Origin of the sequence: Bacillus sp. PAMC28571 (assembly GCF_014250435.1) — a bacterium.
GTDB classification, from domain to species: Bacteria; Bacillota; Bacilli; order Bacillales; family Bacillaceae; genus Bacillus; species Bacillus safensis.
The window spans coordinates 1,205,629-1,320,971 of the sequence record NZ_CP060191.1; the positions used below are offsets into that span (position 1 = coordinate 1,205,629).

Genomic DNA, 115,343 nt, shown 5'->3' on the forward strand with positions numbered 1-115,343 from the left:
CATGAATAATGTCAAAAATAGTCGCATTTATATTCCCTCCTTCACAAACTGCATGATTTATTTTATTGTTGAATTAACCTTCTAACTTTATTCATGAAAACATATATTTTAACAATCGTTTTGGGAAAGACAAGGATGAATGAAACCCCGATCAGGAGGCGAAGGACCTGAGTAAAATTTATGTATTAGACACAAATGTGTTATTACAGGATCCGAATTCAATCTTTTCATTTGAAGACAACGAGGTCGTCATTCCGGCCGTTGTGTTAGAAGAAGTAGACTCGAAAAAGAGATACATGGACGAGGTTGGGCAAAACGCCCGGCGCGTCTCACGTTTAATCGACGGTTTGAGATCGAAAGGGAAACTGCATGAAAAAATTACACTAGAATCAAAAGGGACGCTGCGCATCGAGCTGAATCACCGCTCTTTCCATGAACTTCAAGAAATTTTTATTGAAAAAACGAACGATAATCGGATTTTAGCGGTCGCGAAAAATTTGAGCTTAGAGGAAGAAACAAAGCCTCACGGCCGGCCTGTCATTTTGGTCAGTAAGGATGTCTTAGTCAGGGTAAAGGCAGATGCTATAGGTCTCCAAGCAGAGGACTTCTTAAGTGACCGTGTGCTGCAAAACGAAGACATTGATAACGGCTATCATGAGCTCTATATTCCGACCGAGCAATTGAATACATTTTATAAGCAAAGTCAATTGCCGATAAAAGAAGTCACAAGTGCACCATTAAACCCTCATCAATTTGTCATTATGAAGGGGAATGAAGGCGGTTCTGCTTTAGGAATGCTTGATCAAAAAGCAGAGCATGTGAAACGGCTTATTTATGATCAAGAGCATGTTTGGGGAATCCGTCCGAAAAATGTTCAGCAGACGATGGCCCTAGAGCTGCTATTGCGACGTGATATTCCGCTTGTGACATTGATCGGAAAAGCGGGTACTGGTAAAACACTCCTTGCACTTGCTGCCGGATTAATGCAGACAGAGGATCTCGGCATGTTTAAAAAACTGATCGTAGCCCGTTCCATTGTCCCTGTTGGCAAGGATTTAGGCTACTTGCCAGGTGAAAAGGAAGAGAAACTCAGACCATGGATGCAGCCGATTTATGACAACCTGGAATTTTTATTTAATACAAAAAAACCTGGTGAACTTGATGCGATTTTGGCGGGAATTGGTTCTATTCAAGTGGAAGCTTTAACGTATATCCGTGGAAGAAGTATTCCTGATCAATTTATCATCATTGATGAGGCGCAGAATTTAACGAAACACGAGGTAAAAACATTATTAACGCGCGTCGGAGAGGGAAGTAAAATCGTGCTGATGGGGGACCCGGAGCAGATTGATCATCCTTATTTAGACAGCTTAAATAATGGGCTTACGTATGTCATTGAGCGGTTCAAAGGTCAGCAAATATCTGGACATGTCAAGCTTGTCAAAGGAGAAAGATCTGGACTTGCACAGCTTGCAGCTGATTTGCTGTAGTCCAGACCCTCTGTCTTATGTAATGATGAGCTCTTTGACACCTTTTATCGGCTGAGTGAGGTTGGACTGATCTGCGAAATAAACGTGGATTGGTCCTTCTTCAGTCATCGGCTTCCCATTTTGGCTGAAGTGTGCAATGCTTTCCATTGCCTGAGAAAGCGGAACAGCAACTGTCTCTGTTTCTGTGACAAATTCGCATGTGTCTGCATGTTCAAGCGGTTCTGCATTTTTCAGCATATCACCCAGCTTCATCCCGAAGCTGCCTGTGATGAGTCTTTCCTTTTCGTACTTCTTCTCTGTTTTTAAAGTGGGTGGAAGTGTTTGTCCTTCTCTGATCACCCGCTCTTGGTCAAGCTCCTGATCCAGCTGACTTTCTTCATTTGCCGTGCTTTTTTCAAAAAATGAATCCATTAAAAATTTGCGGTCATCAAAAATCCATACACTTGGATCAATGGTGATCTTGTACTTTACGTTCCCCTTAATTTGAATGATGCTCATGTTCAAGACAACCCCTTTCCAACATAAATTATAGAAGTTTTCGCCTGCTTTGTCACTTTCATAAACATGCTTTTCCTTGTACACACTAATCGTACATGAAAGATAGGGAGGATGTTGGGCATGGCATGTCGTGACAATGAAGAGCTTCAGCGATTTGTAGAAGAAGCAAAAAAAGTGGCCAAAGATGGCAAAGTAGCATCCTATATTCCCGCTCTCGCCAAAGCGGATCAGACGGATTTATCTGTGGCTGTGTACCATGTGAGTAATACTTGCCACTCGGCAGGAGATGTAGATAAACGCTTTACCCTGCAAAGTATTTCTAAAGTATTAGCCCTTGCGCTCGTGCTTTCAGAAGAAGGGCCAAAAAAAGTCTTTCAATTTGTTGGACAAGAGCCAACAGGTGACCCGTTTAATTCAATGATTAAGCTGGAAACAGCAAGTCCGAATAAGCCGCTGAATCCAATGATTAATGCAGGAGCGCTTGCAGTCACAAGCTTAATAAGAGGAGCGACTCCGCAAGATCAGCTGAACCGCCTGCTTGGCTTTATTAGAGAGCTCGCAAATGACAAAAGCATTACATACTGCAAAGAAACAGCCGCATCCGAATTTGAGACATCGATGATTAACCGGGCTATGTGCTATTATATGAAGCAATATCATATTATTAGAGGGAACGTAGAAGAGGTCATGGATGTGTATACGAAACAATGCGCCATCATGATGAACAGCTTAGATTTGGCGAAAATTGCTTGTGTTTTTTCATTAGATGGCAGACATCCAGAGACGGGCAAGCAAATTCTTTCAAAAGATGTCGCTAGAATTTGTAAAACCTTTATGGTGACGTGCGGCATGTATAATGCAAGCGGGGAATTTGCCATTAATATCGGCATACCTGCTAAAAGCGGTGTTTCAGGCGGGATTATGGGAGCGGCACCATATGATTTTGGGATCGGAATTTTCGGTCCTGCCCTGGATGAAAAAGGGAATAGTATTGCTGGGATTAAGCTGCTTGAGCTCATGAGTGAAAAATATGAGATGAGTATCTTTTAATGAGAAATGTCTTCTTTTTATTTTCACAAAGCGAACTGTACAAATCTGCTTGCAATTTTGGGCGTTTCGCTTTATGATAAATAGAAGAATTAGGTACTCGCCTGGGGAACGGAGGGATACTTTTGGCGTCAGAAATTTTAGTCGATCATCGGCAAAAAGCACTGGCTTTATTAAAATTGGATGCAGATAAAATTTTAAAATTGATCCAAGTGCAAATGGACAACTTAACGATGCCGCAATGTCCTCTTTATGAAGAGGTTTTAGATACTCAAATGTTCGGATTATCGAGAGAGATTGATTTTGCTGTCCGGCTTGGATTAGTTGATCAACATGAAGGCAAGAAACTACTCGATAAACTTGAGAGAGAGCTTTCCGCACTTCATGATGCGTTCACAAAAAAATAACGATTGAAAACTCAAACTTCCACAACATAAGTTTGAGTTTTTTTGTCCCCTATTTTCTTTTGATGGATTGACGGCAAACGGACTTGATTCTTTCATGAATGACGAACAATATAAAAGAGGTAAAACGGGATCAAACGGAGAAAATGTAGTAGAATAAGAACAGCTAAGAAGATATCAAGCAGTAGAAACAGACGTTAGGAAGAGGATTATATGTTAAAGAGAATGCTAAAATCGTATGACTACTCATTATTGTTCGCCATTATCTTAATCAGCGCATTTGGTTTGGTTATGGTGTATAGCTCAAGTATGATTACATCTGTTATCAGATACGATGCCGCGCCAGATAACTTTTTTAAGAAACAGCTCTTATTTATGATTGTTGGAGCAGTCATCTTGATCTTTACAGCATTAGTTCCATATCAGCTGTTTTCAAGTAAGAAATTCCAGATTGGTATGCTGCTGATTTCAGTTTTTTCCCTCATCTATGTGTACTTTGGCGGTCATATTGCAGGGAACGCAAGAAGCTGGATCAAATTAGGCCCTTTTAGTCTTCAGCCAGCTGAATTTGTAAAGATTGTCGTCATCATCTATCTTGCTGCGGTGTATGCCAAAAAGCAGCATTATATTGATCATATTTTAAGAGGTGTCACGCCTCCAATCGTGATTGTCTCTATCCTGTGCGGATTTATCATTTTGCAGCCAGACTATGGGACAGCCTTTATCATTGGCATGATTGCCCTTGCGATGATTTTATGCTCAGGATTTAGCGGCAAAACGCTTGCGAAGCTGCTGGCGCTATTTAGTGCAGTAATGGTCGTCGTGACCCCGTTTATTATTCTTTTTTGGGATAAAATTTTCACGCAAAATCGTCTCGGACGTTTTGAGAGTTTCCAAGATCCATTTAAAGATGCAGGGGCTACTGGGCATCAATTGATTAATTCATATTATGCGATTGGATCAGGCGGCTTTTTTGGACTCGGTCTAGGAGAAAGCGTTCAAAAGTACGGGTATCTTCCAGAACCGCACACAGACTTTATCATGGCAATTATCTCAGAAGAGCTTGGTTTTTTCGGCGTGTTTTTTGTTCTCGCTCTTCTTGGTTTCATCGTCGTGAAAGGTTTTTATATTGCGAGAAAGTGTGAAGATCCATTTGGAAGTTTGCTTGCAATAGGAATTTCCTCCATGATTGCGATCCAAACTTGTATCAATTTAGGCGGTGTTTCAGGTCTTATTCCAATTACTGGGGTGACACTTCCGTTTATCAGCTACGGGGGATCGTCTATCATTTTACTTAGCATCTGTATGGGAATGCTGCTGAATATCAGCATGTTTACTGAATATAAAGAGCGTTACAAAAAGAAAAAATCAATGAGCAAACCATCGGTTGAAAAAAATGGATTGCAGAAAACTTTGAATCTTTAGAAAACAAAAGTGTACAGTTTTCATTTCTTCCTTTATTATAGAGTACATATAAAATTTTAAGGGATATGGAGGAGTGAGAATGTCACAGAGAACAATTCAAAAGGTTCTAGTTGCAAACAGAGGGGAAATCGCTATCAGAGTCTTCAGGGCCTGTACGGAGCTCAATTTACGTACAGTGGCCATTTATTCCAAAGAAGACTCGGGCTCTTATCATCGCTATAAAGCTGATGAAGCATATCTAGTTGGAGAAGGGAAGAAACCGATTGATGCCTACCTCGATATCGAGGGGATCATCGAAATTGCAAAACGAAATGACGTGGATGCGATTCATCCAGGCTACGGATTTTTATCCGAAAACATTCATTTTGCAAGACGATGCGAAGAGGAAGGCATTCAATTTATCGGTCCAACTTCTCAGCATTTAGATATGTTTGGAGATAAAGTAAAGGCGAGAGATGAAGCGAAAAAAGCTGGTATTCCAGTCATTCCAGGAAGTGACGGACCAGTTGATTCGGTCGAAGAAGTCGAAAAATTCGGTGAAGAATACGGTTACCCGTTTATTATTAAAGCTTCACTAGGCGGCGGCGGCCGGGGTATGCGGATTGTCAGATCAAAAGAAGAGCTGAAGGAAGCCTATGACCGTGCGAAGTCAGAGGCAAAAGCTGCTTTTGGAAATGACGAAGTATACGTTGAAAAGCTGATTGAAAATCCAAAACATATTGAAGTGCAGGTGATTGGAGACAATCACGGCAATATCATTCATTTATATGAGCGTGACTGCTCTGTTCAAAGGCGGCATCAAAAGGTCATTGAAGTGGCGCCAAGTGTGTCTCTAACAGATCAATTGCGTGAAGATATTTGCGAAGCGGCTGTCCAGCTGGCCCAGAATGTATCGTATATTAATGCAGGGACTGTAGAATTCCTAGTTGCAAATGGAGAGTTTTACTTTATTGAAGTCAATCCAAGGGTGCAGGTAGAACACACGATCACAGAAATGATTACAGGTGTCGATATCGTTCAAACCCAAATTCTTGTTGCAAAGGGGCATAACCTTCACAGCAAAGAAGTTGGTATTCCAAAGCAAGAAGATATCTTTACACACGGCTTTGCCATTCAATCAAGGGTCACAACAGAAGATCCTTTAAATGACTTTATGCCAGACACAGGAAAAATTATGGCCTACCGCTCAGGTGGGGGATTTGGTGTACGTCTTGATACAGGGAACAGCTTCCAAGGTGCGGTCATTACACCTTATTACGACTCACTATTGGTCAAGCTGTCTACATGGGCGCTCACGTTTGATCAAGCGGCTGCTAAAATGGTTCGAAATTTACAAGAATTCAGGATTCGCGGAATTAAAACTAACATCCCATTTCTTGAAAATGTGGCTAAGCATGAGAAGTTCCTAAAAGGGGAGTACGATACATCGTTTATCGACTCAACGCCAGAGCTATTTAATTTCCCTAAGCAAAAAGACCGCGGAACGAAGATGTTGACTTATATTGGTAACGTTACCATTAATGGGTTCCCAGGTATTGCGGAGAAAAAGAAGCCTCATTTTGACAAGCCAGACGTTCCGAAGCTTCCTCTCAATCAAGAGATTCCGTCTGGGACAAAACAATTGTTAGATACGCATGGACCTGAGGGGCTTGCCAACTGGGTGAAAGAACAAAATAACGTTCTTTTAACTGACACAACCTTTAGAGATGCGCATCAGTCTCTGCTTGCGACACGCTTTAGAACACATGATTTAAAGAAAGTTGCCCAGCCGACAGCAGGTTTATGGCCAGAGCTGTTTAGTATGGAAATGTGGGGCGGGGCTACATTTGATGTTGCGTACCGTTTCTTAAAAGAAGATCCTTGGGAACGATTGAAAGAGCTTCGTCAAGAAGTGCCAAACACGCTGTTCCAAATGCTTTTAAGATCATCAAACGCTGTCGGATATACAAACTATCCGGATAATGTGATCAAAGCATTTGTAAAAGAATCAGCCGAGGCAGGCATTGATGTGTTCCGTATTTTCGACAGCTTAAACTGGGTCAAAGGCATGACGCTTGCCATTGATTCTGTTCGGGAATCAGGCAAAGTGGCAGAGGCGGCGATTTGTTATACGGGGGATATTCTTGATCCATCTCGTCCAAAATATGATCTTGGGTACTATGTATCTCTTGCAAAAGAGCTTGAATCTGCCGGCGCACATATTTTAGGTATTAAAGATATGGCGGGGCTATTAAAACCTCAGGCAGCCTACGAGCTAGTCTCTGCTTTAAAATCTGAGCTTACGATCCCTATCCATCTTCATACGCATGATACGAGTGGAAATGGACTGTTCACCTATGCAAGAGCGATTGATGCAGGTGTTGATATTGTGGATGTTGCCGTCAGCTCTATGGCAGGACTCACATCGCAGCCAAGTGCAAGCTCACTTTATTATGCTTTAGATGGACATGAAAGAAAGCCAGACATGAACGTCCAATCTGTCGAACGCCTTTCTCAATACTGGGATTCCGTCAGAAAATACTATCATGAATTTGAAAGCGGCATGAATTCGCCTCATACAGAAATTTATGAGCATGAAATGCCTGGCGGTCAATATAGTAACTTGCAGCAGCAGGCGAAAGGTGTCGGTCTTGGCGAACGCTGGAATGAAGTAAAGGAAATGTACAGACGTGTGAATGACATGTTTGGTGATATTGTAAAGGTAACACCATCCTCTAAAGTAGTTGGAGATATGGCACTTTATATGGTGCAAAATGATCTAACAGAAGAAGATGTTTATGAAAAAGGCGCAACACTAGACTTCCCGGATTCTGTTGTGGAATTATTTAAAGGCTATTTAGGCCAGCCGCATGGCGGATTCCCAGAAAAGCTGCAAAAGCTGATTTTAAAAGGGGAAGAGCCTCTTACTGTCAGACCTGGTGAGAAGCTGAAGCCAGTGGACTTTGAAGACATTAAGAAGCAGTTCAAAGAATCTCATGACCTGACGTTAACAGAGCAAGACGCAATTGCGTATGCCTTATATCCGAAAGTCTTTTCTGAATTTGTCCAAACAGCAGAAAGCTATGGTGACATCTCTGTTCTTGATACACCAACGTTCTTCTACGGGATGAGGCTTGGAGAAGAGATTGAGGTAGAAATCGAAAAAGGAAAAACCCTGATTGTCAAACTCGTATCAATTGGTGAACCGAATCCAGATGCCACAAGAGTTCTTTACTTTGAGTTAAATGGCCAGCCGCGTGAAGTGGTGATTAAGGATGAAAGCATCAAATCCTCCGTTCAAGAAAAAATGAAGGCGGACCGTTCAAATCCAAATCACATCGCCGCATCGATGCCAGGCACTGTCATCAAAGTACTCGTGGAAAAAGGGCAGAAAATTTCACAAGGAGAGCATTTGATGATCAATGAAGCCATGAAAATGGAAACGACTGTACAAGCCCCATTTTCTGCGGTCGTAGATGAAATACATGTGACAAATGGAGAACCGATTCAAACCGGTGATCTATTAATTGTATTAAAGCCAGAATAAGAAGTGAGACACATCCACCGTGATGTGTCTTTTTTTTGAGCGCATTAAAATGTGCAGCAGCAAGTGAGAGTGATTACACTATAGAGTGAGGTGAAGAAGGTTGGACAACATTGTTGTGATTTGGTTTCGCCGGGATATGCGATTAGATGATCATATCGCCTTATCAAAAGCGATCACATATGCAAAAAAACACGAGTGCAAATTATTTGCTCTTTATCATCTAGATCCATTTTTTACTGAAATGGACCTCGATTTAAACAACGAACATTTTTTTCAAAACTTGGCGCATTTCGTCAAGGAAGCAAGAGAATCTCAAATGTATATTCACCTTCTCTATGGAGATGTCTTGCGTGCCTTTCAGCAAGTTATCGATGTGTATGACATCAAAGCTGTCTTTTTTAATGAAGATCAAGTGGGAATCGGTCAAAAGCGTGACCATCAAGTAACCGCTTTTTTAGAAAAGAAGGGCATTCATGTATCAAAATGGCAGGATACACACCTTCACGGGGCGCAAGATATTTTAAAAAGGGATGGCACTCATTATCAAGTGTTTACTCCATACTATCAATCATGGCGAAAGCAAGAGAAGCAGCCTGTGATAAAAGTTGACAAATCATTTCTCAATAGCGCTCATACGATTTGTGATGAGTCACTTTCATATAAAGGGAATGACAAACTGCGCAGTATAATCATGAGATGCTCAAGAAAATTTGATCAAATCGGCTCACGCAAAGCGATGAACACGCTGCATGACTTTATCCAAAAAAGACTAACACGTTACCATGAAAAACGAGATATGCCATCTGTTTTTGGAACGAGCAAGCTGTCACGTTTCTTAAAAACAGGGACCATCTCAATTCGAACGATCTTTCATGCGGTAGATGAGGAAGCACTGTTTGAAGACGAGGGCAGAGAAACCTTTATTAAAGAGCTGGCGTGGCGAGATTTTTACCATATGATTTATGCTCATTATCCAGAGATGAAAGAAAAAGAAATCAATTCAGTGTTTCAAGGGATGAAATGGAATGAAGATGAGACGCTGTTTGAAGCATGGTGTAAAGGTGAAACAGGCTTTCCTCTCGTTGATGCAGGGATGAGACAATTAAATGAGGAAGGCTGGATGCATAATCGTTTAAGAATGGTCACCGCCTCATTTTTAACAAAGGATTATTTGATTGATTGGAGAAAGGGAGAAGCGTATTTTGCAAAAAAGCTTGTGGATTATGATGAGGCTTCGAATATCGGAGGATTTCAGTGGGCAGCTTCTGTTGGGACAGATGCCGTGCCGTACTTCCGTATTTTTAACCCAACGACCCAGTCGAAGCGGTTTGATCCAAGCGGGGAATATATTAGAAAATATGTACCAGAGCTAGAGCATGTCGATGAAAAATGGATTCATGAACCAAGTAAAATGCCGACCGATGAACAACTGGAATCGAGCTGTGTGCTAGGTGATACATACCCGCTGCCAACAGTTGATCACCAGGAAAGACGCAAAAAGGCTATCTCGCTATTCGAAGAAGCAAAACAACAATAAAAAATCCCCCTCTCCACATGAAAGGGGGATACAATTCTTATCTAAATGGCTCTTTGTTTTCATATTTAAACCGGGCAATGAGTAAGCAGAAGTAGCATAGTACCCCAAACAAACAAGAAATAAAGAATGAATGAGCCAGCGCGTAACCAAGTGCAAGATGAGAATAAACAGACATCACACCTGAAATGGCTTGAAGTGTAATCAGAATGGCTGAAATGATCCATCCATAATACAGCTGCTTCTGTTCTTTATAATGTTTCATGGCATGGAACATAGCGACAAATATCCAGACGAATAAAAGAAGTGCTGCTGCTCGGTGAGACATTTGAACCCATTGATTAAAATACGTTGGAAGCGCACCGTCTTTTGAACAAAACGGGAAGACAGAACAAGCAAGGCTTGACTTTGTATGTCTCACATAAGCGCCCGTATATACCACGATATACGTATACGTGATCAACCCATAAATATGGAACTGCATTTTTTTGCCGATATGAAGCGGCTTCACAAGCTTTGTTTCAGATCTGGTTGCTTCAAAGACAAGAAGTGCAAGCAGTAATACTGAAGCAAATGAAATGAGTGAAATACCGAAGTGCAGTGCCATTACAAGTGCGTTAGAACCAAATACGACGGCAAGAGCTCCTAACAGCGCTTGAAGCATTAAGAATATAATGGACATGATGACCAAAAATTTGGTTTCACGGAATACTGGACTAATTTTTTTCCAGCATAAGACCGCCAGTGCCAGAACAAGAATGGTGGAAACCCCTGTTGACATGCGGTGACTCCATTCGATGATGGAAGCGGGGTTCATTTCAGGAAAGAAACGACCGTGGCAAAGGGGCCACTGTCTACCGCAGCCAAGACCCGAACCGGTTTTCGTCACAAGCGCACCGCCAATCAGTACGATCAGCATCACAAACGTTGTGATCACGCTCAATAGCCTTAAAGCAAATTTCATCAAATTATTTCACCTTCTCTAAAAAACTTCTGATGTAAATGAAAACCTCACATGCTCTCAAGTTTAAGCCAAATGCGTGTTCTGTTGCAATTCATAATGACCAAAGTTCACAAAAAAATGATATGTTAGTTCACAAAGTTTACAGATTTAGAGTGCTTGATCTTTCTTTGACAGTCTGATAGAAATAGAGGAGAGAATATTTCATTTTGCACCGCCTTCTGAAACACACATATATCCTAATAAATTCACGAAAAGTTCACAAATAACTTCAAGTTTGTCGTTTATTATTTAATAGGATGTTTTTTTACAGCTGTTTATCTTGTATGATAGAGTTGTAATGATTTTACGTGTCATTCGTTCGTTTGAAGGTTTGGGCAAGGGAGGTTATACACATTGGCAAATTCCAAAACAGCCGCGGAAGCAGCTATTCATGGACAAATAGAAGAAACAACAGCGTGGAAAGATTTTCTTGCTCTGATTAAAATGGGCATCGTCAATTCCAATTTCATTACGACATTTACTGGAATGTGGCTTGCTTTTTATTTTACAGATATGAGTTTTCTTGGAAATCTTGATATTGTGCTGTTAACAATGATTGGTTCTTCTCTTATTATTGCCGGTTCATGCGCAATTAATAATGCGTTTGACCGTGATATTGATATATTAATGGAAAGAACAAAAACAAGACCGACGGTTACAGGTAAAATTCAGCCGGGGCAAGCGTATGCATTTGGCATTCTGCTTGTTGTATTAGGACTCATTATGCTTCTGATGACAACCATTACATCAGCAGTGATTGGATTTATTGGAGTCTTTACTTATGCGGTTCTTTACACCATGTGGTCTAAACGCCACTACACCATCAATACAGTTATCGGAAGTGTATCTGGCGCGGTTCCGCCATTAATCGGCTGGACAGCTGTCACAGGTACAATCGACACAACAGCTTGGGTTTTGTTTATGATTATGTTCATTTGGCAAATCCCGCACTTCCTGTCACTTGCGATTAAGAAAACGGAAGATTACCGTAAGGCGGGCATTCCAATGCTGCCAGTTGTTTACGGCTTTGAAGTCACAAAACGCCAGATCATCATTTGGACAGCATGTCTTCTTCCGCTTCCATTTTTCTTAGGTGGATTAGGATGGCCGATTGTCGCACTTGGTACATTGCTTAATATTGGATGGCTTGTTATTGGCCTTATGGGCTTTAAAATGAAAGACATCATGAAGTGGTCAACGCTCATGTTCGTTTATTCATTAAACTACTTAACCATCTTTTTCGTAGCGATGATTATTATTACACTATTCTAGAGTGAAATACACTTTGATCACATCAAAACAATGGCTATATCTTATAACACAACATTTTCTAACAACTATGAAAGCCGCCTGATATTCAGTTCTATTTAGGCGGCTTTCTGTTTATACATAGATGGTATTTTGAGTAAAAACATCATTTTTTTATGAAAAGAGGAAATGTAAGTGCTTTTATAAGAGGCGGGGGTTATGCATGGGTGAGAAGTGATTTTATAAATAAGAGGTAAAAAGCGAAAGGCAAAGGAGATCAAGCAAAAGGGGTTGGGACAAATTATGATAAGAAAATGGCGTGTTTATTCACTGTTTCTCTTACTGACGCTCGTTTTGGCGGGCTGTGGTGAACCATACTTATCAACACTCAAGCCTGTTGGGGAAGTAGCAGATAAACAGTTTTTCCTAACGGTACTGAGTACACTCATTATGGTTCTTGTCGTCATTGTTGTATCGATCATTTTCTTTTACGTCATCATTAAATTCAAACGTTCTAAAGTGGGAGAAGATACGATTCCAAAGCAGGTGGAAGGGAACCGCAACCTGGAAATCACATGGACAGCGATTCCGATTCTTCTACTCATTATTCTCGTTGTACCTGTTGTGGCATACACGCTTGAACTAGGGGATACAAGCGCTATGGATAAGAAAAAACGAGATCCTGAAAAGACACTTGTTGTTAATGTAAGAGCCAGCTTATATTGGTGGGAATTTGAATACCCTGATTATGGGATTGTCACAAGTCAGGAATTGATCGTACCAACAGATCAAAAGGTATATTTTAAGCTGAAAGCGTCCGATGTCAAACACTCATTCTGGGTTCCATCGGCTGGCGGTAAAATTGATACAAACACAGATAATGAAAACAAATTTTATTTAACCTTTGACTCGAAACGAACGAAAGATGCAGGGGAATATTTCTACGGGAAATGTGCGGAGCTGTGCGGGCCGTCACATGCTTTAATGGACTTTAAAGTTAAAACGCTTTCTCAAGATGAGTTTTTAGGATGGACGAAAAAGATGGCTGATTACAAGAAGCCTGAATCCACAAAGGATCTCGCTTTAGAGGGTGAAAAGCTATTTAAAGAGAAAAATTGCTTAAGCTGTCACGCAGTAGAGCCTGGTGACGAACGGCCGGAAGCAGCAAGAACTGCACCAAACCTTGCGACCTTCGGAGAGCGGACGAAAGTAGCTGGAATTAAAGACATGAACAAAGAAAATGTGAAAGCATGGCTGAAAGATCCAGAAAGCTTTAAACCAGGTAATAAGATGACAGGAACGTACCCTAAATTAAATGACTCAGAAGCAGATGCACTTTACGAGTATTTAAAAGGTCTTAAAATCGAGTAACAACTAGAGCAGATATTCAAGAGGGTATGTGATCGATGTGAAGTTTTTGTTAAGAGCTCCCGAATATGTCTCTACAACCGAGAAGTCGTCATCTGTCAGACATAGTCTGCTTAAAGGATCGTGAAGAAAGACATCTATATGAAAAGGGGCAAATGGGAGATAAGAGGGGGATTTCATGGTGAGTACAATAGCTAAAAAGCGGGGGTTTGGCGCTGTCTTATGGGATTACTTGACAACGGTTGACCACAAAAAAATTGCCATATTATATTTAGTGGCAGGGGGATTTTTCTTTTTGGTTGGCGGCCTAGAAGCGATGTTTATCCGTATTCAGCTAGCCATCCCTGAAAATGATTTTGTCAGTGCAGGGGTTTACAATGAAATCATGACGATGCATGGAACGACAATGATTTTCCTTGCAGCTATGCCGCTGTTATTTGCATTAATGAATGCGGTAGTACCAATTCAAATTGGTGCACGTGACGTAGCATTTCCGTTTGTGAATTCACTTGGTTTTTGGTTATTCTTTTTCGGAGGAATTTTCTTAAACCTTGGATGGTTTATGGGCGGAGCACCTGATGCAGGCTGGACTGCATACGCTTCGCTCACGCTGAATTCAGAAGGTCATGGAATGGATTTCTACATTTTAGGTTTACAGATCGCGGGTATTGGTACGCTGATTGCAGGAATTAACTTTCTTGCAACGATTATTAATATGAGAGCGCCTGGTATGACGTATATGAGAATGCCGCTCTTTACTTGGACGACATTTGTCGCCTCCGCACTTATTTTATTCGCATTCCCTCCGCTGACAGCAGGGCTTGCGATGCTGATGCTTGATAGAATGTTTGACACGAGCTTTTTCAATCCAGAGCTTGGAGGAAATACAATCATCTGGGAGCATTTGTTCTGGATTTTCGGACACCCGGAAGTATATATCTTGATCCTGCCGGCATTCGGAATCTTCTCTGAGATCATTCCGGTGTTTGCAAGAAAAAGATTGTTTGGTTACTCGTCCATGGTGTTCGCTACTGTATTGATTGGTTTCCTTGGATTCATGGTGTGGGCGCATCACATGTTCACTACGGGGCTTGGACCTATCGCCAATGCGATCTTTGCTGTAGCGACCATGGCAATTGCGGTGCCAACAGGAATTAAAGTATTCAACTGGCTGCTCACGATATGGGGCGGTAATGTGAAGTTTACAACGCCGATGCTTTATTCTGTTGCCTTTATTCCGTCGTTCTTACTTGGCGGGGTAACTGGGGTCATGCTTGCAGCAGCTGCAGCGGATTATCAGTTCCATGATACGTATTTTGTTGTCGCGCATTTCCATTACGTCATTATCGGCGGGGTTGTATTCGGTATTCTAGCAGGTGTGCATTACTGGTGGCCGAAGATGTTTGGAAAAATACTGAATGAGAAGCTTGGGAAAATTGGCTTTGTGCTGTTTTTCGTCGGTTTCCATTTAACTTTCTTTATCCAGCATTTTCTCGGTTTATGGGGCATGCCGCGCCGGGTCTTTACATTCCTGCCAGGTCAGGGTCTCGAGCTTGGGAACTTAGTCAGTACGATTGGAGCACTGTTTATGTTTGTAGCTGTTGTGATCATGCTGATTAACATCATCTGGACAACAGCAAAAGGAGAGCGGGTATCGAGCGATCCTTGGGGAGATGGAAGAACACTTGAATGGGCAGTTTCTTCGCCTCCGCCAGAATACAACTTTAAACAGCTGCCGCTTGTGAGAGGACTAGATCCATTATGGATTGAAAAAATGGATGGTAAAAAAGGAATGACAGCATCTGAACCGCTCGATGATATTCACATGCCGAATAACTCCATTTTGCCTGTCATTATCTCATTCGGTCTATTTGTGTCAGCGTTTGGTTTCATGTATCGTCAAGAGCACAGCTGGGGGCTTCCGGTGATCTTCATTGGTCTTGGTATTACGTTTGCGACTATGCTCGTTAGGTCTTTGAAAGATGATCATGGATACCATATTCACAAAGAAGATTTGACTGACGACGATGATAAAGGGGTGAAAGCATAATGGAACCACAAAAAATGACGGCGGAAACCTTTCCGGCTTCTCCTGAGAAAGCCACGTTAGAAGGGAAGAATAAGTTTGTCGGGTTCTGGCTGTTTCTTGGAGGAGAAACCGTTCTGTTTGCATCGCTTTTCGCCACGTATTTGGCGCTGAAAAACTCAAATGCAGGCGGAGCAAAAACAACTGATATGTTTGACCTCACACTTGTCTTTATTGCCACAATGCTTCTATTAACGAGCAGTTTAACGAGTGTGTATGCCATGTATCATATGAAAAACTTTGCCTTTAAAAAGATGCAGCTTTGGCTTGGTATCACGGTCCTTTTAGGTGCTGGATTTTTAGGGGTTGAGATTTATGAGTTTTATCACTACGTGCATGCGTATGAATTTACGATTACCAGCTCAGCTCTTGGTTCTTCCTTCTATACACTTGTAGGAACTCACGGAGCTCACGTCGCCTTCGGACTTTGCTGGATTACCGCTCTCATGATTCGAAATATGAGACGCGGACTCGATTTATACAATGCACCGAAATATTATGTGGCAAGTCTCTATTGGCACTTCATTGATGTTGTGTGGGTCTTCATCTTTACCGTTGTATATTTAATGGGAATGGTGGGATAAGAATGGGAAATAAAAACACAAATCAGTCCAAAGTCGACCTTGTATATCGTAAAAAGAAAAATGCCGAAGAAATGAAGCATCAGCTCATTTCTTTCGGCTTGATGATTGGATTAACATTTGTTGCGTTTTTAACGATCGCCTCAGAAGACGTTGGAAATTGGTTCGCTGTACCGTTTATTTTACTGCTTGCAGGCATTCAGGTGGCTTTTCAGCTTTATTATTTTATGCACATGAACCAAAAAGGGCATGAAACACCCGCCTTGTTTCTATACTCAGGTGTGTTTGTTGCGTTTATTACCGTATTAGCCTTTTTGACCATTATATGGTGGTAAACCCGCTTTGCCCTTGAAGGAGGCGCAGCAATGGAGAACTTAGAAATATTCGGATTTCGGGCATTATGGAGCCCTTATTATTTGACTTGTATTGTGATAGCAGCTGCTCTTTATCTGCTTCTTGTGACAAAGGGGAAGCACCGTGCGACGGTGAAAGAGAAAACGTTATTTCTGACGGGGCTTGTTCTGTTATATGCTGTGAAAGGGAGCCCAATTGATTTAATGGGGCATATTATGTTTAGTGCACATATGGCGCAAATGGCAGTGCTCTATTTAGTCATCCCGCCTCTCCTTATTACAGGATTGCCTGCAGCCATCTGGGAGCGGATCATTCAAACACCAGGTATTCAAGCCGTTTTCCGTTTGTTTTCCAAGCCTTTAATTGCACTGCTTGGGTTTAACGGCTTGTTTTCGCTGTATCACATTCCGCTTGTGTTTGATTTTGTGAAAACAGATCCGTTTTACCACGCATTGATGACGGTTGTTATTTTTATCGCTGCCTTTTTCATGTGGTGGCCGCTTGTCCATAAAGTTCAAAGTCTGCCGCAGATCACAGGCATTTTGAAGCTTGGATATATCATGGCAGACGGGATATTGATGACTCCGGCCTGTGCACTCATCATGTTTAGTGAGGCGCCGATCTATGCAACCTATTCTGATGCAGGTGCATGGATACAAGCACTGCATTTATGTGTGCCAAGTGATATGCTGGCAGGTCTTGCTCTCACTGGCCCTGATATGTTCCACACTTTGCCGCTGCTAGAGGATCAGCAGCTAGGTGCCATTTTGATGAAAATTATTCAGGAGATTGTGTACGGCTCTATTCTTGCTGTTGTCTTCTTTGACTGGGCAAGAAAAGAAAGAGCAAAAGATGCCGTACCAGATGCGCTTATTCCGAAATATGAATAAAAAAGCACAGCCGACTGGCTGTGCTTTCATCTTAGAAAAAGGGCTAAAAGATCATTTTAGCCTTGTTTTATGCTTCAGCCGTCATGGCTTCTAGTTTTTCCTTCAGCTGTGCAAGTGTTTTTTTGCTTGATTGGATGAGAGACTTAGGGAATTCTTCGCCTTCGCCATATTCAACGCCATGTGGATAATAGTGTTTTCCAAGTAATGGTGTTAGAAGCTGGATGTGTGCCTTTTTGGAACCGACATCTCCTTCAGTGGCGTAGCCGGAAATTCGTAAATAAAAGGTTCCCTCTACCATGCTGTACTTTCTGTCGTACGTCACACGCTCATAATCCCATTGATCGGCTCGTACAAATCCTTCACTTTCCATAATGAAATCTAATTTATTTAAGTCAGCTGATACCTCTTCAATCCCCGTACCTTCAAACTTCACCCAAAACCCCTCCTTATAAAATTTCCCTTTACTGACAATCATAGTATGAAAGCGTTAAACTTTCAACTGTGAAAGGTATGTTCTTTTATAAGCTGGTTACAGTAATAAAGAAAATAACGTATGGAGGAATCAACGTGAAAACAAAAAAAATCAAAGATATTATGACAAAAAAAGTAGTGACATGTCAGCAGGATGACAATACGTATGAAGCAGCAGTCAAAATGAGAGATGCTGACATCGGTGCCATTCCAGTAGTTGACGGAGATCAGCTCGTTGGAATAGTGACAGACCGTGACCTTGTGCTTAGAGGCATTGCAGAAAAAAAGCCAAATTCACAGGAAGTGGGCTCGCTGATGACAAAGGAAGTACTAACAGCTGAAGAAGATGCAACGCTTGAAGAAATTGTCCGGCTCATGTCAGAGCATCAGCTCCGCCGCATTCCCGTTGTGAAAAACGGCGCATTAACAGGGATTGTCGCTCTTGGAGATTTATCAGTCGAAGATTTATCAAATGATCGCGCGGGAGATGCACTGACAGAAATCTCTCAACAGGATCAAGATCATGGACAAGGATTTCTTCATTAAGAGGGGCATATTTTAAATTCGTGTTAAATAGGCTGTATTGTCGTTGATAAATGGAGCAAGTTTTGTTTAAATGACAGTAGAAGGTACTTTTTGTACCTTGCCAATTTAACGGAGGTGTTTATTTGAAAACTGTGCTCAAAACACTCCTCATCCTCCTGATTATATCTGGAACGTACGTTCTGTTTATTCAATATGGATCTTCACCAGAAAAAGAAAACAGCAATGAACCGAAGGTGTCTAATGAAGAAACATCTAGCGATAAGCCGATCAATATCCCGAAAAAGGGGCTCATGTCCTTTATGGGGAAATCTTCAAACGAGGTGCTTAAACAGCTGGGAGAACCAGATCGCATTGATCCTTCCGCATATGATTATGACTGGTGGATTTACAACCAATCGAAGAAGCACTATATTCAAGTAGGGGTAAAGGATAGTAAAGTGGTGACCTTGTTTGCAACAGGAGACGGACTGAATGTAGAACCATTTAAAATCGGTCAAGCCACGAGTGAAGTATTTAAGAAAACACAAATTGCACCTTACATTCATGTAGAGGATGAACAAAATTCATACCGCTTTGAATTCTCAGAAGATGATATGAATACAAGACCCACTGTGAAAGTGGGAGATGATGTGTATGTTCAGCTTTACATGGATAAGTTTGAAAGCACCCTTTCAAGTATCAGGGCCTTCAACGCAGATACATTTGTGAAACAAAAGCCGTATGAGGTCGTCTACCGAGGTCAATTGGTAGAACCTGAGCCGATATCGGGCGAAAAGTGGAAAGATATCGAAACATCCAGTCAAAAACAAATTTTTGATATGACCAATATTATCCGCCATAAGTACAACCTGCCGATCTTAAAGTGGGATGATGAAACCTCTGAAGTGGCCTTCATGCATAGTGAGGACATGAAAGAGAATCATTATTTCTCCCATGAATCTAAAAAATACGGTACGCTGAAAGACCGGTTAGAAAGAGGCGAGGTGGGCTTTCAGCTCGCAGGTGAAAACATTGCCTATAACTATGTCGATGGACCTGCAGCGGTAGAGGGCTGGCTCAATAGTGAAGGTCACAGGAAGGCGTTATTAAATAAAGATTACACGCATCTTGGCGTAGGGGTGAAAGAAAAATATTACACCCAGAATTTCATCAAGAAATCATCTTAAACGAAAGCAGCTGCATAAGTCGCAGCTGTTTTTTTGATGTTTAAAAAGAGGCTCACCAAAATAGATGGTGGTGTATATAGTATAGTAGGCATTTGTATGGGGGGGTGAGGATATGACAAACAAGCAAAAACAAACATCCATTGATGAATTTAAACAATTCGTCAGACGCCATCCGAAGTTAATTCAAGAAGTGCAAACGCAAGAAAAAAGCTGGCAAAGTGTCTATGAGAATTGGGTCATGTTTGGTGAGGAAGATGAGATGTGGTCACCTTACCGGCAATCGAAATCTGAAGACGCTAAAGAAGAAAAAGCCTCTAAGCCAAGTGAAGCAGGAAAAGCTGATTTTATGTCTAAAATGGTTTCTGCTGTGAAAAAAATGGACGCTGATCAAATGAATGAACAGATTAACAAAATGAGCCAGTCTATTTCCTCTTTACAAAGCTTACTCGGCCAATTTTCATCCAATGGTTCAAAGAAAGGTTCATCTGGAGGCAGTCAGCACCCATTCTCCTTCAGGAAAGATTAAGTGAAAGGGGATGCTTCTGGTGCGAAAAGAAGTACAGGAATTTGTCATGGCCGAAGAGGAGCGAATCAAATTCATAAGGCAGCGTCCTATCTGGTACAGACAGCTGACGCGACATCCTGAAAATCTAACGTCCTTTGAATTAGATAAAATGAACTTTTACGAAAAAACCATTCCTCATCGTGTGAGTCAGTTGAGCAATAGCGTCCAAATGGCTGAAATGATGATTCAAATGTTCCAAGCAATGCGCAATCAAAATGGAGCCGGTTGAGGCTTTTTTTGAGTTGATTAAGATGTCTATTTCCTGAGCATCCTATAAAAGTAGATGAAAGGAGAATCAGATGATGAAATGGATGCTGTCAATAGGCGCATTGCTTTTTCTTGTCACCGGGTGTCAAAGTCAACATGGAGAAGAGCAAGTGATTAAGCATGACCGAGCAGTACCAGTCATGCAGCAAGCCCAAAGCGAAATGAAGCAGCAAGGCTTTTTGAAATACAAAGTGCAAGGGTCGTCTGTCTATATAGAAAGTACACTTCAAGATTTTCATCTTCAGCCAGAGCGTCTGAAAAAGAACGAGAAGGCGGGATATTTTACAGTGTATGTAGACGGGAAACGTGCAGGGAATGAGTATACCGCGGCATTTGTGGTCAAGCATCTTTCAAAAGGAAAGCATAAAATGACTGTTGTGCTGAATTCCCGTCATCCAGAATATAAACAGAAAAGAGAAACATGGGATGTATTTGTCACGTAAAAGCATTTTCTGATCCATAGGTTTCGTGGTAAACTATGAATTGGAGGTGCAACATTTATGTATGCGACAATCGAATCTGTGGAGCTCCAAGAGGAAGCAAATCAATTGGCTGCCATGATTCTTCAGTCGGAGGAGGCTGAACATTACCGCAACTGCTTTAAGCGTCTCCAGCAAGACGAAGAAGCCCAACAAATTATTGCCCATTTTACAAAAGTAAAAGAGCAGTATGAGGATGTGCAGCGGTTCGGCAAATATCATCCGGACTATAGAACGATCTCAAAGGAAATGCGTGAGGTCAAAAGAAAGCTAGATCTTCACGATACAGTGGTTGATTTCAAAAAAGCAGAAACAGCGATTCAATCCATCTTAGATGAGATTAGTATTGAAATCGGTCAAGCTGTATCAGCATATATTAAAGTTCCAACAGGGAACCCATATTTTGATGGTCTATCATCATGCGGCGGTGGCTGTGGATCAGGTGGCAGCTGCGGCTGTAAAGTATCTTGACGAGACTTGAATGTCTCGTCTTTTACATAATGAATGAAAAGAATTGAAAAGCGGCAGGTGAAAAGATGGAAACCAAACGTCAAGGGATGGTCGTCTGGCTGCATTCGTTAAAGCAGTCAAAAGCGCTAAGAAAATTCGGGAATGTTCACTATATTTCAAGGAAAATGAAATATGCGGTGATCTATTGTGATATGGATGATCTTGAGCGCCATATGGCTAAACTCAGCTCGTTACCATTTGTGAAACGTGTTGAGCCTTCATATAAACCTTTTATTAAATTAGAGTACGAATCCAAATTGGACAAAGCAAAAGAGTATGATTATAAGGTGGGCTTTTAAAGACACAAAAAAATCCCCGCGGCATCACCCGCGGGGTCCTTCTATTCTTAATGATTCATTAAGGAGAAGGCAAAGGGAGAGGAGAAACCGGAGGAAGAACTTATGGGGAAACGTAAGTCTTCTCCGCGGTTGGCAACAGCACCACATCAGATGCTGTTATAAGTAGTATGACCCCGTATTTCTTGATCTATACATAGAAAATGAATGAATATCATTGCATTGTTCCTTGAGGAGTGATGTGGTAAGATAATGTTGAATTTTTTGTCATAAACAATGACGAATAGAAGCAAGTAGAAAAAGTGGTGGAAAAATGAGAGTCATCTCTGGAACGAGAAAAGGCCGCACACTTAAAGCGGTACCAGGTCAATCAACAAGACCGACGACAGATAAAGTTAAAGAATCAATATTTAATATGATTGGCCCGTATTTTGATGGCGGATGGGCTCTTGATTTATTTGCAGGAAGCGGTGGTTTAGGGATTGAAGCGCTTTCTAGAGGATTCGATCATTGCATATTTGTTGATCGAGATATAAAGGCGATTCAGACGATTAAAGGAAACCTGAATCAATTGTCGCTAATGGATCAAAGTGAAGTGTTTCGAAATGAAGCAAAGCGTGCACTTGCAGCTGTTGTGAAACGAGAGGAATCCTTTCAAGCCATTTTCCTTGATCCGCCCTATAAAGATCAACAGCTAAAAGCACTTCTTGAAATGATTGACGAGCACGCCTTGTTAACAGATGACGGCGTGATCGTGTGTGAGCATGATAGAGATGTGAAGCTGCCAGAAGAAGCAGGGCAGCTCCACATCACAAGACAGGAACTGTACGGATTGACTGGTATTACGATCTATAGAAAGCGGGGAAATTAGCATGGGGAACATAGCCGTTTGTCCGGGCAGCTTCGATCCAGTTACATTGGGGCATTTGGATATCATCAAAAGAGGTGCAAAGATTTTTGATGAAGTGTATGTATGTGTACTAAATAATTCATCTAAAAAACCGTTATTTACTGTTGAAGAACGGTGTGAGCTTATTCGCCAAGCAACAAAGGAGCTGCCAAATATCAAAGTTGAATCGTTTCACGGCCTGCTTGTTGATTATGCGAAGCAAAAAGAAGCCAAAGTTATTTTACGCGGACTAAGAGCTGTGACGGACTTTGAGTATGAGATGCAAGGCACCTCAATGAACAAAGTGTTAGACGATGAAATTGAAACGTTTTTTATGATGACCAACAATCAATATTCCTTCTTAAGCTCCAGCATTGTCAAAGAAGTAGCGAAATATCATGGGGCAGTCAACGATCTTGTACCAAAAGAGGTAGAAGCAGCGCTGAAGGAAAAATTTAATGGATGAGTGCACCCGGCACTCATCCATTTTTTAATTTCCGATAGTATAGCGCGATATACACTATCATACTGCAAAGTGTGATGAATGGACCGGCTTTCACAAGCTGATTCCAAAGCACGCTGCTGAACATGACGACCTGCTGGCTTGCATCAAAGGCACCCGCTGGGAGAGCCATGTCTGATCGAGAGACATAAAGAGGCTTGAATAATAAAAAGGCAAAAACAGCTGCATAAATTCCGTGAAGCAAACGGGCGAAGAAGAACGGTTTAAAGCGGATATCGGTTGCCGCTAAAATGCCGGCGACTTGGGCTTGAACAGAAAACCCGCTGAATCCTAAAATAAAGCTGACGACAATGGTTTTAGCGAGAAGGGTGACTTCCTGTGACCCCGTCATCTGGCTTCCTAATGTGATTTCAAATAAACCGGCAATCATGGCAAGGTCTAATTCTGGCGGAAGATGCATCGTTTGCAGCATATATCCGAGCCCGATGGATAAAAGGTCTGTCACATGGACAACTGACAGCATTTTGCTAAACACAGAAAATAAGATAATAAAACCGCCAATCATAAAGAGTGTTTGGACTGATGACATGACTGCATCACTTAAAATTTGGCCGAGCGGTCTTTTCTCTGCGAGTCTTGCTGTATGAAGAGCATTGAATGCCTCTTTAAACGGCGGGAATAAAAACTTCTTTCGGCTTCTTAGGTGTGCATCATGCCGCGCTTTATATCCCCTCATCGTCACACCAACAGCGAGATTCCCTAAATAATGTGCGCTGGCCAATACAATGCCTAAAGCTGGGTGATGAAAAAAACCAACAGCCACCGCACCGAAAATAAACAATGGATTCGATGAATTTGTAAAGGAAACGAGACGCTCTGCTTCGATTCTCGTCAGCTGTCTTTCCTGTCTGAGTCTTGTTGTTAATTTTGCACCAGAAGGAAAACCTGAAGCCATTCCCATAGCCAGTACAAATCCGCCTACACCCGGCACCCGGAAGATGGGGCGCATAAATGGCTCTAATAATACCCCGACAAATCTGACAATCCCAAAACTAATTAATAGCTCGGACAAAATAAAAAAAGGAAGCAATGATGGAAATACAACCTCCCACCACATTGCAAGTCCATTTTTCGATGCTTGCAAAGAGGCTTGTGGGTGTGTAATCACAGTGGCTGTTAAGAAAATAAAAAAAGCAGCGATGAACAGAGTGTTCCATTTTTTCATGGAGATTTCGCCCCTTGCCGTTATGATCTATTGGCGAGCTCGTGATTATAGAAAAAGAAACTAGCCGAGCCTGTCTTCTATTACTATACGAGCAGTAGGGGCATGTTTAGACCTATAGATTCGTATATATGCATAGAAAGAGGAGGGTGGATTTTCATGAAGCGACCGATCATCGGGCTTGCACTAGGCTCCGGGGGTGCGAGGGGAATGGCGCATATCGGGGTTTTGTCTAGTCTTGAGAAGCAAGGGATACAGGTAGGTATGATCGCTGGAAGCAGTATTGGCGCACTTGTTGGGAGCTTTTATGCGGCAGGACAAGACGTAGAAAAAATGAAAAAACTTGCACTTGTCTTCAGAAGAAAGTATTATGCTGACTATACACTGCCGAAAATCGGTCTTTTAAAAGGAAATCGAATTTTGCAGCTGATTCACACGTTTACATATGGGAAAAAATTCGAAGAGTTAAGAATGCCCCTTGCGGTGGTTGCCTGTGACCTCGAGACAGGGGAAAAGGTTGTGTTTAAAGAAGGGTCTGTCTCACAAGCAGTCAGAGCAAGCATCAGCATTCCAGGCGTGTTTGTTCCTCACGAAATGGGCGGCAGACAGCTAGTGGATGGAGCGGTTGTTGACCGCATTCCTGTGTCTGTTTTAAAAGAAATGGGCGCAGACCTTATTATCGCCTCTGATGTATCTAGGGTGAAAAAAACCGAAAAGGCGACGAGATTATCGGATGTGATTATGCAAAGTTTGGACATCCTTCAAAATGAATTGGTCCGTCATCAAACCATTCATGCAGATCTCATGATTCGGCCGAGGCTTGAAACATTTAGCTCCAGTTCATTCACTCAGGTTCAGGAGATGATTGAGGCTGGTGAGCTCGCCGCTGACCAATTAACAGGTAAACTGAAAGATGTCATTGATAAATGGGAGTGTTAATCGAATGAAAAAATTGAATATTCGCTGGCTCAGCTTTTTTATCGTTGTTCTTGTCTTATTTGGCTTAACTTTTGTCAAACTGCCGTATTACGTGACAAAGCCGGGTGATGCAACAGAGATTGCCCCTCACATTCAAGTGGATGGTGGATACGGCGAGAAGGGCAGCTTCTCTCTTATGACGATAAAAGTAGGCCCAGCCAATCCGTATACGTATTTGCTTGCGAAAATGAATAAATATGACGAGATCGTCCCAGAAGAAAATATTAAAGCGGACGGAGAGTCGGATGAAGATTATATGAAAAGACAGCTTCAGCTGATGAAAAGCTCTCAAGAAAATGCCATGATTGCAGCGTATACAAAAGCAGGCAAAAAAGTAGATTATACGTTTAATGGGGTATATGCGAGCTACGTCATGAAAGGCATGCCTGCTTACGGCAAAATTGAAGTAGGCGACCGGATTAAAAGCGTTGATGGCAAGACGTATGATTCTGCTGATAAAATGGTGTCGTATATCAGCCGGCAAAAAGCTGGTACATCTGTCCGTTTTGTCCTTGAACGCAACGGCAAGGATATCACGCAGAAAGTGAAGTTGAAGCCTTTTAAAGAAGAGCCGAATCGAGTCGGAATTGGCGTATCTTTATTTACAGACCGAAATGTGAAAGTGTCGCCTTCTATTAAAGTGGATATTGAAAATATCGGCGGCCCGTCGGCAGGTTTAATGATGTCACTTGAAATTTATAATCAGCTGACAAAAGAAGACGAAACACATGGCTATGCGATTGCAGGGACTGGAACGATAGACGCTGATGGTACGGTCGGGCCAATTGGCGGAATAGATCAAAAGGTTGTTGCAGCAGATAAAGCAGGAAAAGATATCTTCTTTGCACCAAATGATAAAGGTGATCCAAATTCAGACTACAAAAATGCAGTGAAAACAGCGAAAGATATTAAAAGTAATATGAAAATCGTTCCTGTGGACACTATGCAGGACGCACTGAACTATTTAAACAAGTTAAAAGAGAAAGCATCTTAAGTGAAAAAAGAGCAGCCTTAGGCTGCTCTCAGCGTGTAGACAAACCCTCGCATTCGGTGTCAGGTCTCTGCGCCGGTACTCACGAATGTCAAATTCGCTCCGTTCCGGTGCTCGCCCTTCCTAGACTTCAAAGGTTTTCTATCACGCTGAAAAGAAGACAAAGGGATAAAATAAAGATCATTTTAGCCCTTTGTCAACAATCAGAGAGCAGCCTTCATCAAAGGCTGCTCTTTTTATCGAGATTGGAAGAGACCAGTCTCTTCATCATAGCGGATCGGTGAGGTTTTAAATTCTGCTTCTGTTAACTTTGTTTGCATTGGTTCGCTGATGGGAAGGCTGAAGACGCGGGAAGCGCGAATGTCAAGATCAAGGGCAGGATGTGAAAAGGAAGACAGCTTGCTGACAAGCGGTACGTCCAATTCCTTTTTGACAAGAGATAAGTATTGCTGACCTTTCTTTGACATACCAAGTAAACGAATGTATGGCGCGTGTTTCTCCTTTAGCAGCTCATGCATAACAGTTTTCTTCACCCTCATTAAAAGGTGCGTATTCATCCGCTGCAGCCTTGTCCACGTATATCGTTTTGTTTTCACAAGTGATAGATATTCCTCGTAGGTGGACGCATGTGTGATCGCCTTTTGCATGCGGTGTTCGATGCCTTCTTCAATTTCATAGATGCCTTCTAATTCTGCTGTATCCATTGTGTGAAACACATGTTTTAAGAAGCTGAAATAGTCTTCTTGCGTATGTAAAAGACCATAAGAAGACTTATAGTCATGTAATTGCTTAAGCGAAGCTTCCGGGAGATAAGAGGCGACAGTTTCAAATGACCCGTTCTCTTTTAAGGCTTTTCGGATGCTTGTCGCGCTTGCGATTTTCTGATGTTTAGGAAGCTCTTGATCATGGTAACCGGATGCAATTCTTTGAGAGGTAAAGGGCTCTATGTGAGGAGATCTCTCTAAGATGGCTTTGACATAGTGGAAGCCTAAAATGTTATTGGGCTTAGACAGGTCCAGTAAGTGTTTAGGATCAATGATCTTTTGAAACGCAGCGGCAGAGGCTGCCGGATAACTAAGCCCTTCTTTGACCTTTGCTTTTGTGAAAAGATCAATTTCTTCTTTTTTTTCATGCCAAGCGTGAGCTGTTCGCTCAAATGTTTTAATGTCCCCATCCTCGCTTCCGAAAAAAAGGGAGCGGCATTTTAAAGCGTCTAAAATGGACACAGCGCCATTTGCAAAAGTTTCTGCCTTTTGCACTGCATAGATGTATGGAAGCTCACATACGATGTCTACACCGTTTTGCAATGCCATTTTTGTACGTGCCCATTTGGAGACGATAGCAGGTTCTCCGCGCTGGAGGAAAGATCCGCTCATGACGGCAATGGCTACATCTGAGGAGGTATGTGTTTTCGCCTGGCGAACATGATAGGCATGTCCATAATGAAATGGATTGTACTCGACAACGACTCCTGTTGCTTTCAATAGATGTTCCGCCTTTCTTGCTATGGTTAAATGGTCTATGCTACAGTAGCATAAGGGAAAAATGAAGCCCATTTTTTTCAGTGTAGGCATTCCGTGAACTGATGTCAAACAACGCTCTAACATCACAAAGGACTGTAAAGAAAAAATATTGACAAATAGCATGATGAAAGCTATAATCATGTTTGTTGCTCTTAGAGGTGATACAATTGAAATGGACAGTTTATCAGTTACATCAAAAAGCTAAAAACAGCTTCGATTTTCATGAGACGGTTGACTTAAATGAACTTACTAGCCTTCATTCAGATATACGTCGCATTTCACCAGTAGAGGTGAAAGGGACTGGAGTGATCGAATCAAAGCAAGTCGCATTTGATTTAACCATCACAGGTGAAATGACATTGCCTTGTTCAAGAACGCTTGTTGATGTAAATTATCCATTTGCGATTTCAACGAAAGAACTATTTGTACTTCATAAGACAGACGATATAGAAGATGAAGACGTATCTGTTGTAGAAGACGATATCATCGACTTAACGCCTATAGTCAAGGAAGAAATTCTTCTTGAAGTGCCGATGCAAATCTTTTGCGACCAAACAGACGTAAAAGGTGCTGCACCACAGGAAGGGAATGACTGGGCGGTCATTTCGGAAGATGCACATCAAAACCGAATTGATCCGCGTCTGGAAGGCTTGAAGAAGCTCTTAGAAGAAAATAATGAATCTTAACTCTTTAAGGAGGTGGGAATAATGGCTGTACCTTTTAGAAGAACTTCTAAAATGAAAAAAAGATTGCGTCGTACGCATTTCAAACTACAAGTACCTGGTATGGTAGCTTGCCCAGAATGCGGTGAAATGAAAATTTCTCATCGTGTCTGCAAATCTTGCGGAACATACAAAGGCAAAGACGTAAAAAGCAACTAATGCTTGATAAAAAAGCGTAAGGGAATTTTCCCTTGCGTTTTTTTATTTGTCTATTTTTTAGGTTTCTCTCCTGCAAATAGTCTATCTACTCTAGTAAGCGCATATGATGTGGTATTCAGATTCAGGGGGGATGATCAATTGACGATTACAAGGCAGGACGCATGGACGCAAGATGAAGATTTACTTTTAGCAGAAGTCGTCTTAAGACACATTCGAGATGGAGGAACGCAGCTTTCCGCATTTGAAGAAGTCGGAAAAGCGTTGTCAAGAACGGCTGCAGCATGTGGATTCAGGTGGAATTCATACGTCAGAAAACAATATCAGGCAGGCATTGAGCTGGCGAAAAAACAGCGGAAAGAACTGCGTAAGAAGATTGGAATTCATTCCTCGGGTTTACCACAAAATACGTTAACGATAGAAGAAAAGGCAACTTCAGTTCAGGCTGAATTGACCTTGCGAGAAGTGATTCAGTTCTTAGAGCAGCTTGAAAAAGAACCTGCTGGCTCTGCTGATTTACGCGAAGAATTAGCGGACACGCAGCATCAACTGAAGTCGCTCACGGAGGAAAATGAACACTTGAAGCGGCAATTAAAAATGACAGAAGAAGATTACCGGGCACTCATTGGGATTGTTGAAAGAGTCAAACAGAATATCAACTTAAAAGAATATGCTAAATAAGAAAGCGCCCCTCACAGAGAAAGGAGGGGCGTTTTGCCATCAGTATTAAGCAGATTCACCTGTATTTTTTTGAATATGGGCAGGTTCCCAGATGAGTGGATTTTCACCTTTATCGCGTTCCATATCATATTTGACCGCTTCAAAGCCCATTTTATCCCAAAAACCGGCGGATTTGACGCGTGGATTGGTCCGGATTGGCAATCCGAAAGATTTGGCAAAATCAACAAGTGCCTCGCCATACCCTTTACGCTGATACCCAGGAAGCACTTCCAGCTTCCACAGCTCTAAATAATCATGATTGTGGTCAAAGTACGTTGTCGTCGAGCCGTCCACTTGATAAAGGCTCATACGTGCGACCAGCTTATCTCCAAAATAAATCCCGTAAAATGGAGAGTTGCTGTCATTTTCAATCATATTACTTTCAAGGTCTTCAAGCATGGATAGTTCTTGTATACCATATTCCTTAAATTGTTTAAATTCCTCTAAAGTTTTGTAATTGATTAGAAGTCGTTTTACTTGTGTCATATGATCTTCCCCCTTACACACATAATGTCGACAGTGATGTCATTGAAGGCGTTTTCATCCCATCCGCCTTAAAAAGTTTTTACACTTATTATTATAGTTTTTAAATTAAAAAAATTCAATCGCGGCGCGCTATCTGCTTTTTGCATCGCGGCTTGAAACTGTTAAAATGGTTGATATGATGAAGTAAACAGAAAAAGGGAAGTGCGGCAGTTGAACATTGGAATCATTGGCGGCGGTGCGATTGGTCTGCTTTGTGCCAGTTATTTATCACAGCATCATGACATCACTGTTTTGACAAGAAGAAAAGAACAAGCAGAGGAGATTCGAACATCAGGAATTAAGCGAACGGTAAAAGGAGAGACATTCCGGGCGTCTGCGGAGGCAAGGGCAGGGATTACAGGAGTATTTGATCTGCTGATTGTGACAGTGAAATATCACCATCTGCAAGAGGTGCTTGATGAACTATCGACATTACCTCGTCAGCGAATCTTATTTTTACAGAATGGAATGGCCCACTTATTAGATTTAGAAAAATGGGACACGTCGCATTCGATATATATAGGTGTCGTAGAGCACGGCGCCATGAAGGTATCAGACCATGCAGTGAACCATACAGGGATCGGTGTCATAAAGTGGGGAGCTTTTCATCCTGAGGATACAGATGATGTGAGAAATGCTTTGAATGAAACGCCAGCCCATTTTCAGATGATTTATACGGATGAATGGAAAAGAGTGCTGGAAGAAAAACTGCTAGTTAATGTTTGCATTAACCCGCTCACGGCTTTATTGCATGTGAAAAATGGAGAATTGATCGCAAATCCTGCATATGAATACATGATGAAATGTGCATTTGAAGAAGCATTGTCCATTCTAGGTCTGGCTGAAGAAGAGCGTCTCTGGTCACACGTCGTTTCAATTTGTAAAAAAACGGCCGCCAATCAATCGTCAATGCTTCAAGATATCGTCAAAGGCCGTGAAACCGAAAGAAAAGCCATCGTTGGCTATCTTTTAAAAAAGGCTCAAGCTCAAGAGATTCTGGCGCCACATCTTACTTTCTTTAATCGAAGCTTGGAAGTATTGGAAAAAAAGCAAACAAAATCTTTTGAGTGAGCTCATTTACATGCTATACTTTTTTCGGGAAACTAACTATTTATTGAAGAAAGGAAGTTCTAAACATGCAATTGACTGAACTTTCCATCCGAAGTCAGAATTTATTCATACGTGATTATATAGAAGAAAAAAAAGAGATGACTGCTTTTTTTGATTATGATATACATTCTGAAGACACATGGAAAAAAAGATACGACGATCTCATGGAAATGAGCTTCCCGCGCGAGGCTTTAGCGGATTATATGAGCGCATACCACGCAAAGTTTGAATCGGCAGCGATGCGTCAGAACATTGAAAAGATCCGTGATGAACGGAGTGTCATGGTGGTTGGAGGACAGCAGGCAGGCTTACTGGCAGGACCGCTTTATACCATACATAAAATCATATCCATTATTCAGTTCGCAAAAGAAAAAGAATCAGCGCTTGGCGTTCCTGTGATTCCAGTCTTTTGGGTAGCAGGTGAGGATCATGACGTAGATGAAATTAATTTTGTCTACACATCCGGCGAAAAAGGTCCAGTCAAGCAAAAGCTGCCATTACATAACGTCAAAAAAACTGCGGCCAAAAGAACACCTCTGCATCAAGAAAAAACAGAAAAATGGCTCCGCGATGTGTTTTCAACGTATGAAGAATCTGCGTATACTAATGACTTGCTTGATCAGCTTCTTCGATGTTTACGCAAATCACAAACGTTTACTGATTTCTTTGAATGGATTGTATGCGACCTTTTTGAAGAAGATGGACTGCTTCTATTTAATTCAGGAGACTTAGGCGTCAAACCACTTGAGCGTACGTTATTCAAGCACATTGTCGAGACAAATGATGCAGTCACAGCTCGTTTGAATGAAACGCAGGCTGCCATGAAACGAGCGGGATATCAGCCGATCATTGAAGCTGGTGACAATCAGGCGAACCTGTTTTACGAATATGATGAAGAGCGCTTCCTTATTGAAAAAGAAAACGGCCAGTTTTCTATATCAGAAGTGGGGCTTACGTGGACAAAAGAAGAGCTTTTGCAGGAAATTGAGGAGCACCCAGAACGGTTCAGCAACAATGTGGTGACGCGTCCCTTAATGCAGGAAACCCTTCTCCCAACACTTGCTTTTATGGCAGGACACGGTGAAGTCAACTATTGGGGAGAACTGAAAGGAATCTTTGAGCATTTTGAATTAAAGATGGCACCCGTTCTTCCAAGACTGCACGTGACCATTCTTGAAAGGCACATCGATAAGAAGCTGCCGGTCAGAGAACTTTCTCTAGAAGAAGTGCTCACAAACGGAGTAAAAGAAAAGAAAGAGGCTCACTTTGAGCAAAGCCTTCCAGACAGCTTTGTTCAAGCCGTTGATCAAGCGAAACGTGAATTAGCGAATGCTCATGGTGTATTGAGGCAAGAAGCACTGAAGGTTGAACCAAACTTCGAGCAGCTGCTAGATAAAAATGCCAAATTTATCGAAGATCAGCTTCAATTTGTTTATCAAAAGGTGGCGCAGCGTGTGGAAGAGAAGGAAGGATATATCCTTCGAGATTTTGAACGGATTGAAAACAGCTTAAAACCATTAGATGCCCCGCAAGAAAGAATTTGGAATATCATGTACTTTTTAAACAAATATGGTCCAGAATTCTTCAAAACGTTCAAAAATCTGCCATTTTCATTTCAAAACAAGCAGCAAATTGTCAAACTTTGAAATAAAGTTTTAATGAACCCTGACTAGTTCAGGGTTTTTTTTTATGTAGAAACAGTGTAAAATAAGTTTTGTGGAGAGAAGTGGTGGATAGTGGAGAGTAAGGGTGAGAAAGTGGGGCTCTGATTATCATGTTCATGGGTGAATACCAACATACGATTGATACAAAAGGGCGCATGATCATCCCTGCTAAATTTAGAGACGGTCTCGGAGAACAGTTTGTGCTGACGAGAGGGCTTGATCAATGTTTATTTGGCTACCCTATGAGTGAGTGGAAACTAATTGAAGAGAAACTCAAAGCACTGCCGCTAACGAAAAAAGATGCACGTGCGTTTACCCGGTTCTTCTTCTCCGGCGCAGTTGAATGCGATCTGGACAAGCAGGGGCGCATTAACATCGCATCAAACCTACTCCAATATGCAAAACTCGAAAAAGAATGTGTGGTCATCGGCGTTTCAAATCGAATTGAGTTGTGGAGTAAGTCGATCTGGGAACAATATACAGAAGAGCAAGAAGATTCTTTTGCTGAAATTGCTGAAAACATGATTGGGTTTGATATATAATAATCCCTTGTGCAGCAAGCTTTCTACACATTCATTTCTATTTGAAAAAGGTGGGACCATAACATCATGTTTCAACATGAGACAGTATTATTAAAAGAAACAGTTGACGGTTTAAACGTCAAAGAAGACGGTACATATGTAGACTGCACGCTGGGCGGAGCAGGTCATAGCTCATATTTACTATCTCAACTATCAGAAAAAGGTACATTGATTGGATTTGACCAAGACGATGCTGCACTGGATCATGCACGAGAGAAGCTCGCGGATTCAAAAGCGAACATTCTTTTCATAAAGAGCAACTTCCGATATTTAAAAGAACGTCTGAATGAACAAGGCATTACAAGCGTAGACGGTGTGATTTTTGACCTTGGGGTTTCATCTCCTCAGCTCGACACACCAGAGAGAGGCTTTAGTTATCACCATGATGCACCTCTTGACATGCGAATGGATCAAACAGCCGCATTGTCGGCAAAACAAGTGGTGAATGAATGGCCATTTGAAGATCTAGTTCGGATTTTCTACAAATATGGGGAAGAAAAATTCAGCAAGCAAATCGCACGCAAAATTGAAGAAGCTAGAAAAAAAGCGCCAATTGAAACAACAGGTGAGCTTGTCGACATTATCAAAGAAGGAATTCCCGCACCTGCAAGACGAACAGGCGGACATCCAGCAAAAAGAGTGTTTCAAGCGATCCGAATTGCTGTCAATGATGAATTAAAAGTTTTTGAAGAAGCACTAGAACAAGCAATAGAGTTACTCAATCCGAAGGGGAGAATTTCTGTCATTACATTCCATTCACTTGAAGACCGGATTTGTAAAAGTACATTTAAAGAAATGTCTTCTCTTCCAGAACTTCCGCACGGACTACCAGTGATTCCAGAAGGACTTGAACCAAAGCTGAAGCTGATCACGAGAAAACCAATCGTTGCATCAGAACAAGAGCTGGAACATAACAACCGTGCCCGTTCAGCGAAGCTCCGAATTGCAGAAAAAAAGTAAAACGACACCATAGATGATGATAAAAAGGAGGTTTCTTATGAGTAATTTGGCTTACCAAAGAGAAGTAAAACAATATCAAACAGAGCAGCAAGGCCAATCGGTTGTTATTAAAAGAAGAGGTTCTATCACACTTGGTGAAAAAATCTTACTTGTCATGTTTGTCATGGCTCTTATGTGCAGCTCCATTCTCATCATTTCTAAAGCCTTTGCTGTCTATCACGCCAATATCGAGGTGCAGAAATTAGAGCAGCAAGTATCTTTAGAATCGAAGAAGATCACTGAGCTTCAAAAGGAAAAAGACTTGCTGAGTGAACCGGAGAGAGTCATTGATACTGCGAAAAAAGCTGGCTTAAGCATTTCGAAAGATGTTAAGAAGGTCGATTAAGATGGCGATGCCTAAAAAGAATAAAATGATGAACAGAGGCGCGGCAATTGCGAGTATTTGCTTCGCCCTGTTTTTCTTTATCATCCTTGCACGTTTTATTTATATTCAGATTACAGGAACGGTCGATGGCCAAGTGTTAGCTGCAAAGGCAAATGAACAATATCAATCGAAGAAAACACTTGAAGCGAAAAGAGGGTCTATTTTAGACCGAAATGGGAATGTAATTGCCGAGGATACGTCTGTCTATAAGCTCATTGCGATCATGAGCAAGAAAATGACGGTCGATCCAAAGCACCCAATGCATGTCGTTGACAAAGAAAAGACAGCAAAAGAGCTGTCAAAAGTCATTGATATGAGTGAAAGCGAAATTTTAAAGCGTCTGAATACAAAAGATGCGTTCCAAGTGGAGTTTGGTAAAGCTGGGAAAGACATCAGTTTTTCAACAAAGGAAAAAATTGAAAAGCTAAAGCTTCCAGGGATCGCATTTGAAAAAGACACGAAGCGATATTATCCAAACGGCATGTTTGCGTCGAATCTGATCGGTTATGCAAGATTAGATGAGGCAACGAAGGACATGTCAGGCGCGATGGGACTTGAGAAGGCACTGAACAAATTTTTAAAAGAAAAAGACGGCTATGTGACATATAACAGTGACAGAAGCGGATGGGCTCTTCCAAATAGTAAAGAAGACATTGTCGCTCCGAAGGATGGAAAAAATGTCACGCTGACCATCGATCAAAAAATCCAAGCGTTCCTTGAAGAAAGTATGACGCAGGTTGCCAAAAAATATAAACCGAAGAAAATCATTGCCACAGTCGTTGACCCAAAAACGGGAAAGGTGCTCGCGATGGGACAGCGGCCAAGCTTTAATTTAAATGAATTAGACATTACGAATTATAACAATGATGTCATTTCATATGCGTTTGAACCAGGTTCAACGATGAAAATCTTTACACTTGCTGCGGCAATCCAAGAAGGGGTCTATCAAGGCAATGATAAATATCAATCTGGTACTTATAAAGTAGGAGGCGGCCTTGTAAGAGATCACAACAATGGAAATGGCTGGGGAAAAATTGACTTTCATGAAGGGGTTCTCCGTTCGTCTAACGTAGCTTTTGCAAAGCTGGCAAAAGAAAAATTAGGCTTCACGCGCTACGAACAATATTTGCAGAAGTTCCATTTCTATGACAAAACAGGTATTGACTTACCGAACGAAGCGTCTAGTAAAATCAATTACAGATACGAATATGACAAAGCATCGACGGCTTACGGTCAAGCGTCTGCCATTACACCGATTCAACAAATCGAAGCAGCGACAGCGATAGCAAACGGCGGAACGATGATGAAGCCATATGTCATTGATCATATTACAGACCCGAACACAAACAAAACGATTTTACAGCACGAACCAACAGTAGCTGGAAAACCAATTTCCTCTGATACAGCAAAGCAAGTCCGTGACATTTTAGGTGAGGTGGTTTCCTCGAAGATTGGAACAGGCCAGCCTTACCAAATCAAAGGATTTGATGTTGCTGGGAAAACAGGAACAGGACAAATTGGCGGTGCCGGCGGTTATCTCAAAGGAAGAAACGATTACGTCTTTTCATTTATGGGAATGGCGCCAAAAGATGATCCGAAGCTGCTCGTTTATGTAGCTGTACAGCAGCCGCAGCTGTCTGATACAGAAACTGGCTCTGCCCCAGTTGCACAAATCTTTAACCCAGTGATGAAAAATAGTCTGCTATATTTAAATATTGCACCAACAAAAACAGACGATAAAAAATCAGGCGAACAAAAAGTGAAACAAGAAACAATGCCTTCATTCTTAGATTTAGAAGTGAAGCAGGCGGAAACAGAAGCCCAAAACAAAAACTTAACGCCTGTTGTCATCGGTGACGGTCTCTCCATTAAACGACAGTGGCCAAGTGCAGGCTCTGAATTCTCTGAAAGCCAGAAAGTTTTCTTGAAAACTGCAGGAAAAACGATAAAAATGCCTGATATGACAGGCTGGTCGAGACGGGAAGTCCTTCAATATGCATCCATTTCCGGTGTGCATATCGAAACAAAAGGACAAGGATATGCTGTCAAACAAAGTGTGAAAAATGGAGCGGAGATTTCAGATAAAGTCGTCACTGTGACATTTAAAAGCCCGAATTAACTGCAAAACCTAGCAAACCACTTGCTAGGTTTTTTCTTTTGCCGGCGGGATAGACGAGACGTTCTACATAAGGACGGGCCTGCATATGATGGAAACAAGCCATATGTATGTAAGGAGTGAACCGGGCGTGCGAGTATCAAGTGTAACAGTGAGAAAACGATTGCTTTTCGTGCTGCTGTTTGGGGTGATCATTTTTTTCATCATAGATACTAGATTAGGATATGTACAGTTTATTATGGGCGAGAAGCTCACAAGCTTAGCAAAAGATTCATGGAGCCGGAATCTCCCGTTCGAACCAGAAAGGGGAGATATTTTGGACCGAAATGGGGTAGAGCTTGCGACGAACAAAAGTGCCCCATCTATATTGGTCGTCCCGCGGCAAATTAAAGATCCCGCAGAAACAAGCAAAAAACTGGCGGCAGTACTGAATATGTCTGAAGAGAAAGCGTACAAGCACGTCACAAAGAAAACATCCATCGAACGAATTTCTCCAGAAGGCAGAAAAGTATCTCATGAAAAAGCAAAAGAAGTCAGAGAGCTTGATTTAGATGGCGTTTATGTTGCGGAAGACAGCATCAGACACTATCCGTTTGGCAGTTTTCTTTCTCATGTGCTGGGCTTCGCTGGAATTGATAATCAAGGGTTACTTGGACTGGAAGCCTATTATGATGATGACCTAAAAGGTGAAAAAGGCTCTGTCAAGTTCTATTCCGATGCAAAAGGGCAGAAAATGCCAGATGAAGCAGATGATTATACACCACCTAAAGATGGTCTTGATATGAAGTTAACTGTCGATGCGAAGGTGCAAACCATTATAGAACGGGAATTAGACAATGCGCAGGCAAAATATAACCCAGATGGGATGATTGCAATTGCGATGAACCCGAAGAACGGTGAAGTGCTTGGGATGTCGAGCAGACCGGATTTTGATCCAGCGGATTATCAATCAGTTGACTCGAAAGTGTTTAACCGAAATCTACCGGTGTGGAGCACATATGAGCCAGGTTCGACGTTTAAAATTATTACGCTTGCAGCAGCACTAGAAGAGAAAAAAGTCAATTTAAAACGAGATCATTTTTTTGACAGCGGTTCTGTGACAGTTGATGGTGCAAGACTTAGGTGCTGGAAAAAAGGCGGCCACGGATCACAGTCATTTTTAGAAGTGGTTCAAAACTCCTGTAACCCCGGTTTTGTTGAACTAGGCGACCGTCTAGGAAAGGATAAATTATTTTCCTATATTAAAAATTTCGGATTTGGTCAAAAAACAGGAATCGATCTTCAAGGGGAAGGGCGAGGCATTTTGTTCCCGCTGGACCGGGTTGGCCCTGTAGAGCAGGCGACAACTGCCTTTGGTCAAGGTGTATCTGTTACGCCGATACAGCAAGTAGCTGCCGTAGCAGCTGCGGTAAATGGCGGAACACTTTACACGCCGTACATCGCAAAAGAATGGATAGATCCAATCACAAAAGAGGTAGTGAAAAAGCAATCACCGATTGCCAAAAAGAAAGTGATTTCAGCAGAAACATCCAAAGAAATCAGATATGCGCTTGAAAGTGTAGTCGCTCAAGGAACTGGCCGAAATGCATTTGTTGAAGGATATCGAGTTGGCGGAAAAACAGGGACAGCACAGAAGGTAAAAGACGGCAAGTACATGGAAAATAACCACATTGTGTCATTTATCGGGTTTGCGCCTGCTGATGATCCGAGTATCGTTGTATATGTGGCTGTAGATAACCCGAAAGGCACTATTCAATTTGGCGGGACAGTTGCTGCACCAATTGTGGGTCATATTATGCGGGACAGCCTGCCTGAGATGGGTGTGAAAAAAAGAAAAGGACAAATTGAAAAGAAGTACCAGTGGCTGGACACAAAAACCATTGAAGTACCGAATCTTGTAGGGGGATCTGTTTCAGACCTTGAATCCTTACTGATTAACCTTAAGATCGATGCTTCTGGAACTGGCAGTAAAGTGGTGAAGCAATCGCCTGCTGCCGGGACAAAAGTCAAAGAAGGCTCCACCATCAGATTATACTTAAACGATGAATAATAAAGAATGAACAGAGGGTAGCCGCACTCATTCGGCTGCCTCTTTTTGTTGAAAGAGAAGTTCTGTTTGAAAAAAAGAGCCTAAAGTGTGTTTTTTCCAAGAGAAACTTAAGGAATACGCTGGATGTATCCTTTTTTTTACGATAAAATATAGACTGTGTGTTTTTTTCGCAAGACATGCACGTGAACGAATTTGAGAGGTTTGATATGAAATGAAATTACAAGAACTCCTTACATACTTTAAAAGTGAAAACAACGAATTAATAAACGAAAATCCTGATATCACTTCCATCGAAATGGATTCTAGAGAGGTGAAAAAAGGAAGCCTTTTTGTCTGTATAAAAGGCTATACAGTAGATGGACACGATTATGCTGAAAAAGCGGTGAAAAGCGGGGCTGCAGCGATTGTAGCAGAACACCCTCTTAACATAACAGATGTACCAGTCATTATTGTGAAACACTCTCAAAGAGCTCTTGCAAGAATAGCTGATGCGTTTTACGAACAGCCAACTCATAAGCTGAATCTCATCGGGATCACAGGCACAAACGGAAAAACTTCCACAACACACATGATTGAACAAATGATGAGAAAAGCCGAAAAGAAAACAGGCTTAATCGGTACGATGTATATGAAGGTGAATGACGACATTCTCGATGTGAAAAACACCACACCTGAAAGTGTCACACTTCAGAAAACTTTTAAACAGATGCTTGACCAAGATGTAGACACAGCCATTATGGAAGTATCATCACATGCACTGCATCTTGGCAGGGTACATGGATGTGATTATGATATTGCCGTTTTCACAAACCTTTCTCAGGATCATCTTGATTACCACAATACAATGGAAGAATATAAACATGCGAAAAGCTTGCTATTCTCACAGCTTGGCAGTGCCTTTCATCACGATAAGCCGAAGCATGCGATTTTAAATGCAGATGATGACGCTTCGAGTTATTATGAAAAAGTGACAGCTGCTGAAGTCATGACATATGGCTTAGAGCAAAAAGCAGATGTAATGGCAAAGAATATTCAAATCAAACCGAAGGGAACTCAATTTGATTTGATCACTCCAATTGGCACAAAAAATGTGACAGTTGCCCTCATCGGTAAGTTTAATGTGTACAACATCCTAGCAGCTGTATCAGTAGGGATCGTATCTGGCTTAACATTTGAAACGATTGTAAGTGCTATTGAAGAGCTGGAGGGAGTCAAAGGCCGATTTGAACTTGTGAACTGTGATCAAGATTTCCCTGTTATCGTCGATTACGCCCATACACCTGACAGCTTAGAAAATGTCCTGACAACGTGTAGAGAATTAACAGAGGGCAAAATTTTCTGTGTGATAGGCTGCGGCGGCGATCGTGATAAAACAAAGCGTCCTCAAATGGCCCAAATCGCTGTGAAGTATGCAGATGAACCTGTATTTACATCAGACAACCCAAGAAGCGAAGATCCTTCAGTTATTTTGAAGGATATGGAAAATGGGGTGCCAGACGCATATTATCATAGTTTTGTGAATCGCAAACAAGCCATCTTTTTTGCAATTGCCAATGCGAAAAAAGGCGATACAGTCTTAATAGCGGGTAAAGGTCATGAGACATATCAAATCGTCGGCGATCAAGTTTACGATTTTGATGATGCAAAGGTTGCTATGGACGCTATTTTAGATCTAAACAAATCTTAAAATGATGAAAAGAGTGTAATGAAATGAAGCATTTTGTACAAAAACAACATACGAAGAACGCGAATGAATACCTTAATAATGAATGTGATTTTCTGATGGAAAACGGCTTTGGAAATTCGGAAGGAGTAAAGAACGATGCTTGAACAGGTGATATTGTTTACAATCATAATGGGATTTTTAATCAGTGTTCTTTTATCCCCGATTTTTATTCCGTTTTTAAGAAGGCTTAAATTTGGTCAAAGTATTAGAGAAGAAGGACCACAGTCTCACCAAAAGAAATCAGGTACTCCGACAATGGGCGGAATTATGATTATCTTTTCTATTACCATTACAACGATTGTGATGATCAACAAATTTTCTGAGATTAGTCCAGAAATGTTTTTATTGTTATTTGTCACGCTTGGCTACGGTCTATTAGGGTTTTTAGATGATTATATTAAAGTAGCGATGAAACGAAACCTAGGTTTAACATCGAAACAGAAATTAATTGGTCAAATTGTGATCGCAGTGATTTTTTATGCAGTCTTCCATTATTATCAGTTTGCAACGACGATTCGCATTCCAGGAACAGATGTGAGCTTCGATTTAGGATGGGCTTACTTTATCCTTGTCGTTTTCATGCTTGTCGGAGGTTCTAATGCCGTGAACTTAACGGATGGACTGGATGGTCTATTATCTGGAACCGCGGCTATTGCCTTTGGAGCCTTTGCTATATTGGCTTGGAATCAATCACAGTACGATGTAGCGATCTTTTCAGTAGCTGTTGCTGGAGCCGTTCTTGGGTTTCTTGTGTTTAACGCGCATCCTGCAAAAGTATTTATGGGTGATACAGGGTCGCTTGCTTTAGGCGGAGCGATTGTAGCAATTGCGATTTTAACAAAGCTTGAAATTTTACTTGTCATTATTGGAGGAGTATTTGTTGTCGAAACGTTATCCGTTATTCTTCAAGTGATCTCCTTTAAAACAACTGGAAAAAGAATCTTTAAGATGAGTCCGCTTCACCACCACTATGAGTTAGTTGGCTGGTCTGAGTGGAGAGTAGTTGTCACCTTCTGGACAGCTGGTTTATTACTTGCTGTTTTAGGAATTTACATCGAGGTGTGGTTATAATTGAATAAGATGCAAATGTTAAAAAACGAACATGTATTAGTATTAGGTCTTGCAAAAAGCGGATATGCGGCAGCTTCAATTCTTCATGAGCATGGAGTAAATGTCATAGTAAATGACCAAAAGCCGTTTGAAGAAAATGAACCTGCTCAGCTTCTTTCTGAAAAGGGGATTGATGTCGTTTGCGGCAGCCATCCTCTTCGTATGTTCGATGATAAAGAAATTACGATTTTAATTAAAAATCCAGGAATTCCATATGAAAATGTGATGGTTCAAGAAGCGCTTCGCCGACGAATTCCAGTTTGGACGGAAATAGAATTAGCTTATCATTTAACCTCAGCTCCTTTTATTGGGATTACTGGTTCAAATGGAAAAACCACTACCACGACTTTGATTTATGAAATGTTGAAACAAGACAGTCAAAAAACTTTAGTAGCAGGTAATATTGGCACAGTTGCCAGCGAAGTCGCTGCAAAGGCAGCTGGCGATGAGTGGATCGTAACTGAACTCTCTTCTTTTCAGTTAATGGGAACAGTTGATTTCAGACCTAAAATCAGCTTAATATTAAATATTTTTGATGCACATTTAGACTATCACCACACTCGTGATGAATATGAAAAAGCAAAGCAGAAAATATACGCACATCAACTTGAAGATGACATAGCTGTTATTAACCTCGATGATCCATCAGTCGTAAAACTGGCTGAAGCTTCAAAAGCAAAAAAAGTGTTTTTCTCAGTGAAAGAGCAAGTAGAACATGGTGCGTATATTAAAAATGGTGCGATCTACTACATGAATGAACATATCATCGATTTAAAGGATGTTGTTCTTCCTGGTGAGCATAACCAAGAAAATATTTTGGCGGCTATTTGTGTTGTGAAAAATGCAGGCTGTTCAAATGAAGCAATCACACACGTTCTCACGACATTTAGTGGAGTGAAGCATCGTCTGCAGTTTGTAGATACAATTCAAAGCAGAAAATTCTATAACGATAGTAAAGCTACCAATATACTGGCAACAAGTAAAGCATTGTCAGCTTTTAATCAGCCGACCATTTTACTAGCTGGCGGGCTTGATCGCGGCAATGAATTTGATGAATTGAAACCTTTTATGAAAAATGTAAAAGGAATTATCACATTTGGTGAGACGGCACCTAAGTTTGTGAAGCTTGGTGAAGAACTGGGAATACATCACGTAAAACATGTCGATAATGTTGAACAAGCAGTACCTGCGGCGTTTAACATTTCTGAAGAAGAAGACGTGATTTTATTATCCCCGGCTTGTGCAAGCTGGGATCAACATAAAACATTTGAAGAACGTGGAGACATGTTTGTAAACGCCGTGCATATGCTTAAATAAGGGCTTGTCTCTCGTATGACTGACAGCCCAAATGAAATTATGCTTGGGGTGTCGGTCTCTTGACGAATAAGAAAACTTCTCCGGACTTTTTGCTTGTTGTCATTACGTTACTTTTATTGACGATTGGTTTAATTATGGTGTACAGCGCTAGTGCTGTGTGGGCATCGTATAAATTTGATGATTCGTTTTATTTTGCAAAAAGACAGCTTTTGTTTGCCGGAATCGGAGTTATCGCGATGTTTTTCATTATGCGAGTCGATTATTGGACGTGGCGGACTTGGTCAAAGATATTGATTGCTGTTTGTTTTCTCCTTTTGCTGCTTGTACTTATTCCTGGTATCGGTATGGAGAGAAATGGATCAAGAAGCTGGATCGGTGTCGGTGCGTTTAGTATTCAGCCCTCTGAATTTATGAAGCTTGCGATGATTGCGTTTCTTGCAAAATTCTTATCTGAAAAACAAAAAAATATCACATCCTTTCGTAAAGGTTTCGCACCAGCATTAGGCATTGTGTTTTCTGCATTTGCCATCATCATGCTGCAGCCAGATTTGGGAACAGGGACGGTAATGGTTGGAACCTGTATTATTATGATATTTGTTTCAGGTGCGAGAATTGCTCACTTTATATTTCTCGGTCTTTTAGGGCTCAGCGGATTTGCTGCACTAGTCTTATCAGCGCCCTACCGCATAAAACGAATTACATCGTACTTAAATCCTTGGGAAGATCCACTAGGCAGTGGGTTTCAAATTATTCAATCCTTATACGCTGTTGGTCCAGGCGGTCTGTTCGGAATGGGTCTCGGTCAAAGTAGACAAAAATTCTTTTATTTACCTGAACCTCAAACAGACTTCATCTTTGCAATATTGTCTGAAGAGCTTGGCTTTATAGGAGGATCACTCATTTTGCTGCTCTTTAGTGTTCTATTATGGAGAGGCATACGAATAGCACTTGGAGCACCAGACTTATATGGAAGTTTCCTAGCAGTTGGTATTATTTCAATGGTTGCCATTCAAGTGATGATTAATATCGCAGTTGTTACTGGACTTATCCCTGTGACAGGTATCACGCTCCCATTCCTAAGTTATGGCGGCTCATCACTGACATTAATGCTGATGGCAATTGGCGTACTTTTGAATGTAAGCAGGTACGCTAGATATTAATGCTGCTAGTTCATGAAACCATGATGACATTTATTTTGCAAAAGTACAAAAAAATGATTTGAAGAGTAGAAATGACAGATTTTGTATTGGAAACATGTTTTTCGACTCTTCTTTACAGGTTTTAACGGAGCCCTGTTGTTTAAAACAGGGTTTATACTTTGTTCAGAGCAGAAAAAAATTGAGGGGAAATGGTATAATGCGTATAGTAATCAGTGGAGGCGGAACAGGCGGACATATTTATCCAGCCTTAGCTTTTATTAAAGAAGTGAAAAGACTGCATCCTGATGTAGAATTTTTATATATTGGTACTGAAAATGGACTTGAAAAGAAAATTGTAGAAAGAGAAAATATCCCTTTCAAATCCATAGAAATTTCAGGTTTTAAAAGAAAGCTTTCCTTTGATAACGTAAAAACGGTGATGAGATTTCTAAAAGGCGTTCAAAAAAGCAAATCTTACTTAAAAGAATTTAAGCCAGATGCGGTCATTGGAACAGGTGGTTATGTGTGCGGCCCTGTCGTTTATGCAGCTTCTAAGCTGAAAATCCCGACCATTATTCACGAACAGAACAGCCTGCCTGGTATCACAAATAAGTTTCTAGCAAGATATGTTGATAAGGTAGCCATCTGCTTTGAAGAAGCAAAGGCACATTTTCCTTCTGAAAAGGTTGTATTTACGGGAAACCCTAGAGCCTCTGAAGTCGTCTCTATAAAAGAGGGGAAATCTCTGAAGGAGTTTGGACTGGATGAAACGAAAAAAACGGTTCTTATTTTTGGCGGGAGCCGGGGGGCTGCGCCGATTAATAGAGCAGTTATTGACATGCAAAATGCATTAAAGGCTAAGAACTATCAGCTTTTATATATCACGGGTGAGGTTCATTATGAAAAAGTGCTGAACGAACTAAAGGAAAAAGGTGCAGCACCTAATATGATCACAAAGCCTTTCTTGCATCAAATGCCGGAGTACTTGAAATCGATTGATGTGATTGTTGCAAGAGCCGGTGCCACAACGATTGCTGAAGTAACAGCCCTTGGAATTCCAACTATTTTTATTCCAAGCCCATACGTGACGGCAAATCACCAGGAAATCAATGCAAGATCACTAGAAAAGCATGACGCTGCAATCGTTTTAAGAGAATCAGAGCTTTCTGGAGACAGCCTCCTTCATGCCATTGATGAAATTGCTGGTAATGAAGAAAAATTAAACGAAATGAGCCGTTTAACAAAAGAACTTGGAGTACCAGATGCGGCTGGACGTTTATATAATGTATTAAAGGAAATTACGATTATATGATGGAATGATATTAGGTAAGGCGGAGGGTAATATGGAGAACTTGAAGAATGAATTATTAGAAGCGCAAGTCGGTAAAGTGCTTGAAAATGAGCCGCTTGCAAATCATACGACAATGAAAATAGGCGGGCCGGCAGATCTATTGATCGTTCCTAAAGATATCGATTCAGTTAAAACGATCATGGATCAGATAAAAAAACACCACGTGGACTGGACGGTTATTGGAAGAGGGTCAAATTTACTCGTACTTGATAAAGGAATACGTGGCGTCGTCCTGAAGTTAGGCGCTGGACTTGATCACTTAACTGTAAATGATGAAGAAATTACAGTTGGCGGCGGCTATTCTGTTGTAAGGCTTGCAACGTCTCTTAGTAAGCAGGGTCTTTCAGGGCTGGAATTTGCAGCTGGTATTCCAGGGTCTATTGGCGGCGCTGTTTATATGAACGCAGGTGCGCACGGATCTGATATCAGTAAGATTCTTGTGAAAGCGAGAATCTTATTTGAAGATGGAAGCATCGAGTGGCTAACAAATGAGCAGATGAACTTTAGCTATAGAACGTCTGTCCTTCAAAAGGAACGACCAGGCATTGTTCTCGAGGCCGTGTTTAAGCTCAAACAGGATGATCGCGAGAAAATCACAAAGAAAATGCAGCAAAATAAAGACTATCGCAAGGAAACACAGCCTTATAATCGACCATGTGCCGGAAGTATTTTTCGAAATCCGCTGCCTGAATATGCAGGACAGCTTGTAGAAAAAGCGAATTTAAAAGGGTACCAAATTGGCGGAGCAAGAATCTCTGATATGCATGGCAACTTTATTGTGAACGCTGGCGGGGCTACTGCTCAAGACGTGCTGGACTTAATCCAGTACATCCAAAAGAAAATTAAAGATGACTACAATGTAGATATGCATACAGAAGTAGAAATTATCGGTGAAGCAAATTAAAAGCAAGTTTTATGAATGATGGCATCACAGGAAAACAAACGGCATGAAAGAATGCCGTTTGTTTTCTCATCAAAAGATGACCCAAAGGTGTGGACAAGCAGCTTTGAATGGGGTGAAGAATATATATGCGGCCTGATCATGAAAATGAAAAGATCGTCAATATAGAAGAACGAATTCCTAAAATTAAAGAACAAAGGAAGCAGAAAGCGAATCGGAGACTAATCTCTTTTATTCTACTGTTTTTTATCATGGTTTTAATCATTATTTATTTGCAGACACCAATCAGTAAAATTTCTTCTTTAACTATTACGGGTAATGAGCATGTCCCTACAAAACAGCTTGTGAAACTTTCCCAGATTAAAGAAGGCGAAACAGAGTTTTGGAATTTAAATAAAGATTTAACAGCAGATCATATTAAGCAAAACAAACTGATTAAAAGTGTCAGTATCAAAAAACATTTTCCAAATAAGGTTAGTATTGCTGTCAAGGAATATGCCAATATTGCCTATCTTCAAAAGGGAAATTTATACTATGAGCTTCTTGAAAATGGGACAGCATTACCAGAAGAAGTCACACCAAGTCATGCAGGACCTATTTTTGTTGATTGGGACAATAAAGAGAAGCTGAAGCAAACGGTTAGATCTTTAAATCAGCTGCCAGCCTCTATTCAGGAACTCATCTCAGAAATATATTATGTGCCAACAAGCTCAAACCAGTGGCTCGTTAAATTTTATATGAATGACGGGAACACCGTGATTGCATCAATTAAAACATTCGCTGATAAAATGAAAACCTATCCTGCCATTGTAAAAGAACTTTCGCCATCTGAAAAAGGCACAATCCATATGGAAGTCGCGACGTATTTTGAAGCGTTTAAATCTAAGAAAAAGGAAGATGAACGTTGAGAGGCAAAACAGTTATATTCTCAATTGTCATGCTTGTTCTTGGTTTTCTGATTTCTTTTTCATACCAATATACTAAGCAGCATCAGGCAGATGTCATTCGAACAGAGCAATGGAAAAAAGAATATTCCTTGAAAAGTCAGCTGACAAAGCAAGAAAAGGCGAATCAGAAACTTGAAAAAGAATTATACAGTCTTCAATCACAGGTTCAAGCCACTGAGTCCAATTTGAAAAATGAAAAAGAGCAGTATTTTAATGTATTGGAAGATGTTGAGAAATACAGAATGTTTACAGGAGAGATCGGTGTAAAAGGAAAAGGGGTAAAAGTATCCCTTGAAGATGCATCTTATATCCCGAGTGGACAAAATGTCAATAATTACATTGTTCATGAGAGCCACATTTTTCATGTGATAAACGAACTGTTTATATCAGGGGCCTCTGCCGTATCTATTAATGGACAAAGAATTACACACCAATCATACATACATTGTAACGGCCCAGTTGTCACAGTTGACGGTGTTCAGCATCCAGCGCCATTTGTTATTTCTGCTATTGGTGATCCGGCTGTGTTAATACCTGCATTAAATATTGCAGGAGGAGTGGTCGATCAGCTGACAAGTGATCACATTTCGATGACGATTGAAAAAAAGGATATTCGTATGAATCCTCTTTTAAAACACAAAGATTAAAAGTGAAAAGGTGAGTGGTGTTGAGGAAAAAGAAGCCTTTACTTAGTTTGACAGCCTTAATGGTGATATTCGGCATCATGGTCTCCATCCAATTTAATTCATTGCAAAAGCCCAAAGTTCGTGATACTCGCGATGTGTGGGAGCTAAGAGAGGATTTATCTGCATCTAAAAGTAAAGAATTGGATTTGCTGAAAGAAATTGATAAATACGATGAAATGCTGAAAAAGTATGGTCATCAAGGAGATCAATCAAAAGAAGCTCAACTAACTAAAACATTAAAAGATTTAAAAGAAAAGGCTGGTTTTACAGAAGTGACAGGGGAGGGAATTGAAGTTGACATCTCTCAGCTCTTCTCCAAGGATCTGACCGGGGAAGAAGTGAAAAATATCCCGCCTGATCTTCTGAAAAAGCTAATCAACGAAGCCAATATGTATGGGGCAAAACATATTTCCATTAATGACCACCGTGTGATTAATACAAGTGTGATTCGAGATATTAATGGTACGACGAAAATGGATGGCTACAGCTTAGATGGTGATGAAGTGACCATCAAGATGATCAGCGATCAGGCCGACAAATTATACAGCCGTTTAAATGTATCAGATATTGGTGATTTGTTTGTTCAGGAAAATTTTGGCTTAAGTATTAGCCAGCCGAAGCAGCAAATTCAATTAAAAGCATATGACGGTGCAATTCAGTTAAACGAGTTGAAGCCTCTTGACGATGTAAAGGAGGGAAAATCTTAATGTGGCTTCCTGTACTTGGCTTAATCATAGGAGTTGCGATCGGTTTCTTAACAAATTTTACGATACCGAATGAGTATTCTAATTATCTTTCCCTCGCTGTACTTGCTGCGCTTGATACATTGATTGGTGGAATCAGGGCACATCTGCAAGGGGCATACGATGAACTAGTGTTTGTATCAGGCTTTTTCTTTAATATTATACTTGCAATAAGTTTAGCTTTTCTGGGCGTCCATCTTGGTGTAGACTTGTATTTAGTCGGAATGTTTGCTTTCGGCGTTAGATTGTTTCAAAATATAGCAGTTATTCGAAGAATTCTACTAACAAAATGGACAATTTCTAGAGAAAAAAAGAAAAAAAGTGAGTCATAAAAAAGGATATACATATGATGTAACGAATATTTTCAGTAATCCTAATAAAAAATGTTGATTTTTTAAGTTTTGTTACACACTTGTAAAAACACATTCATTGTATTGTTGTTCAGCAAATAATAGAATAGAAAGTATTGATATGTGAGGAGGTGCCATAGAATGAACAACAATGAAATTTACGTCAGCCTTGACATCGGTACATCCAATATAAAAGTCATCGTCGGAGAAATGGCGGATGATTCGCTTAACATTATAGGTGTTGGAAATGTCCCTTCAGAAGGGTTAAAAAAAGGATCGATTGTTGATATAGATGAGACAGTTCATTCTATTAGACAAGCATTTGAACAGGCTGAGAGAATGGTAGGTTTTCCTTTACAAAAGGCGATTGTCGGAATTAACGGAAACCACATTCATATTCAGAATACGAGCGGCGTGGTCGCAGTATCTAGTGAAAACAAAGAAATACATGCTGAAGATGTGAGACGTGTCTTAGATGCTGCACAGGTAGTATCTATTCCTCAAGAACATCTCGTCGTAGACGTCATCCCGAGACAATTTATCGTCGACGGAAGAGATGAGATCACTGATCCGAAAAAAATGCTTGGTGTTCGGCTAGAGGTGGATGGATCGTTAATTACAGGTTCTAAAACGATTCTACATAACTGGCTCCGATGTGTAGAAAGAGCTGGAATTGAAATTATGGATATTTGCTTGCAGCCGCTCGCATCGGGCTCAGCAGCATTATCGAAAGATGAAAAAAATCTAGGGGTAGCTCTCGTCGATATTGGCGGCGGATCTACAACGATTTCCGTATTTGAAAACGGGCATCTCTATTCTACTCACAGTATCCCTTTGGGCGGAGAGAACATTACAAAAGATTTGTCTATAGGACTTAGAACTTCTACTGAAGAAGCTGAACGAATCAAAAAACAATTTGGACATGCGTTTTATGATGAGGCATCGTCTGAGGAAACATTTGAAGTTTCTGTCATCGGTACCGATCAGAAACAGACGTATACACAGCTTGAAGCGGCTAATATCATCGAGGCTCGGCTGGAAGAAATCTTGCTCTTTGTGGCAGAGGAATTAAGAAATATGGGTGTCCATGATTTGCCTGGCGGATTCGTTCTAACAGGTGGACAGGCAGCTATACCAGGTATCCTTTCTCTTGCACAAACGGTCTTGCAAAACAATGTTAGAATTGCAAGTCCAAATTATATTGGGGTGAGAGAACCTCAGTATATGACAGGAGTGGGTCTGATCCACTTTGCTTATCGCAATGCAAAGATTCAGGGCAGACAAGTTGGATTCCAAATGCCGGATGAGGCGTTTCATGAAGTAGGCGCATCCATGGAGCCGGTTTCTTCTGCACCACAAGTGAAAGAAGCGCAGCCAAGACCGAAAGTAAAACAAAAAGCACAAGAAGAGACAAATAAAAAACCGGGCAAAATGAAAAAACTATTTAATATGTTCTGGGAATAGAATTAGATTTTCGACGGATTAGGAGGATTCAGCATGTTGGAGTTTGAAACAAATATAGACGGCCTAGCATCAATTAAAGTAATCGGAGTAGGTGGAGGCGGAAATAACGCTGTCAACCGAATGATCGAAAATGACGTACAAGGTGTCGATTTCATTGCAGTCAACACAGATGCACAGGCGTTAAATCTATCAAAAGCAGAAACGAAAATGCAAATCGGTGCTAAGCTGACAAGAGGGCTTGGAGCAGGTGCGAATCCTGAAGTCGGTAAAAAAGCTGCTGAGGAAAGCAAAGAACAGATTGAAGAAGTATTAAAAGGCGCAGACATGGTCTTTGTTACTGCTGGTATGGGCGGTGGAACTGGTACGGGTGCTGCACCTGTCATTGCAAAAATCGCAAAAGATTCTGGTGCATTGACAGTTGGAGTCGTGACTCGTCCTTTCACATTTGAAGGAAGAAAGCGTCAGCTTCAAGCAGTCGAAGGAATTGCTTCTATGAAAGAAGCAGTTGACACTTTAATTGTGATTCCAAACGATCGCTTGCTTGAAATTGTTGATAAAAACACGCCAATGCTTGAAGCATTCCGTGCAGCAGATAACGTGCTACGACAAGGTGTTCAAGGGATCTCAGATCTTATTGCTACACCAGGTTTAATCAACCTTGACTTTGCTGACGTGAAAACGATCATGTCCAATAAAGGTTCTGCTCTTATGGGTATCGGTGTTGCGACTGGTGAAAATCGTGCCGCTGAAGCTGCGAAGAAAGCTATTTCTTCACCACTTCTAGAAACGGCAATCGACGGTGCACAAGGTGTTATCATGAATATTACTGGTGGTACGAACCTAAGTCTTTATGAGGTACAAGAAGCAGCGGACATTGTGGCTTCTGCATCTGATGAAGATGTAAACATGATTTTCGGTTCTGTCATTAATGATAACTTGAAGGATGAAATTGTGGTAACCGTGATCGCAACTGGATTTATTGAGCAAGAGCCAGAGGTGTCAAAACCACAAAGAAATCCATTAGGGCAAGGATTAAAGCAAAATCAATCCATTCCTCAAAAACGTGAAGTAAAACGTGAGGAACATCAGCAGTCATCATCTCAGCCGAGACAAAATACACAATCAAGCGATGATACGCTGGATATCCCAACGTTCTTGCGCAACCGTAATAAACGCTAATCGAGTATCACTCATCCCCTTCCACCGGAAGGGGATTTTTTCATGTTCAATATATAAAGAAACCCGCATCACTACTAATCAAAAAGTCTTAAATGTGTCTGGATTACTTTATCCAACATATGTATTTCGACTTAGAGTGATTAAGTAAAAAGAATCATTTTTAAATCCTATTACAAAAAGCGACAAAATGATGAACTTTATTTGACTACATTAAATAGAACACCATGAATCTTGTCATGAACAAAGGAAAGGGAGGAGTTAAACCCATACACTGTTTGACCATTTGAGGAGGAGGGATTTGATTGAAAGTGAAGTTTCGCAAAACCGCCGGCTATCGTTTGATGAGTCTTTTGGTGATTGGTACTTTAATGATGACAAGCTTTGGGATGGTTCAAGCAAAATCGACTTCTACCTCATATCAAGAGGAAGCTGTTTCCTCCAAGAAAACAAAAGCAAAGATCTCATCTAGATTAATGAAACAGTTTCAACAAGAAGACAAGGTGACCTTTTTAGTCAAAATGAAGGAACAAACCAATGTCAAAAAAGTGGCGAAGGATGCTGTGTCAAAAGCCAAAAAACAAAAGTTAACAGCTGCTAAAACGCAGTACACAAAAAGATCAGCTGTCGTATCAGAACTAAGAGCGACGTCTGAAGAGACGCAGGAAGCGCTGCTTGCTTATTTACAAAAAGCCCAGAAGAAAAAGCAAGTGAAGGATATTCATTCGTACTATATTGTGAATGGTCTCGCTGTGACGGGAACGAAAGAAGTCATGGAAAAGGTAGCTTCCTTCCCAGAAGTAGATCAAGTGCTGCCAAATGAAATCCGTCAAATCCATCGTCCTGTTGATTTGAAGACTTCAAAGAAAAACAAACAAATCAAAGCAGCAGATGGAATCGAGTGGAATATTTCTCAAGTTCATGCCCCAGAAGCGTGGGCTTTAGGCTATGACGGAACTGGTACCGTTGTGGCAAGTATTGATACAGGTGTGGAATGGGATCATCCTGCATTAAAAGAAAAATACCGCGGATTTGACCCTGCACGTCCGAATGAACCTTCTCATGAATTCAATTGGTACGATGCAACGACAGGTTCTAAAGCGCCATACGATGATTTAGAGCATGGTACACATGTAACGGGAACGATGGTTGGCTCTGAGCCAAATGGAGAGAATCAAATTGGAGTTGCACCAGGTGCAAAATGGATCGCGGTGAAAGCTTTCTCAGAAGATGGTGGATCAGATGCTGATCTGCTTGACGCAGGTGAATGGATTTTAGCTCCAAAAGATGAAAACGGAACCCCTCATCCAGAAAAGGCGCCAGATGTGGTCAATAATTCTTGGGGCGGTGGGCCTGGTCTTGATGATTGGTATAAAGATGTGGTCAATGCTTGGAGAGCAGCGGACATCTTCCCAGAGTTTTCAGCTGGTAATACGGATTTATTTAACCCTGGCGGTGAGGGATCTATTGCAAATCCTGCGAACTATCCCGAAGCCTTTGCGACGGGTGCAACAGATCAAAACAACAAACTGGGTTCTTTCTCTTTGCAAGGCCCCTCTCCATATGGGGTCATGAAACCAGATATTGCGGCTCCAGGGGTAAATATTCGTTCTTCTATTCCTGGGAAAGGGTATGAGGATGGCTGGAATGGAACCTCGATGGCAGGTCCGCATGTTTCAGCTGTTGTGGCTCTTCTGCGCCAAGTACAGTCAGATCTGTCTGTTGAAGAGATCGAAGAAATTCTCATTGATACTGCAAAACCGCTGACAGATCAGCAATTCCCGGAATCCCCTAACAATGGCTATGGGGCAGGATTAGTTGATGCAAAAGAAGCCATCACAGCATTAACAGATGGAATTGGCAAGATTGAAGGACAGGTAACAAAAGAAGGAGAAGATACAGACCCACCTGTTTTTTCTCATAAAGGACCGAATGAAATTTTTGCCTCTACACCAACACCTCTAAGTATTACAGCAGAAGATGAAGTAGCTGTGACAAATGTCTCCTTGAGCTATCAAGTGGATCAAGGGAAAAGGGAGACGCTGCAAGCAAAACGAACGGATGGAAATCATTTAAAAGGGACATATGTTGTTCAGCTCCCAGAAGTTGAGGGTGAAAATGTCACGTATCGATGGATTGTGAAAGATTTTGGAGAAAATGAAGCTGCATCAGAACCGTATACGCTTCCGATTAAAACATCCATCACGACTGGCTACTCGCAAGATTTTGAAGCTTGGCCAAGTGGATGGTTCAGTGGTGGAACAAAAGATCCTTGGCAGTGGGGGAAGCCGACCACCGGTCCGAAACAGGCCTTTACTGGAGATCATGTCTATGCTACAAACCTAGACAGTCCTTATGAAAATCAAACAGATGCTCATTTATCTATGCCGATGATTGCTGTACCTGAGTCAGGCTCCTCCTTTTTACAATATCAATACTGGCATGACCTTGAAGCAAATTATGACTATGTGCATATTCATGTGCAGCCTGAGGGGGAAGATGCTGTCCAAGTGGCAGCCTACACAGGCAAAACAAGTGGATGGACAAAAGGAGAAGTAGATTTATCTGCTTACAAAGGTCAGAACGTGAGAGTTATTTTTCAGCTAAGAACGGATGGCAGTGTAACAAAAGACGGTTTTTATTTAGATGATGTGAAAATAACAGATCAAGCCTTGCCTCAAAAGGCAAAGAAACAGCTTGGCGTCATCAAAAAAGAAAAGCCAGCACAGGAGCAGAAGAAACCTGTCGATCCGAAAAGCGCAAAGCCTGCTAAAATAAAAGAAAAACATGTCCAGATGAAAAAGGAAAAAAGTGTAGATGCCCCATCTATCAAAGCTCTTCCGATGAAGGCAGAAATCAGTGTTCTTGAAAGCGGCAAGTCCACGTACACAGATGAAGCGACAGGGAGATATCAGCTTTCTCATGGTGCAGGGGAATTTACAGTGAAAGCTGAAGCATATGGCTTTGAATCACGCACACAAAAAGTCAATATTTCTGCAAATGATCAAGCAGAGGCAAATTTCTCATTACAGCCACTAGAAAAACGAACGATATCTGGCACAATTGTCAATGAAACAACGGGTGAAAAAGTAAAGGATGCTACGGTTTATCTTGTAGAGGATGCGAAAATTGAGCCGGTGAAAACAGATGAATCTGGCGAGTTTTCTCTAGAGGCATTGAGCGGTGTGTATACAGTCAAAGTATTTGCGAAAGGGTTTAAAGGATATTCGTTTACAGCCGATGTGACAGAAAAGCCGCTTGAAAAAGCAATCAAGCTGGAACCTTTCATCGGTTTTGCTGGCGAAATTGGCTACGATGACGGAACAGCTGAAAATGCACGGGCGTTCTATGATCCTGGTAATGGCTGGGCGGTGAAATTTTCATTAGAAAAAGGGAAGAAACAAGCACAGGTCACAGGGGGGCTTTTCCGTTTCTGGACAACAGAGTGGCCAGCCCCTGGCGGGAATGAATTTGCGGTTGAAGTGTATGATGCTTCTGGGAAGGACGGCGCTCCAGGTGAGAAAATTGCTGGACCTTTTAAAGCGAATGCGCTGCGTAATGGTGAATGGACAAAAGTAGATTTAGAAGATCAAGCCATTACGGTGGATGGAGATTTCTATCTTGTCTATATTCAAACGAAAAAGAATACGGAATCTCCAGGCCTTGCAACAGATGAAGATGGACCAAATGCTGAAAGAAGCTGGCAGCTGACAAGCGGTGCCTTTTCTCCTTCTCCAAAAGAAGAGGGAAATTATATGATTCGTGCGCTTGTCCAATATGAAGCAGATGTGCCAGAAATAACATCTCCAAAGGCTGGAACGATCACGAACAAAGATGAACTGGAGATTGAAGGGAAAGCCTCTCCAGGGCTTGATGTAGCGATCTATCAAAACGATAAAGAGATTGCCAAAGTGAAAGCAGATCAGTCGGGTGCTTTCAAAGAGAAGGTTACAGTGTCAAGCGGAGAGCATGTATTCACGGCTGCTACTGTTACGGATAAAGGCGCAACGAAAAAATCCAAATCAGTCAAGGTGATCATTGATCAAACAGCCCCAGTGTTAACGATAGATACACCAAAAAAAGGGGAAAAGTCTAACAAAGAATCACTCACTGTAGAAGGAAAGGTAACGGATGATCATCTTGATCAAGTCACTGTGAATGGAAAAAAAGCAGCAATAAAAGATGGGAAATATTCTGCAAGAATCTTGCTTGAAAACGGGAAAAATACGATCAAAGTAACAGCAAAAGATGCAGCAGGAAACAAAACGACTAAAAAAGTCGATATCGATGTTCAATACGAAGCGCCTGAGATTTCTAAGCTGACACCAGCAGAGAATGTCAATCTATCATCAGGTGAGTCTGTTAAAATTTCATTTAACAGCAGAGAAAAGCTAGACGCAACGTTTGTCATTCACATGCCGCTGACAAACGCGAGATCAAAGCTGCAAAATACAACAGAGCTGCCGCTTCGCGAGGTAGCCAAGGGAACATATGAAGGTTACTGGACAGCTACTTCTACCGCCAAAGCAAAAGGTGCAGTCATTGAAGTGATTGTGCGGGATGATTATGGAAATGTCACACGGCAAAAAGCCCCAGGCACATTAAATATCAATGAAAAATAATCCTTAAGAAAGGCACGCTTCCTTGGAGCGTGTCTTTTTCGTTTCGAATACTTGTTTGTAAGCTTGTCCGGAAGCACACTCTCTTTCTTTGTGCTCTCATTCCTCGACAAAAACAATAACAATCCACCAAAAGTTCTCTATCATCCCCAACAAGAATTGACAGACTTCCATCTCTTGGCTGTTTTATACTGGTACAAACAAGTGCAAGTACTGCTTTTGATTCTTTGTTTCAGATGAAAGGAGCAGAAGGTGGTCATTTATTTAGATGTGATTTGGCTGTTAAACTTTTGTTTTGATCTATTGCTTCTCTTACTCACTGCATTTATTCTCAAACGACAAGTAAAAAAACGGCGATATATGTTAGGAGCTCTGATTGGATCGAGCATTGTTCTCTTGCTCTTTACACCATTTGCAATGTTTGTGTCACACCCTCTAGGCAAACTGCTTTTTTCTGTCTTGATCGTGCTTGCAACTTTTGGATTTCAAAGATTTCGATTCTTTTTTCAAAACCTGTTTGCTTTTTACTTTGTCACATTTTTGATGGGAGGAGGCATGATCGGGGTTCATTCGTTTTTACAAACCAATACTGTTATTCAAGACGGGCTGCTGATTTCACAAAATGATGGCTTTGGTGATCCCATTAGCTGGCTTTTCGTTTTAACCGGCTTTCCTGCGATTTGGCTCTTTTCAAAGAAACGATTAGGAGAGGTCGGTGCGAAAAAAAGACAGTTTGATGAACAAGTCCTTGCGGAGATACACATTCAAGGAGAGACCATCCGCTTAAAGGGACTCGTCGATTCTGGCAATCAGCTGTATGATCCTATGACGAAAACACCTGTGATGATCGTTCAAGCAGATCAACTCATGTCCATTTGCGGAGAGCCATTTATAGAGCTTATGAAGCAGTCTCATCCTGTTGAAGTGATGCAAAAGCTCGATGATCAATTTCCGCTTTTTGACCGTTTAAGACTTGTTCCATATCGAGCGGTCGGTCATGATCACGGGTTTCTTCTATGCTTAAAACCAGATACGGTCATCATTTATTCAAAAACGCATATGATCCAGCCAGCCAAGTGTTTTGTAGGCATGAGTCTGAGCGGTTTATCAGCAGATCAGGAATTTCAATCCATCATTCATCCAGATATGTTAGACGGAAAAATCATCCAAGGGGTGTCTTAAGTTTTGGTGATGTCTTTTATCTTACGAGGTCAACTTGACATTTAGAAGGGAGAAGAAGATGAAAAAATTAAAATTTAAACTCAGTTACTACTGGTATAAACTCCTCATGAAGCTAGGTCTTAAGAGTGATGAGATTTATTATATTGGTGGTAGTGAGGCGCTGCCGCCGCCATTATCAAAGGATGAAGAGCAGGAACTGCTTGTCAAATTACCAAAAGGTGATCAAACAGCAAGGGCTATCCTGATTGAAAGAAATTTGCGGTTGGTGGTCTACATCGCAAGAAAATTTGAAAACACAGGGATTAATATTGAGGATTTAATTAGTATTGGAACTATTGGTCTAATTAAGGCAGTCAATACATTTAACCCAGAAAAAAAGATCAAGCTTGCGACATATGCTTCGAGATGTATTGAAAATGAGATTTTGATGTATTTGCGCCGAAATAATAAAATTCGTTCAGAAGTGTCGTTTGATGAGCCGCTCAACATTGATTGGGACGGAAATGAACTGCTTTTATCAGACGTACTTGGAACAGATGATGATATTATCACACGAGATATTGAAGCAAATGTAGATAAAAAACTTTTGAAAAAAGCGCTGGAACAATTAAATGACCGCGAAAAGCAGATCATGGAGCTTAGATTCGGCTTGGTTGGCGGTGAGGAAAAAACCCAAAAAGATGTCGCTGATATGCTAGGCATTTCCCAGTCGTATATTTCAAGGCTTGAAAAAAGAATTATTAAACGATTACAAAAAGAATTTAACAAAATGGTCTAAAAAAATTTTTAAAAAAGCCCTGTCCCTTTGCTGTCAAAGGAATCAACTTCTTTTCTCATGATTCTCGTCATCACTCGTGCATATTTTTCCATCCCAAGGAGATACTGAACTTTGTACAACAGCTCCTGTAGGGAGGGAAAAAAGTGTCCAGAAATAAAGTGGAAATCTGCGGAGTCGACACCTCCAAACTGCCTGTTCTGAAAAACGAAGAGATGAGAAAATTGTTCAGACAGCTGCAAGATGAGGGTGACGATACAGCAAGAGAAAAGCTAGTCAATGGCAATTTGCGGTTGGTTTTAAGTGTGATTCAGCGTTTTAACAACAGAGGCGAGTATGTGGATGATCTCTTCCAAGTAGGCTGTATCGGATTAATGAAATCAATTGATAATTTTGATTTAAGCCACAATGTCAGATTTTCAACTTATGCGGTCCCTATGATCATAGGAGAAATCCGTCGATACTTGCGTGATAACAACCCAATTCGGGTGTCTCGTTCACTAAGAGATATTGCCTACAAAGCGCTTCAGGTTCGTGAGAGGCTGATTAGTGAGACAAGCAAGGAGCCAACGGCAGAAGACATTGCCAAAGTGCTGGAAGTGCCTCATGAGGAAATTGTCTTTGCCCTAGATGCGATTCAAGATCCTGTTTCTTTGTTTGAACCGATCTATAATGACGGAGGAGATCCGATTTATGTGATGGATCAAATTAGTGATGATCGGAACAAAGACACACAATGGGTAGAGGAATTGGCCTTAAAAGAGGGAATGCGCAGATTGAATGATCGAGAAAAAATGATTCTCCGCAAACGCTTCTTCCAAGGAAAAACGCAAATGGAAGTCGCTGAAGAGATCGGGATTTCTCAAGCACAAGTCTCAAGACTTGAAAAAGCAGCCATCAAACAAATGAATAAAAACATCTTTTAAAGCCGCCGCTTCATGTGCGGCTTTTTTCATTCTTGGAAAGAGCACGTCTCTAGTATTGACTCTGTTATTTTTTTCATTTAATCTGTTTTTAACAAATGTTATTTTAGATATCATTTGTTAGGGAACACTTAAGCGGAAAGAAGGGTTATTATGACATTCCATGATGAAAGAAGGCTGCTCATTAAGGTTGCGCATATGTATTATGAAGAAGGCGCCACTCAATCTAAAATAGCAGATGCTGTTGGGGTTAGCCGTTCGCTCATATCGAAATATTTGGCAAAAGCACGTGAAGCAGGAATCGTGGAAATCATTATTCATGATGAAATGAATCAACAATATGGATCTTTAGAAAGAAAAATAGAGCGGAAATACGGGCTGCGAGAAGTCGTCTGTGTGGAAACGCTCAGCCAAGAAACAACAAAAAGCCGAATCGGCGCTGCGGCGGCAGGCTTTTTATTAAAAGTCATGAAGGATGGACAAGTCATCGGTTTTTCCTCAGGAACGACTTTGCATGAAATGGCGAAAGCGCTTACGTCAGTTCAGCACTACCCATCCGTGACATTTGTTCCGCTTGTCGGGGGTGTGGGAAACGAAGATGTTGATATCCATGCCAATTATATTATTGCGAGATGCACAGAGGCACTCAAATCTAAATGTGAGTTTTTACATGTGCCTGTCATGCTTGATACGAAAGAAGCGAAGGATGTACTGATACGGCAGCCGTCAATCAAAAAAGTGATTGAATTAGGAGAATCATCAAATATTGCGGTTGTCGGGATTGGCGGGGTTCCGCAGCATTCAACGATGGTGAAATCTTATATGACAAGCGGTGAGGAGGATATTCTTCAAGCGAAGGATGTAGCGGGTGACATTTGCTATAACTTTATTGATCACCAAGGGGAAGTGTATCCTCACCCATGGAACGACAGGGTAATGGGCATAAGCCCGCAAAAGTTGAAAGAAATCCCGCTAGTCATTGGTGTCGCTGGAGGAGAAGAAAAAGTTGAAGCGATCCGGGCAGCATTAGAAGGTGGATTAATTCATGTATTAATTACGGATGAACGAACAGGAGATGCCTTATTAAAGTAACTACCTAATATGATTAGGTAGTTTTTTTGAGTCTTTAGACTCAAAAAGATTGAAAATTTTATCGATTTTATCTTGACACAAAGTTGACACATCATATAAACTAAGTTCATAACAAATGATAAATAAAATAACAAATGTTACAAGAAACAGATTTTTGTTAATTTTTATAACATTTGTTAAAAGTTTCAGATTATTTTTCTAGCAATCTACCCGAGAAGCAAGAAAACCTGAAAGGATGATTTAGATGTCAATCTATCAACAGTTGTTAGCTCGAGAACGCAGTGGAGATCCAATCAAAGTAGGAATTATTGGGGCAGGCCAAATGGGCTTTGGACTTATTTCACAAATTTCTAAAATTCCAGGCATGATTGTAGCAGGTGTTTGTGATATTCACCTTAGTGCAGCAGAGAAGGCAGCGAATTTTTACAAGCAGCATGCGAAGCCGCATCAAATGGTCGTCACAAATGATTATAGAGAAGTGATTCAATCAGATTTTGTGGAAGTTGTCGTAGATGCAACAGGAGTGCCAGAGGTCGGAGCAAACATTTCTTTGGAAGCGCTTAATTCAAAGAAACATCTCGTTCTTTTAAATGTAGAAGTTGATATTACCATCGGTTTGGTGATGCATAAATTATTCACAAATGCAGGACTTGTTTATTCTGGATCAGCTGGAGACGAACCGGCAGCAACACTAGAATTATATGAATTTGCAAAAACAATGGGACTTGAAGTGCTCGTTGCTGGGAAAGGCAAGAACAACCCATTCTTCCCAGAAGCAAATCCAGATACGTGTAAAGCAGAAGCAGATAGTAAACATATGAGTGCACATATGCTCGCTGCCTTCCAAGACGGAACAAAAACAATGGCAGAAATGAACTTATTAAGTAACGCGACAGGGCTTTTGCCAGATAAAGTCGGTATGCACGGAGTCGAAGCAAATTTAGAGAATGTAGCAGATAAATTGAATCAAAAACAACAAGGCGGCGTGCTCGATAACTTCGGAGTCGTTGAATATGTAAATGGACTTGCTCCTGGCGTATTCGTTATCGTCAAGAGTGATCTAGAGCCAGTAGATGAAGAGCTTCGTTACTTAAAAGTTGGAAAAGGTCCTCACTACACGCTTTACCGTCCTTTCCACTTAGCGAGTCTTGAAACACCTGTTACCATCGCAAAAGCGGTCTTACAGCATGATTCATCGATCCACCCGATTGGTGTACCAGTGTCAGAAACAGTCGCTGTTGCGAAAAGAGCTATTAAAGCAGGGGAATCACTTGACGGGATTGGCGGATACTCCGTAAGAGGTGTACTTGAAACGCATCAAGACATGAAAACGAACGGTCACATTCCAATTGGTTTAATCAGCGGAAAAGTCGTAGCGAAAAAAGACATCAAATTAGGACAGTTCCTGACTCATGATGATGTAGAGCTTGATTCAAACACAACCGTCTGGAAGCTGCGTTCATTACAAGATCACTTATTTCAATCATAAGGACGTGAAGCTATGGAAAAATTAGCAATCGTACTTTGTATCATTCTCATCGTGCAGTATGGGTTATCTTTTATTCAAATCAAGTATTACCGCAAAAGCATGGACTCACTAATTGATGACTACAGAGGGAAACAAGGCTATCACTTATTTTCAGGAATGGAACGGCGCAAAGTTGGCCCTGGGGCCATTGCGCTCATCATTGTGGATGAATCGTATATCATTCAAAAATGCCATGTGCTTGGCGGCGTGTCGATCTTATCTAAATTTAAAGAAGTCCCTGCATATGAAGGCAAGCATGTAGGGGCTGTGCTGGATGAGCACCACATGATGAAGAAAACGTTGAAAAAGCGTAAAAAGGCGCCAGCTGTCATGCAAGCACTTTCCATGGCGGCTGAGCAGGCACTTGTCTCGATTTCGAAAAAAAATATAACAAATGTGAACTAAAGAAAGGGGAGATGAAACATGGAATGGATTCAATGGTTTGGAGAGCACTTTATCGGAATGTTTGAAGCCGGCGGAAAGCAGTTCATGGGTCTGATTACAGGTATCGTTCCAACGCTTGTTGTGTTACTTACTTTCACTTATGCTGTCATGAAATTTATTGGAGAAGAGCGAGTGAATAGAGCCATTCAGTTTGCAGCGAAATATACCATTTTGCGCTACACGTTAATGCCGATCTTATCTGTTCTTATTTTGACAAACCCAATGGCTTATACGTTTGGCCGCTTCTTACCTGAAAAACAAAAACCAGCATTCTATGATTCAGCTGTTTCATTTGTTCATCCGGTGACATCACTGTTCCCGTATGCCAACGCAGGAGAACTATTTGTCTACTTAGGAATTGCGAACGGGATTAAAGAAGCTGGATATTCAATGTCAGAGCTTGCTGTTCGTTACTTCTTAGTCGGGATCGTCGTCATTTTGCTACGCGGAATCATTACTGAATGGATTACAAAATATTTAGCAGGAAAAATGAAAGCGAATTCACAATAGGGGAGGGTTAGACATGACAAACCACAAAGTATTTGTTGCAAAAGGTGCTGGCGGATGGGGAGAAGGCTTAGAGCTTGAACCAACTGGTAAAAGAAGAAAGGTTGTTTCCATTACAGGGGGAGGCATTCACCCGGTTGCACGTAAAATTGCAGAAATGACAGGGACAGAAGCATGTGATGGCTTTAAAAACTCTATACCAGAAGATGAAATGATGTGTGTTGTCATTGACTGCGGGGGAACAGCGCGAATCGGACTTTATCCAATGAAACGCATTCCAACTGTAGACGTTTTGGCATCCTCTCCTTCTGGGCCGCTTGCTAAACATATTACAGAAGATATCTTCGTATCAGGCGTAACAGAAAAAGATATTTCCTATGCAGAAGCATCTGATGGTGAGGCGAAAGCAGAAGGTCAGGAAAACAGTGAGTCGATTGATAAAGAGAATTTCAAAGAAACGTATGCAAAGCTGAAAGAGGAAAATATTGAGCGGCAGGAAAAAGGCAATTTCCTGATGAGATTCTCACGCGGAATCGGGAAAGTCACCGGTACGTTCTACCAGGCTGGCCGTGATTCTGTTGATATGCTTTTGAAAAACATTATTCCATTCATGGCATTTGTCAGTATGTTAATTGGAATTATCAATTATACAAAAATCGGTGATCTGATTGCCCATTTTCTATCACCTTTGGCAGGATCTCTTTGGGGGCTCTTACTGCTTGTTGTGGTCTGTACACTGCCGTTCCTATCACCTGTCTTAGGACCTGGAGCAGTCATTGCCCAAGTCATCGGTGTTCTGATTGGTAGTCAAATTGCACTAGGTAACATTCCGCCTCAATTTGCACTTCCTGCACTATTTGCCATCAACGGTCAAGTAGGGTGTGATTTTATTCCAGTGGGGCTGTCACTTGGTGAAGCGAAGCCGGAAACGGTACAATATGGGGTACCAGCTGTTTTGTATAGCCGTCTTATTACAGGGGTTCTATCTGTTGTGATCGCATACGTTGCCAGCTTCGGTATGTATTAAACGTATTAAAGGAGGAATCGAGATACATGGTAACACAATCTGTCGTAAAAGAAATTGGGATCTTAGTCCCGCAATTTAAAGAAGATAAGCTGATTGTTTTATTTGGACCCGCAGCGCCGCAGGAATTAAGAGATATGTCTGTCATTCATGAGTTCGAACATCTAGAAGAAGAGCCGCTGAAGCTAGGCGGAACCATTCAAGTGGGCGATCAAACGTACACGATCACAGCCCTAGGCAATAAAGCAAATGACAACTTTAAAGAGCTCGGCCATATTTCGATCTACTTCCAAGAGCCGTTTGATGATGTATTACCAGGAGCTGTATTTGCATCCCCGCACACGTTTCCTGATATAAAAGAAGGCGTACGAATTGAAATTTCGTAACCTTGTAAAAAAGCTGTTCCTAAATTGGAGCAGCTTTTTTATATGAGGTTTACCAGAAAGAGCATTTACGATATGCTGTAAACATTCATTATTTGTATATTCAGAATTTTTACTCAGGAGGAAGTTATGGTGTCACTTGAATTGAAGAATGTTTCATTAAAAAGAAATGGGAAATGGCTGCTGCAGTCTGTTGACTGGCAGGTAAATAAGCAGGAACACTGGGTGCTTTACGGTTTAAATGGTGCGGGGAAAACCGCTTTATTAAATATGCTCTGCTCCTATTATTTCCCCACGTCAGGCGAGATGACAGTGCTGGGGCATGTCTTTGGCAAGGAAGCTCTTGGTGAAAAGCTCAGGAGGAAAATTGGTCTCATCTCAGCGGGACTTGAAAAGAAATTGCACAGAGACGACAATGCTTTTGAAATTGTTTTAAGCGGCGCATTTGCTTCTATCGGGCTTTATGAAACCCCGACAGATGAAATGAGAGAGAAAGCCATTGATCTATTAAAAGCGTTTGGTTCATTCAAATATGCCAACAGAACATATGAAACCCTCTCACAGGGAGAGAAGCAAAAAGTCTTGATTGCGAGGGCTTTAATGAATGATCCGCAGCTCTTGATTTTAGATGAACCTGTGACGGGTCTTGATTTTTTAGCAAGAGAGCAAGTGCTGGAGACCATCTCATTTATTGCAGCTAAACCTGATGCGCCTACTTTGCTCTATACGACCCATCATGCAGAGGAGATTCTGCCTGTTTTTCAGCATACCTTATTATTAAAAAATGGATCGGTTTTTGATCAAGGAGAAACAAAAGAGATGATGACAAGCGGCCTGCTTTCTTCTTTTTTTGAATGTCCGGTAGATGTCATGTGGAGAAATGGCCGTCCGCATTTAAGCAAATTGTAGATAAAAGAAACTATTGGTCTGCTTCCCTGCTTTTCCATCATACATATTATAGTAGAAAACGAAAGGCGGGGAAGGACAGATGATCAGTATTTCTGAATTCCAAATCAAGGATGTCGTCGATGTATCCAGCGGGAAAAAATTAGGTACCATTGGGGACATTGATATTAATGTCACAAGCGGCAAAATCCAAGCGATTATTATTGGCGGCACAGGTAAAATGATGGGATTTTTCGGAAAAGAAGAGGAAATGATTGTCCCATGGCGAAATATAGTAAAAATTGGCGAAGATGTGATACTTGTCCGCTTGTCTTCTTAATTCGTATAACTCCTCAATGAATCATTCAATTTTTCCTTAAAATAAACTCTTCATTCTTAGCAAACAATGTCTTTTTCGGGTAAAAAGATTACGTTTTCATATCAATTTGTAAAAAAACCTGCAGAAAGGGCACATTTGAGTGTAATATTTAATGAATCCCACTAACTGTCTATGCATGTCTTGTGGTAAAATAGGAGCGAAATAAAGAGAGATGAATGAAAGGTGGGAGGCAGCTTTGACATACAAATATGACCCCTTTCAGCAGAAATCACCATATGCAATGACCATTCATGATTGGACGAACATGACATGTTCTGGTAAAGAGGTATTGGCCGGGTTTACCACAAAAAACGGCGGCTTCAGCCTACCTCCATACCAATCATTGAACACTGGACTCCATGTAGGAGATGATGCTTCTAGTGTTCAAATGAATCGTCAAGTCATAGCAGATGCTGCTGCTGTGCCGCTCTCTGATTGGGTGTTTGCAGACCAAACACACGAGGATCGCATCCTGAAAGTCACCAAGGAGCAAAGAGGAAGAGGAAGTCTTCATTATCATGAGGCACTGCCTGGTACAGACGGTTTATATACGTCTGAGACGAACATGATGCTCGCTCTTTGTTTCGCTGATTGTGTTCCGCTTTATTTTCTAGCTCCGCAAAACGGATTAATTGGAACGGCTCATGCCGGCTGGAAAGGAACCGTCAAGCAAATTGGTGCAAAGATGGTTGATGTATGGGTCAGCCAAGAAGATGCCAAGGCCGATCATATTCAAGTCGTCATTGGACCATCCATTGGCAGCTGCTGCTACATAGTCGATGACGCAGTCATGGATCAAGTGAAACAGCTTCCTTTTTCAACAGAGGATGTGTATTCCGAGATTTCACCAGGACAATATAAAATTGATTTGAAAACATTAAACAAAAACGTATTGCTTCATGCAGGAATAAAGGAAGAAAACATACATGTCAGTTCGATGTGCACAAGCTGCAATGATCAGCTTTTCTTCTCACACCGGCGTGATCAAGGGAAAACAGGACGTATGATGTCTTTTGTCGGGTTTAAGGAGGCATAAGTGCAATTGAATGTACGAGAGAATCTCAGACAAATAAATGAACAAATAAACGAAGCATGTAAAAGAGCCGGTAGACATCCAGCAGATGTATCGGTCGTCGCTGTGACAAAGTATGTCTCCATTGAACGAGCACAAGAAGCTAAAGAAGCAGGAATTATGCACTTTGGTGAAAATCGTGACCAAGGTTTACTTGAAAAGCAGGCGGCCATAACCGATGAAAACATTAGCTGGCACTTCATCGGCAGTTTACAGACGCGAAAAGTGAAATCTGTCATTCAGTCAATTGACTACTTACATTCGCTTGACAGGATGTCTCTTGCGAATGAAATTGAAAAAAGAGCGGATCACACAGTTCGCTGTTTTGTACAAGTGAACACATCTCTTGAGGAGTCAAAACACGGCTTGAAAAGTGAAGACGTCATTCCATTTGTAAAGCAGCTAGCTGATTTCAAACAGATTGAAATTGCTGGACTGATGACGATGGCTCCATTTACAGATGATCACACTGTGATTCGCAACTGTTTTAAAACATTAAAAAATCTTCGAGAAGAAGTAAAACATCTTAACCAAGTAAATGCACCTTGTCAGCATTTATCGATGGGCATGTCAAATGATTTTGAAATCGCAATTGAAGAAGGTGCGACATTCGTTCGGATTGGCTCTTCACTTGTTGGAAATGAAACAGGAGGTGCGTGACATGAGCATAAAAAATAAGTTTAAAAGCTTTTTCACTCTCGACGATGAAGAGTATGAGTACGAATATATTGATGAAGAAAGAGAACCCGTTCAAGAAGAAAAAGGAACGAAGGATAAAGCAGCATTTCAAGATCGCCCGCAGACAGGAAAACAAAATGTCGTCAGCTTGCAAAGCGTGCAAAAATCCTCTAAAGTGGTGTTAAGTGAGCCGCGTGTTTATGCAGAAGCGCAGGAGATTGCAGACCATATTAAAAACAGACGTGCAGTCGTCGTGAATTTGCAGCGCATTCAGCATGATCAAGCAAAGCGAATCATTGACTTCTTAAGCGGAACCGTTTATGCAATCGGTGGAGACATCCAGCGTATTGGCTCGAATATATTCCTCTGCACACCTGATAATGTAGATGTATCTGGTACAATATCAGAGCTATTGACAGAGGAAGAACCTCAGAGGTGGTAAATCATAGTGATTCTAAATTTCATTTTTAATATTTTAGGAACGGTATTAACGATTTACTCATTCGCGATTATTATTTACATCTTTATGTCATGGGTGCCATCTGCAAGAGAAACTGTGTTTGGCCGTTTTCTGACAAATATTTGCGAACCGTATTTAGAACCATTTCGTAAAATTATTCCGCCAATCGGCATGATTGACATCTCGCCGATTGTGGCATTGCTTGTGATCCGTTTTGCATCATCATATGGACTAACTGGTCTTTACAATATGATTGTGCGCTTCATGTAAACAGGCTGCCGGGCTTGGCACTGCCAGGCTCTTTTACATAAGAGGGGAACAAAATGAGCGATATCTATCAGCATTTTAGAAAAGACGAACAGCCATTTGTCGACCAAGTGTTAGGCTGGAAAAAAATCGCACTCGACCAATATCGAATGAAATTAACAGATTTCCTTGATCCGCGTGAGCAATTTATTACTGAGTCCGTCATCCAGCATGGCGAAGAACTTGGGATCATGTTTTTTGGCGGGTATGAGGGAGCGGAGCGCAAAAGAGCCCTCATTTATCCTGATTATTTAGAACCTTCTATTCAAGATGTTGAGCTGTCATATTTTCAGGTGAACTATGCGAAAAAGTTTATTTCTTTAGAACACCCGAAGCTTCTCGGCTCATTGATTGGGACAGGCTTGAAGCGTCAAAAATTCGGAGATCTATTATTTTCAGAGGAAGATGTGCAGTTTATTTGTACAAGTGATGTCGCCGATTTTGTGCGGGCGCAGCTGACACATGTCGGCAGAGCAGCCGTTTCATTAGAGGAAATCACACAGGCAGAAATAAAGCCAGTGATCACGAAGACTGATATCAAAGAAGATACCATTTCTTCACTTCGGCTTGATGCTGTATGTGCTGCTGTCAGCCGTCAGTCTCGGCAAAAAGCACAGCTTTTAGTCAAAAATGGGCTTGTCAAAGTCAATTGGAAAGTCACAGAGGACCCTTCCTTTACAATCGGTGAAGGCGATCAGCTCTCTGTTCGGGGATTTGGCCGCTTTAGCCTCAAAACGATTGATGGGAAGACCAAAAAAGATAAATTCAAAGTAACATTTGAGCTTCTGACATAACGAACTTGAATCTGGAGGTGGCGAGGTTGCCATTAACACCTAATGATATTCATAATAAAACGTTCACAAAAAGCTTTCGCGGCTATGATGAAGATGAAGTAAACGAGTTTTTAAGCCAAGTACGTAAAGACTATGAGATTGTACTTCGTAAAAAGAATGAGCTTGAAGACAAAGTAAACGAGCTTGACGAAAGACTAGGTCATTTTGCAACAATTGAAGAGACATTAAACAAATCGATTCTTGTGGCGCAGGAAGCAGCAGAAGACGTAAAACGTCATTCTGATAAAGAAGCAAAATTGATTATTCGTGAAGCAGAGAAAAATGCAGACCGTATTATCAACGAAGCGCTGTCAAAATCAAGAAAAATTGCAATGGAAATCGAAGAGCTGAAGAAACAGTCGAAGGTCTTTAGAACTCGTTTCCAAATGCTCATCGAAGCGCAGCTTGATCTTCTGAAAAATGACGATTGGGATCATTTACTGGAATATGAAGTAGACGCTGTCTTTGATGAAAAAGAATAAGCGCATCATCTTGACATGACGTGCTCATGTTGCATATAATACCATCATAAATTAACAAGAGATAAACGTTTGAAAGGGACACTCGCAGCTGTCACATGCGTAATAAAGCGAATCAGGGATGGTGGAAGCCTGACATTACGAGACGCTGCAATGAGATCACCCCTTTAGTTCCTTTTCTGAAAAAAACAGTAAGAAAAGGCGTCTGATCACGTTACGATTTTAGAGTGGATAAGCGGCTCTTTCATATCGCTTGTCTAAAAGGGTGGTACCGCGAGACAAGCCTTCTCGTCCCTTATGGGATGAGAGGGCTTTTTTTATTGTTTTTTAATCAGAATTTGCATGTGGAGGAATGGGTATGAACTACAAAGACACCTTATTAATGCCGAAAACAGAATTCCCGATGAGAGGGAACTTGCCGAACAAAGAGCCTGAAATCCAAGAGGAGTGGGCAGAGAAAGACATCTATCAAATGGTTTTAGAGCGGACTAAAGGACGCCCGACGTTTATTTTGCATGATGGACCTCCATATGCGAATGGTGACATTCATATGGGGCATGCACTTAATAAAATCCTAAAAGATTTTATCGTCCGATTTAAATCAATGAACGGGTATCATGCACCGTATGTTCCGGGCTGGGATACACACGGGCTGCCAATTGAAACAGCTCTTACTAAAAATAAAAAAGTCAAACGCAAAGAAATGTCTACAGCAGAATTCCGCAAACTATGCGAGGAGTATGCTTGGAAGCAAATTGAAGGTCAGCGCAGCCAGTTTAAGCGATTAGGCGTTAGAGCAGACTGGGACAATCCATATGTCACATTAAAGCCTGAATACGAAGCTCAGCAAATCCTTGTCTTTGGTGAAATGGCGAAGAGAGGCTATATCTATAAAGGATTAAAGCCTGTTAACTGGTCTCCTTCAAGTGAATCAGCCCTCGCTGAAGCGGAAATTGAATATAAAGACAAACGTTCACCATCGATTTACGTTTCGTTTAAAGTAAAAGATGGCAAAGGCGTTCTTGAAAACGGCGAACAATTCATTATCTGGACAACAACACCTTGGACGCTTCCTGCAAACCTTGGCATTTGTGTTCATCCAAACTTAGAGTACAGTGTTCTTCAAGTCGGTGCTGAGCGTTATGTCGTTGCATCTGAACTGGTTGAACAAGTAGTAAAAACACTCGGCTTTGAAGAATACGAAGTTGTGAAAACATTAAAAGGTAAAGAATTAGATAAAATCGTTGCAGCACATCCAATTTACGATAGAGATTCTCTTGTGATGCTTGGCGATCACGTGACAACTGATGCGGGAACTGGCTGTGTTCACACAGCACCAGGCCACGGGGAAGATGACTTTATTGTCGGTATGAAATACGGTCTTGATGTGCTCTGTCCAGTAGATGAAAAAGGTGTGATGACAGATGAGGCGCCTGGTTTTGAAGGACTATTCTACGAGGATGCCAATAAAGCCATCACAGAACAGCTTGAAGCAAAAGGTGCGCTGAAAAAGCTCGACTTTATCACGCACTCCTACCCGCATGACTGGAGAACGAAAAAACCAACGATTTATCGTGCGACAGCTCAGTGGTTTGCATCCATTAAAGATTTTAGAGAAGCGTTATTAGACAATATTAAAGAAACAAAATGGGTTCCAGCATGGGGAGAAACACGCCTGTTCAATATGGTGCGTGACAGAGGTGACTGGTGTATTTCAAGACAGCGTGTATGGGGCGTTCCAATTCCGGTCTTTTATGCGGAAAATGGTGAGCCGATCATCACGGACGAAACCATTCAGCATGTATCTCAATTATTTAGAGAGCATGGCTCGAATATTTGGTTTGAAAAAGAAGCAAAAGAGCTATTGCCAGAAGGCTTTACACATCCAGGCAGCCCGAATGGTGAATTCACAAAAGAGCAGGATATCATGGATGTATGGTTTGATTCCGGTTCTTCTCACCAAGCCGTTTTAGAAGAAAGAGACGACCTAGTCCGTCCGGCAGATCTTTACCTTGAAGGCTCTGACCAATATCGCGGCTGGTTTAACTCCTCATTATCAACAGCAGTTGCTGTCACTGGAAAAGCACCTTATAAAGGTGTCCTAAGCCATGGCTTTACGCTTGATAAAGAAGGACGTAAGATGAGTAAATCATTAGGCAATACGATTGATCCAACGAAGGTTGCGAAGCAGCTTGGTGCAGAGATTCTAAGACTTTGGGTATCTTCAGTCAACTATCAAGCCGATCATCCAGTATCTGATGATATTTTGAAACAAGTAGCAGAAGTCTATCGTAAAATCCGTAACACCTTCCGCTTCCTGCATGGAAACCTATTTGACTTTGACCCAGCAGTTAATGCCGTGCCAGTAGAAGAGCTTCGCGAAGTGGATCAATATATCATGATCAAATTAAACAAATTGATTGATAAAGTGAAAAAAGCTTATGATGATTACGAATTTGCGGTCGTGTATCATGCGATTCACAATTTCTGTACGATTGAGCTCAGCTCTTTCTATCTTGATTTTGCAAAGGATGTCGTCTACATTGAGCATGCCGATCATCCAGACCGCCGCAGCATGCAGACGGTCTTCTACGAAACATTAATGGCTTTAGTAAAGCTGACTGCACCAATTCTTCCGCATACCGCAGATGAATTATGGAGCCACTTAAGCTTTGTTGAAGAGCCAAGTGTTCAGTTAACAGATATGCCAGAAGGTGTGGCAGTTCCTCAAGCTGAAGCAACAGAAGCGAAGTTTGACCGCTTTATGGAAGTACGTGATGATGTGCTAAAAGCGCTGGAGATTGCGCGTAACGAGAAAGTCATCGGACGTTCACTTGAAGCAAGTGTGACGCTTTATGCGACAGACGAAGTGAAAAACCTTCTTGCATCCATTAAAGAAGATGTGAAGCAGCTCTTTATCATCTCTGAATTAACGGTAGAAGATGAGCAGCATGCAGATACATCAGCGCCTGAATATGTATCAGGACGAATTGTGGTTCAAAAAGCAGAAGGAGAACTGTGCGAACGTTCCCGCATTATTTCAAAAGACGTTGGTGCAAATCCGAAATACCCAACATTGTCGCTGAAAAATGCTGAAATCGTGGAGAAATATTACCAAAATTAACAATGCGATATCACAAGCTGGCGCCCCGTCATATGCGGGGCGTTTTCTTTTATGAGAAAATGACAGCGTTTAGAACGAAAGGAAAAATCTTATGGCTTTAAAGTGACCAGGCGGGGCAACAATATGATTATCACGACAGGGCAGGAGTTGAAATAGCGACATGAATGGCGATCTAGAGACGATTTACACGGAACTCCTTCAAATGAAAGAAGAGCTGCAATCTAAACTGTTTGAATACGCATCATTTCGTTCACCCGCTGAGCATGTCACGTTGAATGAGGTCAAAACGACCACGCTTCTTTATCACATCAAAGAAGAGCTGCAAGATGTGTCTCTCGCTATTGCAAAAATCGAACAAGGAACCTATGGCATATGTGAGGCAACAGGAGATGTGATTCCGCTTGAACAAATGAGTATTCTTCCTACCGCCCGCACGGCTGACGACTTTTTATATCATAAGCAATACGAGAAAAAAGCATTCACTCCTTATCCTTACGAATCAAATGATTCTCATTTTGAAGCCTTCCACATGTAGGGAGGTTTTTGTCTGTCAACTAAAGTTTCTTTACTCCTTCCTGTTTTCTTGATAAAATGCTTAAAGATCAAAGTATGAAGATGGAGGAACGTGTGTGTTCTATTACATAATCGCATTCGTTATCATTTGTTTAGACCAATTAACAAAATGGCTCATTGTCAAAAATATGATGCTCGGTGATTCTGTTCCAGTCATTGATGGATTCTTTTATATCACGTCTCACCGTAATTCAGGAGCCGCATGGGGAATTCTCCAAGGGCAAATGTGGTTTTTCTATGTGATCACACTCGTTGTTATTGCGGGAATTGTTTATTACTTACAAAAACATGGACAAAAGGACAAGCTGCTGGGAGTAGCGCTGGCCTTAATGCTTGGCGGAGCGATCGGAAACTTTATCGACCGTATTTTCCGTCAGGAAGTGGTTGATTTTGCTCATTTCGTATTTGGCGATTATCACTACCCAATCTTTAATATTGCAGATTCTTCTCTCTGTGTAGGGGTTATTCTGCTCTTCATTCAAATGCTGTTAGATGGAAAGAAAAATAAGGAGTCAACTACATGAATCAAGTAAATATTGCCGTTTCAGAAGAACAAACGAGTGAACGGCTAGATAAATTTCTAAGCACGACAGAACCAGAATGGTCAAGAACCCAAGTCCAGCAATGGGTAAAAGATGGGCTGATCGAAGTAAACGGGAAACAAGTAAAGGCCAATTACAAAGTACAAGCTGGAGATCAAATCAAAGTGGAGATTCCAGATCCGGAAGCCCTAGATGTAGAAGCAGAACCAATGGATCTTGATATTTATTATGAGGATGCAGATGTGTTAGTCGTAAATAAACCACGAGGAATGGTCGTTCATCCAGCGCCAGGTCATGTGTCAGGAACACTTGTAAATGGACTGATGGCACATTGCAAAGACTTATCAGGGATTAACGGTGTGATGCGTCCTGGAATTGTCCACCGAATTGATAAAGATACGTCTGGGCTGTTAATGGTCGCTAAAAACGATATGGCACATGAGTCACTCGTCAATCAGCTGGTGGCTAAAACTGTCACAAGAAAGTATACGGCTGTTGTCCACGGTATTATCCAGCATGATACAGGCACAATTGATGCACCAATTGGCAGAGATAAAAAAGACCGCCAAAGCATGACGGTTACAAAAGAAAATGCAAAACAAGCCGTTACTCACTTTGATGTGATTGAACGCTTTAAAGACTTCACAGTTGTCGAATGCCGCCTTGAAACAGGAAGAACACACCAAATTCGTGTTCATATGAAATATATCGGCTACCCTCTTGCAGGAGATCCGAAATATGGGCCGAGAAAAACAGTCGATTTTAATGGACAGCTGCTGCATGCAGGTGTTTTAGGATTTGATCATCCTAGAACAGGAGAATATATCGAGTTCACAGCACCAATTCCAGCTGATATGCAGGCTTTTATCGATTCATTAAGAAATAACGATTGACAGGCCGTTCTTTTTCTGAAATAATAAACGAAGAAATTGAGATTCTTTAAAACAGTCCAGAGAGGCTGAGAAGGATAACGGATCAATTTGTGCACGCGTATGCACAAATGAACGCCCCTCTCTGCCCTTTGCAGAAGGGGCTTTTTATTTGTCAAAAAGAGGTGTAAAAGATGGAACAAAAAGCAGTCATTCTTGATGAACAAGCGATCAGAAGAGCGCTTACCCGAATTGCACATGAAATGATTGAGCGCAACAAAGGGATGAAGGATGTCATCCTTGCCGGGATCAAGACAAGAGGCATACATCTTGCAAAGCGCCTTGCAGAGCGCATCGAGCAAATTGAAGGGAATCCAGTCACTGTAGGTGAACTTGATATTACGCTATACCGTGATGACCTGACAAAAAAGACAGACAACCAAGACCCGCTTGTAAAGGGTGCAGACATACCAGCTGACATTAATGACAAAACACTTATTGTTGTTGACGATGTCCTGTTTACAGGCAGAACCGTCAGAGCAGCTATGGATGCCCTTGTAGATGTAGGAAGACCATCTTCCATTCAGCTGGCTGTGCTCGTTGACCGGGGACACCGGGAGCTGCCGATCCGAGCGGATTATATCGGGAAAAACATCCCGACTTCAAAAGCAGAGACAGTCATGGTTCAGCTCAATGAAGTAGATCAAAACGACCTTGTCGCTATATATGAAAAATAACCTTTTTAAATGCATTCCAGAGAGTTTGCAAAGAGGGCAATAACAGAGAAACCGAGCACACGGCCAACATGACGTGTCCGGTTTATCTAGGCCTCTTTGCGCATACTCGCAAAGAGGCTTTTTTAATGAAAAAGGACACATCTAGGAGGAAAATCATGAGTCAGCAAAAAGCCAATTTAGGCATTCGAGATATTCCAAAACCATTCACATGGCTGTCACTTAGCCTGCAGCATTTGTTTGCGATGTTTGGTGCGACCATTCTTGTACCAAAAATCATTGATATGAGTCCAGCCGTCGCGCTCATCTCAAGCGGTGTGGGAACGATTGTTTACTTAATCATCACAAGAGGACAAATTCCGGCGTATCTTGGATCGTCCTTTGCCTTCATCGCCCCCATACTGAATGTGAAAGCAACAGGCGGCCCTGGAGCCGCAATGGTTGGCGCCTTCATGGCGGGTGTCGCTTATGCACTCATCGCCCTATTCATTAAATGGCTAGGCACAGGCTGGCTGATGAAGCTTCTGCCGCCGGTGGTCGTAGGACCAGTCATTATGGTCATCGGACTCGGACTCGCTGGAACAGCAGTCAACATGGCGATGTATGTTGATCCGAATGCAACCGAGCTTGTTTACAGCCTCAAGCACTTAATGGTCGCTGGCTTCACACTGGCTGTCACCATTATCAGTATGATTTTCCTAAGAGGATTCCTTAGCTTAATCCCAGTATTAATCGGCATCATCAGCGGCTATCTCTTTGCCTTAACACAAGGCATCGTGAACTTCCAGCCGGTCATTGACGCAAAATGGTTTGCTGTACCAGACTTCGTCGTGCCATTTGTCGACTATACACCTGCTGTGACCTTAAGCATTCTCACAGTGATGGTGCCGGTAGCCTTTGTCACAATGTCTGAGCATATCGGCCACCAAGTGGTGTTAAGTAAGGTTGTAGGACAAGATTTTATTAAAAAACCAGGTCTTCACCGTTCCATTTTAGGAGACAGTGCGGCGACGATCTTCGCTTCACTTATTGGCGGACCACCAACAACAACTTATGGAGAGAACATTGGCGTACTAGCCATCACAAGAGTGTTTAGTATCTTCGTCATCGGCGGAGCAGCCGTGTTTGCGATCTGCTTCGGTTTTGTAGGAAAAATTTCAGCATTAATCAGTACAGTGCCGTCCGCGGTGATGGGAGGCGTTTCGTTCCTGCTCTTTGGAATCATTGCTTCAAGCGGCTTGAGAATTCTGATTGATCATAAAGTGAATTTTGAAGAAAAGCGTAATCTCATTATCGCATCAGTCATCCTAGTCATTGGGATTGGCGGGGCATTCATTGAGGTGAAACAAATCAATCTCACCCTATCTGGAATGGCACTTGCTGCGATTACGGGTGTCCTGTTAAATCTGATCCTGCCGCATCAAAAAGCAGAAGATGACAACTCAAATGAATCAAATACAGAAAACCTTTTAAAAGAAGTCCAGTGAGGCTGACAAGGGTTCTAAATGGAGCAGAATGCACGAAGGTGCCGCTGCTTCTTTTGGAGAACCCTAAGCTGCCGAGGCTTAGGGTTTTTTTGAACCTGAAAGTGATGAAAAACTAGAGGGGGAAGAAAAAATGAATGATTTATCGACAATGAGCAGCTTATCAAAAGAAGAGATTTTACAGCTGATTGAAGAAGCAGCTGCACTCAAAAAGGGGAAACAAGAACATGGATTAGCCGGAGAATTTGTGGCAAACCTTTTCTTTGAACCAAGCACAAGAACACGTTTTAGCTTCGAAGTAGCAGAGAAGAAATTAGGGATGAATGTCCTGAGCTTAGATGCGGCAAGCACCTCCGTTCAAAAGGGCGAAACACTTTACGATACGGTAAAAACACTGGAATCGATCGGAGTAAAGGCATGTGTGATCAGAGACAGTACAGATGAATATTATAACGAGCTGATTGGGAAGGTTGGAATTCCCATCATCAATGCAGGAGATGGCTGCGGGCAGCATCCAACCCAATCACTGCTTGACCTCATGACCATCTTTGAAGAGTTTGGCGGCTTTGAAGGCTTAACGATTTCGATTCATGGAGACATCAAACATAGCAGGGTGGCAAGATCAAATGCTGAGGTTTTATCGAGGCTGGGAGCGACAGTCCTCTTTTCAGGACCTGCTTCCTTCCAGGATAAACAAAACCCTCACGGAACGTATGCCCAAGTAGATGAAGCCATCGCACAATCTGATGTGGTGATGCTGCTTAGAATCCAGCATGAACGGCACGCTGAAAAAATGGGCAGTGAAGATTACTTATCAACTTATGGATTAACAGTAGACAGAGCAAACAAAATGAAAGAACGCGCGATTATTATGCATCCAGCACCAGTAAACAGAGGTGTTGAAATAGATGATTCATTAGTAGAGTCCAAGCAGTCAAGGATTTTCAAACAAATGGAAAATGGTGTTTATATCCGAATGGCCGTATTAAAAAGAGCTTTTCAAAATAGCACACTACATCAAAAAGGGAGAGATTCTGTCTATGTCATATCTCATTAAAAACGGTTTTATCTTAACAAGCACAGGTGAAAGAGTGCAGCAGGATATTAGGGTAAAAGGAAAAGTGATTCAAGCGATCGGTCACCTAGAAAGAGAAGACGGAGAAGAGGTTATTGATGCAGCAGGGCTATTTGTGTCACCAGGCTTGATTGATCTGCATGTGCATTTAAGAGAGCCAGGCGGAGAGAAAAAGGAAACGATTGAAACAGGTTCTAAAGCAGCCGCAAGAGGCGGATATACGACGATTGCAGCGATGCCGAATACAAGGCCGGTTCCAGATACAAAAGAGCAAATGGAATGGCTGATGAATCGAATCGAAGAGACCTCATCTGTGAGAGTGCTGCCATACGCATCCATCACAACGAGACAAATTGGGGAAGAGATGACGGATTTTGCAGCACTAAAAGAAGCAGGCGCCTTTGCTTTTACAGATGACGGTGTCGGCATCCAAACAGCAGGCATGATGTACGAAGCGATGAAACAGGCAGCAAGTCTTGATCAAGCGATTGTGGCGCACTGTGAAGATAACTCGCTCATTTACGGCGGGTGCGTTCATGAAGGAGAATTTTCAAAAGCAAATGGGTTAAACGGAATACCGTCAATCTGTGAATCGGTGCATATTGCAAGAGATGTTCTTTTAGCAGAAGCAGCGAACTGTCATTATCATGTATGTCATATCAGTACGAAAGAATCTGTGCGGGTCGTACGCGATGCAAAAAAAGCAGGCATCCGTGTGACGGCTGAGGTGTCACCGCATCACCTGCTGTTGTGTGATACGGACATTCCGGGTCTTGATACAAATTATAAAATGAACCCGCCGCTCAGAGGAACAGAGGATCGCGAGGCATTGATCGAGGGACTGTTAGATGGAACGATTGATTTCATCGCAACAGACCATGCGCCGCATACAGAAGAAGAAAAGAACGAAACCATGCAGCGTGCCCCGTTTGGAATTGTGGGACTTGAAACAGCGTTTCCGCTTCTGTATACACGATTTGTCAAAACAGGCGAATGGACATTAAAAGAACTTGTTGATTATATGACAATTAAACCAGCAGAAGCATTTTCTCTTCCATACGGAAAGCTTGAAGAAGGGCACATAGCTGATATCACACTTATTGATTTAAACAAAGAAATGGCAATCGATAAAACAAGCTTCTTATCTAAAGGGCAAAATACACCGTTTGACAAATTGACTGTATCAGGATGGCCGGTCATGACACTTGCATCTGGGAAAGTCGTTTATGAAGAGGGGAGACTAGTAAAATGAAGAGACGCTTAGTGCTAGAAAACGGAACAGTATTCGAAGGAACAGGCTTTGGCAGCTTAGAACCATCAGTCGGAGAAGTCGTCTTTAATACAGGGATGACGGGCTATCAAGAAATTTTATCTGATCCATCATACTGCGGACAAATTGTCACACTGACTTACCCGCTTATCGGCAACTATGGCATTAACCGTGACGATTTTGAATCGATCACACCGTTTGTGAAAGGGCTGATTGTGAAAGAGCTTTGTGAAAAGCCCTCAAACTGGCGCTCTTCATATTCACTCGATGAATATTTAAAAATGAAAAACATTCCGGGGCTGAGCGGAATCGATACACGGAAGCTGACTAGAATGATTCGAAGTGCAGGGACTTTAAGAGGGGCATTTGCAGGACCTGATGAACAATTAGAAGACGTTGTCCGCCGCCTTCAAACATTGCAGCTGCCAACAGATCAAGTGAGTCAAGTATCTGTGAAAAATGCGTACCCAAGCCCAGGCAGAGGAAAAAGAATTGTCCTTGTCGATTTCGGCATGAAGCACGGCATTTTGCGCGAGCTCAATAAACGTGACTGCGACGTCATTGTGGTGCCATACAACGTCACTGCAGATGAAGTGCTGCAGCTAAAGCCTGATGGCATCATGCTTTCAAACGGACCTGGAGATCCTGTGGATGTACCGGAAGCCGTTGAGATGATTCAGCAATTGATTGGAAAGGTGCCGCTCTTTGGTATATGCCTCGGACATCAATTATTTGCTCTAGCGTGCGGTGCAAGCACAGAAAAAATGAAATTTGGCCACAGAGGATCAAACCATCCGGTGAAAGAACTAGCAACTGGCAAGGTGACACTGACGTCTCAAAACCATGGCTACACGGTTAGCAGTATTAACGAAGACGTGCTCGAAGTCACACATATTGCCCTAAACGACAATACGATTGAAGGATTAAAACATAAAGAAGCACCAGCATTCACTGTTCAGTACCACCCAGAAGCATCACCGGGTCCAGAAGATGCAAACTACTTATTTGACCAGTTCATGGAAATGATTCATACGACTGAGAAAGAAGGGGAAGAAGTATGCCAAAACGCGTAGACATCAAAAAGATTTTAGTAATCGGATCAGGTCCTATCATCATCGGTCAGGCAGCGGAGTTTGACTATGCAGGTACACAGGCTTGCTTAGCGCTAAAAGAAGAGGGCTATGAAGTCGTTCTTGTGAACTCTAACCCTGCGACCATCATGACAGATACAGAAATGGCTGATAAGGTATACATCGAACCACTGACACCAGAATTTTTAACACGAATCATTCGAAAAGAACGCCCTGATGCGATCTTGCCAACACTTGGCGGGCAAACTGGATTAAACCTTGCTGTTGAATTGTCAGAGCTTGGCGTATTAGCTGAATGCGGCGTTGAAGTACTCGGTACAAAGCTGTCAGCCATCCAAAAAGCAGAGGATAGAGATTTATTCCGTAATTTAATGAATGAACTAAATGAGCCAGTACCAGAAAGTGAAATCATTCATAACCTGGAAGAAGCGATGGCGTTTACAGATCAAATCGGTTTCCCTGTCATCGTCAGACCAGCCTATACATTAGGCGGAACAGGCGGCGGAATTTGTACAAACGAGCAAGAACTGAAGGAAATCGTTGAAAACGGTCTGAAGCTAAGCCCAGTCACACAATGCTTACTTGAAAAAAGCATTGCAGGCTTTAAAGAAATTGAATATGAAGTCATGCGAGACAGCGGTGACCATGCAATCGTTGTTTGTAACATGGAAAACTTTGACCCTGTCGGCATCCATACTGGTGACAGTATTGTTGTAGCCCCAAGCCAAACGTTAAGTGACCGTGAATATCAGCTGCTTCGAAATGTGTCGCTTAAGCTGATCCGTGCACTTGGCATTGAAGGCGGCTGTAACGTTCAACTGGCACTTGATCCAAACAGCTTTCAATACTATATCATCGAGGTAAACCCGCGTGTGAGCCGTTCATCTGCGCTTGCGTCAAAAGCGACAGGCTATCCAATTGCCAAATTGGCAGCGAAAATTGCTGTCGGCTTAACGCTTGATGAAATGATGAACCCAGTCACAGGTAAAACCTATGCAGCTTTCGAGCCGGCACTTGACTATATCGTTTCAAAAATACCGCGCTGGCCGTTCGATAAATTTGAATCTGCGAACAGACGTCTTGGTACGCAAATGAAGGCAACTGGTGAAGTCATGGCAATCGGCCGCACATTAGAAGAGTCTCTTCTAAAGGCTGTACGTTCACTTGAAGCCGATGTGCATCACATTGAATTAAAAGATGAAGCAGATATCACAAATGAAGTGCTTGAAAAACGGATTATCAAAGCGGGAGACGAACGATTATTTTATATCGCTGAGGCGCTTAGAAGAGGCTATACAGTCGAACAAATACATGAATTCTCAAAAATTGATTACTTCTTCCTTCATAAGCTGGAAGGCATCATTGCCTTTGAGAAGACATTAAAAGAAAACAAAGGCAATACAGATGTATTAAAAGAAGCAAAAGAGAAAGGCTTCTCAGATATCTACATTAGCCGCGAGTGGAAGATGAACGAAGCGGATGTCTACAAGCTAAGACAAGAAGCAGGCATTGTACCTGTATACAAAATGGTGGATACATGTGCGGCAGAATTTGAATCAGAGACACCTTATTTCTACAGCACATATGAAGATGAAAATGAATCAGAACGTACAGACAAGAAAAGCGTTATCGTATTAGGTTCAGGTCCTATCCGAATTGGACAAGGGGTTGAATTTGATTATGCGACTGTTCACTCAGTGTGGGCAATTAAACAAGCAGGCTATGAAGCGATCATTATAAACAACAACCCTGAAACGGTTTCAACAGACTTTAGTATTTCAGATAAGCTCTACTTTGAACCACTCACTGTAGAAGATGTCATGCATATCATCGACCTTGAACAGCCTGAAGGAGTCGTCGTTCAGTTCGGTGGACAAACGGCGATCAACCTAGCAGATGAATTATCAAATAGAGGGGTTAAAATTCTTGGAACTTCTCTAGAAGACCTAGACCGCGCAGAAAACCGGGACAAGTTTGAACAAACGTTAGAAACACTCGGCGTGCCCCAGCCGAAAGGGAAAACAGCAACGTCTGTGCCTGAAGCAGTAGCGATTGCCAATCAAATCGGCTACCCAGTCCTTGTCCGTCCTTCCTATGTATTAGGCGGCCGCGCGATGGAAATTGTGTATCAAGAAGCTGAGCTTCTTCACTACATGGAGAATGCGGTGAAGGTCAACCCGCAGCATCCAGTGTTAATTGACAAGTATTTGACAGGAAAAGAAATTGAAGTAGATGCCGTGTCTGATGGAGAAACTGTCGTAATCCCAGGCATTATGGAACACATTGAAAGAGCCGGAGTTCACTCTGGTGACTCGATTGCGGTCTATCCGCCGCAAACATTGTCTGAGGACATCAAAGCAAAGATCGCAGAATACACGATCAAGCTTGCAAAAGGACTCAACATTATTGGGCTTTTGAACATTCAATTTGTCCTATCAAAAGGTGAAGTGTATGTCCTTGAAGTGAACCCGCGATCAAGCCGGACAGTTCCTTTCTTAAGTAAAATTACGGGCATTCCGATGGCCAACCTTGCGACAAAAGTCATCTTAGGAGACAAGCTCAAAAATTATGGCTACGAAGAAGGCCTTCACACAGAGCAAGAAGGGGTGTACGTCAAAGTTCCAGTCTTCTCTTTTGCAAAATTAAGAAGAGTGGATATTACACTCGGGCCTGAAATGAAATCAACAGGCGAAGTCATGGGGAAAGATGTCACGATCGAAAAAGCCCTTTATAAAGGATTGATTGCATCAGGCATTCAAATCCCTAATGACGGAACAGTTCTTCTGACAGTGGCTGATAAGGATAAAGAAGAAGGACTTGAGATCGCAAGAAGATTCCATTCGATCGGCTATCATATTTTAGCAACAGAAGGAACGGCGAATTATTTAAAACAAGCCTCCATTCCATCAAGTGTGGTCGGCAAAATTGGAGAAGAAGGCAAAAATCTTCTTGATGTCATTCGAAACGGGGAAGCCCAATTCGTGATCAACACATTAACAAAAGGAAAACAGCCGGCAAGAGACGGCTTTAGAATTAGACGTGAATCTGTTGAAAACGGAGTGGCTTGCTTAACGTCACTAGATACAGCAGAAGCCATTTTAAGAGTGCTTGAGAGCATGACATTTAGAGCGGATGAAATGCCAGAAGTGAAAACGAATGCTGAGGTGACAGTAACGATATGAAAAAAGCATACTTGACGGTCGTCTCGAACCGAGAGATCGCTGATCATATTTACGAAATGACATTACAAGGTGACCTTGTGGACTCCTTTCAAACGGCTGGACAATTTCTTCATCTAAAGGTCAGTGAATCGATGACACCGCTGCTGAGAAGACCGATCAGTATTGCCAACATTCATGCCGAGCAAAAAGAAGCAACCATCATTTACCGCGCAGAGGGAGAGGGCACAAAGCTCCTCTCCCAAAAGCGGGAGGGAGAATCAGTCGATGTATTAGGGCCGCTTGGAAACGGGTATGATCCTTCAGTCGTCAAGCCCGGAGAGACGGCATTACTAGTCGGCGGCGGAATTGGCGTACCGCCTCTATATGAGCTGTCTAAGCGTTTAACGAAAAAAGGTGTCATCGTAAAGCATGTCCTCGGCTTTCAGTCGAAAAAGGATGTATTTTACGAGGAAAAATTTCAAGCACTCGGCGATACGTTTATTGCAACGGTTGATGGCACATACGGTGCTAAAGGCTTTGTAACAGATGTGATAAAAGAGCAAAACCTGAGCTTTGATGTGCTGCTTTCCTGCGGTCCAACACCTATGCTAAAAGCGCTGAAAGACACGTATCCTGATAAGCCTGTCTACATTTCGATGGAAGAACGAATGGGCTGCGGGATTGGTGCTTGCTTTGCATGTGTCTGTCATACCGATCAGCTCGACAAACCTTATGTCAAAGTGTGTCTTGATGGACCTGTATTTAAAGCAGAGGAGGTGGCATTGTCATGCTAAACGTTGAGTTACCGGGATTATCATTAAAGAATCCAATTATCCCTGCATCAGGCTGCTTTGGATTCGGGAGAGAATTTGCATCCTTATATGACCTATCATTGCTGGGCGGTATCATGATCAAAGCCACAACCCTTGAACCGAGATTTGGCAATCCGACTCCAAGGGTTGCTGAGACAGGAGCTGGTATGCTCAATGCAATCGGCCTTCAAAATCCAGGTCTAAAAGGCGTGCTTGAAAATGAATTGCCTTGGCTCGAGCAGTTTGATACGCCTATTATTGCGAATGTTGCTGGCTCACAGGTGGATGATTATGTTGAAGTAGCCAAGCAAATCAGCCAAGCAAAAAATGTTCATGCCCTTGAGCTGAATATTTCTTGCCCAAATGTGAAAACAGGCGGAATTGCCTTTGGTACAGATCCAAATATGGCGGCGTCATTGACAAAAGCGGTCAAGGAAGTCTCGTCTGTACCTGTCTATGTCAAGCTGTCACCTAACGTAGCCAATATTGTAGAGATTGCTCAAGCGATTGAAGCTGCTGGAGCGGATGGACTCACCATGATTAATACATTAATTGGGATGCGTTTAGATTTAAAAACGGGGAAACCCATCCTTGCCAATAAAACTGGCGGATTATCAGGACCAGCTGTCAAACCTGTCGCTGTACGTATGGTGCATGAGGTGAGTCAAGCGGTTTCTATTCCGATTATCGGAATGGGCGGAGTGCAAAGTGCTGAAGATGTACTTGAATTTTTACTAGCAGGTGCAAGTGCAGTCGCTGTCGGTACAGCCAATTTTGTGAATCCATTTATTTGCCCGGAAATCATTGAAGAGCTGCCAAATGTGTTAACAGCATATGGTTATTCATCTGTAGAGGAATGTATCGGAAGGAGCTGGAAACATGAAGCACTTGCCCATCATCGCGCTTGATTTTCCTTCAGGACAGGAGGCGCTTGCCTTTTTAGATCCCTTTGAAGGGACACCATTATTTGTGAAGGTCGGCATGGAGCTGTTTTACCAAGAAGGACCTGCCATCCTTGAAGCGCTGAAAGAAAAAAATTGCCGCATTTTTCTCGATCTAAAATTACATGACATTCCAACAACGGTGAAAAAAGCGATGAACCGGCTTGCCGCACTTGGCGTTGACTTGGTCAATGTGCATGCGGCTGGCGGGAAACGAATGATGCAGGCTGCGTTAGAGGGACTTGAAAGCGGGACTCCTGCTGGACAAAGCCGCCCGGGCATTATTGCAGTGACCCAGCTGACTAGTACGTCAGAAGACATGATGAGAAAAGAATTACTCATTGACCGTCCGCTGCAAGAGACTGTGATCCGGTACGGACAATTAGCATATGAAAGTGGGCTGGACGGGGTTGTTTGCTCTGTTCATGAATCTAAAGCACTTCATGAACATATCTCACCCTCCTTTCTCACTGTAACGCCAGGTATTCGCTTACCGAATGATCAAACCGATGACCAAAAGCGTGTGGCGACACCTGCCTATGCAAAAGAGCAAGGTGTTTCACAAATTGTTGTCGGAAGATCAATCACAAAAGCTGATAAACCAATAGAAGCCTATCATCAAATTTTGAAAGAGTGGGAGTGACTGCCAGATGAAATCAAAAATCGCGAAACATCTATTACAAATCAAAGCGGTCTCATTAAAACCAGACGAACCGTTTACATGGGCGAGCGGTATAAAATCACCGATCTATTGTGATAACCGCCTCACATTATCATATCCAGAAGTCAGACACGACATTGCGGAAGGTCTAAAAGATTTGATTCTCACTCATTTTAAGGGTGCAGAGGTTGTTGCGGGTACTGCAACAGCAGGCATTCCGCATGCGGCATTAGCAGCAGACTGCTTGAACATCCCGATGTGTTATGTCAGAAGTAAGCCGAAAGCACACGGCAAAGGAAATCAAATTGAAGGGGCCGTATCGAAAGGCCAAAAGGTTGTCGTCGTCGAAGACCTTATTTCCACAGGAGGCAGTGTGCTGGAAGTGGTTGCTGCTCTTCAAGCTGAGGGCTGCGAGGTACTAGGAGTTGCCGCAATCTTCACATACGGACTGCCAAAAGCAGCGGCCGCTTTTCAAGAAAAAAATATTCCATATGTCACCCTGACAGACTATGACACATTGACAGACGTGGCACTTGAACTGAAAGCGATTGAGCCGTCTGCGATGAACAAACTAAAACGCTGGAGACAAGATCCTTCCTCTGAATCTTGGATGGAAGAAACGGTCTAAAAAGTCAAAGTCCATCGTTAGCAATTTCAAAAGCTGTGCCTGCCCGCACGGCTTTTTTATTTGGGTAAAAATAGTAAAATAGACTCAAATTTTAATAAAAACTAATCCTATCAATAAAGTCGGGTTGACTTTTGTTTGAATTGTGTTAATATTTAAGACAAATTGAAACTCTTATCCAGAGAGGTGGAGGGACTGGCCCGATGAAACCCGGCAACCTGCGATTCGCAAGGTGCTACTTCCTGCAAAATGATTCTATTTTGAAAGATAAGGAAATCGTGAGCTTCCTCATCTTTCTTTCGGACTGAAAGAAAGTTTTTTTATTTTAACGGTGAGGAGGAAGAGGAGATGGAAGTGAAACAAAATCAGGATGAGGACTTAGTAAAGCATATGCAAGAACTGATTGGGGATATGAAATTTGGTTCAATTACGTTAATTGTTCAGGACGGTCAAGTGATTCAAGTGGAAAAAAACGAAAAAATTAGATTGAAGTAGTGCGAAAAATAGCAATATGAGCGGTACTCCGGAAGGGGAGAAATCATGTTAACTTATGAAAATTGGCAAGAGCCGTCCATTACATTTCAAGAGGATGATTTGTATAAAGGAGCCCTGTCTGTACTGAAATGGGCGTACGGTCATTATGGTGACCAGCTCGTGTATGCGTGCAGCTTTGGCATCGAGGGCATCGTCCTGATTGATCTTATTGCAAAAGTAAAAAAAGATGCGAGAATTGTCTTTTTAGATACAGGTCTGCATTTTAAAGAAACTTACGACACAATTGATGCGGTAAAGGAAAGATACCCGGGTTTAGACATTGTACTAAAAACGCCTGAGCTGACGGTTGAACAGCAAAATGAGCAGCACGGTGATGAATTATGGAAAACAAATCCTCAAAGCTGCTGCCATATGCGTAAAGTCATTCCTTTGCAAGAAGCCCTCTCTGGTTATCCAGCATGGCTTTCCGGTTTAAGAAGAGAGCAGTCACCAAAACGAGCAGGGACGAATTTCTTAAATAAGGATGAAAAATTCAAATCAGTGAAAGTATGTCCGCTCATCCATTGGACGTGGAAGGACATATGGAGATATGCATCTAGAGAGGAACTTACTTATAATCCGCTGCATGACCAAGGATATCCAAGTATCGGATGTGCACCATGTACACAGCCAGCATTTACTGCAGATGATCTGCGTTCTGGCAGATGGTCAGGAACAGCCAAGACAGAGTGCGGATTACATGAGTAAGGGAGCATAATGTATGGAAATCGCCGCAATTTTATTTAGTCTATTTTTTGCTTTAAACATAGGCGCAAGCGGAGCAGCTGCTTCTATGGGCATTGCGTATGGATCAGGTGCCATTCAAAAGCCTATTTATGCGCTCAGCGTTTGTGCAGTTGGGATTTTAGCAGGTTCAGTGATTGGCGGCGGTGAGGTCGTCAAAACGATCAGCTCTGGTATTATGCCAGAATCAGTCATTACACTTGAAATCGTTTGTATTATCATTGCTTCTGCTGCACTATCACTTTTCATAGCGAATCTGATGGCGATTCCTTTATCAACAAGCGAGGTCACAGTAGGGGCTGTGGTTGGTGTGGCAGTCGCGTATAAAGTATTGTTTGTGAAATCCATTTTAGTGATTGTGGCATTTTGGGTCATCATCCCGCTTTTCGCCTTTCTGTTTACCTTTACTGTCGTCAAAATCATCAGAATGTTCCCTAAACGAAAACTGTCTAAAAAAGGCACAGCTATTTTATCTGTCGTATTAATTCTCAGCGGATTTTTAGAGGCATTTTCAGCCGGTATGAACAATGTGGCAAATGCTGTCGGCCCGCTCGTCGCTTCAGGCGTTTTGTCAGTTGGGCAGGGAACACTTTACGGCGGAATCTTCGTCGCAGCAGGGGCCCTCTTGCTAGGCAGAAGAGTGCTGGAAACAAACGGAAAGAAAATTACCCGCTATCAAACAGGCGAAGGGATTTTACTTTCGAGTACCGGTGCCGGGCTTGTCATCGTCAGCTCTATTTTTGGGCTGCCCGTACCACTTACGCAAATCACCTCCTCGTCTATTATCGGGCTTGGAATGGCAAAAGGCGGGCCTAACATTTTTCACAAACATGTGGTGAAAAAAATGCTGAAGGTATGGGTGGTCTCACCTTTCTTATCACTCAGCCTATCGTATTTGCTTGTGAGCCTTTTCTTAAAAGGAGACTATTACTCTATCTTTATCATGATGAGTGTACTGCTTGCCTCACTTGGTGCACTGAGTCTGATGAAAGCAGTCAAAAATGAAAGCAGCTCTATTCATGAACAGGGCGGCGGGATTTAACCATAAATCCGACTATTAACATCTAATAAATATGAACATTGAGAGGAAGATGAACAAATGAGTTTAACACCACATGGTGGCGTATTAATCAATCGAGTAAATGAAGAATATGATCTCAGCACGGCTGCGAAGGAAATTGAACTAGATGCGATTTCCTTTGCGGACCTTGAACTCATTGCAATTGGCGGATATAGTCCAATTGAAGGGTTTTTAACAAAAGCTGATTATGAAGCAGTTGTAAGCAGTATGCGGCTAGCAAGTGGTATCGTTTGGTCTCTTCCTATTACACTGCCAGTGACAAAAGAAAAGGCGGCGGAAATCCATCAAGGCGACATCGTGCGCTTATCCTACAATGGAACTGTATATGGGGTCATTGAAGTAGAGGATCAATATACACCAGATAAGGAAAAAGAAGCGGTGAATGTCTATAAAACAGATGACCGCAATCATCCAGGCGTGAAAAAATTATTTGAACGCGGCGATACTTACATTGGCGGAAAAATTACACTGACGAAACGCAGTGAAAAACCATTCCCTCAATTTACGTATGAGCCAGAAGAAACAAGACGTCATTTTAAAGAAAACGGCTGGAAAACCATTGTTGGTTTCCAAACGAGAAACCCTGTTCATCGTGCTCATGAATATATTCAAAAAACAGCACTGGAAACAGTCGATGGTTTATTTTTAAATCCGCTTGTCGGTGAAACAAAATCTGACGATATCCCGGCAGATGTGAGAATGAAAAGCTATCAAGTGTTATTGAACGGTTATTATCCAAAAGACCGCGTCTTTTTAGGTGTTTTTCCTGCTGCAATGCGTTATGCTGGACCAAAGGAAGCCATTTTTCATGCGCTAGTGCGTAAAAATTATGGCTGCACCCATTTTATTGTCGGAAGAGATCATGCAGGTGTTGGTGACTATTACGGCACATACGAGGCGCAGGAACTCTTTGATCAATTTACAAGCGAAGAAATCGGCATTACGCCATTAAAATTTGAACACAGCTTCTACTGTAATACATGTGAAGCGATGGCCACACCAAAAACGTGTCCTCACGATAAAAGCGAGCATGTCATTCTTTCAGGTACAAAGGTTCGAACGATGCTGAGAAACGGTGAATTACCACCAAGTACGTTCAGCCGAAAAGAAGTTATTGAAACATTAATTGAAGGATTAAAAACGACGGTATCTTAATGGGAGGGGTATGACATGAGCAACGAACATATCGTGTGGCACGATTCATCTATTACAAAAAAAGAATATCAACAGAAAAACAATCATACGAGCGGCATTATCTGGCTTACAGGTCTAAGCGGGTCAGGCAAATCAACAATCGCAAATGCAGCCGCTAGAGAGCTGTTTGAACAAGGCTACCAAGTCACAGTGCTTGATGGTGATAATGTGCGGCACGGACTCAATAAAGATCTAGGGTTTTCAGATGATGATAGAAAAGAAAACATCCGCCGAATCGGAGAAGTGGCGAAATTATTTGTGGAGCAAGGAACGATTGTCATCACTGCTTTTATTTCTCCATTTCAAGAAGACCGCCACATTGTTAGACAGTTAGTCGAAGATGGAGAATTTCACGAAGTGTTTGTCAAATGTGATTTGAACGTGTGTGAAGAGCGTGATCCAAAAGGGTTATATAAAAAGGCCAGAAACGGTGAAATTCCGTTTTTCACTGGAATCGATTCACCGTATGAAGAGCCCGCTGCGCCTGAGCTCGTATTAGATACAGGGGAATTATCCCGTGAGGAATCCAAACAGCGTCTTGTTGATTATGTAAAAGGAACAACGAAATAATCGCCTGATGGCAGGGGGAGAAAAGCAAGATGGGGAAAGTATACATTGTGGGTGCTGGACCCGGTGACCCAGATTTAATCACATTAAAGGCCCATAAGGCGATACAGCAGGCAGATGTCATCTTATATGATCGTCTTGTCAATCAAGAAATTCTCGCCCACGCCAAACCGGAGGCGGAATTGATTTATTGCGGTAAGCTGCCAAATCATCATACAATGAGGCAGGAAGCCATCAATGAAGCGCTTGTGGCTCATGCAAAGGAAGGGAACGTTGTCGTTCGGCTGAAAGGCGGCGACCCCTTTGTCTTTGGCCGTGGCGGTGAAGAAATCGAATGCTTAGCTGAGCACGGAATTCCGTATGAGGTCGTCCCGGGAATTACTTCTGGTATTGCAGCAGCTGCTTATGCGGGCATCCCTGTGACACATCGTGAATTCAGCTCAAATGTGGCTTTTGTCACGGGTCACTATCAAAAGGATGAACATTTTGAAGAAAAGTGGGAGGCGCTGGCTACAGGAATTGATACTCTTGTGATTTACATGGGTGTCAAAAACGTCGAGAGAGTGCAGCGCCTGCTTTTGAAAAATGGACGGGACCCTGAAACACCCGCTGCATTTATACACTGGGGAACCACGACGAAGCAAAAGACTACTTGCTGTACGGTTACGACACTGGCTGAAACCGTTGAAAAAGAAGGGATCGAGCATCCAAGTTTAATTGTTGTTGGAGATGTCGTTCATTTTCATCAAAAGCTGAACTGGTTTGAACCCGCATTAATCGAGAAATGAGAATGGTAGAGAAAAGACACGTACATACATCGTGTCTTTTCGTCTGATGAAAACAAGTGAGAGGGAGGAGCCGCATGAAACAAGCTGTCCTTTATGTTGGGCATGGAAGCAGGGTGAAAGAAGCACAAGATAAGGCCATTTCTTTTATGAAAAGCTGTATGCCGTTAGTGAAAGCAGATATACAAGAAATTTGTTTTTTAGAGCTGACGGACCCTTCTATAGAAGAAGGATTTGAGGCCTGTGTGAAAAAAGGAGCGACACACATTGCAATCGTCCCGCTCCTCCTTTTGACTGCCATGCATGCCAAATCGGATATCCCGGTCGAAATTGAGAAAGTGCGCGCGCGTTTCCCGCAAGTGAAGGTCACATATGGAAAGCCGATCGGGGTGAATCAAGAAGTAACAAAAGCGGTTGCCGCAAGAATTAAAGAAGCAGGATATCAAGGCGGGCGCGCTCGGATTCTTTTAATTGGCCGCGGGAGTTCTGATCCGGAGGTGAAGCGAGATGTGTTTGGCATTGCAGACGATGTCCGAAGCCTGCTTCCGCATGCAGAGGTTCTTCCGTGTTTTATTACAGCATGTGAGCCAAATTATCGAGATGTTCTCGCGCAGTTATCAGAAGATGACGATGGGCCTGTTTATATCGTTCCTTACTTACTGTTTACAGGGATTTTAATGAAAGAAATTGAAAGTGAAGCCGCTCAGGCGAGAAAGCGGCTGAAAGATGTCCGGGTATGCCGGTATATTGGCTTTCATCCGCATGTCAAAGCGGCTTATATTGAACGAGTGCTAGAAACCATTTTAAACAAAGACGATGCGTTTCGTTTCCGAGGAGAAAGCCATGCTTCCAGTCCATCTTGATTTAACCAATAAACAAGTGGTCATCGCCGGCGGCGGATCTGTCGCATTAAGAAGAGCAAAGGCATTGTGTACGGAGTCTTGCCATCTAACTGTTGTGAGTCCTGACCTTTCTGAAGAGATGGCGTGCCTCATTGATACATACGCATTGAATTGGAAGGAAAAGAAGGTGGGCGCTGAAGATTTGAAGGATGCGTTTTTCATTGTAGCTGCTACAAACGACCCTTCGGTAAATGAATGGATTGCACAAACAGCGCAGCCTCACCAGCTCGTGAATTGTGTGAGCCAATCTGAGCTCGGCAATGTGATGATGCCGAAGGTTGTCAAAGCAGGAAAAGTGACGATTTCAGTCTCTACAAGCGGTGCTAGCCCCGCCCGGACAAAACAGCTGGCTGCGGCAATTGAATCCTTGCTTGAAGAAGAGGATATTGACGCACTTGATGCCCTTTACATCGAAAGAAAAAAACGACAAAGAAAAAGCCGATAAAATCCTTACAGGAGATTTTATCGGCTTTTTTTTATTTATTTTCTCAGCTTGAGCACAAGATCTTCGTCAGGCGTGACAAATAAAGTTTGCTGCTGATCATACGTAACAAAGCCAGGCTTTGCTCCGTTTGGTTTTTTCACATGCCGGATTTTTGTATAGTCGACAGGTACGGAGCTGGACTCTTTTGCCTTTGAAAAATAGGCGGCAATTTGAGCCGCTTCAAGCAGCGTTTGTTCATCAGGTGCTTGGTGGCGGATGACGACATGTGACCCAGGAATATCCTTTGTATGCAGCCAAATATCATCTCGAGCAGCTGCCTTTGTAGTCAAATACTCGTTTTGTTTGTTGTTTTTTCCGACTAAAATTGGAATGCCTTGGGATGATTCATACGTTTCGAGCTGAATGGCTGCTGGTTTTTTCTTTTTAGCGAGACGCTTTTGTTTGGCGCGCAAATATTTTCCTTCAACAAGCTCTTCTCTCATTTCCTCTAAATCCTTCGGTGAAGCAGAGGACAGCTGCTGAATCAGCTCTTCAAAATAAGCAATTTCTTCATGTGTCCGCTTAATTTGTTCATTTACAGCTTCTACAGCATTTTTTGCCTTTTGATATTTTGTAAAATATGCCTGGGCATTTTCAGAAGGGGTTTTGTTTGTTTTGAGCGGAATCGTGATTTCTCCGCCGTCTTCATCGTAATAATTGATGACAGTCGCTTCTTTATCCCCTTTTTTAATTGCATATAAATTGGCTGTTAACAGCTCACCATAGAGCTGATATTTGTGTGCATCTTGAGATTCTTCAAGGGTTCTTTTTAGCTTTTTCAGCTTGTTTTCATTTTTCTTTTTTTCATTTACGACAAACCGTTCAAGGTCCGCTGCCTGCTGTTTGACTCTATCTCTCTCAGCTTTTCCAAAATAAAAGCGGTCAAGCAGCTGGCTGAGTGAGTCGAATGTCTTCATCTCGCCATGGACATGCTGAAGCTCTAATAAATAGAAATACTCTTTCCCGTCTTTTCTTGTGAGCTGCGGTGTAAAAGAATGCATGCGAATGAGCTGGAACATGTCGAGCAGTGTATTTGGAATCGTTTCTTGATTGGCAAGACCGGCCCGGTGTACAACTTCCTTTGCAAACAGCGGGGAAACCCCGGAGAAGGTATCGACAATTTGATTTGCGATCTTTCCTTCTTGAAAGCGTAAATGCTTCAAAATATCATCCTTTGTCACGTCAAAAGGATTCAATTTTTGCTGCGCAGGCGGCAGAAGGTATTCATGACCAGGAAGCACCGTTCGATAGCTGTTCACAGATGGAGAAAGGTGTTTCAAACCATCAATGATCTGCTGCGTTCCATCCTCTACCAGAATGAAATTACTATGACGTCCCATGATTTCAATGTAAAGCTTACGCGTCTGCTCATCACCAATTTCATTTCGGCTTCTCACATGAAGCACGATCACCCGGTCAAATCCAATCTGTTCAAAACGTTCAATGAAGCCGCCCTCAAGATGCTTTCTGAGGAGCATACAAAACATTGGCGGCTCGCTTGGATTGTCGTATTGATGCTCAGTGAGCTGCACTCTCGCATAGCTCGGATGAGCCGATAAAAGGAGCTTATGATTTTTCCCGTTTGCCCGAATATGAAAAATCAGCTCATGCTTATATGGCTGATGGATTTTAGAAATCCTCCCGCCAGTTAATGTCTCTTGCAATTCATTTGTCATACCATATGTAAAAATGCCGTCAAATGACATGTTGGATACACCCTCTTCTTTCACACAAATCTACTGAAAGAACTTCCGTTTTCTCGTTCTTTAGGCAGTCTTATTATTATAGCATGATTTAGGACGAGTCTGAATAAACTGGCTTATAGAACACTGCATATGAGAGAGAACAAAAGAGGAGTGGACGAGGTCAAATGAATTGGCATGAACTGAACCAAACCGATTTATTAAAAACAATGAATACATCGATAGGTGACGGACTGTCAGAAAAAGATGTACAAAAGCGGCTTGAAAAACACGGGCCAAATGAATTGCAGGAAGGAAAAAAGGCGTCGGCTCTGATCATTTTTTTAGCACAGTTTAAAGATTTCATGGTGTTAATCTTGCTTGCAGCAACAATCATTTCTGCCTTTTTAGGAGAATACATTGATGCTGTTGCGATTGTAGCCATTGTTTTGATTAATGGTGTACTCGGCTTTTATCAAGAGCGCCGGGCGGAAAAATCCCTTCAAGCGTTAAAAGAATTATCAACTCCGCATGTATATGCAAGGAGAAATAATGAATGGGTCAAGATCCCGTCTAAACATCTCGTGCCAGGGGATATTGTGAAATTTTCAAGCGGAGACCGGATTGGGGCAGATATTAGATTACTAGAAACAAAGAGCTTAGAAATTGAGGAGTCCGCTCTCACTGGCGAGTCTATCCCAGCTGTCAAACACGCAAGTCCTCTTTCAAGCAGCCATGTCTCACTTGGAGATTTGACGAACATGGCCTTTATGGGGACGCTTGTTACTAGAGGAAGCGGCGTAGGGGTTGTCATTGGTACAGGAATGAATACGGCAATGGGACAAATTGCCGGCATGCTGGATGCAGCAGGTAATATGGAAACGCCGCTGCAAAGACGTCTCGAGCAGCTTGGGAAAATTCTGATTGTGGCTGCTTTATTTTTAACAGTGCTCGTTGTGGTTCTCGGTGTTGTGCAAGGACATGAATTGTATCATATGTTCCTAGCGGGAGTATCTCTTGCTGTTGCGGCGATTCCAGAAGGACTGCCGGCGATTGTCACTGTCGCACTTTCCTTAGGGGTGCAGCGGATGATCAAACAGAAATCGATTGTCAGAAAGCTCCCGGCGGTGGAAACTCTCGGCTGCGCGTCAATCATTTGCTCAGATAAAACAGGAACAATGACGCAAAATAAAATGACCGTCACCCATGTGTGGGCAGAGGGGAAAACGTGGAATATTTCTGGCACAGGCTACGAGCCATCCGGTGACTTTACCTTAAACGGAGAAATCGTCCATGCCGACAAGCACCCAAGCCTGCAAAAGGTGTTATTATACGGGGCGCTTTGTAATACATCGACCATCGTTGAAAAAGACGGGGAGATGAGACTTGATGGCGATCCGACAGAGGGGGCGCTCCTTACCGCAGCACGTAAAGCGGGTTTTACAGAGCAATTCATCGAAGCTGGATTTCATGTCATTGAGGAGTTTCCTTTTGATTCAGAAAGAAAGATGATGTCAGTCGTCGTTGAAACGAATCAAAAAGAGCGGTATGTCATTGCAAAAGGTGCGCCGGATGTACTAATGAACCGTTCAAGTCATATCATGCACGGCGGGCGCACAGCTTCTTTTTCAGCCACTCACAGGCAAGAAACAGAAGCTGCGATTCAAGGCTTAGCAAGACAGGCGCTTAGAACCATTGCCATTGCGTATAAAAAAGTCGGTCTGACAGACAAAATCACCTCTGTACAGCAGGCTGAAACCGATTTAACATTTATCGGGTTAGAGGGCATGATCGATCCACCGCGTCCTGAAGTCAGACGAGCGATTAAAGAGTGCCGGGATGCCGGGATTAAAACGGTCATGATTACAGGCGACCACGTGGAAACGGCCAAAGCGATCGCCAAAGACTTAAGCCTTTTACCGAAGCAAGGACAGGTGCTCGACGGAAAAGCACTTGATCAGATGAGCGACAAAGAGCTTGAGCAAACGGCTGAAAATGTATACGTCTTTGCCCGGGTTTCCCCTGAGCATAAACTGAGAATTGTCAAAGCCTATCAAAAAAATGGTCATGTTGTGGCGATGACAGGTGACGGGGTCAATGATGCGCCAGCCATTAAACAAGCAGATATCGGCATCTCCATGGGCATCACTGGTACAGACGTAGCCAAAGAAGCGTCTTCTCTTATTTTACTTGACGACAACTTTGCGACCATTAAATCCGCCATTAAAGAAGGCCGGAATATTTATGAAAACATTCGTAAGTTTGTCCGCTATTTGCTGGCATCAAATGTCGGGGAAATTTTGGTCATGCTGTTTGCGATGCTCCTCGCGCTGCCGCTGCCGCTCGTTCCTATACAAATCTTATGGGTAAACCTTGTCACAGATGGTCTCCCGGCTATGGCACTTGGCATGGATAAGCCAGAAGGCGATGTCATGAAGAGAAAGCCGCGGAATATGAAAGAGGGCATTTTTGCAAGAGGGCTTGGCTGGAAGGTCATCTCAAGAGGATTCCTCATCGGGCTTGCGACCCTTTTGGCATTTATATTTGTGTATCACCGCGATCCAAACAACCTGCAATATGCACAGACTGTCGCATTTAGTACGCTTGTTTTGGCGCAGCTCATTCATGTATTTGACTGCCGCAGTGAACGGTCCATTTTTGAACGTAATCCATTTGGAAACCTTTATTTGATCGGTGCGGTTTTGTCATCACTTTTGCTCATGCTTGTGGTCATTTATTACCCGCCGCTTCAGCCGATTTTCAAAACGGTCGCGGTTGCACCGATTGATTGGCTGCTGATCATCGGGATGTCTGCACTGCCAACTTTTTTACTGGCAGGATCACTTTTGACAAGAAAAAAATAATTGATTATGGTATAATTTTGAGGTAATAGTGTCTGCTATTACCTTTTTCATTTTATTAATATGAAAGAATTGGGTGTTTTGACATGATACGCAGTATGACGGGATTCGGCCAAGCGAGTAAAACGGATGGAGAACTGACAGTGTCAGTTGAGCTAAAATCGGTCAATCACCGTTTTAAAGAGGTTCATGCCCGTTTGCCGAGGCCGCTTTTATATTTCGAAGATACATTAAAAAAGATCATTCTTCGTCACGTGCAGCGCGGTAGAATTGAGCTGTTTGTCACGATTGAAGGCGGTAAACTAGCAAGCCGGTCCTTACAGATCGACTGGCCGCTGCTTGATGAATACATGAAAGCCGCAAAAGACCTCGAGAAACGCTATCACATTTCAGGCATTCAGCATGCACATGACTTATTGGGGCTGGAGCTTGCCGTTCAGGTGGAAGAGTCAGCCAGCCGAAATGAACAGTTAGAGCAGCTGCTGATGGAAGCTTGCGAGGCTGCTGTCAAGGAGCTTTGCTTCATGAGAGAGCAAGAGGGAGCATCGCTTCAAAAAGACTGTGAACTGAGGCTTTCTGAACTAGAGGCCTATACAGAAGAAATCAAAGTCTTTGCACCAGAGGTTGTGAATCAGTACAAAGAACGATTGAACCAGCGATTGCAAGAATGGATCGGAGAAGCGCTTGACGAAAGCAGACTGACAACTGAGGCTGCTATCTTTGCTGACCGGTGTGACATTACAGAAGAGATTACGAGATTAAAAAGTCATTTTCAGCAGTTCCAGCAAATCTTGCTGCAAGGCGGTGCTGCCGGACGAAAACTTGACTTCCTTGTACAGGAGCTCAACCGTGAAGTGAACACCATTGGATCAAAAGCGAACCATCACCATTTAACAAAGCTGGTGGTTGAAATGAAAAGTGCTATTGAAAAAATAAAAGAACAAGTGCAAAATATAGAATAGTCATTGTGTATGCTGTTTACAGTGCGTCTCTTTCGGCGAGACTAGAGACGTTTATATTACAGGGGGACGAAAGAAGATGACCATAAAGTTGATCAATATCGGATTTGGAAACATCATTTCAGCGAATCGGATGATTTCGATCGTCAGTCCGGAATCAGCACCGATTAAACGAATGATACAAGACGCAAGAGATCGAGGCATGCTCATAGATGCTACATACGGAAGAAGAACCCGTGCTGTTGTCATTATGGACAGTGACCATGTCATCTTATCTGCCGTTCAGCCTGAGACTGTCGCGCAAAGACTTTCTGTAAAAGAAGAAATCATAGATGAAGGGCAGGGGTAATACGCCATTATGAAAGAAAGAGGACTTTTAATCGTTCTCTCTGGACCTTCGGGAGTTGGAAAAGGAACGGTCAGACAAGCCATTTTCTCCCAGGAAGATACGAAATTTGAATACTCTATTTCTGTGACAACGCGCAAACCGCGTGAAGGTGAAAGAAATGGTGTCGATTATTTCTTTAAAACCAGGGAAGAATTTGAACATATGATTGAAAACAAAAAACTGTTAGAATGGGCAGAGTACGTCGGGAATTACTACGGCACGCCTGTTGACTATGTAGAACAGACATTGAGCGAAGGAAAAGATGTTTTCCTTGAAATTGAAGTGCAAGGCGCACTTCAAGTAAGAGAAGCATTCCCAGAAGGTCTTTTTATTTTCCTTGCACCGCCTAGTCTTTCAGAACTTCAAAACCGCATCATTACTCGCGGTACAGAATCTGAGGAGCTCATTCGAAACCGAATGGCCGCTGCGAAAGAAGAAATTGAAATGATGGATGCTTACGACTATGTCGTTGAAAACGATGATGTCGAGCTTGCTTGTGAAAGAATCAAAGCGATCGTCCTTGCAGAACACCTGCGCAGAGACAGAGTCGCACCAAGATATAAAAAAATGCTGGGGGTAGAATAAACCATGTTAGATCCTTCAATTGACTCATTGATGAACAAACTTGATTCAAAATATACACTTGTAACAGTGTCTGCACGCCGTGCACGTGAAATGCAGATCCACCAAGATCAGCAGATTGAAAACACAAAGTCTTACAAATTCGTAGGCAAAGCACTAGAAGAAATCGACGCTGGTCTTTTGACATTTGAAAAAGAGGATCAAGAATAACACATCGCTTCTGCAATGCAGATACGATACGTTCAAAAAAGTCAAAACTATGATTGGTTTTGACTTTTTTGAATTGTAGACGAATTTGTGAAAAAGGCCGTTAAGGGGGACAAACAAATGTTACAGTCAAAAAATATTTTGCTCGGTGTCAGCGGAGGAATTGCCGTATATAAAGCAGCAGCACTTACTAGTAAACTCGTACAAGCAGGCGCAAATGTCAGAGTGATTATGACGGAATCTGCTCGTGAGTTTGTGTCTCCGCTTACCTTCCAAGCACTGTCTCGGCATGAGGTATATGTAGATACATTCAAAGAAAACAATCCAAAAGTCATTGCACATATTGACGTAGCTGACTGGGCCGATCTCATTCTTGTTGCCCCTGCAACAGCACATACGATTGGTAAAATGGCCGCTGGACTTGCAGATGATATGCTCACGACGACTTTGCTTGCTTCAACAGCGCCTGTATGGATCGCACCAGCGATGAATGTGCATATGTACGATCACCCGGCTGTGAAACGGAACATTCGCACATTATATGAAGACGGCTACCGGTTTATTGAGCCAAGTGAAGGTTATTTAGCCTGCGGGTACATTGGAAAAGGGCGACTAGAAGAGCCTGAAAAAATTGTGGAACACATCCGGGCCTTTTTTGAAGAGCCAAAAAGCTTACCGCTCTCAGGTAAAAAAGTTGTGGTGACAGCAGGTCCTACTCGTGAAGTCATCGATCCTGTCCGGTTCTTTACAAACCGTTCTAGTGGAAAAATGGGCTATGCGATTGCAGAGGCTGCTCAGCAAATGGGGGCAGATGTGACGCTGATTTCTGGACCTGTTTCTTTAACTGAACCTGACCATGTGCATGTAGTGCACATTGAATCAGCTGAAGAGATGTATCAAGCTGCGCTAGATGTATACGGAGAAGCTGATCTTGTTATTAAATCAGCAGCTGTCGCCGATTACACCCCTGTCACGACATATGCTCATAAAATGAAAAAACAGGACGGCGCTCTGGACATTGAATTCACCCGGACAAAAGATATTTTAAAAGAGCTGGGGAAAAGAAAAGAGCATCAAGTGCTGATCGGATTTGCAGCTGAAACGCAGGATTTAGAATATTATGCGAAAAAGAAAATTGAATCCAAGCATCTAGATATGATTGTGGCCAATAACGTCACTAAAGAAGGTGCAGGCTTTGGCACAGATACCAATGTGGCAGCGATCATCAAAGCAGATGGAACGAAAAAAGAGCTGCCGATGATGAGCAAAAAAGACCTCGCTTTTGAAATTTTAAAGGAGGCAATACAGCTGCTTCCAGAAGAGCGTGATCGCGCATGATTGCTGAAGTCATCGTAGATGTCACAACGAAAGCCATTGACCGGCCATTTGATTACCGTGTACCAGATCGATTCAAAGATCTCGTCAAAGCGGGAATGAGGGTGGTCGTTCCCTTTGGCCCGCGGAAGATTCAAGGGTTTGTGACAAAAGTCAAAGAGGAAACAGACATCAAGACAGGAAGCATCAAAGAGATAGTCGATTTATTTGATTTATCACCTGTTCTGACAGATGAGCTGCTGGAGCTTTCCCACTGGCTGACGGAAAAAACATTGTCCTATCATATTACGGCACTTCAATCGATGCTGCCCGCAGCCATGAAGGCAAAGTATGAAAAAGAAATACAGGTGCTATCAGAGGAAGAACTTCCGCAGTCATTGAAAGAGCTTTTCGGTCAGCGAGAGAGCATTCTTTATGCTGACATCCCGGCTGAACAATTAAAACAGATTCAAAAGCATGTCCAAAAAGGTCATCTAGAGGTGAGATACCATGTCTCGCAAAAATCTGGAAAGAAAAAGGTCCGCATGCTCCAGTTGGCTGTATCGAAAGAAAAACTTGAAGAAAAGCAGCAGCAGCTAAAGAAAAATGCGGTAAAACAAAAGGCACTGATCTTTTACTTGCTTCAAGCGGGAGAGACAACCTTTTTAGCGAAAGACTTGCAGCAGCAAACAGGCGCGAGTTCTCAAACGCTTAAAACCTTTATTCAAGAAGGGCTGTTAACAGAAAACTATGAAGAGGTTTACCGGGATCCTTACCGTGATCGGGAGTTTACACCATCTGCATCACTTGATCTCACGCCTGAGCAAACAGAGGCGGCAAAACATATTCATCAAGCAGTCAGTGAGGACCAGCACGAAACCTTTTTGCTGCACGGAGTGACAGGAAGCGGCAAAACGGAGATTTACTTGCAGACAATTGATCATGTTCTTCAAAAAGGAAAAGAAGCGATCGTTTTAGTTCCTGAAATCTCGTTAACCCCTCAAATGGTGCAGCGATTTAAAGAACGATTTGGCTCAAATGTAGCCGTTCTTCACAGCGGCTTATCGACAGGAGAAAAATATGATGAATGGCGGAAAATCCATCGCAAGGAAGTCAAACTAGTCGTTGGCGCAAGATCTGCTGTTTTCGCACCATTTGAAAACTTAGGCATGATTATTATAGATGAAGAGCACGAATCCTCTTATAAACAAGAAGAAATGCCTCGTTACCATGCCAAGGATGTCGCCATTGAACGAGCAGTGCGGCATCAATGTCCAGTCGTATTAGGCAGTGCAACACCTTCACTTGAAACCTATGCACGTGCGAAAAAAGGCGTTTATACATTGCTGTCGCTCAAGCACCGCGTCAACCAGCAGCAGCTGCCGCACGTTTCGTTAATTGATATGAGAGAAGAATTAAGAAATGGCAACCGCTCCATGTTCTCAGAAGAATTAATGATCAGGTTAAAGGAAGTGCTTGAAAGAAAAGAACAAGCCGTTTTATTTCTGAACAAAAGAGGCTATTCATCTTTTGTGATGTGCCGTGATTGCGGATATGTGGAGCAATGTCCTCATTGCGAAATTTCTCTCACCTATCACCGCTATCAAAAACGGCTGAAGTGCCATTATTGTGGTCACGAAGCTCCAGTACCTTCTGAATGTCCAGAATGTCACAGTGAGCATATTCGCTACTTTGGGACTGGCACGCAGCGAGTAGAAGAGGAACTGACAAAGGTGTTGCCTGAGGCGCGTGTGATCCGAATGGATGTGGATACAACGTCTCGTAAAGGTGCTCACGAAAAGCTTCTTACGTCTTTTGGCAATAAAGAAGCGGACATTTTGCTCGGGACGCAGATGATTGCAAAGGGGCTGGATTTCCCAGATGTCACACTTGTTGGTGTTCTCAGTGCGGATACATCCCTTCACATCCCTGATTTTCGTTCAAGTGAAAAAACATTTCAGCTTCTCACGCAGGTCAGCGGCAGGGCAGGGCGCCATGAAAAAGCGGGCTCGGTTATTATTCAATCGTATACACCTTCTCACTATAGTATTGAATTAACGAAGCAGCATGACTACGAAGCCTTTTATGAACAGGAGATGCTGCATCGCCGCCACCAGTCCTATCCGCCTTATTACTTTTTGGCGATGGTGACAGTGTCACACGAAGAAGTGACGAAGGCAGCGCATGTTACTGACCAAATTGTCCAGTTCCTAAAAATGAACTGTGCACCGAATACTCGAATCCTTGGTCCAGCGGCATCGCCAATCGCTAAGATCAAAGATAGATATCGGTATCAATGCGTGATAAAATACAAAAGGGAAAATGAACTGGCAAGTTTACTACGGAAAATACAAGACCATTATCAAAAGGAAATGGAACAAAAACAATTGATGATTTCAATAGATATGAATCCATATATGATGATGTAAAACGGAGGGCTGTAAGTGGCAGTAAAACCAATAGTCATACATCCGGCAGAAGTGCTTGAACAAAAGACAGAGCGCGTCGAGACGTTCGATAAAAAGCTTAAAAAACTGCTGGATGATATGTATGATACAATGCTTGAGCTGGATGGAGTTGGACTAGCAGCACCACAAATCGGTATTTCAAAAAGAATCGCTGTTGTAGATATCGGAGAAGAATCTGGCAGAATTGACTTAGTGAACCCCGAGGTGCTTGAAGTAGAAGGAAGCCAGACAGATATTGAAGGCTGCCTGAGCTTTCCATCTTTATACGGCACTGTAGAGAGACCGAACTATGTGAAGGTAAAAGCCTTTGATAAGAAAGGTAAACCATTTACAATAGAAGCAGACGGATTTTTAGCAAGAGCTTTATTGCACGAAATTGATCATTTAGACGGCATTTTATTTACGTCAAAAATCATTGAAACGTATACAGAAAAAGAACTTGCGGAAATGGAAGGGTGAAGAAAATGGCACGTATCGTATTTATGGGAACCCCTGATTTCTCAGTACCTGTGCTGCAAACACTGATAACAGAAGGATACGAAGTGGTAGGGGTTGTCACGCAGCCAGACCGCCCAAAAGGAAGAAAACGAGTGCTCACACCGCCTCCTGTAAAAGTGGAAGCCTTAAAGCACGGCATTCCTGTGTTGCAGCCTGAAAAGGTGCGCCTTGATGAAGAAATTGATAAGGTGCTTGCATTACAGCCGGATTTAATCGTCACAGCGGCATTTGGACAAATCTTACCAAAGCGATTACTCGATGAACCTAAGTTTGGCTGTATCAATGTTCATGCCTCGCTCCTGCCAGAACTAAGAGGCGGCGCGCCGATCCATTATGCGATCCTTCAAGGCAAAAAGAAAACAGGCGTTACCATCATGTACATGGTGGAAAGACTTGATGCAGGTGACATGATCAGTAAAGTAGAAGTAGAAATCGATGAATTAGACAATGTCGGAACATTGCATGATAAATTAAGTGCAGCTGGTGCCGCGCTGCTAAAAGATACGGTGCCAAATGTTCTAAGCGGGTCTATTTCTCCAATTCCGCAAAATGAAGAAGCGGCCACATACGCACCAAATATTAAGCGGGAGCAAGAAAGATTAGACTGGACAAAAACCGGTGAAGAGCTTTACAACCAAGTTCGCGGGCTAAATCCTTGGCCAGTTGCCTATACTGAATGGAACGGCGCTCATCTAAAAGTATGGGAAGCGAAAAAGGTTCCGCTTCAAGCGCAAGAAGAACCTGGGAAAGTGATTGAGCTTCAAAAAGAAGGTCCGGTCATTGCAACGGGTAATGAGCAAGGCCTTTTATTAACAGGTGTGCAGCCAGCTGGTAAGAAAAAAATGAGCGGCGAAGACTTCTTAAGAGGCGCAAATATCGAAATTGGACAGAAATTAGGGCTAATGAATGAAGAAAAGTAATGTGAGAGAAGTAGCGCTGGACGCTTTAATCAAACTCGAACAAAATCAAGCTTACAGTAATTTGCTGTTGCAGTCAGTCATGAAAGATAAAGACTTAGCTGATCAGGACAAACCGCTGTTAACAGAGCTTGTATATGGTACACTGCAAAATAAGCTGGCATTAGATTATATGCTGATGCCCTTTGTGAAAAAACCGCAAAAGGTCGCTCCATGGGTGATGCAGCTTTTGCGGATGTCTCTTTATCAAATGGTGTATCTTGAAAAAATACCAGATCGTGCAGCCATTCATGAAGCTGTCGAGCTAACGAAAAAGCGCGGGCACAAAGGCATTTCTTCACTTGTGAACGGTGTTCTTCGTTCCGTGCAAAGAGAAGGCGTTCCGTCATTTGATGCGATCAAAGATCCCGTAAAGCGGCTGTCCATTGAGACAAGCCACCCATTATGGCTTGTGCAGGAGTGGGTTCAGGCGTACGGGTTTGAAGCGGCAGAAAGCATGTGCCGCATTCATTTAGTTCCGCCAAAGCAAACCCTTCGTGTCAATCGAATGAAAACTGACCGCATGGCACTGCAGCAAAAACTAATGGATGCAGGCATTGAAACGGAGCTTGGCGACTTATCTGAAGATGCACTTAAGCTCATGAAAGGGTCCATCGTCTCAACCCCTTCTTTTCAAGAAGGCTATGTGACGATACAAGATGAAAGCTCGATGCTTGTCGCAAGAGCGCTCGACCCACAGCCGGGAGAAACGGTGCTTGACGCCTGTGCGGCTCCTGGCGGAAAATCAACACATATTGCAGAACGTATGAACGATGAGGGCAAAATTGTTTCTCTTGATTTACATGAACACAAAGTGAAACTCATCAAACAAGCAGCAAAACGTCTGAACCTTACTCACATTGAGGCAAAAGCACTTGATGCAAGGAAAGCGGCAGACTATTACAGCGAAGCTTCGTTTGACCGTATTCTCATTGATGCACCGTGTTCCGGTTTTGGCGTCATTAGACGCAAACCAGATATGAAATATACAAAGTCACAAGAAGACTCAGCAAGGCTTGCAGCTATCCAGCAGGCCATTTTAAAGGAAGCGGCCCCGCTTTTAAAACCGGGCGGAACCCTTGTATACAGTACATGTACAATGGACCCAACAGAAAATCAACAAGTGATTCATGCGTTTTTACAAGAACACCAAGACTTCGAACCCGATCTATCTCTTAATGAACGGCTGCCTGAGCAGGTTGCTCCGTTTGTTCAAAACGGAAGTGTACAAATCCTTCCTCATTATTTCGGAACAGATGGTTTCTTTATTTGCAGCATGAGAAAGAAGGGATAAAAAATGACAGAACAAAAAGTAAGAAAAGAACTGAAGACAGAAATGCCGTCGATCTACTCATTTGAGCTTCACGAAATGAAAGAATGGTTAAAAGAACAAGGCGAAAAGCCTTTCCGCGCAGCCCAAATTTTCGAGTGGCTTTATGAGAAACGTGTGACATCCTTTGACGATATGTCTAACCTTTCAAAGGAATTAAGAGAAAAATTAAAAAATCAATTTGCGATCACCACATTAAAAACTGTGATCAAACAAACGTCTCAAGACGGAACGATCAAGTTTTTATTTGAATTACATGATGGCTATACGATTGAAACAGTACTGATGCGCCACGAATACGGCAACTCTGTCTGTGTCACAACTCAGGTTGGCTGCCGAATCGGCTGTACATTCTGTGCATCTACACTTGGCGGGTTAAAACGAAACCTTGAAGCAGGAGAAATCGTTGCTCAAGTATTGAAAGTGCAGCAGGCACTTGACGAAACAGATGAGAGAGTCAGCTCGGTTGTCATCATGGGAATTGGCGAACCGTTTGATAACTTTGACGAAATGCTTGCCTTCCTTAAAATCATCAACCATGACAACGGCTTAAACATTGGCGCGCGTCATATTACAGTGTCGACAAGCGGAATCATTCCAAAGATCTATCAATTCGCTGATGAGCAAATGCAAATCAATTTTGCTGTCTCTCTGCATGCACCGAACACAGAGATCAGAAGCCGTCTGATGCCGATCAATAAAGCATATAAGCTGCCGAAATTAATGGAAGCCATTGAATACTACATTCAAAAAACGGGTAGACGTGTCAGCTTTGAATACGGCCTGTTTGGCGGAGTAAATGATCAAGTGCATCATGCAGAAGAGCTTGCAGACTTATTAAAAGGAATCAAGTGCCACGTGAACCTCATTCCGGTGAACTATGTACCGGAAAGGGATTATGTAAGAACACCGAGAGAACAAATCTTCCTATTTGAAAAAACGCTGAAAGAACGCGGCGTAAACGTAACAATTAGACGAGAGCAAGGCCATGACATTGATGCTGCTTGCGGTCAGCTAAGAGCGAAGGAGCGTCAGGAAGAGACGAGGTGACGAATGTTGATAAGGGCAGCCTTTCAAACCGATACAGGAAAAGTCCGTCAGCATAATGAAGATGATGCAGGTATTTTTGAAGCAAAAGAAGACACCCTTCTAGCTGTTGTAGCAGATGGAATGGGAGGTCATCTTGCTGGTGATGTCGCCAGCAGGATGGCCGTCTCTTCTTTAAAAGAATACTGGGAAGAAACATCTTCAATTCCAGCAAAACCAGCAGAGCAAGAAAGCTGGTTAATCTCAAAAATAAGTGACATTAATGATCAAGTATATGAACATGCGAAAAACAATGAGGAGTGCCAAGGAATGGGGACAACCATTGTTTGTGCGCTCGTTCATTTGCAAACGGTCACAATTGCCCATATTGGCGACAGCCGCTGCTACTTGCTAAGAGAAGGAGCACTGACCCAGCTAACAGATGACCATTCACTTGTAAATGAGCTTGTGAAAACAGGTGAAATTTCTAAAGAGGATGCAGAATATCATCCAAGAAAAAATGTGCTTACGAAAGCATTAGGAACAGATAAACACGTTCAAATCGATGCACATACCTTTGAAGTGGACCCAGGAGATCAAATCCTGCTTTGCTCAGATGGTTTATCAAATAAAGTAGAAGAAGAGAATTTGATTCATATTTTAAACCAAACGACCGCACCAGATGAAAAAGTAACAGCATTAATCCAAACAGCGAATGACAACGGCGGTGAAGATAACATTACAGCAGTATTGTTAGAAATCTCCTCCCAGCCAGAGGAGGGTGACAGCAAGTGTTGATCGGAAAACGGATCAGCGGCCGTTATCAGATTCTTCGCGTCATAGGCGGAGGCGGAATGGCAAACGTTTATTTGGCGGAGGATATGATTTTAGATCGCGAAGTCGCGATTAAAATTTTGCGCTTTGACTTTGCAAGCGATGATGATTTTATTAGACGTTTCCGGCGCGAGGCGCAGTCAGCCGCAAGTTTAGATCATTCAAATATTGTCAGCATCTACGATGTAGGGGAAGAAGATGACATTTATTATATTGTCATGGAATATGTCGAGGGGATGACGCTGAAAGAATACATACATGCCAATGGCCCGCTTCATCCGAAAGAAGCCGTTCGCATTATGGAGCAAGTGGTTGCGGCAATGGAAGAAGCCCATGCAAAGCAGCTCGTCCACCGGGACATTAAGCCTCACAATATATTAATAGACAACATGGGGAATATTAAAGTCACTGATTTTGGGATTGCCATTGCACTCAGCTCAGCGACCATCACCCACACAAATTCGGTTCTAGGATCGGTGCACTATTTGTCTCCAGAGCAAGCCCGCGGAGGTCTTGCGACGAAAAAGTCAGACATCTATTCACTTGGAATTGTGCTCTATGAACTCATTTCTGGACGCATGCCATTTGAAGGGGAATCAGCTGTCAGTGTTGCGCTGAAGCATTTGCAATCAGAGCCGCCATCTGTAAGAAGGTGGAATCCTTCTGTTCCACAAAGCGTGGAAAACATCATTTTAAAGGCAATGGCCAAAGATCCATTTTATCGATATGAAGATGCATCTGAAATGCAAAAAGATCTGCAAACTGCTTTCGACCCTTCAAGACTAAAAGAAAAACGCTTTGTCATTGAAGAGGATCATGAAGCAACGAAAGCGATCCCAATCATTCAAGATCATCAAGTCGATCAAGACAATGAAAAAACAGCTGTCCATCCGGTGCAAAAACCGAAGAAAAAAGAGAAACAAAAGCCGAAAAAGAAACGAAAAAAATGGCCTTGGGTTGTGGCATCCATCCTGTTTATTCTAACTGCTGCGACCATTTTAGCCATCACTGTGTTTCCCGGACTGCTCTTTCCAAAAGATGTTGAGGTCTCTGATGTATCTGGCATGACGATTGAAAAAGCAGAGGACACCTTGAAGAAAGCCGGCTTTACCGTTGCCTCTGAACCAATTGAGATCGCTGATGAAAAAATTGAAAAAGGGCTTGTCGTCAAAACAGACCCGAAAATCGGCACAAAGGTAAAAGAAGGAACCGAGATTCAGCTTTACCAAAGTACTGGCAAAGAAAAGACCGAATTACCTGATGTAACAGGTGAAAAGGTCGATAAAGCAAAAGAATTATTAGAGAAAAAAGGGTTTAAGCAAGTTGTTGTAGAGGAAGTAAATGATAATGACACCGAATCTGGGATTGTCATGGAACAGAAACCTTCAGCGAGTACTGAGCTTGTGGCAGCAGATGAAGAAGTGACGTTGACGGTCAGCATAGGTCCTGCCGATATTACTTTGCGGGATTTAACGACATATAGTAAACAGGCTGCATCGAATTATTTAGAGGATAACGGATTAAAGCTTGATGAAAAAGAAGCGTATTCTGATGATGTACCAAAAGGTGAGGTCATGAAGCAGGAGCCAGGAGCAGGTACTGCTGTGAAACCAGGGGATACGGTTAAGATCACCTTCTCACTCGGACCGAAGAAAAAACCGGCTAAAACGGTAACTGAGAAGATTGCCATCCCGTATGAGCCAGTCACTGAAGGGCAAGAGATGACCGTTCAGATTTCCATTGACGATGCTGAGCATAGCATTTCTGATTCATATGAAACCTTTAACATCACTGCACCAACTGAACGGACCATTAAATTTAAGATTGAACCAGGTCAAAAAGGGTACTATCAAGTGACGGTTGATGATAAAGTCGTAAGCTCTAAAACAATCGAATACCCTGACGATGAATAAAGGAGGGACTTTATGCCTGAGGGCAAAATTATTAAAGCATTAAGCGGATTTTATTATGTGCTCGATGAGTCTCTAGAAAGTGGAAAAGTGATTCAGTGCAGAGCGAGAGGCATTTTTCGAAAAAACAAAATCACACCTCTAGTTGGAGATTATGTCGTATATCAAGCGGATAACGATAAAGAAGGCTATTTATTAGAAGTAAAAGAGCGGACAAACGAACTTGTTCGTCCGCCTATTAGTAACGTCGATCAAGCGGTGCTCGTTTTCTCTGCGACAGAACCGACCTTTAGCACATCGCTTTTAGACAGATTTTTAGTGCTGGTGGAAGCAAATGATATTAAGCCGATAATCTGTATCACAAAAATGGACTTATTGAAAACAGATGAAGAGCGTGAAAGTATTCAAGGCTATGCAGAGGACTATCGGCAAATTGGATATGATGTTCATGTAACATCCACGATCGAGGGAGACGGAATTGAAAAGCTGACCCCGCATTTTCACAATAAAATCACTGTATTTGCCGGTCAGTCTGGTGTAGGTAAGTCCTCTCTTTTAAATGCGATGAGTCCTGATTTGGCGCTGAAAACCAATGATATTTCCTCTCATCTTGGAAGGGGGAAGCATACGACAAGACATGTCGAACTCATTCGTACAGCAGAAGGGCTCATTGCAGATACACCTGGCTTTAGCTCGCTCGAATTTACCGGCATTGAAGCGGAAGATTTAGGCCTTTACTTTTTAGAAATCAAAGAGCGGAGTGCAGATTGTAAGTTTAGAGGCTGTCTGCACGTGAAAGAGCCTGGCTGTGCGGTAAAAGGCGCGGTCGAACAAGAGCAAATCAGAGCGTATCGCTATCAGCATTATTTAGAGTTTTTAACTGAAATCAAAGACAGAAAGCCGAGGTACTAACTCATGGTTTATATTGCCCCTTCCATTTTATCAGCAGATTTCGCCAATTTGGAGAAAGATATCCGTGATGTGGAACAAGGCGGAGCGGATTACATTCATATCGATGTGATGGACGGCCATTTTGTACCGAATATCACATTTGGACCGAATGTTGTGGAAGCGATCAGACCGCATACAAAGCTGCCGCTCGATGTTCACTTAATGATTGAGCAGCCAGACCGGTATATTCCTGCATTCGCAAAAGCAGGTGCTGACATTATTTCTGTCCATGTAGAAGCTTGTCCGCACTTGCACCGCACGATACAGCACATAAAAGAACAAGGTGTAAAAGCAGGTGTCGTCTTGAACCCGCACACACCTGTTTCTCAGGTTGAGCATGTATTAGAGGACGTAGACCTTGTCTTATTCATGACGGTGAATCCTGGTTTTGGCGGACAGGCGTTCATTCCATCTGTCCTCGAGAAGGTAAAAGAAGTGAAGACCCTTAGCGAACAAAAGGGCTTATCAGACTTACTCATAGAAATAGACGGCGGTGTCAATGTAGAGACTGCAAAGAGCTGTAAAGAGGCGGGCGCTAACTTACTTGTGGCCGGCTCAGCGGTATACGGTAAAAACAACCGTGCAGCCGCCATTCAGGCCATTCGAGAAGCGTAAAAAAAGGAACCAAAGTCACTCTGATCTTTGGTTCTTTTTACATGGAGAGGAGCGTATATCATGCACATACATATCGTAGCCGGCGGTCCTTTTGAATACATCCCGCCCCTTGAACAGGAAGCATCACAGGACGATATTCTCTGGGTCGGTGTAGACCGGGGGACGCTTTTTTTACTAGAGCACGGCATCATGCCTGCCAAGGCTTTTGGTGATTTTGACAGTGTGACAGAAGAAGAGCTTTGTGAGCTGAAAAAGAAATTGCCTGCCTTGAATGTATTTCAGGCTGAAAAGGATGAAACCGATTTAGAGCTTGCGCTGAACTGGGCCATGCGCCAGCACCCAGCGCATATTCACATCTACGGCATTACAGGAGGAAGGGCTGATCACTTTCTAGGAAATATTCACCTTCTATATCAAGGCATTCAGCACAAGCAGAACATCACTCTTGTAGATAAGCAAAATATCATTCAAATGTTTGGACCTGGTACATACGAAATAAAAGAAGACCCTGATAAAAAATATGTGTCGTTTCTGCCCTTTGGTACATCGGTTGAAAAGCTGACATTAAAAGGTTTCAAATATCCTCTGAAAAATTGTCATATTGAGCCTGGTTCCACACTATGTATTAGTAACGAACTCATCCACTCAAGTGGTACTTTTTCTTTTCATGAAGGCATATTAATAATGGTAAGAAGCAAAGATTGACCAACCTATCAATGTGGATGGCTGATTAAGCTCAATTGTGCTGCAAGCGGTACTTTTAGGAGGGGGACAAAATGAAATTTTATACAATCAAACTGCCTAGATTTCTTGGCGGCATTGTCCGTGCGATGCTTGGTTCATTTAAAAAAGATTAATGAGTAATCTCCTTTATTTCCACATAAAAACGCCTGCTACAGTTTATTGTAGCAGGCGTTTACTCTTGCTTATACACGCTCAACTTTACCAGATTTCAAAGCTCGAGCTGATACATATACTCTTTTAGGCTTACCGTCCACTAGAATACGAACTTTTTGAAGGTTCGCGCCCCATGTACGTTTTGTAGAGTTCATTGCGTGAGAACGGTTGTTCCCAGCTTTTGTTTTTCTGCCTGTAATAACGCATTTACGTGCCATTTGTTTCCCTCCTAACTGCGAAAACATCATCATATTCTTCATATACGTACTTAGAGATGCCTCAAGATACTTTAATAATTTACCACAGCTTCAAGGGGTTTGCAAGGATTGTTTACTCCTCTTTCAAGAAAAATACCTTGACATCTTGATAAAAAATCAAGGCTATAGTATAAGTAGGATTGGGTCGGATTGAATGATTTCTTTTAAAAAGAAGGGTCTTATAGTAAAATAGTGATAACTCAGGGCAATTTCTCAAAAAGGGGGAACCAATGTGTCCATTGAACTTAGAACGAAATACGGACAAATTGATATATCAAATGAAGTCATTGCAATGGTGGCAGGAGGCGCTGCGATCGATTGCTATGGTATTGTTGGCATGGCGTCCAAAAATCAAATCAAGGACGGCTTGACGGATATTCTCCGCAAAGAGAACTTCAGCCGGGGTGTTCTTGTGCGTCAAAAAGAAGACCGCATTCATATTGATATGTACATCATCGTAAGCTACGGTACAAAAATATCAGAAGTCGCACATAATGTTCAAACGAAAGTCAAATACACGATTCATCACACAATTGGACTTTCTGTTGACTCGGTCAACATTTATGTACAAGGAGTAAAAGTTACGAACCCGTAGTAAGGAGGAAATATATTGTCTATTAGAAATCTTGATGGCCGCTCATTTGCAAAAATGATTCTTGCAGGTGCTCACCATCTTTCTCAAAACGCACAAATTGTTGATGCGTTAAATGTTTTTCCAGTGCCAGATGGAGACACGGGGACAAATATGAATTTGTCGATGACTTCAGGGGCAAAAGCAGTTGAAGAAACAAATACCGATCATATTGGGAAGGTCGGCGTGGCCCTCTCGAAAGGGTTATTGATGGGCGCAAGAGGAAACTCTGGCGTGATCCTGTCACAGCTCTTTAGAGGTTTCAGTAAACATATTGAACAAAAAGAAACGATTGATGCAAAAGAATTTGCTCTTGCCTTACAGGCGGGTGTTGATACAGCATATAAAGCCGTGATGAAACCGATTGAAGGAACGATCTTAACAGTTGCAAAGGATGCAGCAAAGAAAGCGGTTGCTGTTTCGGCAGCAGAGGATCAAATTGACCGCGTTCTAGAGTTAACGATTGAGGAAGCAAGAGCATCACTTGATCGAACGCCAGATCTGCTTCCTGTCTTAAAAGAAGTGGGTGTTGTCGATAGTGGAGGTAAAGGACTTCTATGCGTATATGAAGGTTTCCTTGCTTCATTAAGAGGAGAAGAGCTTCCTCCTAAAGCGGCTTCTTTACCTACGCTAAAAGAACTCGTTAGTGCAGAGCATCATAAAAGTGCGCAAAGCCATATGAACACAGAAGATATCGAATTTGGCTACTGTACTGAATTTATGGTGAAATTTGAAGAAGACAAACAGTCCTTTGATGAGAATGCCTTCAGACAAGACTTAAGTGAATTCGGAGATTCACTTCTTGTGGTGTCTGACGATACACTGGCGAAAGTTCATATTCATGCAGAGCAGCCAGGAGATGTCTTATCCTATGCACAGCGCTACGGCAGCTTAATTAATATGAAAATAGAAAACATGAGAGAGCAGCATAGCTCAATCGTGAACGAAGAAAGAGAGCACGCACCTGCTGCACCAAAAGCACCTGCTGCTGAAAAACAGCGCTTTGGCGTCGTCAGTGTCGCAATGGGAGAAGGAATTGCTGACTTGTTCAAAAGTATCGGAGCTTCCGTCGTCATTGAAGGCGGACAGACGATGAATCCGAGCACAGAAGACATTGTCACAGCAATAGAAAGCGTACATGCCGAAACCGTCTTTATCTTACCTAATAATTCTAATATTGTCATGGCAGCTAAACAGGCGGCAACTGTCTCAAACCGTGAGGTCGTTGTCATTCCGACGAAGACCGTTCCTCAAGGAATGTCGGCACTTCTTTCTCTCAATGAAGCAGCTTCAAATGAAGACAACGAAAGAGCGATGCTAGAAGCGATTGACCATGTGAAAAGCGGGCAAATTACCTTTGCAGTAAGAGATACTCAAATTGATGGCATCGACATTGCCAAAGGTGACTATATGGGTCTGTTCAATGGAAAAATCACCTTAACAGCGAAAAATCAATTAGATGCAGCAAAAGAACTTCTAACCAAAATGGTGACAGAAGATGATGAGATTGTCACCATCATTAAAGGGGAAGATGCATCATCTGATGAGCTGGATGCACTGCAAGCCTTTATTGAAGAAACATTTGAAGATGTAGAAGTTGAAGTCCACGATGGAAAACAGCCGCTTTATTCATATATTTTGGCGGTTGAATAACGAAAGAAGGGCAAATAAAGCCCTTCTTCTTCTTTTGCAATTTTTTACTAGCCATTCCACGGTGAAATGAGTTGCGGGAAACGAATGAATCCATTAGTCTAAAGAAAGAACCAAACCATACGCGAGTGGTGATGAGAGGGGAAGACCTATGAAATTTAGAAGTGTGTTTGATATTATTGGACCTGTCATGATTGGGCCATCAAGTTCGCACACAGCGGGTGCGGCTCGTATAGGGAGAGTAGCTCGCAGCTTATTTGGAAGAGAACCGAAACGAATTGTCGTTTCATTTTATGGTTCTTTTAAAGATACGTATAAAGGACACGGTACAGATGTCGCCATTATTGGCGGTGTTCTTGACTTTGATACATTTGATGAACGAATCAAAACAGCGATCGATATTGCAAAAAGCAAAGAGATCGACATTGAATTTAAAGAAGAAGAGGCGGTGCCGGCGCATCCGAATACAGCAAAAGTAGAGATTTCAGATGCGAACGGAAGCCTTGAACTAATCGGGATTTCCATCGGCGGAGGTAAAATTGAAATCACAGAATTAAATGGCTTTGAGCTCAGGCTTTCAGGGAATCACCCTGCCATTCTTGTGGTTCATAACGATCGCTACGGGACGATTGCGGCAGTTGCCAATGTCTTAGCGAAATTCGCCATCAACATCGGTCATATGGAAGTGGCGCGTAAAGATGTCGGGCAAGAGGCACTGATGACGATTGAAGTGGATCAAAATATCGA

Annotated in this window: 114 protein-coding genes, 1 riboswitch and 1 other annotated feature (2 of these 116 only partly in view); of the genes, 105 read left to right on the forward strand and 9 right to left on the reverse strand. The window is 42.2% G+C overall.

Going from position 1 to position 115,343, the window contains the following annotated elements:
- Positions 1-27, reverse strand: the 5' portion of a protein-coding gene (locus tag H7F25_RS05955) for a YhcN/YlaJ family sporulation lipoprotein (protein WP_185854374.1). It extends 591 nt beyond the left edge of the window; the window shows 27 of its 618 coding nt (coding positions 1-27); its start codon is at positions 25-27; its stop codon lies beyond the left edge, outside the window.
- Positions 28-167: 140 nt separating this feature from the next.
- Between H7F25_RS05955 and H7F25_RS05960 the strand changes: the two genes are divergently transcribed.
- Complete coding sequence (locus tag H7F25_RS05960; protein ID WP_025092370.1) at positions 168-1,490, forward strand: PhoH family protein; 1,323 nt, start codon at positions 168-170, stop codon at positions 1,488-1,490.
- Positions 1,491-1,505: 15 nt separating this feature from the next.
- On the opposite strand, the gene H7F25_RS05965 is transcribed toward H7F25_RS05960, so the two are convergent.
- Entirely contained in the window at positions 1,506-1,988 is a 483-nt protein-coding gene (locus tag H7F25_RS05965; protein WP_087977216.1) for a hypothetical protein, read from the reverse strand.
- A gap of 120 nt (positions 1,989-2,108) precedes the next feature.
- Between H7F25_RS05965 and glsA the strand changes: the two genes are divergently transcribed.
- The 5 genes from glsA (at position 2,109) to H7F25_RS05990 (ending at position 9,927) form a co-directional block, all read left to right on the forward strand.
- Positions 2,109-3,038, forward strand: a complete 930-nt coding sequence (glsA, locus tag H7F25_RS05970) for a glutaminase A (RefSeq protein WP_044334025.1) — start codon at positions 2,109-2,111, stop codon at positions 3,036-3,038.
- A gap of 122 nt (positions 3,039-3,160) precedes the next feature.
- A complete protein-coding gene (locus H7F25_RS05975) occupies positions 3,161-3,442 on the forward strand; it encodes an Fpa/YlaN family protein (protein WP_003212509.1) in 282 nt (93 codons plus the stop codon).
- A gap of 210 nt (positions 3,443-3,652) precedes the next feature.
- Complete coding sequence (ftsW, locus tag H7F25_RS05980; protein WP_185854375.1) at positions 3,653-4,864, forward strand: putative lipid II flippase FtsW; 1,212 nt, start codon at positions 3,653-3,655, stop codon at positions 4,862-4,864.
- A 79-nt stretch (positions 4,865-4,943) separates the two neighbouring features.
- Complete coding sequence (gene pyc, locus H7F25_RS05985) at positions 4,944-8,390, forward strand: pyruvate carboxylase (RefSeq protein WP_103132171.1); 3,447 nt, start codon at positions 4,944-4,946, stop codon at positions 8,388-8,390.
- Positions 8,391-8,526: 136 nt separating this feature from the next.
- Positions 8,527-9,927 carry a cryptochrome/photolyase family protein gene (locus H7F25_RS05990; protein ID WP_185854529.1) on the forward strand — a complete coding sequence of 467 codons (1,401 nt, stop codon included), beginning with the start codon at positions 8,527-8,529 and terminating at the stop codon, positions 9,925-9,927.
- A 37-nt stretch (positions 9,928-9,964) separates the two neighbouring features.
- Here the strand turns inward: H7F25_RS05990 and H7F25_RS05995 are convergent, their stop codons facing one another.
- Positions 9,965-10,888: a COX15/CtaA family protein gene (locus H7F25_RS05995; protein WP_103132170.1), complete on the reverse strand. Its 924-nt coding sequence runs from the start codon at positions 10,886-10,888 to the stop codon at positions 9,965-9,967.
- 393 nt (positions 10,889-11,281) lie between these two features.
- On the opposite strand from H7F25_RS05995, the gene cyoE reads away from it, so the two are divergent.
- The 6 genes from cyoE to ctaG all read left to right on the forward strand — a co-directional run bounded on the left by cyoE (position 11,282) and on the right by ctaG (position 17,454).
- Positions 11,282-12,199, forward strand: a complete 918-nt coding sequence (gene cyoE / locus H7F25_RS06000; protein ID WP_024424777.1) for a heme o synthase — start codon at positions 11,282-11,284, stop codon at positions 12,197-12,199.
- Positions 12,200-12,478: 279 nt separating this feature from the next.
- Positions 12,479-13,546: a cytochrome c oxidase subunit II gene (gene coxB / locus H7F25_RS06005; RefSeq protein ID WP_024426909.1), complete on the forward strand. Its 1,068-nt coding sequence runs from the start codon at positions 12,479-12,481 to the stop codon at positions 13,544-13,546.
- Between the two features lie 175 nt (positions 13,547-13,721).
- Positions 13,722-15,593 (forward strand): cytochrome c oxidase subunit I, encoded by a 1,872-nt coding sequence (gene ctaD, locus H7F25_RS06010; RefSeq protein ID WP_034621096.1) that lies wholly within the window; start codon positions 13,722-13,724, stop codon positions 15,591-15,593.
- Positions 15,593-16,213, forward strand: a complete 621-nt coding sequence (gene ctaE, locus H7F25_RS06015; protein WP_024424780.1) for a cytochrome c oxidase subunit III — start codon at positions 15,593-15,595, stop codon at positions 16,211-16,213. The genes ctaD and ctaE overlap by 1 nt, the downstream gene beginning before the upstream one ends.
- Before the next feature lie 2 nt (positions 16,214-16,215).
- The gene (gene ctaF / locus H7F25_RS06020) at positions 16,216-16,545 is read left to right on the forward strand and encodes a cytochrome c oxidase subunit IVB (RefSeq protein WP_024426910.1); all 330 of its coding nucleotides are present in this window, start codon (positions 16,216-16,218) and stop codon (positions 16,543-16,545) included.
- Positions 16,546-16,575: 30 nt separating this feature from the next.
- Complete coding sequence (gene ctaG / locus H7F25_RS06025; protein WP_144491175.1) at positions 16,576-17,454, forward strand: cytochrome c oxidase assembly factor CtaG; 879 nt, start codon at positions 16,576-16,578, stop codon at positions 17,452-17,454.
- A 67-nt stretch (positions 17,455-17,521) separates the two neighbouring features.
- Here ctaG and H7F25_RS06030 read toward each other — a convergent pair whose 3' ends face one another.
- Positions 17,522-17,887 carry a YugN family protein gene (locus H7F25_RS06030; RefSeq protein ID WP_039178290.1) on the reverse strand — a complete coding sequence of 122 codons (366 nt, stop codon included), beginning with the start codon at positions 17,885-17,887 and terminating at the stop codon, positions 17,522-17,524.
- Between the two features lie 161 nt (positions 17,888-18,048).
- Between H7F25_RS06030 and H7F25_RS06035 the strand changes: the two genes are divergently transcribed.
- From H7F25_RS06035 to coaD, 9 genes are all read left to right on the forward strand, one after another.
- Entirely contained in the window at positions 18,049-18,471 is a 423-nt protein-coding gene (locus H7F25_RS06035; RefSeq protein ID WP_034663862.1) for a CBS domain-containing protein, read from the forward strand.
- A gap of 122 nt (positions 18,472-18,593) precedes the next feature.
- Positions 18,594-19,637 (forward strand): CAP domain-containing protein, encoded by a 1,044-nt coding sequence (locus H7F25_RS06040; RefSeq protein WP_058837749.1) that lies wholly within the window; start codon positions 18,594-18,596, stop codon positions 19,635-19,637.
- Between the two features lie 112 nt (positions 19,638-19,749).
- A complete protein-coding gene (locus tag H7F25_RS06045) occupies positions 19,750-20,163 on the forward strand; it encodes a YlbD family protein (RefSeq protein ID WP_024424279.1) in 414 nt (137 codons plus the stop codon).
- Between the two features lie 19 nt (positions 20,164-20,182).
- Complete coding sequence (locus H7F25_RS06050) at positions 20,183-20,431, forward strand: YlbE-like family protein (RefSeq protein WP_024424278.1); 249 nt, start codon at positions 20,183-20,185, stop codon at positions 20,429-20,431.
- 70 nt (positions 20,432-20,501) lie between these two features.
- Entirely contained in the window at positions 20,502-20,912 is a 411-nt protein-coding gene (locus H7F25_RS06055) for a hypothetical protein (protein ID WP_225315492.1), read from the forward strand.
- A gap of 57 nt (positions 20,913-20,969) precedes the next feature.
- Positions 20,970-21,419, forward strand: a complete 450-nt coding sequence (locus tag H7F25_RS06060; RefSeq protein ID WP_007499807.1) for a regulatory iron-sulfur-containing complex subunit RicF — start codon at positions 20,970-20,972, stop codon at positions 21,417-21,419.
- A 65-nt stretch (positions 21,420-21,484) separates the two neighbouring features.
- On the forward strand, positions 21,485-21,757 hold the full coding sequence (locus tag H7F25_RS06065; RefSeq protein WP_024424276.1) for a YlbG family protein: 273 nt from the start codon (positions 21,485-21,487) through the stop codon (positions 21,755-21,757).
- 310 nt (positions 21,758-22,067) lie between these two features.
- A complete protein-coding gene (gene rsmD, locus H7F25_RS06070) occupies positions 22,068-22,625 on the forward strand; it encodes a 16S rRNA (guanine(966)-N(2))-methyltransferase RsmD (RefSeq protein WP_151863091.1) in 558 nt (185 codons plus the stop codon).
- 1 nt (position 22,626) lies between these two features.
- Positions 22,627-23,109 carry a pantetheine-phosphate adenylyltransferase gene (gene coaD, locus H7F25_RS06075; RefSeq protein WP_024424274.1) on the forward strand — a complete coding sequence of 161 codons (483 nt, stop codon included), beginning with the start codon at positions 22,627-22,629 and terminating at the stop codon, positions 23,107-23,109.
- 13 nt (positions 23,110-23,122) lie between these two features.
- Here coaD and ylbJ read toward each other — a convergent pair whose 3' ends face one another.
- On the reverse strand, positions 23,123-24,331 hold the full coding sequence (gene ylbJ, locus H7F25_RS06080) for a sporulation integral membrane protein YlbJ (RefSeq protein WP_042968177.1): 1,209 nt from the start codon (positions 24,329-24,331) through the stop codon (positions 23,123-23,125).
- A 156-nt stretch (positions 24,332-24,487) separates the two neighbouring features.
- Between ylbJ and H7F25_RS06085 the strand changes: the two genes are divergently transcribed.
- Both H7F25_RS06085 and H7F25_RS06090 read left to right on the forward strand, forming a co-directional pair.
- The gene (locus tag H7F25_RS06085; RefSeq protein WP_185854376.1) at positions 24,488-25,267 is read left to right on the forward strand and encodes a patatin-like phospholipase family protein; all 780 of its coding nucleotides are present in this window, start codon (positions 24,488-24,490) and stop codon (positions 25,265-25,267) included.
- 4 nt (positions 25,268-25,271) lie between these two features.
- Positions 25,272-26,300 (forward strand): SepM family pheromone-processing serine protease, encoded by a 1,029-nt coding sequence (locus tag H7F25_RS06090; RefSeq protein ID WP_024424271.1) that lies wholly within the window; start codon positions 25,272-25,274, stop codon positions 26,298-26,300.
- A 233-nt stretch (positions 26,301-26,533) separates the two neighbouring features.
- Here the strand turns inward: H7F25_RS06090 and H7F25_RS06095 are convergent, their stop codons facing one another.
- Positions 26,534-27,781, reverse strand: a complete 1,248-nt coding sequence (locus tag H7F25_RS06095; RefSeq protein WP_185854377.1) for a nucleotidyltransferase — start codon at positions 27,779-27,781, stop codon at positions 26,534-26,536.
- A 206-nt stretch (positions 27,782-27,987) separates the two neighbouring features.
- Here H7F25_RS06095 and H7F25_RS06100 point away from each other — a divergent pair, with 206 nt between their 5' ends.
- From H7F25_RS06100 to gerR, 3 genes are all read left to right on the forward strand, one after another.
- Entirely contained in the window at positions 27,988-28,506 is a 519-nt protein-coding gene (locus tag H7F25_RS06100; RefSeq protein WP_019743276.1) for a YceD family protein, read from the forward strand.
- 21 nt (positions 28,507-28,527) lie between these two features.
- Complete coding sequence (gene rpmF, locus H7F25_RS06105; RefSeq protein WP_008354700.1) at positions 28,528-28,701, forward strand: 50S ribosomal protein L32; 174 nt, start codon at positions 28,528-28,530, stop codon at positions 28,699-28,701.
- A gap of 138 nt (positions 28,702-28,839) precedes the next feature.
- Positions 28,840-29,379 (forward strand): sporulation-specific transcriptional regulator GerR, encoded by a 540-nt coding sequence (gerR, locus tag H7F25_RS06110; RefSeq protein WP_024426922.1) that lies wholly within the window; start codon positions 28,840-28,842, stop codon positions 29,377-29,379.
- 45 nt (positions 29,380-29,424) lie between these two features.
- Here gerR and H7F25_RS06115 read toward each other — a convergent pair whose 3' ends face one another.
- Complete coding sequence (locus H7F25_RS06115; protein ID WP_007499784.1) at positions 29,425-29,904, reverse strand: N-acetyltransferase; 480 nt, start codon at positions 29,902-29,904, stop codon at positions 29,425-29,427.
- 210 nt (positions 29,905-30,114) lie between these two features.
- On the opposite strand from H7F25_RS06115, the gene H7F25_RS06120 reads away from it, so the two are divergent.
- From H7F25_RS06120 to H7F25_RS06410, 59 genes are all read left to right on the forward strand, one after another.
- Positions 30,115-31,014: a 2-dehydropantoate 2-reductase gene (locus tag H7F25_RS06120; protein WP_185854378.1), complete on the forward strand. Its 900-nt coding sequence runs from the start codon at positions 30,115-30,117 to the stop codon at positions 31,012-31,014.
- 65 nt (positions 31,015-31,079) lie between these two features.
- The gene (gene bshC, locus H7F25_RS06125; RefSeq protein ID WP_185854379.1) at positions 31,080-32,699 is read left to right on the forward strand and encodes a bacillithiol biosynthesis cysteine-adding enzyme BshC; all 1,620 of its coding nucleotides are present in this window, start codon (positions 31,080-31,082) and stop codon (positions 32,697-32,699) included.
- A 128-nt stretch (positions 32,700-32,827) separates the two neighbouring features.
- The gene (gene mraZ, locus H7F25_RS06130; RefSeq protein ID WP_003211163.1) at positions 32,828-33,259 is read left to right on the forward strand and encodes a division/cell wall cluster transcriptional repressor MraZ; all 432 of its coding nucleotides are present in this window, start codon (positions 32,828-32,830) and stop codon (positions 33,257-33,259) included.
- Positions 33,260-33,325: 66 nt separating this feature from the next.
- On the forward strand, positions 33,326-34,258 hold the full coding sequence (gene rsmH, locus H7F25_RS06135; RefSeq protein ID WP_024426925.1) for a 16S rRNA (cytosine(1402)-N(4))-methyltransferase RsmH: 933 nt from the start codon (positions 33,326-33,328) through the stop codon (positions 34,256-34,258).
- 37 nt (positions 34,259-34,295) lie between these two features.
- Positions 34,296-34,643: a cell division protein FtsL gene (gene ftsL / locus H7F25_RS06140; protein WP_024424265.1), complete on the forward strand. Its 348-nt coding sequence runs from the start codon at positions 34,296-34,298 to the stop codon at positions 34,641-34,643.
- Between the two features lie 7 nt (positions 34,644-34,650).
- The gene (locus H7F25_RS06145) at positions 34,651-36,801 is read left to right on the forward strand and encodes a penicillin-binding protein (protein ID WP_208300729.1); all 2,151 of its coding nucleotides are present in this window, start codon (positions 34,651-34,653) and stop codon (positions 36,799-36,801) included.
- Between the two features lie 127 nt (positions 36,802-36,928).
- The gene (locus H7F25_RS06150; protein WP_024424263.1) at positions 36,929-38,848 is read left to right on the forward strand and encodes a stage V sporulation protein D; all 1,920 of its coding nucleotides are present in this window, start codon (positions 36,929-36,931) and stop codon (positions 38,846-38,848) included.
- Between the two features lie 211 nt (positions 38,849-39,059).
- Positions 39,060-40,535, forward strand: coding sequence for a UDP-N-acetylmuramoyl-L-alanyl-D-glutamate--2,6-diaminopimelate ligase (locus H7F25_RS06155; protein WP_185854380.1), 1,476 nt, complete (start codon positions 39,060-39,062; stop codon positions 40,533-40,535).
- Between the two features lie 135 nt (positions 40,536-40,670).
- The gene (mraY, locus tag H7F25_RS06160) at positions 40,671-41,645 is read left to right on the forward strand and encodes a phospho-N-acetylmuramoyl-pentapeptide-transferase (RefSeq protein WP_003211854.1); all 975 of its coding nucleotides are present in this window, start codon (positions 40,671-40,673) and stop codon (positions 41,643-41,645) included.
- A gap of 9 nt (positions 41,646-41,654) precedes the next feature.
- Positions 41,655-43,001, forward strand: a complete 1,347-nt coding sequence (gene murD / locus H7F25_RS06165) for a UDP-N-acetylmuramoyl-L-alanine--D-glutamate ligase (protein WP_370880880.1) — start codon at positions 41,655-41,657, stop codon at positions 42,999-43,001.
- Positions 43,002-43,060: 59 nt separating this feature from the next.
- Complete coding sequence (gene spoVE, locus H7F25_RS06170) at positions 43,061-44,161, forward strand: stage V sporulation protein E (protein ID WP_024424259.1); 1,101 nt, start codon at positions 43,061-43,063, stop codon at positions 44,159-44,161.
- Positions 44,162-44,357: 196 nt separating this feature from the next.
- Positions 44,358-45,452 carry an undecaprenyldiphospho-muramoylpentapeptide beta-N-acetylglucosaminyltransferase gene (gene murG, locus H7F25_RS06175; RefSeq protein WP_185854382.1) on the forward strand — a complete coding sequence of 365 codons (1,095 nt, stop codon included), beginning with the start codon at positions 44,358-44,360 and terminating at the stop codon, positions 45,450-45,452.
- A gap of 31 nt (positions 45,453-45,483) precedes the next feature.
- The gene (gene murB, locus H7F25_RS06180) at positions 45,484-46,395 is read left to right on the forward strand and encodes a UDP-N-acetylmuramate dehydrogenase (RefSeq protein ID WP_103132572.1); all 912 of its coding nucleotides are present in this window, start codon (positions 45,484-45,486) and stop codon (positions 46,393-46,395) included.
- 125 nt (positions 46,396-46,520) lie between these two features.
- Complete coding sequence (locus tag H7F25_RS06185; protein ID WP_024424256.1) at positions 46,521-47,300, forward strand: cell division protein FtsQ/DivIB; 780 nt, start codon at positions 46,521-46,523, stop codon at positions 47,298-47,300.
- Positions 47,297-47,986 carry a DUF881 domain-containing protein gene (locus H7F25_RS06190; protein WP_024424255.1) on the forward strand — a complete coding sequence of 230 codons (690 nt, stop codon included), beginning with the start codon at positions 47,297-47,299 and terminating at the stop codon, positions 47,984-47,986. The genes H7F25_RS06185 and H7F25_RS06190 overlap by 4 nt, the downstream gene beginning before the upstream one ends.
- Before the next feature lie 20 nt (positions 47,987-48,006).
- Complete coding sequence (locus tag H7F25_RS06195; RefSeq protein ID WP_185854383.1) at positions 48,007-48,732, forward strand: DUF881 domain-containing protein; 726 nt, start codon at positions 48,007-48,009, stop codon at positions 48,730-48,732.
- Positions 48,732-49,100 (forward strand): small basic family protein, encoded by a 369-nt coding sequence (locus H7F25_RS06200; RefSeq protein ID WP_003210988.1) that lies wholly within the window; start codon positions 48,732-48,734, stop codon positions 49,098-49,100. The genes H7F25_RS06195 and H7F25_RS06200 overlap by 1 nt, the downstream gene beginning before the upstream one ends.
- Before the next feature lie 159 nt (positions 49,101-49,259).
- Complete coding sequence (ftsA, locus tag H7F25_RS06205) at positions 49,260-50,582, forward strand: cell division protein FtsA (RefSeq protein WP_024424253.1); 1,323 nt, start codon at positions 49,260-49,262, stop codon at positions 50,580-50,582.
- Positions 50,583-50,615: 33 nt separating this feature from the next.
- A complete protein-coding gene (ftsZ, locus tag H7F25_RS06210) occupies positions 50,616-51,761 on the forward strand; it encodes a cell division protein FtsZ (protein WP_024426931.1) in 1,146 nt (381 codons plus the stop codon).
- A 302-nt stretch (positions 51,762-52,063) separates the two neighbouring features.
- Positions 52,064-56,380, forward strand: a complete 4,317-nt coding sequence (locus tag H7F25_RS06215) for a S8 family peptidase (RefSeq protein WP_185854384.1) — start codon at positions 52,064-52,066, stop codon at positions 56,378-56,380.
- Between the two features lie 249 nt (positions 56,381-56,629).
- Positions 56,630-57,559: a sigma-E processing peptidase SpoIIGA gene (gene spoIIGA / locus H7F25_RS06220; RefSeq protein ID WP_185854385.1), complete on the forward strand. Its 930-nt coding sequence runs from the start codon at positions 56,630-56,632 to the stop codon at positions 57,557-57,559.
- Positions 57,560-57,617: 58 nt separating this feature from the next.
- The gene (gene sigE, locus H7F25_RS06225; protein ID WP_034623684.1) at positions 57,618-58,337 is read left to right on the forward strand and encodes an RNA polymerase sporulation sigma factor SigE; all 720 of its coding nucleotides are present in this window, start codon (positions 57,618-57,620) and stop codon (positions 58,335-58,337) included.
- Between the two features lie 143 nt (positions 58,338-58,480).
- Entirely contained in the window at positions 58,481-59,260 is a 780-nt protein-coding gene (gene sigG, locus H7F25_RS06230; RefSeq protein WP_024424250.1) for an RNA polymerase sporulation sigma factor SigG, read from the forward strand.
- Positions 59,261-59,410: 150 nt separating this feature from the next.
- Complete coding sequence (locus tag H7F25_RS06235; protein WP_185854386.1) at positions 59,411-60,349, forward strand: sugar-binding transcriptional regulator; 939 nt, start codon at positions 59,411-59,413, stop codon at positions 60,347-60,349.
- A 244-nt stretch (positions 60,350-60,593) separates the two neighbouring features.
- Positions 60,594-61,838, forward strand: coding sequence for an NAD(P)H-dependent oxidoreductase (locus tag H7F25_RS06240; protein ID WP_056766377.1), 1,245 nt, complete (start codon positions 60,594-60,596; stop codon positions 61,836-61,838).
- Between the two features lie 12 nt (positions 61,839-61,850).
- Positions 61,851-62,282, forward strand: coding sequence for a transcriptional regulator GutM (locus H7F25_RS06245; RefSeq protein ID WP_024424247.1), 432 nt, complete (start codon positions 61,851-61,853; stop codon positions 62,280-62,282).
- An 18-nt stretch (positions 62,283-62,300) separates the two neighbouring features.
- The gene (locus H7F25_RS06250) at positions 62,301-62,831 is read left to right on the forward strand and encodes a PTS glucitol/sorbitol transporter subunit IIC (protein ID WP_024424246.1); all 531 of its coding nucleotides are present in this window, start codon (positions 62,301-62,303) and stop codon (positions 62,829-62,831) included.
- Positions 62,832-62,844: 13 nt separating this feature from the next.
- On the forward strand, positions 62,845-63,855 hold the full coding sequence (locus tag H7F25_RS06255) for a PTS glucitol/sorbitol transporter subunit IIB (protein WP_024426936.1): 1,011 nt from the start codon (positions 62,845-62,847) through the stop codon (positions 63,853-63,855).
- A 26-nt stretch (positions 63,856-63,881) separates the two neighbouring features.
- Positions 63,882-64,238, forward strand: coding sequence for a PTS glucitol/sorbitol transporter subunit IIA (locus H7F25_RS06260; RefSeq protein ID WP_007499733.1), 357 nt, complete (start codon positions 63,882-63,884; stop codon positions 64,236-64,238).
- A 129-nt stretch (positions 64,239-64,367) separates the two neighbouring features.
- The gene (locus H7F25_RS06265) at positions 64,368-65,144 is read left to right on the forward strand and encodes an ABC transporter ATP-binding protein (RefSeq protein WP_024424244.1); all 777 of its coding nucleotides are present in this window, start codon (positions 64,368-64,370) and stop codon (positions 65,142-65,144) included.
- Positions 65,145-65,223: 79 nt separating this feature from the next.
- On the forward strand, positions 65,224-65,460 hold the full coding sequence (locus H7F25_RS06270; RefSeq protein WP_008344958.1) for a YlmC/YmxH family sporulation protein: 237 nt from the start codon (positions 65,224-65,226) through the stop codon (positions 65,458-65,460).
- 211 nt (positions 65,461-65,671) lie between these two features.
- Complete coding sequence (gene pgeF, locus H7F25_RS06275; RefSeq protein ID WP_073205108.1) at positions 65,672-66,535, forward strand: peptidoglycan editing factor PgeF; 864 nt, start codon at positions 65,672-65,674, stop codon at positions 66,533-66,535.
- A gap of 6 nt (positions 66,536-66,541) precedes the next feature.
- On the forward strand, positions 66,542-67,231 hold the full coding sequence (locus H7F25_RS06280) for a YggS family pyridoxal phosphate-dependent enzyme (RefSeq protein ID WP_034281959.1): 690 nt from the start codon (positions 66,542-66,544) through the stop codon (positions 67,229-67,231).
- Between the two features lies 1 nt (position 67,232).
- Entirely contained in the window at positions 67,233-67,691 is a 459-nt protein-coding gene (sepF, locus tag H7F25_RS06285) for a cell division protein SepF (RefSeq protein WP_024424241.1), read from the forward strand.
- Positions 67,692-67,775: 84 nt separating this feature from the next.
- Complete coding sequence (locus H7F25_RS06290; RefSeq protein WP_175579127.1) at positions 67,776-67,979, forward strand: YggT family protein; 204 nt, start codon at positions 67,776-67,778, stop codon at positions 67,977-67,979.
- A gap of 53 nt (positions 67,980-68,032) precedes the next feature.
- Complete coding sequence (locus H7F25_RS06295; protein ID WP_024424239.1) at positions 68,033-68,809, forward strand: YlmH family RNA-binding protein; 777 nt, start codon at positions 68,033-68,035, stop codon at positions 68,807-68,809.
- Between the two features lie 26 nt (positions 68,810-68,835).
- On the forward strand, positions 68,836-69,330 hold the full coding sequence (locus H7F25_RS06300) for a DivIVA domain-containing protein (RefSeq protein ID WP_008344947.1): 495 nt from the start codon (positions 68,836-68,838) through the stop codon (positions 69,328-69,330).
- Positions 69,331-69,391: 61 nt separating this feature from the next.
- Positions 69,392-69,626: a binding site (T-box leader), on the forward strand.
- A gap of 59 nt (positions 69,627-69,685) precedes the next feature.
- Positions 69,686-72,451, forward strand: coding sequence for an isoleucine--tRNA ligase (ileS, locus tag H7F25_RS06305; protein ID WP_185854387.1), 2,766 nt, complete (start codon positions 69,686-69,688; stop codon positions 72,449-72,451).
- A 160-nt stretch (positions 72,452-72,611) separates the two neighbouring features.
- Positions 72,612-72,986, forward strand: a complete 375-nt coding sequence (locus tag H7F25_RS06310; RefSeq protein WP_024424237.1) for a TraR/DksA family transcriptional regulator — start codon at positions 72,612-72,614, stop codon at positions 72,984-72,986.
- 94 nt (positions 72,987-73,080) lie between these two features.
- Positions 73,081-73,548: a signal peptidase II gene (gene lspA, locus H7F25_RS06315; protein WP_024424236.1), complete on the forward strand. Its 468-nt coding sequence runs from the start codon at positions 73,081-73,083 to the stop codon at positions 73,546-73,548.
- A complete protein-coding gene (locus H7F25_RS06320) occupies positions 73,545-74,459 on the forward strand; it encodes an RluA family pseudouridine synthase (RefSeq protein WP_024426940.1) in 915 nt (304 codons plus the stop codon). The genes lspA and H7F25_RS06320 overlap by 4 nt, the downstream gene beginning before the upstream one ends.
- Before the next feature lie 170 nt (positions 74,460-74,629).
- The gene (gene pyrR, locus H7F25_RS06325) at positions 74,630-75,172 is read left to right on the forward strand and encodes a bifunctional pyr operon transcriptional regulator/uracil phosphoribosyltransferase PyrR (RefSeq protein WP_024424234.1); all 543 of its coding nucleotides are present in this window, start codon (positions 74,630-74,632) and stop codon (positions 75,170-75,172) included.
- A gap of 155 nt (positions 75,173-75,327) precedes the next feature.
- A complete protein-coding gene (locus H7F25_RS06330) occupies positions 75,328-76,656 on the forward strand; it encodes a solute carrier family 23 protein (protein WP_025092549.1) in 1,329 nt (442 codons plus the stop codon).
- A gap of 130 nt (positions 76,657-76,786) precedes the next feature.
- A complete protein-coding gene (locus H7F25_RS06335; protein ID WP_185854388.1) occupies positions 76,787-77,710 on the forward strand; it encodes an aspartate carbamoyltransferase catalytic subunit in 924 nt (307 codons plus the stop codon).
- Positions 77,694-78,980: a dihydroorotase gene (locus H7F25_RS06340; protein WP_185854389.1), complete on the forward strand. Its 1,287-nt coding sequence runs from the start codon at positions 77,694-77,696 to the stop codon at positions 78,978-78,980. The genes H7F25_RS06335 and H7F25_RS06340 overlap by 17 nt, the downstream gene beginning before the upstream one ends.
- A complete protein-coding gene (locus H7F25_RS06345) occupies positions 78,977-80,071 on the forward strand; it encodes a carbamoyl phosphate synthase small subunit (protein WP_185854390.1) in 1,095 nt (364 codons plus the stop codon). Before H7F25_RS06340 ends, H7F25_RS06345 begins: the two co-directional genes overlap by 4 nt.
- A complete protein-coding gene (gene carB / locus H7F25_RS06350) occupies positions 80,056-83,271 on the forward strand; it encodes a carbamoyl-phosphate synthase (glutamine-hydrolyzing) large subunit (protein ID WP_034623677.1) in 3,216 nt (1,071 codons plus the stop codon). The genes H7F25_RS06345 and carB overlap by 16 nt, the downstream gene beginning before the upstream one ends.
- Entirely contained in the window at positions 83,268-84,044 is a 777-nt protein-coding gene (locus H7F25_RS06355) for a dihydroorotate dehydrogenase electron transfer subunit (protein WP_024424228.1), read from the forward strand. The genes carB and H7F25_RS06355 overlap by 4 nt, the downstream gene beginning before the upstream one ends.
- Positions 84,038-84,970 carry a dihydroorotate dehydrogenase gene (locus H7F25_RS06360; protein ID WP_185854391.1) on the forward strand — a complete coding sequence of 311 codons (933 nt, stop codon included), beginning with the start codon at positions 84,038-84,040 and terminating at the stop codon, positions 84,968-84,970. The genes H7F25_RS06355 and H7F25_RS06360 overlap by 7 nt, the downstream gene beginning before the upstream one ends.
- Positions 84,942-85,646, forward strand: coding sequence for an orotidine-5'-phosphate decarboxylase (pyrF, locus tag H7F25_RS06365; protein ID WP_185854392.1), 705 nt, complete (start codon positions 84,942-84,944; stop codon positions 85,644-85,646). The genes H7F25_RS06360 and pyrF overlap by 29 nt, the downstream gene beginning before the upstream one ends.
- A 7-nt stretch (positions 85,647-85,653) precedes the next feature.
- Positions 85,654-86,292 (forward strand): orotate phosphoribosyltransferase, encoded by a 639-nt coding sequence (gene pyrE / locus H7F25_RS06370; protein WP_185854393.1) that lies wholly within the window; start codon positions 85,654-85,656, stop codon positions 86,290-86,292.
- A gap of 168 nt (positions 86,293-86,460) precedes the next feature.
- A riboswitch (SAM riboswitch) is annotated at positions 86,461-86,563 on the forward strand.
- A gap of 116 nt (positions 86,564-86,679) precedes the next feature.
- The gene (locus tag H7F25_RS06375; RefSeq protein WP_369810469.1) at positions 86,680-86,784 is read left to right on the forward strand and encodes a DUF2292 domain-containing protein; all 105 of its coding nucleotides are present in this window, start codon (positions 86,680-86,682) and stop codon (positions 86,782-86,784) included.
- A 45-nt stretch (positions 86,785-86,829) separates the two neighbouring features.
- On the forward strand, positions 86,830-87,531 hold the full coding sequence (locus H7F25_RS06380; protein ID WP_024426945.1) for a phosphoadenylyl-sulfate reductase: 702 nt from the start codon (positions 86,830-86,832) through the stop codon (positions 87,529-87,531).
- A gap of 13 nt (positions 87,532-87,544) precedes the next feature.
- Positions 87,545-88,609, forward strand: a complete 1,065-nt coding sequence (locus tag H7F25_RS06385; RefSeq protein WP_185854394.1) for a sulfate permease — start codon at positions 87,545-87,547, stop codon at positions 88,607-88,609.
- A gap of 57 nt (positions 88,610-88,666) precedes the next feature.
- Entirely contained in the window at positions 88,667-89,803 is a 1,137-nt protein-coding gene (gene sat / locus H7F25_RS06390; RefSeq protein ID WP_172881061.1) for a sulfate adenylyltransferase, read from the forward strand.
- A 15-nt stretch (positions 89,804-89,818) separates the two neighbouring features.
- A complete protein-coding gene (cysC, locus tag H7F25_RS06395) occupies positions 89,819-90,412 on the forward strand; it encodes an adenylyl-sulfate kinase (protein ID WP_044330722.1) in 594 nt (197 codons plus the stop codon).
- 29 nt (positions 90,413-90,441) lie between these two features.
- Positions 90,442-91,197: a uroporphyrinogen-III C-methyltransferase gene (cobA, locus tag H7F25_RS06400; protein WP_044330719.1), complete on the forward strand. Its 756-nt coding sequence runs from the start codon at positions 90,442-90,444 to the stop codon at positions 91,195-91,197.
- 74 nt (positions 91,198-91,271) lie between these two features.
- Positions 91,272-92,057, forward strand: a complete 786-nt coding sequence (locus H7F25_RS06405) for a sirohydrochlorin chelatase (RefSeq protein WP_185854395.1) — start codon at positions 91,272-91,274, stop codon at positions 92,055-92,057.
- Positions 92,038-92,541, forward strand: a complete 504-nt coding sequence (locus H7F25_RS06410; protein WP_185854396.1) for a precorrin-2 dehydrogenase/sirohydrochlorin ferrochelatase family protein — start codon at positions 92,038-92,040, stop codon at positions 92,539-92,541. Before H7F25_RS06405 ends, H7F25_RS06410 begins: the two co-directional genes overlap by 20 nt.
- A gap of 35 nt (positions 92,542-92,576) precedes the next feature.
- Here the strand turns inward: H7F25_RS06410 and H7F25_RS06415 are convergent, their stop codons facing one another.
- Positions 92,577-94,286 (reverse strand): Rqc2 family fibronectin-binding protein, encoded by a 1,710-nt coding sequence (locus H7F25_RS06415; protein WP_024426952.1) that lies wholly within the window; start codon positions 94,284-94,286, stop codon positions 92,577-92,579.
- 164 nt (positions 94,287-94,450) lie between these two features.
- Between H7F25_RS06415 and H7F25_RS06420 the strand changes: the two genes are divergently transcribed.
- The 17 genes from H7F25_RS06420 to spoVM all read left to right on the forward strand — a co-directional run bounded on the left by H7F25_RS06420 (position 94,451) and on the right by spoVM (position 112,018).
- Positions 94,451-97,126, forward strand: coding sequence for a calcium-translocating P-type ATPase, SERCA-type (locus tag H7F25_RS06420; protein ID WP_073205147.1), 2,676 nt, complete (start codon positions 94,451-94,453; stop codon positions 97,124-97,126).
- Positions 97,127-97,209: 83 nt separating this feature from the next.
- Positions 97,210-98,085 carry a YicC/YloC family endoribonuclease gene (locus H7F25_RS06425; RefSeq protein ID WP_073205149.1) on the forward strand — a complete coding sequence of 292 codons (876 nt, stop codon included), beginning with the start codon at positions 97,210-97,212 and terminating at the stop codon, positions 98,083-98,085.
- Between the two features lie 76 nt (positions 98,086-98,161).
- Positions 98,162-98,431 carry an extracellular matrix/biofilm regulator RemA gene (remA, locus tag H7F25_RS06430; RefSeq protein WP_008344898.1) on the forward strand — a complete coding sequence of 90 codons (270 nt, stop codon included), beginning with the start codon at positions 98,162-98,164 and terminating at the stop codon, positions 98,429-98,431.
- A 9-nt stretch (positions 98,432-98,440) separates the two neighbouring features.
- Positions 98,441-99,055, forward strand: coding sequence for a guanylate kinase (gmk, locus tag H7F25_RS06435; protein ID WP_024424214.1), 615 nt, complete (start codon positions 98,441-98,443; stop codon positions 99,053-99,055).
- A 3-nt stretch (positions 99,056-99,058) separates the two neighbouring features.
- Positions 99,059-99,262, forward strand: coding sequence for a DNA-directed RNA polymerase subunit omega (rpoZ, locus tag H7F25_RS06440; protein ID WP_003211647.1), 204 nt, complete (start codon positions 99,059-99,061; stop codon positions 99,260-99,262).
- Between the two features lie 117 nt (positions 99,263-99,379).
- Positions 99,380-100,597: a bifunctional phosphopantothenoylcysteine decarboxylase/phosphopantothenate--cysteine ligase CoaBC gene (gene coaBC / locus H7F25_RS06445; RefSeq protein ID WP_185854397.1), complete on the forward strand. Its 1,218-nt coding sequence runs from the start codon at positions 99,380-99,382 to the stop codon at positions 100,595-100,597.
- Positions 100,594-103,002, forward strand: coding sequence for a primosomal protein N' (priA, locus tag H7F25_RS06450; RefSeq protein WP_185854398.1), 2,409 nt, complete (start codon positions 100,594-100,596; stop codon positions 103,000-103,002). The genes coaBC and priA overlap by 4 nt, the downstream gene beginning before the upstream one ends.
- Before the next feature lie 15 nt (positions 103,003-103,017).
- The gene (gene def / locus H7F25_RS06455) at positions 103,018-103,500 is read left to right on the forward strand and encodes a peptide deformylase (protein WP_025092560.1); all 483 of its coding nucleotides are present in this window, start codon (positions 103,018-103,020) and stop codon (positions 103,498-103,500) included.
- A 5-nt stretch (positions 103,501-103,505) separates the two neighbouring features.
- Complete coding sequence (gene fmt / locus H7F25_RS06460; RefSeq protein WP_087975456.1) at positions 103,506-104,459, forward strand: methionyl-tRNA formyltransferase; 954 nt, start codon at positions 103,506-103,508, stop codon at positions 104,457-104,459.
- Positions 104,446-105,789 (forward strand): 16S rRNA (cytosine(967)-C(5))-methyltransferase RsmB, encoded by a 1,344-nt coding sequence (gene rsmB, locus H7F25_RS06465; RefSeq protein WP_149126673.1) that lies wholly within the window; start codon positions 104,446-104,448, stop codon positions 105,787-105,789. The genes fmt and rsmB overlap by 14 nt, the downstream gene beginning before the upstream one ends.
- A 3-nt stretch (positions 105,790-105,792) precedes the next feature.
- A complete protein-coding gene (gene rlmN / locus H7F25_RS06470; protein WP_149126672.1) occupies positions 105,793-106,875 on the forward strand; it encodes a dual-specificity RNA methyltransferase RlmN in 1,083 nt (360 codons plus the stop codon).
- Between the two features lie 3 nt (positions 106,876-106,878).
- Positions 106,879-107,649 carry a Stp1/IreP family PP2C-type Ser/Thr phosphatase gene (locus tag H7F25_RS06475; RefSeq protein WP_029706534.1) on the forward strand — a complete coding sequence of 257 codons (771 nt, stop codon included), beginning with the start codon at positions 106,879-106,881 and terminating at the stop codon, positions 107,647-107,649.
- Positions 107,643-109,598, forward strand: a complete 1,956-nt coding sequence (pknB, locus tag H7F25_RS06480; RefSeq protein WP_024426959.1) for a Stk1 family PASTA domain-containing Ser/Thr kinase — start codon at positions 107,643-107,645, stop codon at positions 109,596-109,598. The genes H7F25_RS06475 and pknB overlap by 7 nt, the downstream gene beginning before the upstream one ends.
- Before the next feature lie 12 nt (positions 109,599-109,610).
- Complete coding sequence (gene rsgA / locus H7F25_RS06485) at positions 109,611-110,507, forward strand: ribosome small subunit-dependent GTPase A (protein ID WP_024424205.1); 897 nt, start codon at positions 109,611-109,613, stop codon at positions 110,505-110,507.
- Positions 110,508-110,510: 3 nt separating this feature from the next.
- On the forward strand, positions 110,511-111,161 hold the full coding sequence (rpe, locus tag H7F25_RS06490) for a ribulose-phosphate 3-epimerase (RefSeq protein ID WP_185854399.1): 651 nt from the start codon (positions 110,511-110,513) through the stop codon (positions 111,159-111,161).
- A gap of 60 nt (positions 111,162-111,221) precedes the next feature.
- Positions 111,222-111,866 carry a thiamine diphosphokinase gene (locus H7F25_RS06495; protein ID WP_185854400.1) on the forward strand — a complete coding sequence of 215 codons (645 nt, stop codon included), beginning with the start codon at positions 111,222-111,224 and terminating at the stop codon, positions 111,864-111,866.
- A 71-nt stretch (positions 111,867-111,937) separates the two neighbouring features.
- Positions 111,938-112,018 (forward strand): stage V sporulation protein SpoVM, encoded by an 81-nt coding sequence (spoVM, locus tag H7F25_RS06500; protein ID WP_008354550.1) that lies wholly within the window; start codon positions 111,938-111,940, stop codon positions 112,016-112,018.
- A gap of 69 nt (positions 112,019-112,087) precedes the next feature.
- Here the strand turns inward: spoVM and rpmB are convergent, their stop codons facing one another.
- Positions 112,088-112,276 carry a 50S ribosomal protein L28 gene (rpmB, locus tag H7F25_RS06505; RefSeq protein WP_003212514.1) on the reverse strand — a complete coding sequence of 63 codons (189 nt, stop codon included), beginning with the start codon at positions 112,274-112,276 and terminating at the stop codon, positions 112,088-112,090.
- Between the two features lie 271 nt (positions 112,277-112,547).
- Between rpmB and H7F25_RS06510 the strand changes: the two genes are divergently transcribed.
- The 3 genes from H7F25_RS06510 to sdaAB all read left to right on the forward strand — a co-directional run.
- On the forward strand, positions 112,548-112,910 hold the full coding sequence (locus H7F25_RS06510) for an Asp23/Gls24 family envelope stress response protein (RefSeq protein ID WP_008344871.1): 363 nt from the start codon (positions 112,548-112,550) through the stop codon (positions 112,908-112,910).
- A gap of 15 nt (positions 112,911-112,925) precedes the next feature.
- Positions 112,926-114,599, forward strand: a complete 1,674-nt coding sequence (locus H7F25_RS06515) for a DAK2 domain-containing protein (RefSeq protein WP_024426963.1) — start codon at positions 112,926-112,928, stop codon at positions 114,597-114,599.
- Positions 114,600-114,747: 148 nt separating this feature from the next.
- Positions 114,748-115,343, forward strand: partial view of an L-serine ammonia-lyase, iron-sulfur-dependent subunit beta gene (gene sdaAB, locus H7F25_RS06520; RefSeq protein WP_024424201.1) — the 5' portion only. Its footprint extends 67 nt past the window's final position; only the first 596 of its 663 coding nucleotides appear in the window; its start codon is at positions 114,748-114,750; the stop codon falls past the right edge of the window.

Bases quoted from the DNA above. Each gene is read 5' to 3' on its own strand.
- H7F25_RS05965 (WP_087977216.1), bottom strand. From the start codon at position 1,988: ATGAGCATCATTCAAATTAAGGGGAACGTAAAGTACAAGATCACCATT.
- glsA (WP_044334025.1), top strand. From the start codon at position 2,109: ATGGCATGTCGTGACAATGAAGAGCTTCAGCGATTTGTAGAAGAAGCA.
- ftsW (WP_185854375.1), top strand. From the start codon at position 3,653: ATGTTAAAGAGAATGCTAAAATCGTATGACTACTCATTATTGTTCGCC.
- pyc (WP_103132171.1), top strand. From the start codon at position 4,944: ATGTCACAGAGAACAATTCAAAAGGTTCTAGTTGCAAACAGAGGGGAA.
- H7F25_RS05990 (WP_185854529.1), top strand. From the start codon at position 8,527: ATGCGATTAGATGATCATATCGCCTTATCAAAAGCGATCACATATGCA.
- H7F25_RS05995 (WP_103132170.1), bottom strand. From the start codon at position 10,888: ATGAAATTTGCTTTAAGGCTATTGAGCGTGATCACAACGTTTGTGATG.
- coxB (WP_024426909.1), top strand. From the start codon at position 12,479: ATGATAAGAAAATGGCGTGTTTATTCACTGTTTCTCTTACTGACGCTC.
- ctaD (WP_034621096.1), top strand. From the start codon at position 13,722: ATGGTGAGTACAATAGCTAAAAAGCGGGGGTTTGGCGCTGTCTTATGG.
- ctaE (WP_024424780.1), top strand. From the start codon at position 15,593: ATGGAACCACAAAAAATGACGGCGGAAACCTTTCCGGCTTCTCCTGAG.
- ctaF (WP_024426910.1), top strand. From the start codon at position 16,216: ATGGGAAATAAAAACACAAATCAGTCCAAAGTCGACCTTGTATATCGT.
- ctaG (WP_144491175.1), top strand. From the start codon at position 16,576: ATGGAGAACTTAGAAATATTCGGATTTCGGGCATTATGGAGCCCTTAT.
- H7F25_RS06035 (WP_034663862.1), top strand. From the start codon at position 18,049: ATGACAAAAAAAGTAGTGACATGTCAGCAGGATGACAATACGTATGAA.
- H7F25_RS06045 (WP_024424279.1), top strand. From the start codon at position 19,750: ATGACAAACAAGCAAAAACAAACATCCATTGATGAATTTAAACAATTC.
- H7F25_RS06055 (WP_225315492.1), top strand. From the start codon at position 20,502: ATGATGAAATGGATGCTGTCAATAGGCGCATTGCTTTTTCTTGTCACC.
- H7F25_RS06060 (WP_007499807.1), top strand. From the start codon at position 20,970: ATGTATGCGACAATCGAATCTGTGGAGCTCCAAGAGGAAGCAAATCAA.
- H7F25_RS06065 (WP_024424276.1), top strand. From the start codon at position 21,485: ATGGAAACCAAACGTCAAGGGATGGTCGTCTGGCTGCATTCGTTAAAG.
- rsmD (WP_151863091.1), top strand. From the start codon at position 22,068: ATGAGAGTCATCTCTGGAACGAGAAAAGGCCGCACACTTAAAGCGGTA.
- coaD (WP_024424274.1), top strand. From the start codon at position 22,627: ATGGGGAACATAGCCGTTTGTCCGGGCAGCTTCGATCCAGTTACATTG.
- ylbJ (WP_042968177.1), bottom strand. From the start codon at position 24,331: ATGAAAAAATGGAACACTCTGTTCATCGCTGCTTTTTTTATTTTCTTA.
- H7F25_RS06085 (WP_185854376.1), top strand. From the start codon at position 24,488: ATGAAGCGACCGATCATCGGGCTTGCACTAGGCTCCGGGGGTGCGAGG.
- H7F25_RS06090 (WP_024424271.1), top strand. From the start codon at position 25,272: ATGAAAAAATTGAATATTCGCTGGCTCAGCTTTTTTATCGTTGTTCTT.
- rpmF (WP_008354700.1), top strand. From the start codon at position 28,528: ATGGCTGTACCTTTTAGAAGAACTTCTAAAATGAAAAAAAGATTGCGT.
- H7F25_RS06115 (WP_007499784.1), bottom strand. From the start codon at position 29,904: ATGACACAAGTAAAACGACTTCTAATCAATTACAAAACTTTAGAGGAA.
- bshC (WP_185854379.1), top strand. From the start codon at position 31,080: ATGCAATTGACTGAACTTTCCATCCGAAGTCAGAATTTATTCATACGT.
- mraZ (WP_003211163.1), top strand. From the start codon at position 32,828: ATGTTCATGGGTGAATACCAACATACGATTGATACAAAAGGGCGCATG.
- rsmH (WP_024426925.1), top strand. From the start codon at position 33,326: ATGTTTCAACATGAGACAGTATTATTAAAAGAAACAGTTGACGGTTTA.
- ftsL (WP_024424265.1), top strand. From the start codon at position 34,296: ATGAGTAATTTGGCTTACCAAAGAGAAGTAAAACAATATCAAACAGAG.
- H7F25_RS06145 (WP_208300729.1), top strand. From the start codon at position 34,651: ATGCCTAAAAAGAATAAAATGATGAACAGAGGCGCGGCAATTGCGAGT.
- H7F25_RS06155 (WP_185854380.1), top strand. From the start codon at position 39,060: ATGAAATTACAAGAACTCCTTACATACTTTAAAAGTGAAAACAACGAA.
- mraY (WP_003211854.1), top strand. From the start codon at position 40,671: ATGCTTGAACAGGTGATATTGTTTACAATCATAATGGGATTTTTAATC.
- murD (WP_370880880.1), top strand. From the start codon at position 41,655: ATGCAAATGTTAAAAAACGAACATGTATTAGTATTAGGTCTTGCAAAA.
- murG (WP_185854382.1), top strand. From the start codon at position 44,358: ATGCGTATAGTAATCAGTGGAGGCGGAACAGGCGGACATATTTATCCA.
- murB (WP_103132572.1), top strand. From the start codon at position 45,484: ATGGAGAACTTGAAGAATGAATTATTAGAAGCGCAAGTCGGTAAAGTG.
- H7F25_RS06185 (WP_024424256.1), top strand. From the start codon at position 46,521: ATGCGGCCTGATCATGAAAATGAAAAGATCGTCAATATAGAAGAACGA.
- H7F25_RS06200 (WP_003210988.1), top strand. From the start codon at position 48,732: ATGTGGCTTCCTGTACTTGGCTTAATCATAGGAGTTGCGATCGGTTTC.
- ftsA (WP_024424253.1), top strand. From the start codon at position 49,260: ATGAACAACAATGAAATTTACGTCAGCCTTGACATCGGTACATCCAAT.
- ftsZ (WP_024426931.1), top strand. From the start codon at position 50,616: ATGTTGGAGTTTGAAACAAATATAGACGGCCTAGCATCAATTAAAGTA.
- sigE (WP_034623684.1), top strand. From the start codon at position 57,618: ATGAAAAAATTAAAATTTAAACTCAGTTACTACTGGTATAAACTCCTC.
- H7F25_RS06235 (WP_185854386.1), top strand. From the start codon at position 59,411: ATGACATTCCATGATGAAAGAAGGCTGCTCATTAAGGTTGCGCATATG.
- H7F25_RS06240 (WP_056766377.1), top strand. From the start codon at position 60,594: ATGTCAATCTATCAACAGTTGTTAGCTCGAGAACGCAGTGGAGATCCA.
- H7F25_RS06245 (WP_024424247.1), top strand. From the start codon at position 61,851: ATGGAAAAATTAGCAATCGTACTTTGTATCATTCTCATCGTGCAGTAT.
- H7F25_RS06250 (WP_024424246.1), top strand. From the start codon at position 62,301: ATGGAATGGATTCAATGGTTTGGAGAGCACTTTATCGGAATGTTTGAA.
- H7F25_RS06255 (WP_024426936.1), top strand. From the start codon at position 62,845: ATGACAAACCACAAAGTATTTGTTGCAAAAGGTGCTGGCGGATGGGGA.
- H7F25_RS06260 (WP_007499733.1), top strand. From the start codon at position 63,882: ATGGTAACACAATCTGTCGTAAAAGAAATTGGGATCTTAGTCCCGCAA.
- H7F25_RS06270 (WP_008344958.1), top strand. From the start codon at position 65,224: ATGATCAGTATTTCTGAATTCCAAATCAAGGATGTCGTCGATGTATCC.
- pgeF (WP_073205108.1), top strand. From the start codon at position 65,672: ATGAATGAAAGGTGGGAGGCAGCTTTGACATACAAATATGACCCCTTT.
- sepF (WP_024424241.1), top strand. From the start codon at position 67,233: ATGAGCATAAAAAATAAGTTTAAAAGCTTTTTCACTCTCGACGATGAA.
- H7F25_RS06290 (WP_175579127.1), top strand. From the start codon at position 67,776: ATGTCATGGGTGCCATCTGCAAGAGAAACTGTGTTTGGCCGTTTTCTG.
- H7F25_RS06295 (WP_024424239.1), top strand. From the start codon at position 68,033: ATGAGCGATATCTATCAGCATTTTAGAAAAGACGAACAGCCATTTGTC.
- ileS (WP_185854387.1), top strand. From the start codon at position 69,686: ATGAACTACAAAGACACCTTATTAATGCCGAAAACAGAATTCCCGATG.
- H7F25_RS06310 (WP_024424237.1), top strand. From the start codon at position 72,612: ATGAATGGCGATCTAGAGACGATTTACACGGAACTCCTTCAAATGAAA.
- H7F25_RS06320 (WP_024426940.1), top strand. From the start codon at position 73,545: ATGAATCAAGTAAATATTGCCGTTTCAGAAGAACAAACGAGTGAACGG.
- pyrR (WP_024424234.1), top strand. From the start codon at position 74,630: ATGGAACAAAAAGCAGTCATTCTTGATGAACAAGCGATCAGAAGAGCG.
- H7F25_RS06330 (WP_025092549.1), top strand. From the start codon at position 75,328: ATGAGTCAGCAAAAAGCCAATTTAGGCATTCGAGATATTCCAAAACCA.
- H7F25_RS06335 (WP_185854388.1), top strand. From the start codon at position 76,787: ATGAATGATTTATCGACAATGAGCAGCTTATCAAAAGAAGAGATTTTA.
- H7F25_RS06340 (WP_185854389.1), top strand. From the start codon at position 77,694: ATGTCATATCTCATTAAAAACGGTTTTATCTTAACAAGCACAGGTGAA.
- H7F25_RS06345 (WP_185854390.1), top strand. From the start codon at position 78,977: ATGAAGAGACGCTTAGTGCTAGAAAACGGAACAGTATTCGAAGGAACA.
- carB (WP_034623677.1), top strand. From the start codon at position 80,056: ATGCCAAAACGCGTAGACATCAAAAAGATTTTAGTAATCGGATCAGGT.
- H7F25_RS06355 (WP_024424228.1), top strand. From the start codon at position 83,268: ATGAAAAAAGCATACTTGACGGTCGTCTCGAACCGAGAGATCGCTGAT.
- H7F25_RS06360 (WP_185854391.1), top strand. From the start codon at position 84,038: ATGCTAAACGTTGAGTTACCGGGATTATCATTAAAGAATCCAATTATC.
- pyrF (WP_185854392.1), top strand. From the start codon at position 84,942: ATGAAGCACTTGCCCATCATCGCGCTTGATTTTCCTTCAGGACAGGAG.
- pyrE (WP_185854393.1), top strand. From the start codon at position 85,654: ATGAAATCAAAAATCGCGAAACATCTATTACAAATCAAAGCGGTCTCA.
- H7F25_RS06375 (WP_369810469.1), top strand. From the start codon at position 86,680: ATGCAAGAACTGATTGGGGATATGAAATTTGGTTCAATTACGTTAATT.
- H7F25_RS06380 (WP_024426945.1), top strand. From the start codon at position 86,830: ATGTTAACTTATGAAAATTGGCAAGAGCCGTCCATTACATTTCAAGAG.
- H7F25_RS06385 (WP_185854394.1), top strand. From the start codon at position 87,545: ATGGAAATCGCCGCAATTTTATTTAGTCTATTTTTTGCTTTAAACATA.
- sat (WP_172881061.1), top strand. From the start codon at position 88,667: ATGAGTTTAACACCACATGGTGGCGTATTAATCAATCGAGTAAATGAA.
- cysC (WP_044330722.1), top strand. From the start codon at position 89,819: ATGAGCAACGAACATATCGTGTGGCACGATTCATCTATTACAAAAAAA.
- cobA (WP_044330719.1), top strand. From the start codon at position 90,442: ATGGGGAAAGTATACATTGTGGGTGCTGGACCCGGTGACCCAGATTTA.
- H7F25_RS06405 (WP_185854395.1), top strand. From the start codon at position 91,272: ATGAAACAAGCTGTCCTTTATGTTGGGCATGGAAGCAGGGTGAAAGAA.
- H7F25_RS06410 (WP_185854396.1), top strand. From the start codon at position 92,038: ATGCTTCCAGTCCATCTTGATTTAACCAATAAACAAGTGGTCATCGCC.
- H7F25_RS06415 (WP_024426952.1), bottom strand. From the start codon at position 94,286: ATGTCATTTGACGGCATTTTTACATATGGTATGACAAATGAATTGCAA.
- H7F25_RS06420 (WP_073205147.1), top strand. From the start codon at position 94,451: ATGAATTGGCATGAACTGAACCAAACCGATTTATTAAAAACAATGAAT.
- H7F25_RS06425 (WP_073205149.1), top strand. From the start codon at position 97,210: ATGATACGCAGTATGACGGGATTCGGCCAAGCGAGTAAAACGGATGGA.
- remA (WP_008344898.1), top strand. From the start codon at position 98,162: ATGACCATAAAGTTGATCAATATCGGATTTGGAAACATCATTTCAGCG.
- gmk (WP_024424214.1), top strand. From the start codon at position 98,441: ATGAAAGAAAGAGGACTTTTAATCGTTCTCTCTGGACCTTCGGGAGTT.
- rpoZ (WP_003211647.1), top strand. From the start codon at position 99,059: ATGTTAGATCCTTCAATTGACTCATTGATGAACAAACTTGATTCAAAA.
- coaBC (WP_185854397.1), top strand. From the start codon at position 99,380: ATGTTACAGTCAAAAAATATTTTGCTCGGTGTCAGCGGAGGAATTGCC.
- priA (WP_185854398.1), top strand. From the start codon at position 100,594: ATGATTGCTGAAGTCATCGTAGATGTCACAACGAAAGCCATTGACCGG.
- fmt (WP_087975456.1), top strand. From the start codon at position 103,506: ATGGCACGTATCGTATTTATGGGAACCCCTGATTTCTCAGTACCTGTG.
- rsmB (WP_149126673.1), top strand. From the start codon at position 104,446: ATGAAGAAAAGTAATGTGAGAGAAGTAGCGCTGGACGCTTTAATCAAA.
- rlmN (WP_149126672.1), top strand. From the start codon at position 105,793: ATGACAGAACAAAAAGTAAGAAAAGAACTGAAGACAGAAATGCCGTCG.
- H7F25_RS06475 (WP_029706534.1), top strand. From the start codon at position 106,879: ATGTTGATAAGGGCAGCCTTTCAAACCGATACAGGAAAAGTCCGTCAG.
- rsgA (WP_024424205.1), top strand. From the start codon at position 109,611: ATGCCTGAGGGCAAAATTATTAAAGCATTAAGCGGATTTTATTATGTG.
- rpe (WP_185854399.1), top strand. From the start codon at position 110,511: ATGGTTTATATTGCCCCTTCCATTTTATCAGCAGATTTCGCCAATTTG.
- H7F25_RS06495 (WP_185854400.1), top strand. From the start codon at position 111,222: ATGCACATACATATCGTAGCCGGCGGTCCTTTTGAATACATCCCGCCC.
- spoVM (WP_008354550.1), top strand. From the start codon at position 111,938: ATGAAATTTTATACAATCAAACTGCCTAGATTTCTTGGCGGCATTGTC.
- rpmB (WP_003212514.1), bottom strand. From the start codon at position 112,276: ATGGCACGTAAATGCGTTATTACAGGCAGAAAAACAAAAGCTGGGAAC.